The organism is Candidatus Allofontibacter sp. (genome assembly GCF_040404065.1).
Classification (GTDB): domain Bacteria; phylum Pseudomonadota; class Alphaproteobacteria; order Pelagibacterales; family Pelagibacteraceae; genus Fontibacterium.
On the sequence record NZ_JBBAJM010000001.1, the window covers coordinates 630,809 to 746,151 of the forward strand.

General features: G+C 28.8%; 118 protein-coding genes and 6 tRNA genes (2 of these 124 running past the window's edge). 94 read left to right on the forward strand and 30 right to left on the reverse strand.

Features of this window, described 5'->3' with window-relative positions; all coding sequences use genetic code 11:
* Window positions 1–180 carry the end of an AsmA-like C-terminal domain-containing protein gene (locus AC8IG9_RS03310; protein WP_507425401.1) on the forward strand. The gene continues 2,121 nt to the left of window position 1, outside the view, so only the last 180 of its 2,301 coding nucleotides appear in the window; the start codon falls outside the window, past its left edge; it ends in the stop codon at window positions 178–180.
* Here AC8IG9_RS03310 and tyrS read toward each other — a convergent pair.
* On the reverse strand, window positions 173–1,414 hold the full coding sequence (tyrS, locus tag AC8IG9_RS03315; RefSeq protein WP_507425402.1) for a tyrosine--tRNA ligase: 1,242 nt from the start codon (window positions 1,412–1,414) through the stop codon (window positions 173–175). The two genes, AC8IG9_RS03310 and tyrS, sit on opposite strands and share 8 nt — an antisense overlap.
* 49 nt (window positions 1,415–1,463) lie before the next feature.
* Between tyrS and AC8IG9_RS03320 the strand changes: the two genes are divergently transcribed.
* Complete coding sequence (locus AC8IG9_RS03320; RefSeq protein WP_507425403.1) at window positions 1,464–2,558, forward strand: anhydro-N-acetylmuramic acid kinase; 1,095 nt, start codon at window positions 1,464–1,466, stop codon at window positions 2,556–2,558.
* On the opposite strand, the gene AC8IG9_RS03325 is transcribed toward AC8IG9_RS03320, so the two are convergent.
* Window positions 2,559–3,215, reverse strand: a complete 657-nt coding sequence (locus tag AC8IG9_RS03325; RefSeq protein WP_507425404.1) for an alpha/beta hydrolase — start codon at window positions 3,213–3,215, stop codon at window positions 2,559–2,561.
* 130 nt (window positions 3,216–3,345) lie between these two features.
* Between AC8IG9_RS03325 and AC8IG9_RS03330 the strand changes: the two genes are divergently transcribed.
* The 10 genes from AC8IG9_RS03330 (at window position 3,346) to AC8IG9_RS03375 (ending at window position 11,901) form a co-directional block, all read left to right on the forward strand.
* On the forward strand, window positions 3,346–3,816 hold the full coding sequence (locus AC8IG9_RS03330) for an Rrf2 family transcriptional regulator (protein ID WP_507425405.1): 471 nt from the start codon (window positions 3,346–3,348) through the stop codon (window positions 3,814–3,816).
* Window positions 3,813–4,949, forward strand: a complete 1,137-nt coding sequence (locus AC8IG9_RS03335; RefSeq protein WP_507425406.1) for a cysteine desulfurase family protein — start codon at window positions 3,813–3,815, stop codon at window positions 4,947–4,949. Before AC8IG9_RS03330 ends, AC8IG9_RS03335 begins: the two co-directional genes overlap by 4 nt.
* The gene (gene sufB / locus AC8IG9_RS03340; protein WP_507425407.1) at window positions 4,939–6,381 is read left to right on the forward strand and encodes a Fe-S cluster assembly protein SufB; all 1,443 of its coding nucleotides are present in this window, start codon (window positions 4,939–4,941) and stop codon (window positions 6,379–6,381) included. Before AC8IG9_RS03335 ends, sufB begins: the two co-directional genes overlap by 11 nt.
* On the forward strand, window positions 6,381–7,124 hold the full coding sequence (sufC, locus tag AC8IG9_RS03345; RefSeq protein WP_507425408.1) for a Fe-S cluster assembly ATPase SufC: 744 nt from the start codon (window positions 6,381–6,383) through the stop codon (window positions 7,122–7,124). Before sufB ends, sufC begins: the two co-directional genes overlap by 1 nt.
* Before the next feature lie 5 nt (window positions 7,125–7,129).
* Window positions 7,130–8,353, forward strand: a complete 1,224-nt coding sequence (locus tag AC8IG9_RS03350) for a SufB/SufD family protein (protein WP_507425409.1) — start codon at window positions 7,130–7,132, stop codon at window positions 8,351–8,353.
* Window positions 8,350–9,552, forward strand: a complete 1,203-nt coding sequence (locus tag AC8IG9_RS03355) for an aminotransferase class V-fold PLP-dependent enzyme (protein WP_507425410.1) — start codon at window positions 8,350–8,352, stop codon at window positions 9,550–9,552. Before AC8IG9_RS03350 ends, AC8IG9_RS03355 begins: the two co-directional genes overlap by 4 nt.
* Window positions 9,552–10,022 carry a Fe-S cluster assembly sulfur transfer protein SufU gene (gene sufU, locus AC8IG9_RS03360; protein WP_507425411.1) on the forward strand — a complete coding sequence of 157 codons (471 nt, stop codon included), beginning with the start codon at window positions 9,552–9,554 and terminating at the stop codon, window positions 10,020–10,022. The genes AC8IG9_RS03355 and sufU overlap by 1 nt, the downstream gene beginning before the upstream one ends.
* Window positions 10,022–10,327, forward strand: coding sequence for an iron-sulfur cluster assembly protein (locus AC8IG9_RS03365; RefSeq protein ID WP_507425412.1), 306 nt, complete (start codon window positions 10,022–10,024; stop codon window positions 10,325–10,327). The genes sufU and AC8IG9_RS03365 overlap by 1 nt, the downstream gene beginning before the upstream one ends.
* Window positions 10,324–10,659, forward strand: a complete 336-nt coding sequence (locus AC8IG9_RS03370; RefSeq protein ID WP_017971202.1) for a HesB/IscA family protein — start codon at window positions 10,324–10,326, stop codon at window positions 10,657–10,659. Before AC8IG9_RS03365 ends, AC8IG9_RS03370 begins: the two co-directional genes overlap by 4 nt.
* Before the next feature lie 123 nt (window positions 10,660–10,782).
* Window positions 10,783–11,901 carry a hypothetical protein gene (locus AC8IG9_RS03375; protein ID WP_507425413.1) on the forward strand — a complete coding sequence of 373 codons (1,119 nt, stop codon included), beginning with the start codon at window positions 10,783–10,785 and terminating at the stop codon, window positions 11,899–11,901.
* A 14-nt stretch (window positions 11,902–11,915) separates the two neighbouring features.
* Here the strand turns inward: AC8IG9_RS03375 and AC8IG9_RS03380 are convergent, their stop codons facing one another.
* Window positions 11,916–12,689, reverse strand: coding sequence for an NAD kinase (locus tag AC8IG9_RS03380; RefSeq protein ID WP_507425414.1), 774 nt, complete (start codon window positions 12,687–12,689; stop codon window positions 11,916–11,918).
* Between the two features lie 36 nt (window positions 12,690–12,725).
* On the opposite strand from AC8IG9_RS03380, the gene zapE reads away from it, so the two are divergent.
* Window positions 12,726–13,781: a cell division protein ZapE gene (gene zapE / locus AC8IG9_RS03385; protein ID WP_507425415.1), complete on the forward strand. Its 1,056-nt coding sequence runs from the start codon at window positions 12,726–12,728 to the stop codon at window positions 13,779–13,781.
* Between the two features lie 3 nt (window positions 13,782–13,784).
* Here zapE and AC8IG9_RS03390 read toward each other — a convergent pair whose 3' ends face one another.
* A complete protein-coding gene (locus tag AC8IG9_RS03390) occupies window positions 13,785–15,455 on the reverse strand; it encodes a formate--tetrahydrofolate ligase (RefSeq protein ID WP_507425416.1) in 1,671 nt (556 codons plus the stop codon).
* 125 nt (window positions 15,456–15,580) lie between these two features.
* Here AC8IG9_RS03390 and AC8IG9_RS03395 point away from each other — a divergent pair.
* Window positions 15,581–15,656, forward strand: a tRNA-Thr gene (locus tag AC8IG9_RS03395).
* A 3-nt stretch (window positions 15,657–15,659) separates the two neighbouring features.
* Here the strand turns inward: AC8IG9_RS03395 and AC8IG9_RS03400 are convergent.
* Window positions 15,660–16,028 carry a hypothetical protein gene (locus AC8IG9_RS03400; RefSeq protein ID WP_507425417.1) on the reverse strand — a complete coding sequence of 123 codons (369 nt, stop codon included), beginning with the start codon at window positions 16,026–16,028 and terminating at the stop codon, window positions 15,660–15,662.
* Window positions 16,029–16,124: 96 nt separating this feature from the next.
* Between AC8IG9_RS03400 and AC8IG9_RS03405 the strand changes: the two genes are divergently transcribed.
* The 5 genes from AC8IG9_RS03405 to AC8IG9_RS03425 all read left to right on the forward strand — a co-directional run bounded on the left by AC8IG9_RS03405 (window position 16,125) and on the right by AC8IG9_RS03425 (window position 20,022).
* Window positions 16,125–17,021, forward strand: a complete 897-nt coding sequence (locus AC8IG9_RS03405; protein ID WP_507425418.1) for an amino acid ABC transporter substrate-binding protein — start codon at window positions 16,125–16,127, stop codon at window positions 17,019–17,021.
* Window positions 17,022–17,151: 130 nt separating this feature from the next.
* Window positions 17,152–17,862 carry an amino acid ABC transporter permease gene (locus AC8IG9_RS03410; protein ID WP_507425419.1) on the forward strand — a complete coding sequence of 237 codons (711 nt, stop codon included), beginning with the start codon at window positions 17,152–17,154 and terminating at the stop codon, window positions 17,860–17,862.
* On the forward strand, window positions 17,859–18,524 hold the full coding sequence (locus AC8IG9_RS03415; RefSeq protein WP_507425420.1) for an amino acid ABC transporter permease: 666 nt from the start codon (window positions 17,859–17,861) through the stop codon (window positions 18,522–18,524). Before AC8IG9_RS03410 ends, AC8IG9_RS03415 begins: the two co-directional genes overlap by 4 nt.
* A gap of 4 nt (window positions 18,525–18,528) precedes the next feature.
* Entirely contained in the window at window positions 18,529–19,269 is a 741-nt protein-coding gene (locus AC8IG9_RS03420; RefSeq protein WP_507425421.1) for an amino acid ABC transporter ATP-binding protein, read from the forward strand.
* Between the two features lie 3 nt (window positions 19,270–19,272).
* Entirely contained in the window at window positions 19,273–20,022 is a 750-nt protein-coding gene (locus AC8IG9_RS03425) for an alpha/beta hydrolase (RefSeq protein ID WP_507425422.1), read from the forward strand.
* A gap of 2 nt (window positions 20,023–20,024) precedes the next feature.
* Here the strand turns inward: AC8IG9_RS03425 and AC8IG9_RS03430 are convergent.
* Both AC8IG9_RS03430 and AC8IG9_RS03435 read right to left on the reverse strand, forming a co-directional pair.
* Window positions 20,025–20,099: transfer RNA gene (locus tag AC8IG9_RS03430), tRNA-Val, on the reverse strand.
* 15 nt (window positions 20,100–20,114) lie between these two features.
* Window positions 20,115–21,089 (reverse strand): quinone oxidoreductase family protein, encoded by a 975-nt coding sequence (locus AC8IG9_RS03435; protein WP_507425423.1) that lies wholly within the window; start codon window positions 21,087–21,089, stop codon window positions 20,115–20,117.
* A gap of 36 nt (window positions 21,090–21,125) precedes the next feature.
* On the opposite strand from AC8IG9_RS03435, the gene AC8IG9_RS03440 reads away from it, so the two are divergent.
* From AC8IG9_RS03440 to lpxB, 35 genes are all read left to right on the forward strand, one after another.
* Complete coding sequence (locus AC8IG9_RS03440; protein ID WP_507425424.1) at window positions 21,126–21,566, forward strand: tetratricopeptide repeat protein; 441 nt, start codon at window positions 21,126–21,128, stop codon at window positions 21,564–21,566.
* Between the two features lie 110 nt (window positions 21,567–21,676).
* Complete coding sequence (locus tag AC8IG9_RS03445) at window positions 21,677–22,045, forward strand: NADH-quinone oxidoreductase subunit A (RefSeq protein ID WP_507425425.1); 369 nt, start codon at window positions 21,677–21,679, stop codon at window positions 22,043–22,045.
* Window positions 22,042–22,560, forward strand: a complete 519-nt coding sequence (locus AC8IG9_RS03450; protein ID WP_507425426.1) for a NuoB/complex I 20 kDa subunit family protein — start codon at window positions 22,042–22,044, stop codon at window positions 22,558–22,560. Before AC8IG9_RS03445 ends, AC8IG9_RS03450 begins: the two co-directional genes overlap by 4 nt.
* 2 nt (window positions 22,561–22,562) lie before the next feature.
* Window positions 22,563–23,147, forward strand: coding sequence for an NADH-quinone oxidoreductase subunit C (locus AC8IG9_RS03455; RefSeq protein WP_507425427.1), 585 nt, complete (start codon window positions 22,563–22,565; stop codon window positions 23,145–23,147).
* Complete coding sequence (locus tag AC8IG9_RS03460) at window positions 23,147–24,322, forward strand: NADH-quinone oxidoreductase subunit D (protein ID WP_507425428.1); 1,176 nt, start codon at window positions 23,147–23,149, stop codon at window positions 24,320–24,322. Before AC8IG9_RS03455 ends, AC8IG9_RS03460 begins: the two co-directional genes overlap by 1 nt.
* A complete protein-coding gene (gene nuoE, locus AC8IG9_RS03465) occupies window positions 24,319–24,915 on the forward strand; it encodes an NADH-quinone oxidoreductase subunit NuoE (protein ID WP_507425429.1) in 597 nt (198 codons plus the stop codon). The genes AC8IG9_RS03460 and nuoE overlap by 4 nt, the downstream gene beginning before the upstream one ends.
* Window positions 24,916–26,187: an NADH-quinone oxidoreductase subunit NuoF gene (nuoF, locus tag AC8IG9_RS03470; RefSeq protein ID WP_507425430.1), complete on the forward strand. Its 1,272-nt coding sequence runs from the start codon at window positions 24,916–24,918 to the stop codon at window positions 26,185–26,187. It abuts the gene before it with no gap.
* Window positions 26,188–28,227, forward strand: coding sequence for an NADH-quinone oxidoreductase subunit NuoG (gene nuoG, locus AC8IG9_RS03475; RefSeq protein WP_507425431.1), 2,040 nt, complete (start codon window positions 26,188–26,190; stop codon window positions 28,225–28,227).
* A complete protein-coding gene (gene nuoH / locus AC8IG9_RS03480) occupies window positions 28,227–29,228 on the forward strand; it encodes an NADH-quinone oxidoreductase subunit NuoH (RefSeq protein WP_507425432.1) in 1,002 nt (333 codons plus the stop codon). The genes nuoG and nuoH overlap by 1 nt, the downstream gene beginning before the upstream one ends.
* Before the next feature lie 2 nt (window positions 29,229–29,230).
* On the forward strand, window positions 29,231–29,716 hold the full coding sequence (gene nuoI / locus AC8IG9_RS03485; RefSeq protein ID WP_507425901.1) for an NADH-quinone oxidoreductase subunit NuoI: 486 nt from the start codon (window positions 29,231–29,233) through the stop codon (window positions 29,714–29,716).
* The gene (locus AC8IG9_RS03490) at window positions 29,713–30,333 is read left to right on the forward strand and encodes an NADH-quinone oxidoreductase subunit J (protein ID WP_507425433.1); all 621 of its coding nucleotides are present in this window, start codon (window positions 29,713–29,715) and stop codon (window positions 30,331–30,333) included. Before nuoI ends, AC8IG9_RS03490 begins: the two co-directional genes overlap by 4 nt.
* A complete protein-coding gene (nuoK, locus tag AC8IG9_RS03495; RefSeq protein ID WP_029206237.1) occupies window positions 30,329–30,637 on the forward strand; it encodes an NADH-quinone oxidoreductase subunit NuoK in 309 nt (102 codons plus the stop codon). Before AC8IG9_RS03490 ends, nuoK begins: the two co-directional genes overlap by 5 nt.
* A complete protein-coding gene (nuoL, locus tag AC8IG9_RS03500; RefSeq protein ID WP_507425434.1) occupies window positions 30,638–32,542 on the forward strand; it encodes an NADH-quinone oxidoreductase subunit L in 1,905 nt (634 codons plus the stop codon).
* Between the two features lies 1 nt (window position 32,543).
* On the forward strand, window positions 32,544–34,022 hold the full coding sequence (locus AC8IG9_RS03505; protein WP_507425435.1) for an NADH-quinone oxidoreductase subunit M: 1,479 nt from the start codon (window positions 32,544–32,546) through the stop codon (window positions 34,020–34,022).
* Window positions 34,019–35,428, forward strand: coding sequence for an NADH-quinone oxidoreductase subunit NuoN (gene nuoN, locus AC8IG9_RS03510; RefSeq protein ID WP_507425436.1), 1,410 nt, complete (start codon window positions 34,019–34,021; stop codon window positions 35,426–35,428). Before AC8IG9_RS03505 ends, nuoN begins: the two co-directional genes overlap by 4 nt.
* Window positions 35,429–36,127 carry a biotin--[acetyl-CoA-carboxylase] ligase gene (locus AC8IG9_RS03515; protein ID WP_507425437.1) on the forward strand — a complete coding sequence of 233 codons (699 nt, stop codon included), beginning with the start codon at window positions 35,429–35,431 and terminating at the stop codon, window positions 36,125–36,127.
* Window positions 36,124–36,885 (forward strand): type III pantothenate kinase, encoded by a 762-nt coding sequence (locus tag AC8IG9_RS03520; RefSeq protein ID WP_507425438.1) that lies wholly within the window; start codon window positions 36,124–36,126, stop codon window positions 36,883–36,885. Before AC8IG9_RS03515 ends, AC8IG9_RS03520 begins: the two co-directional genes overlap by 4 nt.
* Window positions 36,885–38,552 carry a ribonuclease J gene (locus AC8IG9_RS03525; RefSeq protein ID WP_507425439.1) on the forward strand — a complete coding sequence of 556 codons (1,668 nt, stop codon included), beginning with the start codon at window positions 36,885–36,887 and terminating at the stop codon, window positions 38,550–38,552. Before AC8IG9_RS03520 ends, AC8IG9_RS03525 begins: the two co-directional genes overlap by 1 nt.
* 4 nt (window positions 38,553–38,556) lie before the next feature.
* Window positions 38,557–38,808, forward strand: a complete 252-nt coding sequence (locus AC8IG9_RS03530; RefSeq protein ID WP_507425440.1) for a DUF1467 family protein — start codon at window positions 38,557–38,559, stop codon at window positions 38,806–38,808.
* The gene (gene proS, locus AC8IG9_RS03535) at window positions 38,808–40,130 is read left to right on the forward strand and encodes a proline--tRNA ligase (protein ID WP_507425441.1); all 1,323 of its coding nucleotides are present in this window, start codon (window positions 38,808–38,810) and stop codon (window positions 40,128–40,130) included. Before AC8IG9_RS03530 ends, proS begins: the two co-directional genes overlap by 1 nt.
* Before the next feature lies 1 nt (window position 40,131).
* A complete protein-coding gene (locus tag AC8IG9_RS03540; RefSeq protein WP_507425442.1) occupies window positions 40,132–41,355 on the forward strand; it encodes a lipoprotein-releasing ABC transporter permease subunit in 1,224 nt (407 codons plus the stop codon).
* The gene (locus AC8IG9_RS03545) at window positions 41,348–42,028 is read left to right on the forward strand and encodes an ABC transporter ATP-binding protein (RefSeq protein WP_507425443.1); all 681 of its coding nucleotides are present in this window, start codon (window positions 41,348–41,350) and stop codon (window positions 42,026–42,028) included. Before AC8IG9_RS03540 ends, AC8IG9_RS03545 begins: the two co-directional genes overlap by 8 nt.
* A 4-nt stretch (window positions 42,029–42,032) precedes the next feature.
* The gene (gene dnaE / locus AC8IG9_RS03550) at window positions 42,033–45,452 is read left to right on the forward strand and encodes a DNA polymerase III subunit alpha (protein ID WP_507425444.1); all 3,420 of its coding nucleotides are present in this window, start codon (window positions 42,033–42,035) and stop codon (window positions 45,450–45,452) included.
* A gap of 125 nt (window positions 45,453–45,577) precedes the next feature.
* Window positions 45,578–46,387, forward strand: a complete 810-nt coding sequence (gene rpsB, locus AC8IG9_RS03555) for a 30S ribosomal protein S2 (protein ID WP_507425445.1) — start codon at window positions 45,578–45,580, stop codon at window positions 46,385–46,387.
* A 12-nt stretch (window positions 46,388–46,399) separates the two neighbouring features.
* A complete protein-coding gene (gene tsf, locus AC8IG9_RS03560; RefSeq protein WP_507425446.1) occupies window positions 46,400–47,317 on the forward strand; it encodes a translation elongation factor Ts in 918 nt (305 codons plus the stop codon).
* A gap of 1 nt (window position 47,318) precedes the next feature.
* Complete coding sequence (frr, locus tag AC8IG9_RS03565; RefSeq protein ID WP_507425447.1) at window positions 47,319–47,867, forward strand: ribosome recycling factor; 549 nt, start codon at window positions 47,319–47,321, stop codon at window positions 47,865–47,867.
* Complete coding sequence (gene uppS, locus AC8IG9_RS03570; protein ID WP_507425448.1) at window positions 47,864–48,556, forward strand: polyprenyl diphosphate synthase; 693 nt, start codon at window positions 47,864–47,866, stop codon at window positions 48,554–48,556. The genes frr and uppS overlap by 4 nt, the downstream gene beginning before the upstream one ends.
* On the forward strand, window positions 48,549–49,163 hold the full coding sequence (locus AC8IG9_RS03575; protein WP_507425449.1) for a phosphatidate cytidylyltransferase: 615 nt from the start codon (window positions 48,549–48,551) through the stop codon (window positions 49,161–49,163). Before uppS ends, AC8IG9_RS03575 begins: the two co-directional genes overlap by 8 nt.
* Window positions 49,160–50,314: a hypothetical protein gene (locus tag AC8IG9_RS03580; protein WP_507425450.1), complete on the forward strand. Its 1,155-nt coding sequence runs from the start codon at window positions 49,160–49,162 to the stop codon at window positions 50,312–50,314. Before AC8IG9_RS03575 ends, AC8IG9_RS03580 begins: the two co-directional genes overlap by 4 nt.
* Window positions 50,311–52,557 (forward strand): outer membrane protein assembly factor BamA, encoded by a 2,247-nt coding sequence (gene bamA / locus AC8IG9_RS03585; protein ID WP_507425451.1) that lies wholly within the window; start codon window positions 50,311–50,313, stop codon window positions 52,555–52,557. Before AC8IG9_RS03580 ends, bamA begins: the two co-directional genes overlap by 4 nt.
* A 16-nt stretch (window positions 52,558–52,573) precedes the next feature.
* A complete protein-coding gene (gene lpxD, locus AC8IG9_RS03590) occupies window positions 52,574–53,560 on the forward strand; it encodes a UDP-3-O-(3-hydroxymyristoyl)glucosamine N-acyltransferase (protein ID WP_507425452.1) in 987 nt (328 codons plus the stop codon).
* A 3-nt stretch (window positions 53,561–53,563) separates the two neighbouring features.
* Window positions 53,564–54,022, forward strand: a complete 459-nt coding sequence (gene fabZ / locus AC8IG9_RS03595) for a 3-hydroxyacyl-ACP dehydratase FabZ (RefSeq protein WP_507425453.1) — start codon at window positions 53,564–53,566, stop codon at window positions 54,020–54,022.
* Window positions 54,022–54,798, forward strand: a complete 777-nt coding sequence (gene lpxA, locus AC8IG9_RS03600) for an acyl-ACP--UDP-N-acetylglucosamine O-acyltransferase (RefSeq protein ID WP_507425454.1) — start codon at window positions 54,022–54,024, stop codon at window positions 54,796–54,798. The genes fabZ and lpxA overlap by 1 nt, the downstream gene beginning before the upstream one ends.
* Window positions 54,799–55,605 (forward strand): LpxI family protein, encoded by an 807-nt coding sequence (locus AC8IG9_RS03605; RefSeq protein WP_507425455.1) that lies wholly within the window; start codon window positions 54,799–54,801, stop codon window positions 55,603–55,605. It begins immediately after the preceding gene.
* Window position 55,606: 1 nt separating this feature from the next.
* Entirely contained in the window at window positions 55,607–56,716 is a 1,110-nt protein-coding gene (gene lpxB / locus AC8IG9_RS03610; RefSeq protein ID WP_507425456.1) for a lipid-A-disaccharide synthase, read from the forward strand.
* A 4-nt stretch (window positions 56,717–56,720) separates the two neighbouring features.
* Here the strand turns inward: lpxB and gltA are convergent, their stop codons facing one another.
* From gltA to AC8IG9_RS03650, 8 genes are all read right to left on the reverse strand, one after another.
* Window positions 56,721–58,007: a citrate synthase gene (gene gltA / locus AC8IG9_RS03615; protein ID WP_507425457.1), complete on the reverse strand. Its 1,287-nt coding sequence runs from the start codon at window positions 58,005–58,007 to the stop codon at window positions 56,721–56,723.
* A 13-nt stretch (window positions 58,008–58,020) separates the two neighbouring features.
* On the reverse strand, window positions 58,021–59,439 hold the full coding sequence (gene gltX, locus AC8IG9_RS03620; protein WP_507425458.1) for a glutamate--tRNA ligase: 1,419 nt from the start codon (window positions 59,437–59,439) through the stop codon (window positions 58,021–58,023).
* A 46-nt stretch (window positions 59,440–59,485) separates the two neighbouring features.
* Window positions 59,486–60,163: a transcriptional repressor LexA gene (lexA, locus tag AC8IG9_RS03625; protein WP_507425459.1), complete on the reverse strand. Its 678-nt coding sequence runs from the start codon at window positions 60,161–60,163 to the stop codon at window positions 59,486–59,488.
* A 78-nt stretch (window positions 60,164–60,241) separates the two neighbouring features.
* Entirely contained in the window at window positions 60,242–61,027 is a 786-nt protein-coding gene (gene trpC, locus AC8IG9_RS03630) for an indole-3-glycerol phosphate synthase TrpC (protein WP_507425460.1), read from the reverse strand.
* Window positions 61,024–62,025: an anthranilate phosphoribosyltransferase gene (gene trpD / locus AC8IG9_RS03635; protein ID WP_507425461.1), complete on the reverse strand. Its 1,002-nt coding sequence runs from the start codon at window positions 62,023–62,025 to the stop codon at window positions 61,024–61,026. The genes trpC and trpD overlap by 4 nt, the downstream gene beginning before the upstream one ends.
* A complete protein-coding gene (locus AC8IG9_RS03640) occupies window positions 62,022–62,594 on the reverse strand; it encodes an anthranilate synthase component II (RefSeq protein WP_507425462.1) in 573 nt (190 codons plus the stop codon). The genes trpD and AC8IG9_RS03640 overlap by 4 nt, the downstream gene beginning before the upstream one ends.
* Entirely contained in the window at window positions 62,595–64,058 is a 1,464-nt protein-coding gene (trpE, locus tag AC8IG9_RS03645; RefSeq protein WP_507425463.1) for an anthranilate synthase component I, read from the reverse strand.
* 2 nt (window positions 64,059–64,060) lie between these two features.
* On the reverse strand, window positions 64,061–64,687 hold the full coding sequence (locus AC8IG9_RS03650) for a SurA N-terminal domain-containing protein (RefSeq protein WP_507425464.1): 627 nt from the start codon (window positions 64,685–64,687) through the stop codon (window positions 64,061–64,063).
* Between the two features lie 46 nt (window positions 64,688–64,733).
* Between AC8IG9_RS03650 and AC8IG9_RS03655 the strand changes: the two genes are divergently transcribed.
* From AC8IG9_RS03655 to AC8IG9_RS03690, 8 genes are read left to right on the forward strand one after another with little or no spacing between them, the layout of a single operon-like run.
* The gene (locus AC8IG9_RS03655) at window positions 64,734–65,486 is read left to right on the forward strand and encodes a triose-phosphate isomerase (RefSeq protein ID WP_507425465.1); all 753 of its coding nucleotides are present in this window, start codon (window positions 64,734–64,736) and stop codon (window positions 65,484–65,486) included.
* A gap of 3 nt (window positions 65,487–65,489) precedes the next feature.
* Window positions 65,490–65,795, forward strand: a complete 306-nt coding sequence (gene secG, locus AC8IG9_RS03660) for a preprotein translocase subunit SecG (protein ID WP_507425466.1) — start codon at window positions 65,490–65,492, stop codon at window positions 65,793–65,795.
* A 55-nt stretch (window positions 65,796–65,850) separates the two neighbouring features.
* Entirely contained in the window at window positions 65,851–67,482 is a 1,632-nt protein-coding gene (pyrG, locus tag AC8IG9_RS03665) for a CTP synthase (protein WP_507425467.1), read from the forward strand.
* Entirely contained in the window at window positions 67,482–68,309 is an 828-nt protein-coding gene (gene kdsA / locus AC8IG9_RS03670) for a 3-deoxy-8-phosphooctulonate synthase (protein WP_507425468.1), read from the forward strand. The genes pyrG and kdsA overlap by 1 nt, the downstream gene beginning before the upstream one ends.
* Before the next feature lie 4 nt (window positions 68,310–68,313).
* Entirely contained in the window at window positions 68,314–69,576 is a 1,263-nt protein-coding gene (eno, locus tag AC8IG9_RS03675) for a phosphopyruvate hydratase (RefSeq protein WP_507425469.1), read from the forward strand.
* Window positions 69,573–69,878, forward strand: coding sequence for an FtsB family cell division protein (locus tag AC8IG9_RS03680; RefSeq protein ID WP_507425470.1), 306 nt, complete (start codon window positions 69,573–69,575; stop codon window positions 69,876–69,878). The genes eno and AC8IG9_RS03680 overlap by 4 nt, the downstream gene beginning before the upstream one ends.
* The gene (gene lipA, locus AC8IG9_RS03685) at window positions 69,875–70,798 is read left to right on the forward strand and encodes a lipoyl synthase (RefSeq protein ID WP_507425471.1); all 924 of its coding nucleotides are present in this window, start codon (window positions 69,875–69,877) and stop codon (window positions 70,796–70,798) included. The genes AC8IG9_RS03680 and lipA overlap by 4 nt, the downstream gene beginning before the upstream one ends.
* A gap of 1 nt (window position 70,799) precedes the next feature.
* Window positions 70,800–71,249, forward strand: coding sequence for a type II toxin-antitoxin system RatA family toxin (locus AC8IG9_RS03690; RefSeq protein ID WP_507425472.1), 450 nt, complete (start codon window positions 70,800–70,802; stop codon window positions 71,247–71,249).
* On the opposite strand, the gene AC8IG9_RS03695 is transcribed toward AC8IG9_RS03690, so the two are convergent.
* Genes AC8IG9_RS03695 through ispF form a run of 3 tightly spaced genes read right to left on the reverse strand, consistent with a single transcriptional unit; the run spans window position 71,236 to window position 73,266 of the window.
* Window positions 71,236–71,724 carry a CinA family protein gene (locus AC8IG9_RS03695; protein ID WP_507425473.1) on the reverse strand — a complete coding sequence of 163 codons (489 nt, stop codon included), beginning with the start codon at window positions 71,722–71,724 and terminating at the stop codon, window positions 71,236–71,238. The two genes, AC8IG9_RS03690 and AC8IG9_RS03695, sit on opposite strands and share 14 nt — an antisense overlap.
* Window positions 71,715–72,137: a phosphatidylglycerophosphatase A family protein gene (locus AC8IG9_RS03700; RefSeq protein ID WP_507425902.1), complete on the reverse strand. Its 423-nt coding sequence runs from the start codon at window positions 72,135–72,137 to the stop codon at window positions 71,715–71,717. Before AC8IG9_RS03700 ends, AC8IG9_RS03695 begins: the two co-directional genes overlap by 10 nt.
* A 13-nt stretch (window positions 72,138–72,150) precedes the next feature.
* Window positions 72,151–73,266, reverse strand: coding sequence for a 2-C-methyl-D-erythritol 2,4-cyclodiphosphate synthase (ispF, locus tag AC8IG9_RS03705; RefSeq protein WP_507425474.1), 1,116 nt, complete (start codon window positions 73,264–73,266; stop codon window positions 72,151–72,153).
* Between the two features lie 5 nt (window positions 73,267–73,271).
* Here ispF and AC8IG9_RS03710 point away from each other — a divergent pair, with 5 nt between their 5' ends.
* The 7 genes from AC8IG9_RS03710 (at window position 73,272) to AC8IG9_RS03740 (ending at window position 79,635) form a co-directional block, all read left to right on the forward strand.
* Complete coding sequence (locus AC8IG9_RS03710) at window positions 73,272–75,047, forward strand: sensor histidine kinase NtrY-like (RefSeq protein ID WP_507425475.1); 1,776 nt, start codon at window positions 73,272–73,274, stop codon at window positions 75,045–75,047.
* A complete protein-coding gene (locus AC8IG9_RS03715; protein ID WP_507425476.1) occupies window positions 75,047–76,390 on the forward strand; it encodes a sigma-54-dependent transcriptional regulator in 1,344 nt (447 codons plus the stop codon). Before AC8IG9_RS03710 ends, AC8IG9_RS03715 begins: the two co-directional genes overlap by 1 nt.
* A gap of 2 nt (window positions 76,391–76,392) precedes the next feature.
* Entirely contained in the window at window positions 76,393–77,424 is a 1,032-nt protein-coding gene (gene gap, locus AC8IG9_RS03720; RefSeq protein ID WP_507425903.1) for a type I glyceraldehyde-3-phosphate dehydrogenase, read from the forward strand.
* 56 nt (window positions 77,425–77,480) lie between these two features.
* A tRNA-Arg gene (locus AC8IG9_RS03725) sits at window positions 77,481–77,557 on the forward strand.
* Window positions 77,558–77,569: 12 nt separating this feature from the next.
* Window positions 77,570–78,595: a glycerol-3-phosphate dehydrogenase gene (locus AC8IG9_RS03730; RefSeq protein ID WP_507425477.1), complete on the forward strand. Its 1,026-nt coding sequence runs from the start codon at window positions 77,570–77,572 to the stop codon at window positions 78,593–78,595.
* A complete protein-coding gene (locus AC8IG9_RS03735; RefSeq protein WP_507425478.1) occupies window positions 78,596–78,862 on the forward strand; it encodes a GIY-YIG nuclease family protein in 267 nt (88 codons plus the stop codon).
* A 101-nt stretch (window positions 78,863–78,963) separates the two neighbouring features.
* Window positions 78,964–79,635 (forward strand): DUF6134 family protein, encoded by a 672-nt coding sequence (locus tag AC8IG9_RS03740; protein WP_507425479.1) that lies wholly within the window; start codon window positions 78,964–78,966, stop codon window positions 79,633–79,635.
* On the opposite strand, the gene AC8IG9_RS03745 is transcribed toward AC8IG9_RS03740, so the two are convergent.
* From AC8IG9_RS03745 to AC8IG9_RS03760, 4 genes are read right to left on the reverse strand one after another with little or no spacing between them, the layout of a single operon-like run.
* Window positions 79,632–80,819 carry a class I SAM-dependent methyltransferase gene (locus AC8IG9_RS03745; protein WP_507425480.1) on the reverse strand — a complete coding sequence of 396 codons (1,188 nt, stop codon included), beginning with the start codon at window positions 80,817–80,819 and terminating at the stop codon, window positions 79,632–79,634. The two genes, AC8IG9_RS03740 and AC8IG9_RS03745, sit on opposite strands and share 4 nt — an antisense overlap.
* On the reverse strand, window positions 80,812–81,573 hold the full coding sequence (locus AC8IG9_RS03750; protein ID WP_507425481.1) for a DUF1365 domain-containing protein: 762 nt from the start codon (window positions 81,571–81,573) through the stop codon (window positions 80,812–80,814). Before AC8IG9_RS03750 ends, AC8IG9_RS03745 begins: the two co-directional genes overlap by 8 nt.
* Window positions 81,573–82,805 (reverse strand): NAD(P)/FAD-dependent oxidoreductase, encoded by a 1,233-nt coding sequence (locus AC8IG9_RS03755; protein WP_507425482.1) that lies wholly within the window; start codon window positions 82,803–82,805, stop codon window positions 81,573–81,575. The genes AC8IG9_RS03750 and AC8IG9_RS03755 overlap by 1 nt, the downstream gene beginning before the upstream one ends.
* The gene (locus AC8IG9_RS03760; protein WP_507425483.1) at window positions 82,802–84,220 is read right to left on the reverse strand and encodes a cryptochrome/photolyase family protein; all 1,419 of its coding nucleotides are present in this window, start codon (window positions 84,218–84,220) and stop codon (window positions 82,802–82,804) included. Before AC8IG9_RS03760 ends, AC8IG9_RS03755 begins: the two co-directional genes overlap by 4 nt.
* Before the next feature lie 89 nt (window positions 84,221–84,309).
* On the opposite strand from AC8IG9_RS03760, the gene AC8IG9_RS03765 reads away from it, so the two are divergent.
* Window positions 84,310–84,660: a helix-turn-helix domain-containing protein gene (locus AC8IG9_RS03765; protein ID WP_507425484.1), complete on the forward strand. Its 351-nt coding sequence runs from the start codon at window positions 84,310–84,312 to the stop codon at window positions 84,658–84,660.
* Between the two features lie 8 nt (window positions 84,661–84,668).
* Here AC8IG9_RS03765 and AC8IG9_RS03770 read toward each other — a convergent pair.
* Both AC8IG9_RS03770 and AC8IG9_RS03775 read right to left on the reverse strand, forming a co-directional pair.
* Window positions 84,669–84,744: transfer RNA gene (locus tag AC8IG9_RS03770), tRNA-Asn, on the reverse strand.
* A 47-nt stretch (window positions 84,745–84,791) separates the two neighbouring features.
* Window positions 84,792–84,865, reverse strand: a tRNA-Cys gene (locus AC8IG9_RS03775).
* Window positions 84,866–84,962: 97 nt separating this feature from the next.
* Here AC8IG9_RS03775 and AC8IG9_RS03780 point away from each other — a divergent pair.
* Genes AC8IG9_RS03780 through AC8IG9_RS03795 form a run of 4 tightly spaced genes read left to right on the forward strand, consistent with a single transcriptional unit; the run spans window position 84,963 to window position 91,330 of the window.
* Window positions 84,963–85,586, forward strand: coding sequence for a protein-L-isoaspartate O-methyltransferase family protein (locus AC8IG9_RS03780; protein WP_507425485.1), 624 nt, complete (start codon window positions 84,963–84,965; stop codon window positions 85,584–85,586).
* A complete protein-coding gene (locus tag AC8IG9_RS03785; protein ID WP_507425486.1) occupies window positions 85,586–88,228 on the forward strand; it encodes a valine--tRNA ligase in 2,643 nt (880 codons plus the stop codon). Before AC8IG9_RS03780 ends, AC8IG9_RS03785 begins: the two co-directional genes overlap by 1 nt.
* Before the next feature lies 1 nt (window position 88,229).
* Window positions 88,230–89,945 (forward strand): dihydroxy-acid dehydratase, encoded by a 1,716-nt coding sequence (ilvD, locus tag AC8IG9_RS03790; RefSeq protein WP_507425487.1) that lies wholly within the window; start codon window positions 88,230–88,232, stop codon window positions 89,943–89,945.
* Window positions 89,927–91,330, forward strand: a complete 1,404-nt coding sequence (locus tag AC8IG9_RS03795; RefSeq protein WP_507425488.1) for a mannose-1-phosphate guanylyltransferase/mannose-6-phosphate isomerase — start codon at window positions 89,927–89,929, stop codon at window positions 91,328–91,330. The genes ilvD and AC8IG9_RS03795 overlap by 19 nt, the downstream gene beginning before the upstream one ends.
* Here AC8IG9_RS03795 and xth read toward each other — a convergent pair.
* The gene (gene xth, locus AC8IG9_RS03800) at window positions 91,327–92,103 is read right to left on the reverse strand and encodes an exodeoxyribonuclease III (RefSeq protein WP_507425489.1); all 777 of its coding nucleotides are present in this window, start codon (window positions 92,101–92,103) and stop codon (window positions 91,327–91,329) included. The two genes, AC8IG9_RS03795 and xth, sit on opposite strands and share 4 nt — an antisense overlap.
* Window positions 92,103–92,420 carry a HesB/IscA family protein gene (locus AC8IG9_RS03805; RefSeq protein ID WP_507425490.1) on the reverse strand — a complete coding sequence of 106 codons (318 nt, stop codon included), beginning with the start codon at window positions 92,418–92,420 and terminating at the stop codon, window positions 92,103–92,105. The genes xth and AC8IG9_RS03805 overlap by 1 nt, the downstream gene beginning before the upstream one ends.
* A 32-nt stretch (window positions 92,421–92,452) precedes the next feature.
* On the opposite strand from AC8IG9_RS03805, the gene AC8IG9_RS03810 reads away from it, so the two are divergent.
* From AC8IG9_RS03810 to secF, 13 genes are all read left to right on the forward strand, one after another.
* Window positions 92,453–93,595 (forward strand): deoxyguanosinetriphosphate triphosphohydrolase, encoded by a 1,143-nt coding sequence (locus tag AC8IG9_RS03810; RefSeq protein WP_507425491.1) that lies wholly within the window; start codon window positions 92,453–92,455, stop codon window positions 93,593–93,595.
* A complete protein-coding gene (argS, locus tag AC8IG9_RS03815) occupies window positions 93,592–95,313 on the forward strand; it encodes an arginine--tRNA ligase (RefSeq protein ID WP_507425492.1) in 1,722 nt (573 codons plus the stop codon). The genes AC8IG9_RS03810 and argS overlap by 4 nt, the downstream gene beginning before the upstream one ends.
* A 7-nt stretch (window positions 95,314–95,320) precedes the next feature.
* Window positions 95,321–95,578, forward strand: a complete 258-nt coding sequence (locus AC8IG9_RS03820) for a hypothetical protein (RefSeq protein ID WP_507425493.1) — start codon at window positions 95,321–95,323, stop codon at window positions 95,576–95,578.
* 4 nt (window positions 95,579–95,582) lie between these two features.
* The gene (locus tag AC8IG9_RS03825; RefSeq protein ID WP_507425494.1) at window positions 95,583–96,548 is read left to right on the forward strand and encodes a glycoside hydrolase family 3 N-terminal domain-containing protein; all 966 of its coding nucleotides are present in this window, start codon (window positions 95,583–95,585) and stop codon (window positions 96,546–96,548) included.
* A gap of 9 nt (window positions 96,549–96,557) precedes the next feature.
* The gene (locus tag AC8IG9_RS03830) at window positions 96,558–97,322 is read left to right on the forward strand and encodes a segregation and condensation protein A (RefSeq protein ID WP_507425495.1); all 765 of its coding nucleotides are present in this window, start codon (window positions 96,558–96,560) and stop codon (window positions 97,320–97,322) included.
* A 2-nt stretch (window positions 97,323–97,324) separates the two neighbouring features.
* Window positions 97,325–97,981 carry an SMC-Scp complex subunit ScpB gene (gene scpB / locus AC8IG9_RS03835; protein ID WP_507425496.1) on the forward strand — a complete coding sequence of 219 codons (657 nt, stop codon included), beginning with the start codon at window positions 97,325–97,327 and terminating at the stop codon, window positions 97,979–97,981.
* A gap of 42 nt (window positions 97,982–98,023) precedes the next feature.
* Window positions 98,024–98,212, forward strand: coding sequence for a twin-arginine translocase TatA/TatE family subunit (locus tag AC8IG9_RS03840; protein WP_507425497.1), 189 nt, complete (start codon window positions 98,024–98,026; stop codon window positions 98,210–98,212).
* A 5-nt stretch (window positions 98,213–98,217) separates the two neighbouring features.
* Entirely contained in the window at window positions 98,218–98,460 is a 243-nt protein-coding gene (gene tatB / locus AC8IG9_RS03845) for a Sec-independent protein translocase protein TatB (protein WP_507425498.1), read from the forward strand.
* 13 nt (window positions 98,461–98,473) lie between these two features.
* Entirely contained in the window at window positions 98,474–99,247 is a 774-nt protein-coding gene (gene tatC / locus AC8IG9_RS03850) for a twin-arginine translocase subunit TatC (protein ID WP_507425499.1), read from the forward strand.
* Window positions 99,234–100,508, forward strand: a complete 1,275-nt coding sequence (gene serS / locus AC8IG9_RS03855) for a serine--tRNA ligase (RefSeq protein WP_507425500.1) — start codon at window positions 99,234–99,236, stop codon at window positions 100,506–100,508. The genes tatC and serS overlap by 14 nt, the downstream gene beginning before the upstream one ends.
* Window positions 100,509–100,577: 69 nt before the next feature.
* Window positions 100,578–100,859: a preprotein translocase subunit YajC gene (gene yajC, locus AC8IG9_RS03860; RefSeq protein ID WP_507425501.1), complete on the forward strand. Its 282-nt coding sequence runs from the start codon at window positions 100,578–100,580 to the stop codon at window positions 100,857–100,859.
* A gap of 6 nt (window positions 100,860–100,865) precedes the next feature.
* Window positions 100,866–102,455 (forward strand): protein translocase subunit SecD, encoded by a 1,590-nt coding sequence (gene secD, locus AC8IG9_RS03865; RefSeq protein ID WP_507425502.1) that lies wholly within the window; start codon window positions 100,866–100,868, stop codon window positions 102,453–102,455.
* A 1-nt stretch (window position 102,456) separates the two neighbouring features.
* Window positions 102,457–103,350, forward strand: a complete 894-nt coding sequence (gene secF, locus AC8IG9_RS03870; protein ID WP_507425503.1) for a protein translocase subunit SecF — start codon at window positions 102,457–102,459, stop codon at window positions 103,348–103,350.
* Here secF and AC8IG9_RS03875 read toward each other — a convergent pair.
* Window positions 103,347–103,946, reverse strand: a complete 600-nt coding sequence (locus AC8IG9_RS03875) for a urate hydroxylase PuuD (protein ID WP_507425504.1) — start codon at window positions 103,944–103,946, stop codon at window positions 103,347–103,349. The two genes, secF and AC8IG9_RS03875, sit on opposite strands and share 4 nt — an antisense overlap.
* Before the next feature lie 29 nt (window positions 103,947–103,975).
* Complete coding sequence (gene uvrA, locus AC8IG9_RS03880) at window positions 103,976–106,864, reverse strand: excinuclease ABC subunit UvrA (protein WP_507425505.1); 2,889 nt, start codon at window positions 106,862–106,864, stop codon at window positions 103,976–103,978.
* Window positions 106,865–106,947: 83 nt separating this feature from the next.
* Between uvrA and ssb the strand changes: the two genes are divergently transcribed.
* Genes ssb through AC8IG9_RS03900 form a run of 4 tightly spaced genes read left to right on the forward strand, consistent with a single transcriptional unit; the run spans window position 106,948 to window position 111,352 of the window.
* Window positions 106,948–107,400, forward strand: coding sequence for a single-stranded DNA-binding protein (gene ssb, locus AC8IG9_RS03885; RefSeq protein WP_507425506.1), 453 nt, complete (start codon window positions 106,948–106,950; stop codon window positions 107,398–107,400).
* A gap of 9 nt (window positions 107,401–107,409) precedes the next feature.
* Complete coding sequence (gyrA, locus tag AC8IG9_RS03890) at window positions 107,410–110,097, forward strand: DNA gyrase subunit A (protein WP_507425507.1); 2,688 nt, start codon at window positions 107,410–107,412, stop codon at window positions 110,095–110,097.
* On the forward strand, window positions 110,097–110,381 hold the full coding sequence (locus tag AC8IG9_RS03895; protein WP_507425508.1) for an ETC complex I subunit: 285 nt from the start codon (window positions 110,097–110,099) through the stop codon (window positions 110,379–110,381). The genes gyrA and AC8IG9_RS03895 overlap by 1 nt, the downstream gene beginning before the upstream one ends.
* Window positions 110,381–111,352 carry a putative transporter gene (locus tag AC8IG9_RS03900; RefSeq protein ID WP_507425509.1) on the forward strand — a complete coding sequence of 324 codons (972 nt, stop codon included), beginning with the start codon at window positions 110,381–110,383 and terminating at the stop codon, window positions 111,350–111,352. The genes AC8IG9_RS03895 and AC8IG9_RS03900 overlap by 1 nt, the downstream gene beginning before the upstream one ends.
* Here AC8IG9_RS03900 and AC8IG9_RS03905 read toward each other — a convergent pair.
* Window positions 111,349–113,418: an ATP-dependent DNA helicase RecG gene (locus AC8IG9_RS03905; protein WP_507425510.1), complete on the reverse strand. Its 2,070-nt coding sequence runs from the start codon at window positions 113,416–113,418 to the stop codon at window positions 111,349–111,351. The genes AC8IG9_RS03900 and AC8IG9_RS03905 overlap by 4 nt on opposite strands.
* A gap of 39 nt (window positions 113,419–113,457) precedes the next feature.
* On the opposite strand from AC8IG9_RS03905, the gene AC8IG9_RS03910 reads away from it, so the two are divergent.
* Complete coding sequence (locus AC8IG9_RS03910; protein WP_507425511.1) at window positions 113,458–113,715, forward strand: succinate dehydrogenase assembly factor 2; 258 nt, start codon at window positions 113,458–113,460, stop codon at window positions 113,713–113,715.
* 92 nt (window positions 113,716–113,807) lie between these two features.
* Here the strand turns inward: AC8IG9_RS03910 and AC8IG9_RS03915 are convergent.
* Window positions 113,808–113,897, reverse strand: a tRNA-Ser gene (locus tag AC8IG9_RS03915).
* Between the two features lie 42 nt (window positions 113,898–113,939).
* On the opposite strand from AC8IG9_RS03915, the gene AC8IG9_RS03920 reads away from it, so the two are divergent.
* Both AC8IG9_RS03920 and AC8IG9_RS03925 read left to right on the forward strand, forming a co-directional pair.
* Window positions 113,940–114,935, forward strand: coding sequence for a lytic murein transglycosylase (locus AC8IG9_RS03920; RefSeq protein ID WP_507425512.1), 996 nt, complete (start codon window positions 113,940–113,942; stop codon window positions 114,933–114,935).
* Window position 114,936: 1 nt separating this feature from the next.
* A protein-coding gene (locus AC8IG9_RS03925; RefSeq protein ID WP_507425513.1) for a hypothetical protein crosses the window boundary here: on the forward strand, window positions 114,937–115,343 show its 5' portion. 298 nt of this gene lie beyond the right edge of the window; 407 of the gene's 705 nt are visible here — the first part of the coding sequence; it begins with the start codon at window positions 114,937–114,939; its stop codon lies off the right edge, out of view.

Below are 115,343 nucleotides of genomic sequence, written 5' to 3' on the forward strand. Positions count from 1 at the left end.
ATTGCAAATATTCCTGTCTTAGGGCAAATTTTAACTGGAAAAAGTGGTGACGGAGTTTTTGGCGTTAGCTTCAAACTAAAAGGCAGTAATGACAAATTTGATATTACTATTAACCCGGTCAAAACTATAACACCTAGATTTTTACAAAGATTTATCGATATATTTAGAACGGCTAAATAGCTTCTATTAAAACGTGCTGTTTTTTTCCAAATGAAATTTTAATAACTTTATTATCTTCAAAGTCTTTATTTGTAACTATTTTTTTATCATCAGTAACGATTTCATTATTAATTCTATAACCTTTGTTGGCTATATTTCTTCTGTATTCACCGTTTGATTTTGCAAAATTAATTTTAATAATTAAATCATTAAAAGAAACTCCATCATTTAAATCTGATTTTTTAATTTTAATCTTTGGTAGGTCATCTCCAAAAGATTTATCCTCAAATGTCTTTTTTGAGGTAGCTTCTGCATTTAAAGATGCTTTTTCGCCGTGAAGAATCTTTGTTGCTTCATTAGCTAATATAATTTTAAAATCATTAATATTTTTGCTTTTTTCATTTTCATACTGAGAGATTGTATTTAATGGAAGCTCTGTAAATAATCTTAAATATTTAAAAACATCCGCATCATTTATATTTCTCCAGAATTGCCAATAATCGTAAGGTGTGGTCTGTTTTTCATCTAACCACACAGCCCCTTTCTCAGTTTTACCCATCTTAGCTCCAGAGCTGGTAGTAATTAAAGGAGTTGTTAGCCCGTAAGATTCTTTTCCATTCACTCGTCTTATTAATTCAATACCATTAATAATATTACCCCATTGGTCAGAGCCACCAATTTGTAAAATACAATCATTTTTATTGTTGAGTTCTAAAAAATCATAAGCTTGCAAGATCATATAATTAAATTCTAAAAAACTTAATGACTGTTCTCTATCTAATCGAAGTTTAACACTATCAAAGGTTAACATTTTATTAATAGTAAAATGTTTTCCATAATCTCTTAAAAAATTTACATAATTAATTTTGGTTAACCATTTTTCATTATTTAAAAAAACAAATTTATTATTGCCTTTGCTATTTAAAAATTTGTTAAAAACTTTCTTAATACCAGCAGTATTTTTTTTAATTTCTGCACTAGTTAAAATTTTTCTACTTTCTTCTTTTCCGGAAGGATCACCCACCATAGTAGTACCTCCACCTAACAAAACAATAGGAGTATGACCAAATTGCTGAAACAGTCTAAGACACATAATTTGCACTAAGCTTCCTACATGTAGACTTGGAGCTGTGCAGTCAAAACCGATATATAATTTAATTTTTTTATTATCTAAAAGTTTATTTAAATTATCTAAATCAGTGCACTGATTAAAATATCCTCTTTGCTGAAAGGTTTTGATAAGATTCTGATTCATTCAATAAGATAGTATTATACAAAATTAAATAATATTAAATCTATATAAAATGAGTAAATACTTTTCTTTAGGTACTATGAGCGGAACTTCTATGGATGGAATTGATCTTTCTATTATTAGTTCTGACGGGGAAGCAGATACTAATGTTATTGATAATTTTTTTTTAGAATACAGTTTAAATTTTAAAAAAGAATTAATTCAAATTAGAAAAGAGGTTCTTAAAAAAGACGATTTAATAAGCAAACAAACACATATTCATGACATATCAAGAAAAATTACCTTACTTCATGTGGAGGCTATTCAAAAAATTTTAAAGAAAAATCCTACCGTTAAACTAGATCTAATTGGTTATCACGGACACACCTTAATTCATAAACCTGAAGAAGGCTTTACATTTCAACTAGGAAATCCTGAGCTAATGTCTCAGCTACTAAAGACAAAAGTAGTTTTTAATTTTAGAGACAATGATATTAAAAATAAAGGTCAAGGGGCGCCACTCGTGACATTGTATCATGCTCAAATTTTAAAAAATTTAAATTTAGTTAATAATGGAACAATCATCAATGTAGGAGGTATTGCTAACGGAAGTTATTTTGAAAATTCAATTATACATTCGAATGATATTGGCCCTGGTAACTGTCTTTTAGATCAGTGGATTAGAATAAATTTAAAAGAGGAAGAGTTTGATAAAGAGGGGAAAATTTCAGAAAAGGGAGAAGTGAATACTTTAATACAAGAAGATTTTTTAAATCATTATAGCTATCACGATAAAAAAAAATCATTAGATATTACAGATTTTAATATTTCTCAATTTAGAGGACTTAGACTAGAAGATGGTGCGGCAACACTTGTAAGCGTCACTGCAAATTTAATAGCTAACTTTGTAAAAAATATTCAAGAAAAGAAAGACAAAGTGATTTTAGCAGGAGGTGGGAGAAAAAATAAAACTTTAATTAAATTTTTAACAAAACTTTTAAATACTAATGTTGAATCAATAGACAAATACAATCTTGATGGTGATTTTATTGAATCCCAAGCATTTGCATATCTTGCAATAAGAAGTTTAAAAAATAAATATTTATCATTACCTACAACGACAGGAGTTAGTAAAGCGGTAACAGGGGGTGTTGTCTACTCTAATTAGTTAAAATCTCGACTCTTTTTTAATATATTTTTCTATAGCCGAACAAAACTCTTTATCTTTTCCAGCGAAGAAATGGTTAGCACCTTCAATCTTAACAAAATCAACATTAATACTTTTTTGATTCTTAAGTTTTGTTTCTAAAGATTTTGTTGCATCCGTTGGAACAAGTTGGTCATTGCTAGCATAAAGTACCATTCCAGAAGAGGGACACGGCGCTAAAAAGTTAAAATCATAAATATTTGGCTGAGGACAGATAGTTATAAATCTATAAATTTCAGGTCTCCTCATTAACAATTGCATGCAAATTAGTGAGCCAAATGAAAAACCCACAATCCAACTTTCATTAGTACTAGGGTTTTGTCTTTGTATCCAATCTAATACTGCTGCGGCATCTGATAACTCTCCTTGACCATTATCAAATTTACCTTCGCTTTTTCCAACTCCTCTAAAATTAAAACGACAAACTGAAAATCCATTTTGAAGAAAAGTATGAAATGCATTGTAAACGACTTTATTATTCATTGTGCCGCCGTACTCAGGATGTGGATGAAGAATTAAGACAGTTGGTGCGGTTGAACTTTTTCCCTGAACATATTTAGCCTCAAGTTTTCCGTCCGGGCCATTTATAAAAGTTCCTGCTGGATTAACTGAGCTCATACTTTGAAGAATTATTATTTTAACAAGCGGCTCTTATACCATAAAAGTAAACTAGTTTTGGTTTATTTTTTAAAGTTGACTAAATTAGTAGGAATAGCTAAATTTGATCAAAATTTACCAATAATTCTTTATGAAACTGACAGCAAAAGGAAGATACGCTGTAATGGCGATGACGGATCTTGCTAATTTTAATAAGCAACAAAAACCTGTTAGTCTAAACGATATATCTATAAGACAAGGCATCTCCCTTTCTTTTTTAGAACAGTTATTTTTAAAATTAAAAAAACAAGATTTAGTTACGAGTATTAGAGGTAATTTAGGAGGATATAAACTTTCAATTGAGCCTAATAAAATTTATCTTTCCTCAATTATTGAAGCAGTTAACGAGGATATTAAAACTACAAAATGTAAATTAAAATCTAAAAAAGGCTGTAACGGCAAACCAACTAAATGTGCTACGCATAATTTATGGGATGGTTTATCAAGACACATTAACAATTATTTCACATCTGTTACTTTGCAAGACATTTTAGATAATAAAATTCCAAAGAATATTCCATTTGAGAATTCATCAAATCAATCACAAGGATTGGGCAGATGATTTATTTAGATTATAACGCTACAGCGCCACTGCATAAAAATGTAATTAAAAAGATTCAAAGTTTAAAATTTGAAGATTTTGGCAACCCATCTTCTGTTCATAAAACTGGAAGAAACTCCAAAAAGATTGTTGAAGAAGTAAGACGAAATATTTTATCTATTTTAAATGCAAAAAATTACGATTTAATTTTTACTAGTGGAGCAACAGAATCTAACAATTTAGCAATTAAAGGTATTATTAAAAAAAATAATATTAAAACAATCTATTCTTTAGAAACAGAGCATGCTTCAGTTGTTGATGTCCTTAAAAGTTTAGATATTCAAAAAAGATTTTTCAAAATTAATGCTAATGGCACGGTTAATTTAAACGAAATAGAAGAACTGCTTTCAAAAGAAACAGGCCAATTTTTAGTGAGTATTATGTTTGCTAATAATGAGTCTGGAATTATTCACTGCATTAAAGATATTTCAAGAATTGTTAAAAAATATAATGGCATTATTCACTGTGACGGAGTTCAAAGTCTTGGAAAAATAGATATCGATTTAAACGATCTAGATTTAGATTTATTTTCAATTTCTTCACATAAGATTGGCGGCCCTACAGGAATTGGTGCTTTATTGATTAATAGTAGAAATAATATATCCCCGGAAATTGTAGGCGGGGGACAAGAAAAGAATTTAAGATCAGGAACTGAAAACTTTCTTGGTATCTTAGGTTTTGGTGAAGTTATTAATGAAGTTCATAATTTGTCAAAAATTTGTAATTCAGAAGTAAAAAATAATAGAGACTTTCTTGAAGCTAATTTAAAAAAATTATCTAATGAAATTAAAATTTTCGGCGAAGACACAAACAGATTAGGAAATACTTGTTATTTTGCTTATCCTTCAATGACCAGTGAAAATCAAGTTATAGCCCTTGATCAAAAAGGTATTTTTGTAAGTTCTGGAGCCGCATGTTCATCTGGAAAAGTAGAACCATCACATGTTTTAAAAGCAATGAAGGTAGATGATAAATATATTCATTCGGCGATAAGAGTAAGTTTAGGTTGGGATTCTACTAAAGATCAGATCGAGACATTCCTTAATGTTTGGAAAACAGATTGTTTTAAAAACGGAGCTCTAAATGTCAGATAATTTAATCCAAGAACAAATTAAGCAGGATTATGCTTACGGATTTGTGACGGATGTTGAATCCGTACAAGCTCCAAAAGGTCTTAATAAAGAAGTAATTCAATTTATCTCTAAACAAAAGAATGAGCCTGCGTGGTTACTTGAATGGAGATTAAAAGCATTTGAAAGATTACAATCGATGACAGAGCCAAATTGGCAAAAACCACAATATCCTAAAATTAATTACCAAGACTTATATTATTATTCTGCTCCTAAAAGTTTTAAAGAAGGACCTAAGTCACTAGATGAAATTGATCCTGAAATTAAGAAGACTTATGAAAAATTAGGCATTCCTCTTAATGAACAGAAAAGATTAGCTGGTGTTGCAGTTGATGCTGTGTTCGATTCAGTTTCTGTTGGAACGACCTTTAAAAAGAAATTAGAAGAAATTGGAATTATTTTTTGTTCAATCTCAGAGGCTGTACAGACACATCCTGAGTTAGTTAAAAAATATTTAGGGTCAGTTATTCCTTTAACGGATCATTATTTTGCAACTTTAAATTCAGCAGTATTTACAGACGGATCATTTGTTTACATTCCAGAAGGAGTTCGATGTCCAATGGAACTTTCTACGTATTTTAGAATTAATGCATCAAACACAGGTCAGTTTGAAAGAACTTTGATTATTGCAGATAAAGGAAGTTATGTAAGTTATTTAGAAGGCTGTACCGCTCCAATGAGAGATGAAAATCAACTTCATGCTGCAAACGTTGAATTAATTGCTCTTGATGATGCTGAAATTAAATATTCAACAGTTCAAAATTGGTACCCAGGAGATAAAGAGGGAAAAGGCGGAATTTATAATTTTGTAACGAAGAGAGGAATTTGCAAAGGAAAAAATTCTAAAATTTCATGGACACAAGTTGAGACAGGATCTGCCATAACTTGGAAATATCCAAGCTGTATTTTACAAGGCGATAATTCTTCAGGTGAATTTTATTCAATTGCAATTACAAATAATTATCAAAAAGCAGATACGGGAACTAAGATGATCCATCTTGGCAAAAACACTAAAAGCAGAATAATTTCAAAAGGTATCTCAGCAGGCCACGCAGATAATACTTATAGAGGCCTTGTAAGTATTCATCCAAAAGCAAGTAATGCTAAAAATTATACTCAGTGCGATTCATTGTTAGTTGGAAATTTATGTGGTGCTCACACAGTTCCTTATATTGATAATAAAAACTCAACTTCAACAACAGAACATGAAGCAACCACATCTAAGATTAGTGAGGAACAATTATTTTACTGCAAGCAAAGAGGTTTAAATCAAGAAGAAGCCGTGAGTTTAATTGTTAATGGTTTTTGCAAAGAAGTATTGCAAAAACTTCCTATGGAATTTGCCGTTGAAGCACAAAAATTAGTTAGCATCAGCTTAGAAGGGAGCGTAGGTTAATGTTAAGTATTGAAAAGTTAAATGTAAGTATTGGTGATAAAAAAATCTTAAAAGATTTTAATCTTAAAATTGGTAAAGGCGAAGTTCACGCTATTATGGGACCAAACGGTTCTGGAAAAAGCACATTGTCATACGTTTTAGCTGGCAAAGATGGTTACGATGTTAATGGAAAAATTATGTTTAAAAATGAAAATATTATTGACCTTGAAGCTGATGAAAGAGCGCAAAAAGGAATATTTTTAGCATTCCAATATCCAATAGAAATTCCAGGAGTTTTTATGAATAATTTTTTAAAAACATCACTGAATGCAGTTAGAAAAGCAAAAGGGCAAAAGGAAGTGGACATTGTTGAATTTTTATCTCTGGTTAAACAGCATGCAAAAAAATTAGGAATTAAAGAAGAGCAACTCGGCAGAGCTTTAAACGTTGGTTTTTCTGGAGGAGAAAAAAAACGTAATGAAGTTTTGCAAATGTCACTGTTAGAACCTGAGCTTGCTATCTTAGATGAAACTGATTCAGGATTAGATATCGATGCTCTTAAAGTTGTTGCGGATGGAGTGAATGCATTAAGATCACCAAATAGATCATTCTTAATTATTACTCACTATCAAAGATTATTAGATTATATCAAACCTGATTTTGTTCATGTGATGGTGAATGGTGCTATTGTTAAAACAGGCTGTTCTAAACTTGCGCAGGAACTAGATAAGATTGGTTACAAAGAATTCCAAAAATCAGTCTAATACGAATGAATACCATTACTGACATTAAAGAAGTGAACGAGCTAAGAGTGCTTAGTTTAAATCTTTTTAATAAAAACGGCTATCCAACTAAAAAAGATGAAGATTGGAAGCAATCGACATTAAATAATTTTTTAGAAAATAATAAACAATTACCAGTTTATAAAAATAACAAAGAACTAATCAATGAAAAAGTTTTAGAAAATTTTAAACATAATAAAATTTTTATTGTTAATGGATTAATTCAAAGAACTGAATTTGAAGGAAAAGATAAAGATAAGATCATTATATCTCCGATCGACGAGTATTATAAAAGTAATAGTAAAAACTTATTAAAACTATTTAGTAATAAAAAAAATCAACTGATAGCAGTAAATAATGCTTTAGCGACATCAGGTTTTTATTTAGAGATTAAAGATAATTTAGATCTGCCGATTATCATTTATCATCAATTTAATTCAGTAATCGATGCAAAACAATTACATCAAAAAAATTATATTGTAATAAACAAAAATTCTAAAGCAACTGTGTTTGAAAAATTTACAAATGATAATAAAAAATCATTTATCAGCATTAACACTAACATTGACATTCAGAATAATGCTCATCTTAAAAATTATTTAATTAATTCAAACAATATTGAAAATTGTATTTATCGATTTAAGAAAGTTAATATTGAAGCAAGCGCTAACTATGAAAGTTTTATATTTTCAAACATTATTAAAACAATCAGAGATGAAGTTGAGATTAATTTAACTGAATCTTTAGCTGAATGTTATTTGTATTATGCGCAGTTCTTAAAAAATAATGAAGATCATGAAATCAAAGTGAAAATTAATCACTTAGCTGAAAATACACAAAGCTATCAATTTTCAAAAAGTATTATTGATGGGACAGCTAAAGGAGTTTATCAGGGAAAAATTTTTGTAGATCAAATAGCGCAAAAGACCAATGGTTATCAGATAATTAAAAGCGTACTTTTATCCGATCAGTGCACATTTCATTCAAAACCAGAACTTGAGATTTATGCTGACGATGTAAAATGTAGTCATGGTTCATCATCCACTTCATTAAACAAAGATGAATTATTTTATTTAATGGCAAGAGGTATTCCAGAGGATCAAGCGAAAAAATTAATCGTCCAGGGTTTTTTATCTGAAGTAGTTGAAAAAATATCAGATGAACATTTTAAAAATTATTTTTTAAAGAAAACAGTGGATATGCTTGCATGAGTTTAAAAGATGTAAGAAGCAAATTTCCTATATTTAAATCTAATAAAAAATTAGTTTATTTAGACACAGCTAATTCAGCTCAAAAACCAGAGGTAGTCATTGATGCTTTGGATGATTTTTATAGAAATAAATACTCAAATATTGGCAGAGGCGTTTATAGTTTAGCAGGGATAGCAACGGATGCTTATGAAAAAACGAGACAAACTATTAAAGAGTTTGTGAACGGCACCGCGGGTGAGATTATTTTTACTAAAAATGCGACAGAATCTTTAAATCTTGTCGCAAGTTGTTTTGCTAAATTTTTAAAAGAAGGTGATGAAATTTTATTAACTGAACTTGAACATCATTCAAATTACGTTCCTTGGCATTTTTTAAGAAAAAAAAAGGTAAATATTAAATTTATTCCAATCAACAAAGGCGGTGAATTAGAATTGGATAAAATTAATTCTTTAATAACAAATAAAACAAAAATTATTAGTCTTATTCATATTTCAAATGTTACGGGAATTACAAGTCCGCTTAAAAAGATAATTGAAATTGCAAAGTCTAAAAAAATACCAGTGTGCATTGATGGTACACAAGCAGTTGGACATGCGACTGTTAATTTAAAAGATTTAGATTGTGATTTTTATGCATTCTCAAGTCACAAAATGTATGGACCTGCAGGAGTTGGACTTTTGTATATAAAAAATCAATGGCTTGATAAGTTTGATCCGTTTCTAGGTGGAGGTGGAATGATTGAAAATGTTGACACTAAAAATATTACTTACGCAACAGGTGTTAATAAATTTGAGGCAGGCTCGATGCCATCAGCAGAAGTTATTGCGTTAAAAGAGGCTGTTCACTTTATTGATCACTTAAAAATTAAAAATATTGTAAGTCACGAACATAGTTTGACTGAATACGCTTTAGATAAGATTAAAAAATTTAATGACATTGAATTTGTGGGAAATCCATCAGAAGAGGCGAGTTTATTTTCATTTAATATAAAAGGTATTCATCCCCATGATGTTTCAACAGTTTTTGATCAAGATCATATTGCGGTAAGAGCAGGACATCACTGCTGTCAGGTACTTCATAAAAAAATGAATCTTATTTCATCGATTAGAGTTTCTTTTGGAATTTATAACACTAAACAAGATGTTGATGCTTTGTGCGACAGTATTAAGAAATGTAAAAAATTATTTAAATTAAATTAATGGATCTAACAGAACTTTATCAAGATTTAATTTTAGACCACGGTAAAAAACCAAGAAATTTTGGCATATGCCCATCATCAAATCACGATGCTAAAGGTCACAATCCTTTATGTGGGGACAATATTCATGTTTATTTAAATTTAAATAAGGATCACAAAGTAAAAGATATTTCTTTTGAAGGCTCAGGTTGCGCCATATCCGTTGCGTCTTCTTCTATTATGACTGAGATTGTTAAGGGTAAAACTGAAAAACAAGCGCGTGAATTATTAGATTCTTTTTTTAAAATGATCAAAGAGGGGCAAGAAATAAAAAGAGAAGGGCTTACTGAGGATGAGCATATAAAATTTTCATCACTTGCAGGAGTCGGCAGATTCCCAATGCGAGTAAAATGCGCAACATTATGTTGGCATACTTTAAGAGCTGCCTTTGATAACGATAAACAAGCTATTAACTCTGAAAAAATTGACTAATGGATAACTCTCAAAAAATTAGCGAAATAAAAGATAAATTAAAGACTATCTTCGATCCTGAAATTCCAGTTGATATTTATGAGTTAGGTCTTATTTATGATGTAAGGCTTAAGGATAAGATTTGTGAAATCGACATGACACTTACTTCTCCAAATTGCCCAGAGGCACAAAGTATTCCAAATAATGTTAGAAAAGCTGTTGAGAGCTTAGGACATTATGATGAAGTGATTGTACATATTGTCTGGGATCCACCTTGGGATAAGAGTAAAATGTCGGAAGTTGCAAAACTAGCTTTGAATTTATGACAAAACAATTAATTACAATTTCAGATAACGCTGCGAAACGTATTAAAGAAATTTTAAGTAATGCTGAGAGTGGAGTAAAAGGCGTTCGTGTTTCTGTAAAATCAGGAGGATGCGCTGGCATGGAATACGAAATGACTTATCTTAAAGAAACAATTCCAAATGATGAAGTTGTTAAAGATAATAACGTCGAAGTATTTATTGATCCAAAAGCAATTATGTATTTATTAGGTACAAAAATGGATTACAAAGAAGATAAGTTTTCATCTTCATTTGTCTTTAATAATCCCAATGAAACAGAACGATGCGGCTGCGGGGAATCGTTTAAGATTTAATTTTAATTTACAATGTTTACCCAGCTAAAAAAATTTAATCTATTTAAAACTTATATAATATTTCTTTTTTTACTAAGTTCCTTTTATTTATGCTCTGTTTATTTGCTTAACGTTAATAACGCCATGTCGGAGTGGGTGATTAATTACGGGGGCGGATTTGTAAGAAGAGGATTTATTGGAGAAATAATATTTCAACTGTCGGATTTCTTTAAAATAAACTTGAGAGATTGTTTTTTAATATTGCAAATTTTATTATATCTTTTTTATTACATATTAATTTATTGGATTTTTTCAGCTTTTAAAAAAAACTTTCTACTATGGCTTGCGATTTTATCTCCGGTTTTTTTCTCATTTGGCCTTTACGAATTGGAAGCTTTAGGAAGAAAAGAAATCCTGATGTATATTTTTTTTTCTTATAACTTTTATCTTTTTTATAAATTTAAAAATATTAATTTAAATTATATTTATACTTATTTATCATTATTAATTTTGATACTAAATCATGAATCAGTAATTTTTTATTTTCTATTCTATTTATTTTTTTTTACCGTTATTGATAAGAAAAAGGATCTAAGATTTTATGTTTTAAATTTTTTATTAATTCTTACTGTTCTTATTCCGTCATATTTAATTTACATACACCCGCATTCCATCACAGATAATCTTGCGATGTGCAAAAGATTGCTAAATATTTCCAATGAAAACTGTGGATTAGCTGCAAATTTCACAACAGCTAGTATATCAAGACATATAAGTGAAGTTTCTTGGAGATTAGTGGATGTAAAAAATTATACTTTAATTTTTATATTTGGTTTTACTAGTATCTTTTTATTAATTTATAAAAGTAAATTAATTAATAAAATCATCTCTTATAAATTTAATCTTTTAGTAATTTTAATTCTTTGCTCACTGCCCGGACTTCTACTTTTTTATATAGCAGTTGATAGCGGTAGATGGACTAGCATGCTTTATCATATGCTCGCAATTTTTTATTTTGGTATGGTAAAATTAGGGTTTGTTAAAATTAATCCTAGATTAAATTTTAAATTTATTAATTTTGATAATATTAAAAATAATTTTCTATTTTATTTTTTAATATTCTTTTTATGTTTTGGATGGAGTCCAAAAGCTGTTTATCATGAAAGTTTTGGTACTTTTCCAGCTTATAGAATGATCGTTAAAACTCCTAAATTTTTTGATAATTTTAAACAACCAGAACATTTTTTTCATAATTTTCGATAATTATGAAATATTAATTAAAATTTAAATTGTTCTGCTAGGTTTCTCTCTTTTAATCCAAATTTTTTGTCGTATAGAAGTCTAAAGGTTTTATTTTTATTTAAATAAATATTCACACTTAAAACATCTCTAACTTCAATATTATCAGCAACTACACTTACGGGCCTTTTTTTAGGATCTAAATTTTTAATAGAAACTTTACAACGGTTGTTAATTGTAGCGCCTCTCCATCCTCTAGGTTTAAATGGAGATATGGGAGTAATTGCAATTAGATTAGATTCAAGATCTAACACTGGACCACGTGCAGAAAAGTTATAAGCTGTACTTCCGGCAGGTGTTGCAACTAATGTGCCATCACAAACAATTTCTTTCATTCTTACTTTATTATCAATCTTAATTTCAAGTTTTGCTGCCTGACGAGTTTTTCTAAACACAGAAACTTCATTAATAGCAATCGCTGTTTTAATTTTACCATTTTTATTTTTTGCGTACATTTCAAGAGGGTGAAGTTCTGCAATATTAGATTTGTTGATTTTTTTTAATAAATCTTTTTCATCAAATTTATTTAATAAAAACCCACGATTACCCTTGTTCATTCCGTAAAATGGAATTTTATATTTTTGATATTTTTTAAGTGTAGCAAGCATAAAGCCATCGCCACCTAAAACAATGAATACATCCGAATCATTGATTGGATAATTTTTATACTTTTTAACTATAGATCTTTTAGCTGATTGCGCATTTGGACTAGAGTCAGCAATAACATGAATTTTATTATACGATCTATGCATTTGTGAAAAATTTAAAATCCATTAATAACTTAGCTAATGTATCACTTAAATATTACTGAGGCATTTAAAAAATATAGTAAGCAACACGGTCTGCAGAAAAACATAAATCAGGAAGATTTAATCAAAACTTTAGACACTTTAACTGAACAATTAAAACCGTCGTTATTTAAGTCTGTTGCTAGTATTTTTGGAAATAAAAAACCTAAGGGTTTTTATCTTCATGGCGATGTAGGAGCTGGCAAAACCATGATCATTAATTTCTTTTTGGAATATTTAAATCAACCAAGAGTATTAAAAACACATTTTAATAAGTTTATGGTCGATATCCATAACAAGCTTCATAAGTTAAAAAACGAAAAAAATCCATTATCTAAAATTGTAAAAACTTTTAAAAAAGATTTCGATATTATTTTTTTTGATGAATTTCAAATTACTAATATTGCCGATGCAATGATCCTTGGAAAATTATTAGAACAATTTTTTGATAATAATATTTTCATTATTACAACATCTAATACAATACCTGATAATTTGTATCTTGGTGGTCTTCAGCGAGATCAATTTCTTCCTTACATTGAAGTTATTAAGAAAAATACTTTAGTTTATTCTTTAGATTCTGGAAAAGATTATAGAGAACTTTATTTAAGTAAAAAAAATAGATTCTTTATTGTTAAAGATCCTGAAACAAAAAAAAATTACAACCAAGTATTATTTACAGTTTTAAGTGGAAAACAATTTGCAACGCATGTGATTGAAGTTAAAACACGAAAAATTATTATCGATAACTATGTTTCAGGAGTTGCAAAATTTGATTTTAAAGATTTATGCGTTCAAACGTATGGCTCAGAAGATTATATTGAGATTTGCAAAATAGTTAAAATTTTTTTTATCGAAAATATTCCAAATTTTACAGACGAACTTATCAATGAGCAGTATAGATTTATTAATTTAATCGACATTATTTACGATAATCAGCTAAGCCTTGTAGCAACTGCAACTGTTCCAATTAATCTGTTTACAAGTAGCACTAAACTTACTAAAGTATTTCAAAGAACTTTAAGTAGACTTAAAGAGCTTACTGCTTCTAATTAATTTTTAATCTAAGCCTACAACTTTACCATTAACGTAATCAATACTTTCAGCTTTTGGAATTTTTGGCAAACCTGGCATTGTCATTACGCTTCCACAAATCATAATTATAAATTCAGCTCCTGCTGCAAGACGAATTTCCCTAATTGCAACACTGTGTCCTGTGGGAGCTCCTCGTAATTTCGCATCTGTTGAAAAAGAACTTTGAGTTTTAGCAACACACACTGGAAACTTTCCGTAACCTCCCTTTTGTAAATTTTCAATTTGAGCTTTTACATTATCATCAGCGGTAACTTCTGATGCTCTGTAAACTTTTTTAGCAATTTTATTAATTTTATCCCAAAGCGTATCGTTATCTTCATATGAAAATTGCATTTTCTGTTTGTTTGTCTTGCATAATTCAACAACACTTTTTGCAAGATCAACAGCACCTTTGCCGCCATCACTCCAATGAGAAGCAAGAACTATTTTAACGCCTAACTTTTTCATTCTTTCAAAAATTAAATCAATCTCAGCCTTAGTGTCATTAGTAAATTTATTAATAGATACAACGCAAGGAAGGTTAAAAACTTTAGTTATATTTTCAACATGACGTTCTAAATTAACAATTCCTTTATCAAGTGAACCAAGATCTTCTTTAGTAAGATTAATAAGTTCAGCACCGCCGTGGTATTTTAACGCTCTAACAGTTGCAACAATCACTGTTGCGGATGGATAAAGTCCTGTTTTTCTACATTTGATATCAATAAATTTTTCAGCTCCAAGATCAGCACCAAAACCAGCTTCTGTAACTACATAGTCAGCAAGTTTTAAAGCAGCCTTAGTTGCAATTGCAGAATTGCAACCATGAGCAATATTTGCAAATGGGCCACCATGAACGAAGGCAGGATTATTCTCTAAAGTTTGAACTAAATTAGGAGCTAAAGCATTTTTTAAAAGCACTGTCATAGCACCATCCGCTTTTAATTGTTTTGCAAGTACCGGTTTTCCATCTTTTGTGTAAGCCACAACAATTTGCCCAATTCTTTTTTTTAAATCTTCAATCGAAGTTGCAAGACAGAAAATCGCCATAATCTCAGATGCAACAACAATGTCAAAACCATCATCACGAGGATATTCAGTTCTTTTTTCACCAACGCCGATACTAATTTTACGAAGCGCTCTGTCATTCATATCAACCACACGTTTCAACTGAATACGTTTTGGATCGATACCTAATTGATTGCCTTGGTAAATGTGATTATCAAGCATTGCGGCGAGAAGATTGTGAGCCAATGCAATTGCAGAGAAATCTCCTGTGAAATGTAAATTAATATCTTCCATTGGAACAATTTGTGCATACCCACCACCAGCTGCTCCGCCTTTAACACCAAACACAGGACCTAACGAAGGTTCCCTTAAACAAATAATAGCTCTCTTACCAATGTGATTTAGAGCGTCACCCAAACCAACCGTTGTTGTAGTTTTTCCTTCTCCTGCGGGAGTAGGGCTAATTGCTGTAACTAAAATTAATTTACTATCTTTTTTATCTTTTAATTTTTCCAGATAAGACAGTGAAACTTTTGCTTTAAAACGTCCATACGGCTCAAGTTCATTTTCAGGAATGCTCAACTTATCAGCAATCTCTGATATCTTTTTCATCTTTGCTTGCTGGGCAATTTCAATATCACTTGGCATAGTTTAATTATCTTTAGACTCACTAATTAACTAATAAGAAGAAATAAGTCATTTAAAATGCTAAATTTATAAATTGTTTGTTTTTATAATTAAAATTATGTACTAAAATCTCTTTTTATTAAAATGCCCTAATAGCTCAATTGGTAGAGCAACTGATTTGTAATCAGTAGGTTTGCGGTTCAAGTCCGTATTAGGGCACCACACTTATCTTCTAAACGTAGACCTCATAGCAATTCCAAAACATAAAGAACCTAAAATTCCTCCACCATAAACAATAAGCAGCGGATAAAAATCATGATTTGCTAATGCAGCATACCAAGGAGCAAGTGTCAGAATAAATGGAAAAAATATTAATCCTAAAAAAGCAATGATGGGTCCGAATACTTCTTTCACTACGTCAAAACAAATAAACAAACCATAAAATGCAGTAATCACATAGATTAATATTCCAATTAAAAAAAATGGACTTAGACGTATTCTTTTAAATCTTGGCTCTGAGGTTTCGTTGTTATTAATTCTTTCAGTCTCAACTTCAGTAACTTCAATAATTTGCTTATTTTTGTCATCTGTCATGTTTTAAATACTACTGTGATTTGCATTAATAGACCTTGATACAATTACTATACTTATAGTAAATTACCCAAAATTAATTAACAGGGGATTAATCAAATGATTAAACAAATAAGAATTGCTTGTTTATCGTTAGTATCGATTGCGACTTTATTTATCGGTGCTGCACAAGCTCAGTCTACGTTAGACAAAGTTAAGTCATCTGGCGCAATTACACTTGCGTACAGAGAGTCGTCAGTTCCATTTTCTTACCTAGGTGAGAATGGTCAACCAGTAGGTTTTGGTTTTGAAATTTGTAAAAAAATTGCTGATAAAGTTAAAGCACAAACTGGATTAAAAACACTTGAAGTTAAGTTACAAGCAGTAACTTCTCAAAATCGTATTCCATTAATTCAAAATGGTACGGTTGATGTTGAGTGTGGATCAACAACAAATAATTCAGAGCGTGGTCAACAAGTTCAATTTGCTACAAACTATTTTTACACTGGTACTCGTTTCTTAGTGAAAGCTAATAGCGGTATTAAAAGTATTAATGACTTAAAAGGTAAAACTTTAGTTGTAACAACTGGAACTACAAACTACCAAATCTTAAGAAATTTAAATGCTGAGAAAAATTTTGGCTTTGAATTAATCGGCGCGAAAGATCATGCTGATGCCTTATTAATGGTTGAGACGGATAAAGCACATGCCTTCGGTATGGATGATATTTTGCTATACGGTCTTAAGGCTTCATCTAAGAACCCAGCAGCACTTGCTGTTGTTGGTGATGCTATCCAAGTTGAGCCTTATGCCATCATGTTTAGAAAAGATGATCCAGCTTTTAGAACTCTAGCAAACGGAGTGATTGCTGATTTAATCAAAACTGGTGAATTCACTAAACTATATACAAAATGGTTTATGACTGCGATTCCTCCAAAAGGAAACAATTTGAATGCACCTATGAGCAAAGAGCTTAAAGATAATCTAAAAGCATTATCAGATAAGCCAGCAATATAATTAACTACTTAGGTAGTAATTTATAAAAATAATATGTTTTTGATATTAACCGCACTAATTAAAAGTGCGGTTAGTATCTTTTATAATCTTAAAAATCTTTACTTAGAATTCTTGTTATTGGGGAAGCGAAATGAATTACACATTTAACTGGAGTTTCTTTCTTAAGAGCGTTGGAGGTAAAGAAACCTATTTAACCTGGTTGTTCACAGCTTGGAAGTGGACTCTAATCATTTCATTCTTTGGTTTTATTTTAGCTATAAGCGTTGGCCTTATTGTTGGAGTGTTTAGAACAACAGAGAATAAATATTTAGTTAGAATTGGAAACATTTGGACTGAAGTATTTAGAAATGTGCCGATGTTAGTACAAATATTTCTTTGGTATCACGTTGTTCCATTCTTTTTTCCTTTCATGAATAAAGCACCAAGATATGTGCTTGTTATAATGGCTATAGGTTTATTCACTTCTTCACGAATTTCAGAGCAGGTAAAATCAGGCATTCAATCTCTATCAAGAGGGCAGAGATTTGCTTCGTTAGCTTTAGGCTTAAACGTTGTACAAACTTATCGATACGCACTTTTACCTCAAGCACTTCGTATTATTATTCCAACTTTAACAAGCGAAGCGATGAATATTATTAAAAATTCATCAGTTGCTTTTGCAATTGGTATTGCTGAACTGACGATGTTTGCAATTCAGTCACAAGAGGAAACGGCGCGTGGTATTGAAATATATTTAGTTGTAACTGGTCTTTATTTTGTTTCTGCATTTGGTGTTAATTTAATTTCGCATTACATAGAACATAAAGTTCAACTTCCTAATCCCATTGGTTCTAGAAAATGACATTAGATTTTACTTTTTTAACTCCTCATGTGATCTCAACTTTTCTTGTTAAGGGATTAATTTTTTCTTTAAAAATAACTCTTATTGCAATGTGTGGTGGAATTATTATTGGAACTTTAATTGCGATGATGAGATTGTCTAGATTTAAAATTTTAAATGTTCCAGCTTTTGTTTATGTGACATTCTTAAGATCTATCCCTTTAGTTATGGTAATTTTGTGGTTCTTCTTATTAATCCCAATATTAACTGGAAAAACTTTAGGCACTGAATATTCAGCTATCATTACCTTTACAGTTTTCGAATCTGCTTTTTATGCTGAAATTATGAGATCAGGTATCCAAAGTATTAAAAGAGATCAAGTTCAAGCAAGTTACGCTTTAGGATTAACTTATTTTCAAAGTATGTGGCTTGTGGTTTTACCTCAAGCGTTTAGAAATATGTTACCGGTGTTACTGACGCAAACTATAGTTTTATTTCAAGACACATCATTAGTTTATGCAATCGGTGCTTATGATTTACTTAAAGGCTTTGATGTATTATCAAAAAATTATAACAGACCAGTCGAGGCTTATTTAGTGGCTGCTGTAGTTTATTTTGTGATTTGTTATAGTTTGTCATACGCTGTAAAATTAACACAAAAAAGAATTCAAATTATTAGGTAAAATTATGATTGAAGTTAAAAATGTTTCAAAATGGTTTGGATCTTTTCAAGCATTAAATGACTGCTTATTCTCAATTAAGAAAGGCGAGGTGGTGGTTATTTGTGGTCCATCTGGATCTGGAAAATCAACATTAATCAAAACTATTAACGGCTTAGAACCTTTTCAAAAGGGAGAAATATTAGTGGATGGTATTAAGTTAAATGATCCTAAAACTGATCTACCAAAATTAAGAGCAAGGGTTGGAATGGTGTTTCAAAACTTTGAATTATTTCCTCACTTAAGTGTTATGGAAAATTTAACTTTAGCTCAAATTAAAGTATTAGGTAGATCGAAAAAAGATGCCGGTTCTTACGGACTTAAATATTTAGAGCGTGTTGGTCTAACTAGCCAAAAAGATAAATTCCCAGCTCAATTATCAGGGGGTCAACAACAACGTGTTGCAATCGCTAGAGCATTAAGCATGGATCCAATTATTATGTTATTTGATGAGCCTACCTCAGCATTAGATCCTGAAATGGTTGGAGAAGTTTTAGATGTTATAGTTAAACTCGCAAATGAAGGCATGACAATGTGTTGTGTTACTCATGAAATGGGTTTTGCACGTAAAGTAAGTAATAGAGTTATTTTTATGGATGAAGGTCGAATTGTTGAAGACTGCAGTAAAGATAAATTTTTTGGAAATGTTAATGATCTTTCACTACGAGCACGTGATTTCTTATCTAAAGTTTTAAGACACGCAAATTAGTTAATGAGTTATTTGATTAAGATAATCAAATTTGTCATTGTTGTAGTTTTCATCACTAATACTGCTAACTCACAAGTTTTTGACGTTCCTTTTAATGCCGATTCTCCAACTAGAACCCTTTTAGTTCCAGTTCAAAATCCTAAAGCAGTAGTTTTGTTATTCCCAGGCGGACTTGGTGTTTTAAAATTACAAGATAATGGTTGGACAAATAATCGTCATACATTTGTAAGATCAAAAGAACTTTGGGCAAAATATGGAATTGACGCTGTATTAGTTGATACACCTTATGATCTTGGCAGAGGTCCTAATAATATAAGAGCAAGCAAAGATCATCAACAAAGAATTTTTACCGTTGTAAAATATTACAAAGAAAAATTTAACTTACCCGTTTGGATATTTGGTCATAGCATGGGAACTGTAAGTGTTTCTGAATTTGCAAATACTGGCAAAGAACAACAACAAATAATCAAAGGCGTTATTATTGCTGGTACTTATGGATCAGTCACAATGAATGAAGTTGGAAAATTGCCGGTACTTGCAATTCATCATACCCAAGATGCTTGTTTAAATACTCCAATATCGACTTCTGAAGCTGTTATAAAAAGCAGACCTAAAGATTCAAGATCACAATTTATTTTAATTGATGGCGGAATAAGCACCGGCAATGTTTGCGATGCTTTTGCTTATCACGGGTTTAATGAAACAGAAGACCAGTTTATTAAATCTGCAGCTGAATTTATTTTAAAAAAATAAAATGGTGGGCATGGCAAGGATCGAACTTGCAACCTCTACGATGTCAACGTAGCGTTCTACCACTGAACTACATGCCCGTTTAGATTTTTATATTATGGAATTAAGACGGCAGGTCCTAAAAGTTTTCTACCTTCTAATTCTTCATGAGCAAGAATGGCATCTTTAAGAGCATATCTTTTAAATACTTTAATTTTAAATTTATTATTTTTAACAGCATCAAACACTGTATTTGCAGCATCTGTTAATTCTTGTCTTGTAACTGTATAATGAGCAATAGAAGGACGTGTAATATAAATACCTTTGGGCTGCATATGTTTTTTTGGATCAATACTTGGTATTGAGCCAGAGGCATTGCCGAAAGCAATTAAAGTTCCTCTAATTGCAAGACAATCAATTGATTCTTCAAATGTTTTTTGACCAACGCCGTCATAAACAACATCTAGCATTTTTCCGCCTGTAATTTCTTTTACTTTTTCTGAAAATTTTTCATTTGAGTAGTTGATTACGTAATCAAAACCATTTTCTTTAGCAATTTTAGCTTTTTCATCTGTGCTTACCGTTCCAATAGTTTTGCATCCAAGCGCTTTTGCCCACTGACCAAAAACTTGCCCAACCCCACCGGCTGCTGCATGGAATAATATAAATTGATCTTTTTTAACTTTGTAAGCTCTGTGCAATAAATATTCGCATGTAATTCCTTTTAACATTAATACTGATGCAACTTCATCTGTGATAAAATCAGGAATTTTTACAATTTTTTCTTGAGGATAAACTTGTTTTTCTGAATATGATCCTGGAGGGGCTGCTGCATGCGCAACACGATCACCCACTTTAAATTCTTTTACATCAGAACCTACTTCTTCAATAACTCCAGCAGCTTCTAGCCCAATTCCATTTGGAAGAGGAAGCGGATAAACTCCTGTGCGATGATAAATATCGATGTAATTTAATCCGATAGATTTATTTTTAATAAGAACTTCATTTGGAGCAATTTTTTTAAGTTCAACATCTTCAAACTTCATTACGTTTGCTTTGCCAGTTTCGTAAATTCTAATTGCTTTAACCATAATTTATGAATACAATTAAAACATATTTAATTTATAATGAAAACGTTTTTTATAATTTTCTTCACTCTTTTTTCTTTCAATCTTAATGCTGCAGATAGTGGGCCTTCACCACAAGTTATTCAAAAAACAAACCCAAGTTATGCTGAGGCTAAAACTTTAGTTAAGAAGAAAGAATTTGATAAAGCAGTTGTTATGCTCGAGGAGCTCTTAAAAGATAGCAAAAACTCTAACAATCCTGACGTTTTGAATGATTACGCTTACTCATTAAGAAATTTAAAACAATACGACAAAGCTGAAAAATTTTATTTAGATGCACTGAAGATTAAACCAAGTCATGTAGGTGTAAACGAGTATTTAGGTGAACTTTATTTGATAACTAAGCGACCAGAAGAGGCTAAAAAAAGATTAGAAGTTTTAAAAACTTGTAATTGCGAAGAATACAAAGAGTTAAAAGAAAAGATCGCAAAGTATAAATAATTTTTCATTAAAAATTCCAAGAAAAACAATCGTTTTTTTTTAAAAACTATCAACAGTTGTATGAGATTCTATGTTTAGTAGTCTTATTACTTGTAATATAAGAAAGGCCAATGTTCTTCGAATATTTACAAAATTACCTAACTATTCTGATCTTTTTGTTGGTTGCGATCGGCGTTGGAATAGCCTTCATTGTTGTAAATCTCTTATGTGCCCCCAGTAAACCAGATACTGAAAAGTTATCACCATATGAGTGCGGATTTGAACCATTCGGTGACTCTAGAATGAAGTTTGATGTACGTTTTTATTTAGTTTCAATTCTTTTTATTATTTTTGATCTTGAAGTTGCTTTCCTTTTCCCTTGGGCTATCAGCCTTGGCAAAATTGGAGCGCTTGGCTTTTGGTCGATGATGATTTTTCTTTTTACATTAACAATTGGATTTATTTATGAGTGGAAAAAAGGGGCTCTTGATTGGGAATGATGCAAAATAAGTTAGATCAAATTCCTGATGAATTTAAAGATCTCGCTAAAGACTTTAGCGAAAAAGGTTTTATTACTATTTCAAGTGAAAATTTAATTAATTGGGCAAGAACAGGATCGTTACACTGGATGACATTCGGTCTTGCATGTTGTGCAGTTGAGATGATGCAAACGTCTATGCCGCGTTATGATCTTGAACGATTTGGAGCGGCACCAAGAGCCTCCCCAAGACAATCTGATGTGATGATTGTTGCTGGAACTTTAACAAATAAAATGGCTCCGGCGCTTCGAAAAGTTTACGATCAAATGCCAGAGCCTCGCTATGTAATTTCTATGGGAAGCTGTGCAAACGGCGGAGGTTATTACCATTACTCCTACGCAGTAGTTAGAGGTTGTGATCGTATAGTTCCAGTTGATGTTTATGTTCCAGGCTGTCCCCCATCAGCTGAAGCGTTGTTGTATGGAATATTACAATTACAAAAAAAGATTAGAAGAGAAGGGACGATCGAGAGATAATTATGCAAAAAGTAAATCTAGATGTGAATATAAAAAATGAATTTAAATCTTTAAATATTACTGAAAATTTTTCAGAGCCTGTTCTAGAGGTCTCTACAAAAGAGTTGCCAGGTTTATTAATTTATTTACGAGATAATAAAAATTTAAGATTTAGACAGCTTATTGATATTTTAGGTGTGGATTATCCAAAACGTGCAAACAGATTTGATGTTATTTATTTATTGTTAAGTCATGAATTTAATAACCGAATTACAGTTAAGGTTTCTGTAAAATTAGATGAGGCTCTGCCAAGTGTGGTGCCTATTTTTCCAGTAGCCAATTGGTTTGAAAGAGAAGCTTTCGATATGTATGGGATTAAATTTACAGATCACCCAGATCTTAGACGAATTCTTACTGATTATGAATTCGAAGGCTACCCTCTTCGAAAAGACTTTCCTTTATCAGGTCATACAGAGGTTCGTTATGACGATGAAGTTAAAAGAGTTGTTTATGAACCAGTAAAATTACCACAAGCGTATCGTGATTTTGATTTTGAATCTCCTTGGGAGGGAACAAAATATATTAAGAAAGAAACGGATAAGAGGTAATGGCAAAAGAAACAAAAACAATGAATCTAAACTTTGGTCCGCAGCATCCTGCGGCACACGGAGTTTTAAGATTAATTCTTGAGCTCGATGGTGAAGTTATTGAAAGAGCAGATCCACATATTGGACTACTTCATAGAGGAACAGAAAAATTAATTGAAAATAAAACTTATACTCAAGCCGTTCCTTACTTTGATAGATTAGATTACGTTGCGCCTATGAACCAAGAGCATGCATTCGCTCTTGCTATTGAAAAATTATTAGACATTAAAGTTCCAATACGAGCAAGTTACATTCGAGTGATCTTCTGCGAGATTGGAAGAATTTTAAGTCACATTTTAAATATTACAACGCAAGCATTAGATGTTGGTGCATTAACTCCTTCTCTTTGGGGATTTGAAGAGAGAGAAAAATTAATGGTGTTTTATGAAAGAGTTTCTGGATCTCGTCTGCATGCAAACTATTTTAGACCAGGTGGAGTGCACCAAGATTTTCCAGTTGGACTTAAAGAAGATATTTTAGATTTTTGTAAACACTTTCCAAAAGTAATTGATGATTTAGAAAATTTATTAACTGACAATAGAATTTTTAAACAAAGAAACGTTGATATTGGAATTGTAACTCCACAAGATGCGGTTGCCCTTGGTTTTTCTGGGGTTATGTTAAGAGGGTCTGGAATCGCTTGGGATCTAAGACGATCTCAGCCTTATGAAGTGTACGATAAATTTAAATTTAAATTACCTCTTGGAAAAAACGGAGATTGTTACGATAGATATCTTTGTAGAATTGAAGAGATGAGAGAAAGCACAAAAATTATTATTGATGCTTTAAATAATCTTCCAGAAGGACCTGTAATGACAACGGATGGAAAAGTATCTCCACCTTCAAGAGCTGCAATGAAGAAATCAATGGAGGCTTTAATTCATCACTTTAAATTATTTACAGAAGGTTACCATGTTCCAAAAGGTGAAGTGTATGCTAGTGTAGAAGCACCTAAAGGAGAATTTGGAGTTTATTTAATTGCAGATGGTTCTAACAAACCATATCGATGCAAAATTAAAGCACCTGGCTTTGCCCACTTGCAGGCAATGGATTATGTGGTCAAAGGTCATATGTTAGCAGACGTTCCTGCTGTTCTTGGTTCAATGGATATTGTGTTTGGGGAGATTGATCGATGAGTGGAAAACACGTTGCAAAAGATCAGCCTGCTATATTTGAATTCAATGCAGTAAATCAAAAACGAATTCAGGAAATTTTAAAAAAATATCCTCCAGACCGAAAAAAGAGTGCAGTAATGCCACTTTTAGATCTCGCTCAAAGACAACACGATAACTGGATCCCAAATGTTGCAATTAAAAAAATCGGTGAGATTTTAGAAGTTCCGTACATAAAAGTTTATGAAGTTGCAACTTTCTACACGATGTACAATTTAGCACCTGTTGGAAAATACTTTATACAAGTTTGTACTACATCGCCATGTATGATCAGAGGATCAGGAAAGATTGTTGATCTTTGCAAAAAGCATATTTCAGAAAAAGAAGGAAAATTAAGCGATGATCAAAAATCATCTTGGATTGAAGTTGAGTGTTTAGGTGCATGCGTTAGCGCTCCGATGATGCAGATTAATGATGATTTTTACGAAGATCTAACTGAAGAGACGGCTACTAAAATTTTTCAAGGAATTAAAAACGATAAATTACCAAAACCAGGCTCACAAAAAGGACGAGTTGGGTTTGAACCAAGTAAACGATTAACTTTAGTAAAAAATTAAATGTTACAAGACAAAGATAGAATATTTACAAATTTATACGGAGATTTCGGTAGAGATGTTCAGTCAGCAAAAACTCGTGGTGACTGGAAGGATACAAAAGAAATTATTGCAAAAGGTAAAGATTGGATCATTAACGAAGTAAAACTTTCAGAACTTCGTGGACGTGGAGGAGCTGGATTTCCAACTGGAATGAAATGGTCTTTTGCTCCTAAAGAAGTAAAACCAGGTCGTCCTCATTACTTAGTTATTAATGCTGACGAGTCAGAGCCTGGAACATGTAAAGACAGAGATATTTTAAGATTTGAACCGCAAAAATTAATTGAAGGCTGTTTAATAGCTTCATACACAGTCAATGCTAACACTTGTTACGTTTATATTCGCGGTGAATACTTTGCTGAAAGTAAAATATTACAAGAAGCTATTGATGAGGCTTATAAAAATGGATTGATTGGTAAAAATGCTAGCGGTACAGGATTTGATTTTGATATGCATATTCATCTTGGCGCAGGCGCTTACATTTGCGGAGAAGAAACGGCGTTACTTGAAAGTTTAGAGGGTAACAAAGGTCAACCAAGATTAAAACCACCGTTCCCAGCTTTAATAGGTCTTTATGGATGTCCAACTATTGTAAACAATGTTGAAACCATTGCGGTAGTACCAACGATATTAAGAAGAGGTGGAAAATGGTTTGCAGGATTTGGCAGACCCAAAAACACAGGTACAAAAATTTTCTGTATTTCTGGAAACGTAAACAATCCATGTAATGTTGAAGAAGAAATGGGTGTTTCTTTAAAAGATTTAATTGAAAAACATGCAGGCGGAGTAATCGGTGGTTGGGATAATTTGCAAGCAGTAATCCCAGGCGGATCATCAATGCCACTACTAAGCAAAAAAATTTGTGACACTATAAAAATGGATTTTGACTCTTTAGTTGAAGTTAAAAGCGGTCTTGGAACTGCTGGAATTGTTGTAATCGATAAGTCTCAAGATATTGTTAAATGCATAGCCAGAATAGCGAGATTTTATAAGCACGAAAGTTGCGGTCAATGTACCCCATGCAGAGAAGGATCTGGTTGGATGTGGAGAATGTTAGAGCGAATTGCAAAAGGGGATGCTGAAGTTGCGGAACTAGACATGTTAATGGATGTAACAAAACAAATCGAAGGTCACACTATTTGTGCATTTGGAGAAGGATCATCTTGGCCAGTTCAAGGTCTGTTAAGACACTTTAGAGCAGAGATGGAAGAAAGATTAACTCATAAAAATATATAGATGGTAAAAGTTAAAGTAGATGGAATTGAAGTAGAAGTGCAACCAGGCGCAACAGTATTACAAGCTTGCGAAGTTGCTGGAAAAGAAATTCCAAGATTTTGTTATCACGAAAGATTATCCATCGCTGGTAATTGCAGAATGTGTTTAGTAGAGATGGAAAAATCTCCAAAACCTGTTGCATCGTGCGCAATGCCAGTAGCTGACGGACAAGTTATTTATACAAATACTGAGATGGTAAAAAAAGCAAGACAAGGCGTAATGGAATTCTTACTTATCAATCACCCATTAGACTGTCCTATTTGCGATCAAGGAGGAGAATGTGATCTTCAAGATCAGTCAATGAAGTATGGTGTTGATAAATCTAGATACGAATTAAATAAAAGATCAGTAAAAGAAAAATACATGGGACCGTTAATTAAAACGGTTATGACAAGATGTATTCATTGCACTCGTTGTGTGCGATTTGCAGAAGAGATTGCAGGTGTTCCAGAAATTGGCGCGATTAATCGTGGTGAGAATATGGAGATTACAACTTATTTGGAAAAAACTTTAGATTCAGAATTATCAGCAAACGTAATTGATCTTTGTCCAGTAGGAGCTTTAACTTCAAAACCTTATGCCTTTGAAGCAAGACCTTGGGAGTTAACTAAAACTGAAAGTATCGATGTCATGGATGCTGTTGGTTCTAATATTCGAGTAGATACAAAAGGTTGGGAAGTTAAAAGAATTTTACCAAGAGTGAACGAAGAAATAAACGAAGAATGGATTTCTGATAAAACTCGTTATGCTTGCGATGGGTTATTAAAAAATAGAATTGATACACCTTACATTAAAGTTAATGGAAAACTTCAGTCTTGCAGTTGGGATAATGCATTTAAATATATTTTTGAAAAAACAAAAGATTTTTCTGGAGATAAAGCTTTCGGAGTAGTTGGAGATCTTATTGATGTTGAAAGCATGTATATGTTCAAAAAATTTTTTAAAGATGTTTTATCATCTGACAATATAGATTTTAGACAGTCTAATTATTTTATCGATCCATCAAACAAAGCTAATTACTTATTCAACACATCTATCGCTCGTTTAGAAGAAGCTGATTTAGTAGTTTTAGTTGGATCTAATCCAAGATTAGAAGCTCCAATCTTAAATGCTAGAATTAGAAAAGCACATTTAGCTAGAAAAACTAAGGTTTATTCTATCGGTAACGTAGGTGATCTTACTTACCCTCATGAGAATGTAGGTTCTTCTCTTTCTATTCTTTCTGATGTTTTAGGAAAAAATCATAAAATTTATAACAGTTTTAAATCTGCAAAAAAACCAGTATTTATTATTGGTGAATCTGGATTAAGCGGAGCAAACGGAGAGTTTGTTTTAGAAACAGTTAAGAAGATTTTAAAAGATAATAATTTTTTAAATTCAGAGTGGAATGGATTAAATATTCTTCATAATAACGCTTCAAGCGTTGGAGCAATTTATCTAAATTTAATTAAAAATAATTTCTTAGAAAAATTAAACGATAGTAATTCAAAACTAATTTATCTTCTAGGTGCTGACCAAGTTAAAATTAATCCTAAAGGTAACTTCATAATCTATCAGGGATCTCATGGTGGATTAAACAGCACTATAGCAAATGTAGTATTGCCAGGTGCAGCTTACACGGAAAAAAATGGTTTCTATGTTAACACTGAAGGAAGAGTGCAGGATGCCAAAAAAGCAAGTTTCCCTCCAGGAGAAGGTAAAGAAGACTGGAAAATTTTAAGAGCGATGTCAGATGTATTTAAAAAAACAATCGATATTAATACTCATTCAATTTTAAGAGAGCAATTATTTAAAGACTATCCAGTATTTAAAGAACTGGATCAATTACCAAAATCTTCAGCTGACACACTAGCTTTTAAAAATGTATCTCAAGATAAAGGAGATCTTAAAATTAATGATTTTGATTTTTACTTCTCAAACATAATTGCTGCATCTTCAAAAACGATGCATGAATGTAAGGATGCAAAAATTATATTACAAAAAACAGGAACAGATAATTAATGTTTTTAGATTATTTAAATATAGTTCTTTATGATCTTTTAAAGATCGTAGCATTACTTGTCCCAGTTCTAATTGCTGTAGCAATGATTGTTTGGGTAGACAGACGAGTTTGGGGGGCTGTTCAACTTCGAAAAGGACCAAACGTGGTTGGTCCTTTTGGTTTACTTCAGACAGGAGCCGATGCGCTTAAATATATTTTTAAAGAAGTAATTATTCCAACGCACGCAAACAAAGTTATCTTTATAATCGCTCCAATCGTAACTATGTCTTTAGCGTTAATTGCTTGGGCAGTTATTCCATTTAGCGAAACTTTAGTACTTGCAAATATTAATGTTGGAATTCTTTACATCTTTGCGGTGTCTTCTCTTGGAGTTTACGGAATTATTATGGCAGGTTGGGCGTCTAACTCTAAGTATCCATTCTTAGGAGCCTTAAGATCTGCAGCGCAGATGGTTTCATATGAGGTTTCAATTGGCTTTATTATAATAAATGTATTGCTGTGTGCGGGTTCACTAAACCTTGTTGATATCGTGCTTGCGCAGAAGAATATTTGGTACGCAATCCCATTATTTCCAATGTTTGTTATCTTTTTTATCTCTGCATTAGCTGAAACAAATAGACCTCCATTTGATTTGCCAGAAGCAGAAGCAGAACTTGTTGCAGGTTACCAAACTGAATATTCAGGAATGATGTACGCATTATTCTGGTTAGGCGAGTATGCGAATATTTTATTATTATGTGGTTTAGGTTCAGTTTTATTTTTAGGTGGATGGTTGTCACCCATTGATGCTTATCCGTTTAATGTAGTGCCAGCGCCTCTTTGGCTTGTTTTTAAAATATTATTTTTATTTATCTTGTTTGCTTTAGTGAAAGCTATTGTGCCTCGATATCGTTATGATCAGTTAATGCGATTAGGTTGGAAAGTATTCTTACCATTCTCATTATTCTGGGTAGTTTTAACGGCTTCGTTTTTATATTTTTTTAACTTATTACCACAATGAAAATAAAATTTTCTAGAATATTAAAAATAATTTTTTTATCTGAGTTTGTAAAAGCACTTTATCTTGCTTTTATTTACATGTTTAAAAAAAGAGCAACTATCAATTATCCATTTGAAAAAGGTCCGATCAGTCCAAGATTTAGAGGAGAACATGCTTTAAGAAGGTATCCGGACGGAGAAGAAAGATGTATCGCTTGTAAATTATGCGAAGCAGTTTGTCCTGCGCAAGCTATCACAATTGAAGCTGAACCTAGAGAAGATGGGTCAAGAAGAACAACACGATATGACATTGATATGTTAAAATGTATTTATTGTGGATTATGTCAAGAGTCTTGTCCTGTTGATGCGATTGTTCAAGGACCTAATTTTGAATTTGCTACAGAGACCAGAGAAGAACTTTACTACAATAAAGAAAAACTTTTAGAAAACGGCGACAAGTGGGAAAAAGAATTAGCTCATAATATTAGAGTAGACAAATCATTTAGATGATAGCGCACGCATTAATTTTTTACGTATTGTCAGCGATTACTATTCTTTCAAGCATTATGGTTATCTCTTCAAAAAATACAGTGCATTCAGTTTTCTTTTTAATTTTAGCATTTGTAAACGTTTCTTGTTTATTTATAATGATAGGCGCTGAATTTGTCGGAATGATCTTACTGATTGTTTATGTTGGAGCTGTTGCGGTGTTATTTTTATTCGTGGTGATGATGTTAGAGGGGAACTTTACTAAAGTTAAACAAGGTTTTCTTCAATACATACCATTTGGATTTTTTATTGCAGCAGTAATATTTTTTGAATTAATAATTATTATTGGTAGTTGGCAGTACAGACCTGAGTTCATTAATACTTCAAAAATTGTATACGATTCAAAGGATACAAACACACAGCAAATTGGAAAACTACTTTACACAGATTATTTTTTACCATTTCAGCTTTCTGGTGTGATCTTATTAATCGCAATGATAGGAGCTATTTTACTTACTTTTAGACGTAGAGATAACCTTAGAAGACAAGATATTTTAAAACAGTCCTCTCGTGAACGCGAGGATTCAATTTATCTTGTAGATGTTGAAAGTAATAAAGGATTAAAGATTGATGATTGAGATTACTTTAGCTCATTACTTATTCTTATCTGCAATCATTTTTACATTAGGGGTGTTTGGAATTTTCGTTAACCGTAAAAACGTGATCGTTATTCTAATGTCTATTGAGTTAATCTTATTATCAGTAAACATTAACATGGTTGCCTTCTCAGTTTATTTGCAAAATATAACAGGGCAAATCTTTACACTCTTTATATTAACGGTTGCTGCTGCAGAAGCTGCAATCGGTCTTGCCATACTTGTAGTGTTCTTCAGAAATAGAGGATCTATTCAAGTTGAAGATATTAACTCGATGAAAGGTTAAATGATTTATTCAATATTATTTCTACCTTTGCTTGGATCGTTTATCTCAGCTTTTTTTTATAAAAAAATTGGCGAAATTGCATGTCAGATTATAACATCTGCGTTTGTTGTATTAGGTGCAATTTTTTCATCTCTTATTTTAATTGAAACTATTAAGACGGGAAAAGTTTACCAACTTCCTCTATTTGATTGGATTAGTTCTGGATCTTTAAAACTTCATTGGTCAATTTATGTAGATTCATTAACTGCTGTTATGTTAGTTGTTGTAAATTCTGTTTCAGCTTTAGTTCATATATATTCGATTGGTTATATGAGTCACGATCCTCATAAACCAAGATTTATGTCTTACCTTTCTCTTTTCACATTTGCGATGTTGTCATTAATTACTGCAGATAATTTTTTACAATTATTCTTTGGTTGGGAAGGTGTTGGACTTGCTTCTTATTTATTAATTGGTTTCTGGTTTAAAAAAGAATCTGCAAACAATGCTTCGATGAAAGCGTTTATCGTTAACAGAGTGGGTGATCTTGGTCTGTTGATTGCAATGTTTTTAATTTTTAAAACTTTTGGAACTTTAACTTTTAGTGAAGTCTTTTCACAAGCTGCAACTCAGTCAAAAAACAGTGTGTATATTTTTGGAGGTGATTACAATTTAATTACAACTATTTGTGTATTCTTATTTATTGGAGCGATGGGAAAATCAGCGCAAATTATCTTACATACTTGGCTTCCAGATGCCATGGAAGGACCAACACCTGTATCGGCATTAATCCATGCTGCAACCATGGTAACAGCCGGAGTGTTTTTAGTTGCTAGATGTTCACCTTTGTTTGAATACTCACAATACGCTTTGAACTTAGTTGCATTCGTTGGCGCAACAACAGCAATCTTTGCAGCATCGATTGCAATCGTTCAAACAGATATCAAAAGAATTATCGCTTATTCAACGTGTAGTCAGTTAGGTTACATGTTTTTTGCTGCTGGAATGGGCGCTTACAACGTTGCTATATTTCACTTATTTACGCACGCTTTCTTTAAAGCTCTTTTATTCTTAGGAGCAGGTTCAGTTATTCATGCATTCCACGATGAACAGAACATTGAAAAAATGGGCGGAGTTTGGAAAAAAATTCCACTGACTTATGTTTTGATGTTAATCGGCACACTTGCATTAACAGGATTCCCATTGCTAGCAGGATTTTATTCAAAAGATGCAATTATAGAATCTGCTTATTTCTCTAAGAGTTTATTCTCAGGGTACGCATTTGTAATTGGAATTGTGACCGCTTTTATTACTTCAGTTTATTCTTGGAGATTAATTTTTAAAACTTTTCACGGTAAATATAATAACAGCATGAGTTTTGATAAAGTTCATGAGTCAGGACCTGTTATGTTAATTCCTTTATTATTGCTTGCAGTAGGAGCAATATTTTCAGGTTATGTATTCCATGAAATATTTATTGGGGAAAAAACTGAATTCTGGGGTAAAGCTATATTTTTCTTAAATCACGTTGAACACGGACATCCACCAATGTGGTTAATTATTTTAGTTCCGACATTAGTTATTTCATCAATTCCACTTTCATTTATTTTATTTTTAAAGAGAAAAGAAATCGTTGAGAGCTTTGTATCGACTAACAAACCAATTCATACATTCTTAGTTAAGAAATGGTACTTTGATGAATTATATGATTTAGTTTTTGTAAGAACTTTTAAAAATATTGGAACATTCCTTTGGCAAAAAGGAGATGTGAATACTATCGACGGTTATGGTCCAGATGGTGTTGCAAAAATTGTAAAAAAAATATCTGAACAAGCAAGCAAAGTTCAGTCTGGTTACTTATATCATTATGCAACAGTAATTCTTGTAGGACTTTCTTTAATTATAACTTTTTTAATTTTTATCTAATATGAACTTTCCAATTTTATCTTTCTTAACTTTCTTTCCTTTAATTGGAGTTGTTTTAATTCTTCTTAAAAGAGGCACAGAAGACACTACTTCGCGTTTTTCTAAAAATATTGCAATTATTTTTTCTATTATTAATTTTTTCGTTTCTTTGTTGTTATGGATTAAATTTGATTTAAAAAATCTAGGTTTTCAATTTGTTGAAGAGTCAAAATGGATTAAAAACTTTGTTTCTTACAAAATGGGAATCGATGGAATTTCGATATTCTTAGTAATACTTACAACTTTTATTTCACCGCTCTGTATATTCGCAGCCATCAACAGCTTAAAGAAAAGAATTAAAGAATTTTTAATAGCAATTCTAATCATGCAAACTTTTATGATCGGAGTTTTTTGCGCATTAGATTTGTTTTTATTCTTCTTATTCTTTGAAGGTGGATTAATTCCAATGTTTTTAATTATAGGAATTTGGGGCGGAGAAAGACGAGTTTATTCAGCGTTAAAGTTCTTTTTATATACCTTTTTAGGCTCAATTTTCATGTTGATAGCAATTATTGCCATCTACTGGAATATGAACACTTTAGATGTTGTTAAATTAATGGAATCTAAAATTCCTGATAATTTGCAATATTGGATGTGGTTTGGTTTTTTTATTTCTTTAGCGGTTAAACTTCCTATGTGGCCTTTTCATACATGGTTACCTGATGCTCACGTTGAAGCACCAACGCCAGGATCTGTAATACTAGCTGCGATCTTACTTAAAATTTCTGGTTATGGATTCATTAGATTTTCTTTAGGACTATTTCCAATTGCATCACATTACTTTGCAAACTTTGTATTTGTGTTGAGCGTTATTGCAATTATTTATGCTTCTCTAGTTGCGCTTATGCAAAAAGATATGAAAAAGTTAATCGCTTATTCATCTGTAGCGCATATGGGATATGTAACTATCGGAATATTTTCATTTACTAAGCAAGGAATAGATGGCGCAATATTTCAAATGATTAGCCATGGATTAATTTCTTCATCTTTATTTTTATGTGTGGGTGTTTTGTATGATCGTGTACACAGCAGATTAATCCAAGATTATTCAGGCGTTGCAAATATTATGCCAAAATTTGCTTTAGTATTTGTATTCTCATCACTTGCAAACGTAGGATTACCAGGAACAAGTGGATTTGTTGGAGAGTTTTTAACTTTAATTGGAACTTTCAAAGTAAATTATATTGCATCTATTGCAGCAGCAACTGGTGTTATTTTATCAGCAGCTTATTCACTATGGCTATGTAAACGAGTTGTATTTGGTGAGTTTAAAGTTAATAATCATGGCGAAGCTTTATTAGATTTAGATAAAACAGAAATTATTATTTTATTTATGTTAGCAGTTTTAACAATTTTATTTGGCGTTTATCCAAATTTAATATTAGAGCCGATTTCATCTTCAGTAGATTTAATTGTTAAGAATATTGGGAATATAAAATGAAAAGTATTATTCCAGAACTTTTTTTGATATTAAGCTCGTTTTCTCTATTAATTGTTGGCGTATTTAGAAATACTTTTAATAAAATAATTAATTATTTAGTTGTTGGATTATTAATTATTATAATTGCATTGATTTATAATAGTTATTCAGACTCAGCTGTTTTATTTGGCAACAGCTATACTGTTGATCCTTTATCAAACTTTATGAAAATATTAGTTTTGATTTCGGTATTGTTCACAATTTTAGTTTCAAATTCTTATTTAGAAAGATCAAATATTGCAAAATTTGAGTACCCAATTATTTTATTATTATCGACACTAGGAATGTTTGTGATGATTAGTGCTAATAATCTAATTGTTTTTTATTTAGGATTAGAGCTTCAGTCTTTATGTCTTTATGTGCTTGCAGCTATTAATACTAAGTCACTTAAATCCTCTGAAGCTGGTCTTAAATACTTTGTTTTAGGCTCATTATCTTCAGGTCTCTTATTATATGGATGCTCATTAATTTACGGATTTACAGGCTCCGTTGATTACTCAGTAATTGCTAAAGTTGCTAGCGCACATAGTGGCGCTTTAAAATTTGGCTTAGTTTTTATTCTTTGTGGAATTGCATTTAAAATATCAGCGGTACCATTTCACATGTGGGCACCTGATGTTTATGAAGGTTCACCAACGTCAGTTACAACCTTCTTTGCTATGGCTCCAAAAGTTGCAGCTATTGCAGCATTGATTAAATTTTTAAGCGTTCCTTACGGAAATTTTATTGAAGAGTGGAGAGCAATTATTATTGTTCTTTCTATAGCTTCAATGTTCTTAGGGGCAGTTGCAGCGATTGGACAGAGTAATTTAAAACGACTTATGGCCTATAGCTCTATTGGTCACGTTGGATTTATTCTTGCAGGTTTATCTATCGCAACTCCAGAGTCTTTAAGTGCCGTATTAGTTTATATCGTAATCTACGTGTTTATGAATATTGGTGTGTTTGCATGCATCATGTCCCTAAACAGAAATGGAGTTTATTTTGAAAACATTTCTGACCTATCAGGGCTTTCTAAGCATCATCCAGTAATTTCTATATGCCTTACAATATTAACCTTTTCACTTGCTGGAATTCCTCCGCTTGCAGGTTTTTTTGCAAAATTTTATATCTTCTTAGCCATTATTCAGCATAAAATTTATTACCTCGCAGTCATAGGATTATTATCAGCAGTGATTGCAGCATTTTATTATTTAAGAATTATTAAAGTTATTTACTTTGATGAAGCTAAAGAAAGTTATGACAAAACCCCAAATTTTGGATTACGATTTTCTATTTTAGTATCAACTATTTTTATATTGTTTTATTTTATCGATCCATCTTCACTTAATATAATCGCTGAAAGTCTTAGTAAAAATATAAGATAAATGAGTTTGCCTATTTTTAATTTTGAAAAAATAGACAGTACTAATAATTTTGCAAGGTTATTAATTACTGAACATAAAATTTTAAAAGGAATTGTTACTGCGGACGAGCAAACAAAGGGCAGAGGTAGATACGGAAATAATTGGAACTCACCTAAAGGTAATTTGTATTTTAGTATTTTTTATCCAATTTTAAGATCTAATCTAAAAAAAATTCAGTTTCTTATTCAATTGCAAATTAGAAAAATTTTAAGGAATTACGGTGTTAAAAATATTTCTCTTAAATGGCCTAATGATATTTATGTTAATGATAAAAAAATTTGCGGAATTTTGCAGGAAAGTATTATTTTTAATAAATTTTTTTTAATTATTGGAATTGGTATCAATATAAAATCATCCCCAAAAATTAAAAAATACCCAACCACTCATTTAAATAAAGAAGCTAAAAAGAGGATCGATTTAAAAGATTTGATAGAAAAACTTAAGAAAGCTTTTGATTCTAATATTATTGATAAAAAATATTCATTTAAAAAGATTGTAAATGAGTGGAATAAACATGCTTTTAGGAAAAATAAGTTTATAAATTTTAAAATAAATAATAAGATTTATAAGGGTATTTATAGAGGTATTAATAACAACGGTGCTTTAGTTTTAGAGCACAATAACCGCAAGGTTTATTTTACGCAGGGTAGTTTAGTTTGAATTATTTAATCATAGACATTGGCAATACTAATATTGATTTTATCACTTTTAATAAGCTAACGAAAAAATATTCTAATAAATTTACTATTGATACAGTAGACGTTTTAAATAATCGTCTTGGACTTATTAATAGAAGAGTTAAAAAAAATTATTATAAAGGCGCATTATGTTCAAGCGTTGTTCCGTTAGCATTTTATCAACTAAAAAGAGCATTAAAGAAAAAAAATGTTTTCTTATCTGAAATTAAAGATCGAAATATTCATCTTCCTATTAAGATTAAATTAAAAAAACCAATGCAAGTCGGTTCAGATAGAATTGTAAACTCTATTGCAGCATTTAAAATTTATAAAAAAAATTCAATTGTTATCGATTTTGGAACTGCCACTACCTTCGATGTTGTCGTAAAAGACAGTTATATTGGCGGAATGATTACACCTGGAATCAATTTGTCATTAAAGGTTCTAAAACAGGCAACAGCTAAACTTCCGTTAATTAAATTAAAAAAAACTAACAAATACATAGGAAAAGACACTGTTAGCGCAATGAATAATGGTATGTACTGGGGTTATATTGGTTTAATTAAAGAACTTGTGCAAAAAATTATAAAAGAAACAAATAAAAAATATTTAGTTATTTTTACGGGCGGACTTGCAAATATTTTTTTTAACTCATTTCCATTTAGAGACAAAGTAATCGATCAGCAAATTACTTTAAAAGGAATAGCTGAAACTTTAAATTTTAATCTGAAAAATTTTTAATGGCTAAAGGCGGACAAGAATTAGTTTATTGCTCTCTTGGTGGAGCAGGTGAAATAGGGATGAATTTAAATTTGTTTGGTTATGGAAAACCAGGCGATTATAAATGGATTATTGTTGATATTGGAGTTACGTTTTCAGACGATAATATTCCAGGTATCGAAGTTATATTGCCAAATCCAGAATTTATCGCTAATCAAAAAGAAAATTTATTAGGAATTGTTTTGACCCACGCCCATGAAGATCATGTAGGTGCAATTGCGCATCTTTGGCCGATGTTGGAGTGTCCTATTTACGCAACTCCATTTACTGCTGCAATTGTAAAAGAAAAGTTTAAAGAAAAAAAAATTAATATCGGCAGTCATTTAAAAATTGTTAAATTAGGTGGCAATGTAAAGCTTGGAATTTTCGACATTGATTATGTCACTCTTACTCATTCTATTTTAGAACCTTGTGGACTTGCAATCACTACTCCGGAGGGAATAGTTCTTCATACTGCTGACTGGAAGATTGATGACAATCCTTTAATTGGTGAAAAAACGGATGTTAAAAAATTAACTGAGCTGGGCAAAAAAGGCGTTCTTGCCATGGTGTGCGACTCTACTAATATTTTTAATTTAGGGTCTTCTGGTTCAGAAAGCTTAGTTAGAACAGGCCTTTTAACTGTTTTAGAGAATATGAAGAATAGAATAGTCATCACTTCTTTTGCATCCAATGTTGCCCGCATGGAAACCGTTTTTAAGGTTGCTGAAAAGATAGGTAGAAAAGTTTGTTTAGTTGGAAGATCTATGGGTAGAATTTACCAACTTGCAAGACAATGTAACTATTTGCAAGATATTGAAACCCCAATTGACGTCAGGGATTCAAAAAAAATACCAAAAAATAAAATCATTTATCTTTGCACAGGTTCACAAGGAGAACAAAGAGCTGCGCTATCAAGAATAGCAAATGGGACTCACCCAGATGTTCATCTTGAAAAGAATGATAATGTTATTTTTTCATCTCGTATTATTCCAGGAAATGAAAAAAGATTATTTAAAATTTTCAATGATTTTTCAAAAAGTGAAATTCAAGTGTTATCTGAAGAAAATTCTATGATCCATGTCTCTGGTCATCCAGCACGTGAAGATTTAAAAAAAATGTACGGATGGGTTAAACCAAAGATCGCAATCCCAGTTCACGGTGAACAAAGACATATGGCAGAGCATATTAATTTTGCAAAAGAGATGGGCGTTAAATATCCAGTTAAAATTAGCAATGGAGAAATTATTAGGCTTGCACCTGGTGAACCGCAGGTGGTTGATAAAGTTACGTGGGGCAGAATTTATTTAGATGGAAAAGTTCTAATTGCTAACGACTCTCAAGTTTTAAAAGAAAGAAGAGGCATCGCATCTAATGGTTATATGGAAATTACAATTTTAATTAAGAACGGTCAGATTAAAAATAATCCTATCATTACTTTAAAAGGAATTCCTTTCTTTGAGGAAGATGCTGCCGAAATTGAGTATGATTTAGAAGATATCGTTATGGATACGTGCAAAACATTTAATTTAAATAATTCTAAGCAAGAAAAAAATATAATCGAGACTTTAAAAGGTAATTGCAGAAAATTAATAAGTGAAAAATCTGGAAAAAAACCTTTAGTAAATATTAATTTAGTTAGACTGTAGTTCTATGTCTTTTGTGGGTGGTTTTGTTATTTATGTGAATTTATGGATGATTATTTTATTCACTGTTTTACCTTTTGGAGTTGTTAATCAAGCTGATTCTACTGACTTTCAAAAAGGCACAGATCCAGGAGCTCCAATTGAATCTAAAATGAAAAAAAAAGTTTTAATAACCACGATTATAACCACTGTTATTTTTTCTTTAATCTTTGCTGCGGACAAACTAGATTTGTTTTATATTAGAAAAATATTATTTTAATGCTTATTTCAAAATTATTTTTTCCAGTTCTTAGAGAAGTATCAGCTGATGCTAAGTTAAAGTCACATCAAGTTATGTTAAAAGCTGGAATGGTTAGACAAAGTGCCGCTGGAATATATTCTTGGCTACCTTTAGGTATTAAAGTCTTAAAAAAAATTGAACAAGTGGTTAGAGAAGAGCAGAACAATATTGGTGCTCAAGAAATGTTAATGCCAACTATTCAATCTGCAGATATTTGGAAAGAAAGCGGTAGATATGATGATTATGGCGAAGAAATGCTTAGAATTAAAGATAGGCACGGACGTGAATTATTATATGGACCAACTAATGAAGAGCTAGTTACAGAAATTTTTAGAGATAACATTAAATCTTATAAAGCCTTACCGTTAATTCTTTATCATATTCAGTGGAAGTTTAGAGATGAAATTAGACCTAGATTTGGAGTGATGCGTTGCAGAGAATTTTTAATGAAAGACTCTTATTCTTTTGATCTTACTAAAGAAGACTCGATCAGATCTTATAATAAAATGTTTTATGCATATCTTCGAACATTTAATAGATTGGATTTAAAAGCTTTACCTCTGCGTGCAAGCTCAGGTCCTATTGGTGGAGATTCTTCTCACGAATTTATTATTTTAGCAGAAACAGGTGAGAGTCAGGTTTATTTAGATAAATCATTACTCGATATTGATATTAATAGTTTTGACAGTTCTGATGTCTCTATTAATAAAATGATTTCTGCATTTTCTACTCCTTATAGTGCAACAGATGAGAAGCATTCTGAAAAAGAATTTAATGAAAAGGTTTCAAAGTCAAATCAATTGGCAACAAAGGGAATTGAAGTGGGTCACATTTTTTATTTCGGTAATAAATATTCACAACCCATGAAAGCTAATGTTTTAAATAAAGAAGGAAAAAATACTAGTGTTGAGATGGGCTCCTACGGTATTGGCGTTTCAAGGTTGGTTGCCGCTGTTATAGAAGCAAAATGTCTTGATGGGGTTATGAAATGGCCTTTAATTATTTCTCCATTTGATATTGCAATTATTCCACTGAATAATAAGTCAGATAGTTCTTCTCTAGATAAAGCTCGTAAAATTTACGATGTTTTAAAAAGCAATTCTATCGATGTTATCTTAGATGATACTTTAGAAAGTCCTTCAAGCAAATTTAAAAACTTTGATTTAATGGGCGTTCCTTATCAAATCATAATCGGTTCTAAATCAAATGATGATAAACTTGAGTTTAAAGAGTTAAATGCAAAAACAGAAATGTTATCAATCGAAGAGATAATTAAAAAAATTAAAAAATTAAAAGGTTAAATTGATTTCCCCCGCAGAGTTTTTAATAATAAAAAATTATATTCGTTCTAAAAAAAAAGATAGTTTCTTAAAAATTATCTCAATTTTTTCTTTTCTTGGAATATCCATAGGAGTTGCAACTTTAATTATTGTAATGTCAGTCATGAATGGTTTTCGCGCTGAATTATTTGATAAACTATTAAAATTTAATCCCCATATTAGCGTTCATTCCGTAGGCAATGATGATTTAAATATTGCCAAATTAAGCCAGTATTTTTCCGATAAAAAAATTGAAATTAAAAGTATTAGAAAAGTTATTAAAACCCAGGGGTTGTTAGTATCTGAGAGAACTAATTCTGGAATTGGAATTATTGGTATTAATAAAGATGATTTAATTAAAGATGAATTTGTTAAAGAGTTGTCTGGGTTTGAAAAAGGTTCAGTTATTATTGGCGCCTCTCTTGCTGATAAGCTTGGGTTAGTAAAAAATAATAAGATCAATGTTTTATCCGCAAACAATGTCTCAACTCCTTTTGGCAAATTACCTCAGCAATTTACCTTTAAAGTTGCCTCTACCTTTTCAAGCGGAGTATCAGAGTTAGATTATAACTATGTATTTATTCCTTACAGTGACGCTATGGAATTTATAAAAAATAATAAAAATTTAATCTCTGTAGATATTAAAATTAAAGACGTAAATAATGTTGATAATTATAAAAAGGACTTAGAGAAGACTTTTCAAAACTATTACTTCACGACTTGGATAGATAACAATCAAACATTCTTCGATGCATTACTAGTTGAGCGTAACGTGATGTTTATTATTTTAACTCTTATTATTATTGTTGCTGCATTCAATATTGTAACTGGAATGACAATCTTAGTTAAAAACAAAACTAAAGAAATTGCAATTTTTAATACATTAGGTATGTCAAAGTTTTCAATTGCAAAGATCTTTTTTATTATGGGATCTTTTATTGGAATTACTGGAACTGTTTTCGGTGTAGCACTTGGAGTTTTGTTTGCTCATAATATTGAAGCTATTAGGCAATTTGTTAGTTTTGTTTTTCAAGTTAGAGTATTTCCTCCTGAAATTTACTTTCTAAGCAAGATGCCATCTTTAATAGACTATAAATCAGTCCTGATTATTTGTTTTTTTTCAGTTCTCATTACTTTTCTTGCAAGTTTATACCCTGCAATCTCAGCTTCAAAACTTAATCCAATTAAAGGATTAAAATATGAGTAAGATTTTTTTAGAGTTAAAAAATATAAGCAAGAAATACGTAGATGCTAGTAAGAATATCTTAGTTTTAAAAGATGTTAATTTATCTTTATCTAAAAATAATATTGTCTCTTTAGTAGGACCATCCGGATCTGGAAAATCTACATTATTACATATTTTAGGATTACTAGAGACGGTGAACGAGGGTCAGTATCTTTTTAATAGTAAAGAATTAATTCAAATTAAAGATTATGAAAAAACAATTTATCGAAGAAAAAATATTTCAATTGTTTATCAATTTAATAATCTTATCTCTGATCTTAGAGCGATAGATAATGTTGTTTTGCCATTATTAATTAATAATATTAATAAAGATGAAGCTTTTGGCAGAGCAGATAGATTACTTTCAAAACTAGGACTAAAATCTAGATTAAATCATTATCCTCACGAATTATCAGGAGGGGAACAGCAAAGAGTTGCAATTGCTAGAGCATTAATTAACGAACCCGAACTTATTCTTGCCGATGAGCCTACGGGAAATTTAGATAATAAAACTGCAAACGAAGTATTTGAAATACTTTTAAGTTTAAAATCTAAAGAAAGATTAATTATTTTTGCAACCCATAATAGAGAATTGTCAAACAAGGCGGATATTCAGTTAGCTATTCAAGATTCTAATGTTAGAATTTTGAAATAGGAAAATGAGTCTTAAAAATATTACTTTTAACCACTTTAAAATTCACACTCAGTACTCAATCTGCGAGGGAGCTGTGAAGATCGAAGAGCTTGCAAAATATGCAAAGCTTACAAAATTTTTATCTCTTGGAATGTCTGACTCTTATAATTTAAGTGGGGCTTTAGAATTTTCTGAAGACTTAGCAAAAGTCGGCGTTCATCCAATTATTGGAACTCAACTTAATATAAAAACCGATAATATTATTGGCAAAGTATCGCTTATTGCAAAAAATGAGCAGGGTTATAAAAATTTATTAAAACTTTCTTCAAAGTCTTATCTTGATATTAATGCAACGGAGGCCCCGCATTGTTCTATTAAAGATTTGTTAGATTATAGCAGCGGTCTGTTCATTTTATTAGGTGGCAGCCATACTTTAACTTCCCAGCTTATTCTTAATAATCAGGATAAAATATTTTTAAAAAATGTTAATAAAATTAAATCTGTTTTTAAAGATAATCTATTCTTTGAGATTCAAAGACATAATGAAGTTAACGAAGATAGAATAGAAAACTTTCTAGTTAGCAATGCAAGATCTTTAAAAATACCAATTATAGCTTCACAAGAAGTTTTTTATATTCATCAAAATATGTATGAGGCTCACGATGCTTATATTTGTATTGGACAAAAAGCTTATGTCGAAGATAAGAATAGAATTAGTTACTCTGATCAGCATTATTTAAAAAACAATGAAGAAATGTTGAAATTGTTTGCTGATTTGCCTGATGCTTTAGAGAATAATAATAACCTAAGGTATCAGTGTCTTTACAGACCATTACCAAGCAAACCTTTGCTTCCAAACTTTATTTCTGGCGCTGAAAACAATATAGAAAAAGTTTTACAGGATCTTGCTTTAAAAGGGTTGGAGAGAAGATTAAACGAGGTTGTTTTAAAAAATATCAAGGATCCTAAGCAAATTGAAGATACTAAGAAAATTTATTTAGAAAGATTAAATTATGAAGTAAAAATGATTAACCAGATGAAATTTTCTGGTTATTTCTTAATTGTTTCTGATTATATTTTGTGGGCTAAAAATAACAATATACCTGTAGGCCCGGGCAGGGGTTCTGGTGCCGGATCTTTAGTTGCCTGGGCATTATCTATTACTGAATTAGATCCAATTAAATTCGGATTAATCTTTGAACGGTTTTTAAATCCAGACCGAATTTCAATTCCAGATTTTGATATCGATTTTTGTCAGGAAGAACGTGACAAAGTTATTAATTATGTAAAAAATAAATATAAAGGCGGAGTTGCGCAGATTATTACATTTGGAAAATTACAAGCCAGAATGGCAATACGTGATATTGGTCGTGTTATAGGCCTTCCTTATAGTGTTGTAGATTCTCTTTCTAAAATGATCCCTTTTGATCCTTCAAGACCTTTGTCATTGCAAGAGTCTGTTGCACTTGAGCCAAGAATTCAAGAAGCGCAAAAAAACGATCTAAAGATTGATAAATTAATTAAGTTAGCAATTAAACTCGAGGGGCTTTATAGAAATATTGCAACTCATGCTGCGGGAATAGTTATTGCTGATAGACAAATTGAAGAAGTGGTCCCTCTGTATAAAGATTTTGATTCAGAAAACGATATCCCGATAACACAATTCGACATGAAGTGGGCAGAGAATGCAGGTCTAGTTAAGTTTGACTTCTTAGGTCTTAAAACTCTTACGGTTATTAAAAAGACAATTAATTCACTTAAAGAAAATAATATTAACGTTGATTTAAAAGATCTCCCTCTTGATGATTCAAAAACCTTTGAACTTTTATGTTCTGGCGAAACTATGGGTGTGTTCCAGTTAGAAAGTTCTGGAATGAGAGAGGTTTTAAAACAAATGAAGCCTAATAAATTTGAGGATATTATAGCACTTGTTGCTCTTTTTAGACCAGGACCAATGCAGAATATTTCAAAATACAACAATTGTAAGCACGGAATAGAAAAACCCGATTACCTTCATCCTAAAATTGAACATATCTTAAAAGAGACTTACGGAGTTATTATTTATCAAGAACAAGTGATGCAGATTGCGCAATCTCTCTCAGGATTTTCTGCGGGTAAAGCCGATATCTTAAGAAAAGCCATGGGTAAAAAGAAATCTGCCGAAATGGAAAGACAGAAAAAAGATTTCATAGAAGGGGCTGTTAAAAACGGAATTACAAAAGATCAGGCGGTTTACATATTTCAGTTAGTAGAAAAATTTGCTCAATATGGTTTTAACAAAAGTCACGCCGCAGCTTATGCATTAATTGCTTATCAAACCGCATATTTAAAAACTCATTACCCACTTTATTTTGTGTCTGCTTCTATGAATTTGGATTTAGCAAATACAGACAAATTGAATGAATTTTATGAAGAGCTAAAAAGATTAAAAATTGATGTTGTTTTGCCATCAATTAATGAATCGTATGCAGATTTTGTTGTTAAGCAAAATAAAGTTTATTATGCGTTGTCAGCTATCAAAGCCGTTGGTTATGAATCGGTTAATCAAATTATTTTAGATAGAAATAAAAACGGTCATTTTAAATCGTTAGAAGATTTTATTTTAAGAATTGATTCAAAATTGATCAATAAATTACAAATGGAAGGCTTGATAAAGTCAGGAGCTTTTGATTGTTTGGAAAAAAACCGTAAATTCTTATTTGATGCCGTCCCTGAAATTATTAAAATTTCCAAAAATTATAAAGAATCTAATCTTTTGCAAGATAACTTATTCGGAAATGATAAGAACAGTCGTCTTCCGTCCTTAGAAAATCTTGTAAATAAAAATGAAACTTGGAATGCAAATGAAAAAATGAAAAATGAATTTGAATCTATTGGTTTTTTTATAAGTGAACATCCTCTTTTAAATTATGAAAAAGTATTAAAGGCTTACAATGTGATGAGATTTGCAGATATTTCTGAATATGACTTAAATAAAGAATTTGTTCTATCAGGTACTCTGATGGCAATTCAGGAGAAGAAAACTGCTAAAGGACAACCTTTTGCAATTATTAAGTTAAGCGATCTAAGTCGAATGTATGAACTATTTATTTTCTCTGAAACATTATTAGCTAATAGAGATAAATTAATTCCCGGAAATTCTTTTTTAGCAAATATTATTAAAGAAAAAATGACTAATGGTACAACAAGATTAACAGTTCGAAAGTTAACAGAAATTAATTCAATTAAAGAAGCCAAAATTAATAAAGCTGAAATTACTATTAAAGACCTAGGTAGTATTAATGAATTAAAAAAAATCTTAAAAGACAGTGGTGATACTAAAGTTTCAATTAGAATGAGCTCTAAAGATAAGAATTACGTTTTTAATCTTAAAAATAACAAACTTATCGACGCTTCTATAGTTAGTGTTTTAAATAGCTCTGGTTTTGAGTGTAAAATCCACTAGTATTAACTTGTGTTTTTCCTAAATTTTAATATAAAACCTTAAAAAATTCGCACACAGTTGTGGGTAGCAATACCCCCCGGTCCAATAAAGGCAGAAACTGTGGTGGAAATAACCGGAGAAAAAAAATGAATATACCTTCTGCGTCTGTAAAAGAGCTTTTAGAAGCTGGCGTGCATTTAGGTCACAAGACTTTTAGATGGAATCCAAAAATGAAGAAATTTATTTTTGGAGAAAAAAACTCAATTCACATTATTGATTTACTTCAAACTGTAAAATTATTGAATAATGCAATGTTAGAAATGCACAAATGTGTAGCTTCTGGTGGTAAAATTTTGTTTGTTTCGACAAAAAAACAAGCAAGTGAACTAATTGCTGAAGTTGCTAAAGAAACAGGACAATTTTTTGTTAATCATAGATGGCCAGGTGGAATGTTAACTAACTGGAAGACTATCAGTAACTCTATTCGAAGATTAAAAAAACTTACAGAAGAACTTAATAAAGAGAATAAAGGATTTACAAAAAAAGAACTTATTAAGATGAGTCTTGAGCGAGATAAATTAAATAGATCACTAGGTGGAATTGCTGACATGAAGGGTGTTCCTAATATGGTATTTGTTATCGACACAAACATTGAATCTTTAGCTATTGCTGAGGCAAAAAAACTGAAAATCCCAATTATTGCTGTTGTTGATAGTAACTCAAATCCTGATGATATTGATTTTCCAATTCCTGGAAATGACGATGCTAGAAGATCTATAAATCTTTATTGCGATTTAGCTAAAAAAACTATTTTAGATGCTAGGCAAAATATTAAAATAGTAGAGCCTGTTGAGGAAGAAAAACCCAAAAAGACTACTAAAGAAATAAAAGTTAAGGAATTTAAAATCAAACCAAAAAAAGATTCTGAAAAAACAGAAGAAACTTTGAAAAATTAAAAAGTTTATTCAATGTCAGACAATCTAGCAAAAGTTAAAGAACTTAGAGAATTAACAGGAGCAGGAATCCAAGACTGCAAAACTGCTCTATCAGAAAATAACTTTGATATTGAAAAATCAATTGAATATCTTCGAAAAAAAGGAATAACTAAAGCTGCTAAAAAATCTTCAAGAGACGCAGCTGAAGGTCTAGCTGTTATTGCATCTAACGATACTAAAGCTTGTATATTAGAAATTAATTCAGAAACAGACTTTGTTGCAAAAAATAATGAATTTATCAATTTTTGCTCAGAAGTATCAAAAGTTGCTCTTGCTAATAACTTAAATTTAGAAACATTAGTTAATTCTAAAATAAATAATTCTTTAATCAAAGATGAGTTAGTTAATTTGATAGCCAAAATTGGCGAAAATATTAAAATTAGAAGAATTTCTTATTTAGAAAATTTAAAAGGCGTTCTTGGAAAATATATTCATAATCAACAAAATGAAAATATGGGCAAGATCGGAGTTTTGATTTCAATTGATTGTGACAGTAAAAATAAAGAAATATTAGATTTTGCAAGAAAAGTTTGCATGCATATAGCCGCAATGTCACCAATGTCTTTATCTGAAAAAGATTTAAGTGTTGATTTTATAAATAAAGAAAAAGAAATCCTGAAAGAAGAACTTAAAAATCAAGGTAAAAAAGAGGATATGATCGACAAAATTTTAATTGGTAAATTAAAGAAAGTTATATCCGACAACACTTTAATGGGTCAAAAATGGATACATAATCAAGATATAACCGTTGAGCAGGCAATCGTTGAATTTGCAAAAGAAGTTAATCAAAACTTATCTATTAAATCTTTTATAAAATATAAAGTAGGCGAGGGTATTGAAATTAAAAAAAGTGATTTTAATGAAGAAGTAAAGTCATTAGCAGGAGCCTAAGATGATTATTAAGAAGATAGAAGAGAGAATGAATTTATCTATAGTTTCTTATGCAAAAGAATTGTCAACCATTAGAACGGGTAGAGCTAATCCTAAAATGTTAGACAGTATAAAAGTCGATTCTTACGGTCAAAAAATGCCAATAAGCCAAGTTGCAACAATTTCTGTTCCAGAACCCCAAATGATTAATGTTCAGGTATGGGACAAAGGAAATGTAACAGCTGTAGATAATGCAATTAGAACCTCAGATTTGAATTTAAACCCATTAGTTGATGGACAGTTATTAAGAATTGCTATTCCAAAACTTACAGAGGAAAGAAGAAAAGAATTAATTAAAATTTTAAAAACAATTGCCGAAAAAGCGAAAGTTTCTATCAGAAATATCAGAAGAGACTCATTAGAAGAATTGAAAAAAGATCAAAAAGTCAATTCTTTAAGTGAAGACGATTTAAAAAAGAACTCTGCTGAAGTTCAAAAATTAACAGATTTAAAGATTGCTGAAATCGAAAAGAAATTAAACGAAAAAGAAGTTGAAATTTTAAAAGTATGAGTCACGTCTCCCATATTGCCATCATTATGGATGGTAACGGTCGTTGGGGATTAAAAAAATACAATGATAGAAACAAAGGACATTATCATGGCGCAGAAAATGTCAATGAAGTTATTAAAAATTCTATAAAGTTAAAAATTAAATATTTAACACTATACACGTTTTCTACTGAGAACTGGAATAGACCTAAAAAAGAAATTGACTACCTTTTTTTTTTATTTCAATTTTTCTATAAAAAAAAATTTAATAAATTAATTAAAGAAAATATTAAAATTAAATTTATTGGTGATTTAAATTCAATTCCAAAAAAATTAAAAAAAATTATTAAAACCGTTGAAAATAAGACTAAAAATAATAATAAAATTACTGTCTGTTTTGCTTTTAATTATGGATCAAGATCTGAATTAGTGAATTCCGTAAAAAAATCTATCAAGAGTTTGAAAAATATAAATCACTTAACAGAAGAAATTATTTCTAAAAATTTATATACGGCAAATATTCCTGATCCAGATATTTTAATTAGAACAGGGGGTTACCACAGATTAAGTAATTTTTTATTATGGCAATTGTCTTATTCTGAAATATTTTTCATGAAGAAGAATTGGCCTGATTTTAATTATCTGGATCTTAAAAAAATTGTAAATAAATTTAGTAAAATAAAAAGAAATTTTGGTAGTATCGATGAGTAATTTCCATAAAAGATTTTTAGTATCTTTGTTGGCTTTTCCACTTATTTATCTGCTATTATTTATTCCTATAGCTTTTAATGTCTTAATATTTATAGTTTTTTTCGCATGTATTTATGAATGGAATAAAGTTTTTAAAAAAAAAGATATAATTTATTTCGCTGGCTTAGTAATTTTTATAATATTTCTTATACTTTCGATTAAGATTTATAATCTTAAAAGTTATAATTTAAATTTTCTATGGTTAATTCTTATTGCTTGGCTCACTGACATTGGAGGATATATTTTTGGAAAAATTATTGGTGGACCTAAATTAACTAAGATTAGCCCAAACAAAACATGGTCAGGAGCATTAGGATCTTTTGTATTAAGTCAATTTTCTTTTTTAATATTCTTCTTAGAGACTAATTATAAATTTGGAATTTATATTTTTGTTATTCAGTTATTCTTATCTTTTGTTGGTCAAGCAGGGGATCTGTTGATGTCTTTTATTAAAAGAAGAAATGGCATTAAAGATAGCTCCAAATTAATACCCGGTCATGGAGGATTTTTAGATCGTGTGGATGGATTAATCTGGATTATAATTTTTGGTAGTATTTTATTTATATGAAAAAAAAAATTTGCATTTTAGGATCGACAGGCACTATTGGGCAATTAACTTTAAAAATAGTAGAAGAAAATAAAAAAGATTTTAGTGTTTTGTTAATTAGCGCTAATAAAAACTACAAACTTTTATTATCTCAAGCTAAAAAATTTAATCCTAAATACATCTTTTCATCCAATGATTATTTGATAGAGAAAATAAATAATTTTTGTAAGAAAAAAAGAATAACGATTATTAAAGATATCAAGTTAATTAATAAAAAAGATAGATTTGATATTTCTGTTTGCGCAATATCAGGAATTGCTGGATTAGTTCCTACAATTGATATTGTTAAACATTCCAAAGAAATTGCTATAGCAAATAAAGAAAGCATTATTTGTGGTTGGCAATTTATTAAAAAAGAACTCCAAAAATATAACTGCAAATTTATTCCTTTAGATTCAGAACATTTTTCAATTTATAATTTAATTCAAAATAAAGACAAAAAAACAATCGCAGATATTTGTCTAACTGCATCCGGCGGTCCTTTTTTTGGAAAGAAAATAAATTTTAAAAATATTACTCCTTCTCAAGCAATCAAACATCCCAAATGGAAGATGGGAAAAAAAATATCTGTTGATTCAGCAAACTTAATGAATAAAGTTTTAGAAGTTTTTGAAGCGTCATTGTTATTTAATTTTCCCTTATCAAAATTTTCAATAATGATTCATCCTCAGTCATTAATTCATTCTGTTGTTAAGTATAATAATGGATTATCAACTATGATGTATCATCATAATGATATGAAAATACCAATTATGAATTGTCTATACAAAAATTTAAATTTTAAAGATAATATAATTAATAAATTTTCGTTTAATAAAAATCATAATCTTGAATTATTTTTCTATAAAGTTGATCCAAAAAAAAATCATGCAATTAAAGTTTTAAATTTGGCTAAAAAATTAAATGTAAATGGTTATATAATGATCAATGCTTTAAATGAGCTTTTAGTAGAAAAATTTTTAGAAAAAAAGATATCCTTTTCAGATATTATCTATAAATTACTTCATGTTTTACAATCTAAAATTGTTAAAAACTACTTAAGGTATAACAAAATTAAACATATAAATGATGTCTTTAAAAATTACGAATTTTGTAGGAGCGTATTAAATTGATAAGAATTTTAACTATTTTTTTTCTTTTATTTTTTTTTACTAATAATTCTTTTTCTGAGATTAAAAAAGTTGTTATTGTTGGAAACGCTAGAGTTAATTCCAATACTATAGAATCATTAGTTGATAAGAAAGTTTCTAATATTGATTCAATATATATTAATAATCTTACCAAAAAAATATATGACACAGATTTTTTCTCTGATGTTAAAATTTCCTACAACCAAGATATTCTAACTATTACAGTTTCTGAAAATGCTGTTGTTAATTTTTTTTATATTAACGGCATAAAAGATGATGACTTAGATAAAGTAAATAAAATGATTTCTTTAAAAGAAAATTCAATTTTTTCTAGTTCTAAACTAAAAAAAGACATAGAGACAATTAAAGATTATTTTAAATCAGGCGGCTATTACAGAATTTCTGTCGACCCCGAAGTTATTAAAATTGCAAACAACCAAGTTAATCTAATATTAAATATTGAAAAAAAAGATGTCTCTAAAATAAAAAATATTTATTTTATTGGTAATAAATATTTTAAAAGTTCTGAACTTATAGATGTTATATCTTCAGCCGAAGATGGTTGGTGGAAGTTTTTTTCTGCGACAGGATTAAATGAACAACAGGTTGAATATGATAAACAATTATTAAGAGATTTCTATAAATCAAAAGGTTTTTACGATGTTCAAATTGAGACTGCTTTTGCTAGCGTAGATAATAGTAAAAATTTTAATTTAACTTACTCAATTAATTCAGGAAAGAAATATAAATTTGGACAAGCTGAAATTAAAGTTAATGCTCCGATGTACAAAGAAAATGATATTTTAGAAATAAAGAATATTTCTAATAAGCTAACAAGCAATGAGAATTATTCAATTTTAATACTTGAGCAACTTAATAAAAAAATTAATGATTATCTTCAGTCCAACAGATACAATAATTATGAAGTCAATATTCAAGAAAGTAAAAAAGCAAATGAAATAGTTGATATTTTAGTAAATTTAAATCAAGAACAAAAAGTATTAATTAATAAAATTAATATTTCTGGAAATACAATTACCCATGAAAAAGTAATTAGAGATAATTTATACTTAAGTGAAGGTGATAATTTAAATACTTCGAAAATAAAAAAATCTATAGATAATATCAAATCTAAGCAATATTTCAGTAAAGTAGATTATAAATTAGAAGATTCTACTGAAAAAAAAAACACGAAAGATTTTAATCTTTTCGTTAAAGAGCAGGCCACTGGAAATATATCTGCTGGAGTTGGCTACGGAACTAATGGAGGATCGTTCCAAGCCGCTATCGATGAAAGAAATTTTTTAGGCCAAGGAATTAATCTGAATTTTACCGGTACTATTGCAACAACAGGTGTTCTTGGAGAATTTACTTACGTAAATCCAAATTTCAGAGATTCTGATAGAGAGTTGTCAGCTAGTTTGATCGCTAAAACTGATACTTTTAAAAATTCAGGATTTGATAACAAGACCTATGGAACTAAAGTTGGAACTAAGTATGAAATTTACGAAGATCTTTATTTTAGGCCAAACGCCAATATTCAATCAGACAAATCAACTGTTAACAATAGTGCCACAGTATCTGCCTTGCTTGCTAGTAGAGCTGGAAGCTATTTAACAACAGGAGTTGGTTACAATTTTTCAATAGACCGCAGAGATTCCAAATACAATCCTACAAATGGTTGGTCATCTTATTTTGACCAAAATATTGCAACTTTAATTAGTGATGTGCCAACAATTACAACTTCAATTGGCTCCACTATTTATAAAGAATTATTTAGTAGCCAATATATTGGTTCAGCAAGAATTAGAATAGCAAACAGTTCTTCATTAGATAACGCTAAAGATATTAAACTATCTGACAGACTTTTTGCTTCTGTAAATGATTTAAGAGGATTTGAATTAAGAGGTGTTGGACCAATAGATGGTTCAGATCACGTTGGTGGCAATAATTTAGCTACAGTGAGTTTAAAATCAACATTTCCTAATCCAATCCCAGAATCTTTAAGAGCAAATACATATTTATTTCTAGATGCAGGAAATGTTTGGGGGGTCGATTATTCAGATGCTATTTCTGGCAGTTCTAAAATTAGATCTTCAACAGGACTAGCACTTGATATTATGAGTCCACTAGGTCCACTAAGTTTTACTTATGCTATACCGCTTTCAAAAGCGTCGACTGATATATCACAAAGATTTTTATTTAATATCGGATCAAGTTTTTAGTAATTATAATTAAAAAATGAATAAAAATTTATTTTTTTCGAAAGCAAAAAAATTTTTATTGTTAAAAGAAATTTTTTTATTATGTAAATCAGAAAAAACTGAATCTGCTAATAAAAAGATTTTCGGAATAAATAGTTTAAAAAATGCAAAAGTTAACGAAGTTACTTTTTTTGATAATTTAAATTACTTAAAAGATGCCCAATTTACTAAAGCATCAGCATGTATAGTCAATGAAAAATGTCAAAAGCATCTCAATAAAAATACAATTCCAATTATTTCAAAAAATCCTTTAGTCGATTTTTATAAAATTGTTTCTTTATTGTATCCAGATGCGAATAATGACAATGAGCAAGTTAACTTTATAGACTTTAAAAAAATAAAAAAATTCTTTAATAAAAGTATTTTTATAGGCAATAATTGTTTAATAGATAAAACCGTTAAGATTGGAAATAATACTAAAGTTGGAAATAATGTTTTAATTAAAAAAGGAGTTAGTATTGGAAAAAACTGCCTAATAGGATCAAATGTTGTTATAGAGAATTCTTTAGTTGGAGATAATGTAATAATCAAATCCGGAACATTAATTGGGCAAACTGGTTTTGGTTTTAAATTTGAAAATAAAAAAAGAGTTAAATTTCCTCATATAGGCAGAGTAATCATTGAAAACGACGTTCAAATTGGAACTCTCTGTACTTTAGATAGGGGCTCATTAGGAGATACCGTTATTGGAGAATTTAGCTCATTAGATAATCAAGTTCACATTGCTCATAATGTCAAAATTGGAAACTATTGCATGATAGCAGGACAAGTAGGAATTGCCGGAAGTGCAACTATTGGAAATTATGTTCAAATTGGAGGTCAAGCAGGAGTTTCTGGTCATTTAAACATAGGTAATAATGTAAAAATTGGCGGGAAAAGTGGAGTGATATCTGATATTGAAGATAACAGCACTGTTATGGGTTATCCAGCTAAAAATATTAAAGAATTTGTAAAGACAAGATAGGTTATGGTTTTAAAAAAAGAAATAACTAAAGAAGAAATAAAGAGTTTAATCCCTCATCGAGAGCCATTTTTATTAATTGATAAATTAACCGATATAGTTCCAATGATCTCGGCAACTGGAATTATGAATATAAAAAAAACAGATTTTTTTTTTAATGGTCATTTTCCAGGGCAGCCTGTTATGCCAGGGGTATTAATAGTTGAAGCATTTGGACAAAGCGCAGCTGCTTTAACTGCCTATAGTTTAGATCCATCAATTATTAAAAATAAATTAGTTTTTTTAATGACTGTCAATGAAGCTAGATTCAGAAGTCCAGTAATTCCTGATTGCAAATTAGAATTAAAAGTTGAGGCAATAAGATCAAAAGGTAAAGTATGGAAGTACAAAGGTGTTGCAATGGTAGGAGATAAGATTATGGCAGATTCAGAATGGATGGCAACCATAGTTGATAGAAAAGATTAATGATTAGCGACAAAGCAATAATTGAAAAAAATGCATTTATAGACCCTTCAGCTACCGTTGGGCCATTTAGTATTATCGGAAAAGAAGTTAAAATCGGAAAGAATGTAAGAGTATCATCACATGTAGTAATTACAGGTGATACTTCAATTTCAGAAGGGTGTGAAATATTTCCATTTTCTTCAATAGGTACCTATCCTCAGGATTTAAAATTTAAAGGTGAAAAAACAAAGTTAATTATTGGAAAAAATAATAAAATTAGAGAATATGTAACTATTAATCCAGGCACCGAACATGGTGGTGGCCTTACAAAAATAGGTGACAACTGTTTATTTATGATTTCATCTCATATCGCTCATGATTGTAAGATTGGAAATAATGTAATTCTTGCTAATAATGTAGCTATAGCCGGGCATGTGGAAATTGAAGATAATGTTATAATTGGTGGTAATTCTGCAGTCCAACAATTTACAAGAATTGGAAGAATGGCAATGATTGGCGGAATGACAGGTGTTGAGAAAGATATTATTCCTTATGGACTTGCAATAGGAAATAGATCTCATTTAGAAGGAATTAATCTTATAGGATTAAAAAGAGCAGGGTATTCTTCAGAAGAAATTAATGCTTTAAATCAATCAGTTAAATTTATTTTTTCAAATAATCTTTTGAAAGATGGAATTGAAGAAGCTAAAAAATTTTCTAAATTTAAAACCGTTAAAGATATTATTAGTTTTTTAGAAAAAAGTGAAAAAAGACCAATTTGTAGACCATTAAGATAAATGCTCGGATTAATAGTTGGAGAATCTAGTTTACCAAAATTTTTAATAGCTAAATTAATAAAAAATAATGAAGAATTTATTATATTAGATTTAACAAAAGATAATATTTATAAAAAATATAACTATTCATTTAGTTTAAAAATAACTCAATTAGGAAAAGCTATTTCAATTCTAAAAAAAAAAAGTTGTAAAAAAGTTATTTTAATTGGAAAAGTAACAAGACCTGAAATTTCATTGTTAAAATTTGACAGAAAAACAATATTTTATTTACCAAGACTCTATAGTGCTTTTAAAGAGGGAGACGGGAGCATTTTAAAAGAAATTATTAAAATCTTTAAGGAAAATAAAATCAATGTCATTAACAGCATGTCTTTTACACCAGAGTTGGTTTTTAAAGATAAAAATATTAATAATATAAAAGTTACTGATAATGATAAAAAAAGTATTTATAAAGGGATCAATATAATTAAATCTTTAAGTAAATTTGATATTGGCCAGTCAGTTATAGTTAATAATGGTTATGTTTTAGCAATAGAAGGACCAGAAGGAACCAATGAAACAATTAAAAGATCTTTTTTGCTTGCAAAAAAATATAATTTAAAAAATAAGTCCATCTTAATTAAATTTCCAAAAACAAACCAAGATCTAAGAGTTGATTTACCAACCATAGGGTTAGAGACTATTAAAAATTGCATTAAAGCAAATATTAAAGGCATAGCAATTAAGAAGTCTCAAAATATTATAATGGATAAAAATCAAATTATACATTTAACAAAAAAAAATAATTTCTTTATTACTGCTTTATAAATTGTCTAAAAAAATATTTATAATTACAGGAGAGTCATCAGGAGATAAAATTGCATCATTAGTTATTAAGAGAATAAAAGAAAAAAATTCTAATATCGATTTTTTGGCCGTAGGAGGAGAATATATTAAGTCAGAAAACGTTTCATGTATTTTTGATATTAAAGATATTGCCTTTATGGGATTTGTTGATGTTGTTAGAAATATATTTTCTATTCAAAAGAAAATTGATTTAACAGTTAAAAAAATTATTGAATTCAATCCTGACGTAATTTTTTCTATTGATTCACCTGATTTTTCTTTTCGTATTTTAAAAAAAATTAGAAAATTTAATAGTAAAATTAAAACTTTACACTTGGTTGCACCCCAGGTGTGGGCTTGGAGAGAAAATAGAAAAAAAGTTATACATAAATTTGTAGATCATCTGTTGTTATTATTTCCATTTGAATCTAAGTATTTTGATGGTTTTGTTAGAAATTCGTTTGTAGGACATCCTTTTTTTGATGCTTCTTTATTTGATCTCAACAAATTAGAGGAGAACAATTTGAAATATCTTACATTGTGTCCAGGTAGTAGAAACTCGGAAATAAAGACTTTTATGCCAATCTTTTTAGAACTTGTTAAAAAAATTAATATAGATAATAATTTTATTTTTCATTTTCCTTCAATCAGCAATAAAAAAAAAATAATTAATGATTTTTTAGTGGAATCTGAAATTAATAATTATGTTATTTCTTCTAATGAAGAAGAAAAAAATTTTTATATAAAAAACTCTATATTGGCTATATCAAAATCAGGAACCATCACTTTAGATATTTGTAAAAATAAATGTCCATTAATTGTTATTTATAAAACGTCCTTTATTAATTTTTTATTAATTAAACCCTTTGTTAATACTAAATTTGGTAATATTTTAAATATTATCGCTAATAAAGAAATAATTCCTGAATTAATCCAAGATAATTGTAATGTTGATAATATTTATAAAAAAGCAAATGAATTTATTAAGGACGAATCTTTAAGAAAAAAACAAGTAATGAATTATTCAGAATATTTAAAATTAATTATTGTCAAAGATAGTTTGGATAAGATTTCAAATTACGTATTGGAATAGAAAATTATCTCTTAGAAATTTCAACAAAATCCCTTTTTTCTTTTCCCGTAAATAATTGTCTAGGTCTATTAAGTTTGTTAGTAGAGTCAGAATACATTTCTTTCCAATGAGCAATCCATCCAGCAGTTCTTGCGACTGCGAATAATACAACGAACATTTCTGTTGGAAAACCAATAGCGCTTAAGGTAATTCCAGAATAAAAATCTATATTTGGATATAATTTTTTTTTAATAAAATAATCATCATTTAAAGCTATTTTTTCAAGTTCCAAGGCAACTTTAAGCAACTCATCATTTTTTTTTCCAACAGCATCCAATACTTCATAACAAGCCTTTTGCATAACTTTAGCTCTTGGGTCGTAGTTTTTATAAACTCTATGACCAAACCCCATTAATCTAAAATTGTCATTTGGATCTTTTGCTCTTTTAATGTATTCGGGTATATTTTTTACAGTTCCAATTTTTTTTAACATATTAAGGGCAGCCTCATTAGCTCCGCCATGTAGAGGTCCCCATAAAGCAGAAAAACCAGCTGCAATTGATGCAAAAGGGTTAACAGCAGAAGAAGCTGCTAGCCTAACAGTTGATGTTGAGGCATTTTGTTCATGATCAGCATGAAGAATAAATATTTTTTCTAAAGCGTCAGAAATCGTTTTGCTTATTTTGTATTTTTGAGCAGGTACAGAAAAACACATGCTTAAGAAATTTTCACAATAATTTAATTCGTTATTTGGATAGACAAAAGGCTGTCCGATTGAATATTTGTATGCCATAGCAGCTAAAGTTGGAACTTTGGCGATCATTCTTCTCGAAGAAATTTCTCTTTCGACAGGATCGTTAACATTTGAAGAGTCCGAGTAAAAAGCAGACAAAGCGCCAACAACACCAAGCATCATCGCCATTGGATGGCTACCTCTTCTAAAACCGTTGTAGAAGGATCTTATTTGTTCATGAACCATGGTATGGTTTTTTATAGCATTAGAAAATTCATTGAATTGCTCTTTATTTGGCAACTCTCCTCTGTCTAAAAGATAAACAACTTCTAAAAAAGAACTTTTTTCAGAAAGTTTTTCAATTTCATAACCCCTGTACAAAAGAGTTCCTTTATCACCGTCAATAAAACAAATTTCAGACTGACAACTTGCTGTAGAAGTAAATCCAGGATCAAAAGTAAAATGGCCGGTATTTTTATAAAGATCTCTAACATCAATTACTGAAGGACCAATTGTACCTTTTTTAATTGGTAATTCGTATTTTTTTCCATCAATTTCAAGAAAGCATTTGTTGGACATGACAAATTAGTTATCAGTTTTTAATATTGTTGTCTATTTTTACAAAGAATATCTCTAATCGTTTTAACAGTTCATCTAAACCCAATGAATTTGCTATATCATAGACAGCTGGACCGTACTCGGATCCTGTTAGTATAATTCGCAGTGGCTGTCCTAAATCTTTGAAGTTAATTTTTTCAGCCTCAATAATTTGATCAAAAATCTTTTTTAAAAATTCTTTTTCAATATTACCTCCCTTTTTTACCTGTGAATAAATTGATTTAATTATGTTTAATTTTGATTTATCAATCTTTTCTATTTCATTCTCTGTTAATTCATAAGAAAATATATATTTTGAATTATTAAATATGTCTTCTAAGCATTTTGATTTATTTTTCAAAAAGGACATGCTTTTTTCTATAGTAGCATAAAATTTCTCTGGTATTTTTTTTTTGTAAGATTCTGAATATTGAATTAATCTGTCAAATAAAACTTTATCATTTATATTTTTAATGTAGAATTCATTCATCGATTTAATTCTATCAAAATCTAATTTCGATGGCGATTTTCCGATGTTCTTTAAATTAAATAATTTTATACTTTCTTCTTCTGAAAAAATTTCTTTATTCTCATAAGACCATCCAAGTCTTAATAAATAATTTTTGAGAGCTTCTGGAAAAATTCCAATTTTTTTATAATCTTCGACTGTAGAAGCGTCGTCTCTCTTAGATAGTTTTTTTCCTTCTTTTGAATGTATTAAAGGAATATGAGCATATTCTGGAATTTTCCATCCCATTCTTTCAAAAATTTGAATTTGTTTGAAAGCATTTATTTTATGATCATCACCTCTAATTACATGAGTAATTTTCATCTGATAATCATCAACTGCTGCTGATAAATTATAAGTAGGCTTGTTATCTTTTCTTAAAATAACAAAATCTTCTATTGTATTATTTCCGATTTCCACATCGCCCTGGACTAAATCTTTAAGTGTAGTTTTGCCTTCTAATTTTGATTTAAATCTAACAACAAATATTTTATTATTATTTTCTCCTTTAAGCTCCCTACATTTTCTATTGTAAGTATAAGGAATTTTTTTTTTAAGGAATAATTCTTTTTCTTTCTCTAATTCATCTTCAGAGCAGTAGCATCTATAAGCATTTCCATTTGCTAAAAGATTTTTTGCAATTTCAATATGAGTCTCAATATTCTTAGATTGAATATAAGGCTCTTCGTCCCAATCTATTTTCAGCCATTTTAATGTTGATATAATTTGATCTAGGTATTGATCTTTTGATCTAACAGCGTCAGTGTCTTCAATTCTTAGTAAAAATTTTCCTTTTTGATTTTTTGAGAATAACCAATTAAATAATGCTGTTCTTGCACCGCCGATGTGCAAATTTCCAGTAGGAGATGGAGCAAAACGAGTAATAACAATTGAATTTGTATTCATTATCTACAAGAATACAGAACTAATATTATTTAATTAAATTAGTAAATTAAAATTTTCTATATAAGGAAGCTAAAACTCCCTGTATTTTTACTCTTTCAGGATTGTAAATCTTTGTTTCGTAAGCAGGATTAGCACTTTCCAAAGCAATTGAGTGGCCTTTTTTTCTCATTCTTTTCAAAGTTGCTTCGTGGTCATCAATTAATGCTACAACTATCTTTCCATTTTCAGCTGCATTTGTTTTTTTTATTATTACATAATCTCCAGTATTAATTCCGGCCTCTATCATTGAGTCACCCTCGACTTTTAATGCAAAATAGTCATTTGAACCTAAAAAACTCTTAGATAATGGCAAACTTTCCGTTTCAGTTTCAAGGGCCTCGATAGGAAGGCCAGCTGCTATCTTCCCTATTACTGGTATAAACCTTTCTGCATCATCAATTTTGTTAAGATCTAAGCCTCCTTTAATAACTGTAGGTGAAAAATTGTTATACAGATCTTTAACACCTGCGTTTTCTGGTAACTTAATAACCTCAAGAGCCCTGGCTTTATGAGGCAGTCTTTTAATAAAACCTCGCTCTTCGAGAGCGGATATAAGTCTATGAATTCCTGATTTTGACTTGAGATTAAGAGACATCCGCATCTCATCATATGAAGGCGAGATGCCAGTTATTTTTAATTTTTCATTTATAAAAATTAATAAATTTTTTTGTTTTTTAGTTAGCATAGAACAAAACCTAAACAGATAACGTTCTATTTAAGTTCTTATTAATATACAACTTAGATAAGATATTGAAATATATAACTATTTTTTAGAAAAAGACCTAATTTTATCTACAATACTATTAGATTTAATTAATGATTCGCCGATTAAAAAAGTTCTTATATTTGTTTTTTTACATACATATGAAATTTCTTTTTTAGAACTAAAGCCGCTTTCGGAAATAATTACACGTTTTTTTAAGTCAAATTTTTTATAGAGTCTAACGGTGTTATTGATATCGGTACTAAAAGTTTTTAAATTTCTGTTATTGATACCGATCATGCTATTTTTAAAAGTTAAAGCAAAAGCTAACTCTTCGCTGTCATGAACCTCAATTATGGTGTCCATCCCGCATTGATTAGCTGCCTCATATAAATCATTAGCTATTTTTTTACTTACAGCTGACAATAAAATTAAAATACAATCCGCACCATAAAATTTTGCTTCATAAACTTGAAATGGATCAATAAAAAAATCTTTAGCTAAAATTGGAATATTGTGCATTTTTTTTATTTGTTTAATATAATTTTTATTACCAAGAAAAAAATTATTTTCTGTTAGCACAGAAAGACAAGTTGCACCTCCTTTTATATATTGCCTGGCTATATTCATGATATTAAAATTTTTTTTTAATAAACCTTTAGAGGGACTAGATTTTTTTAGTTCAGCTATAATAGAAATTTGGTTATTTTTTATATTATTTAGTATTTTTTTTTTAAATAAAGACTTTTTATTAGAATGGTATAAAAATTTATTAACTAATATGTTATTTTTATCTAAAATTATTTTTTTTTTTTTGTAGTTAATAATGTTACTTAAAAAATTCATTGTTTAGTCAACTCTTTAATTTTGTTAATACCTTTTCCTGATAGCAAATAATTTTTAACTTTATAATAAGCTTGCTTTAAGTTTTTTTCTTTATCAACAACTATTAAACCAGCCGCCGCATTTAAAGAAACGATTTCTAAAAAAGAATTATGTTTTCCTTTTAAAATTTCAATTATTTTTTTACTATTATAAACGCTGTCTTTTCCAATAATTGATTTGAATTTATATTTTTTTTTAATAAAAGAATTAGGATTAACAATAAAACTTTTAATCTTTCCTTTATTTAGTTCATAAACTTTAGTTTTCTTAAAAATAGATATTTCATCTAAACCGTCAGCACTATGAAAAACCCATGCTTTTTTATGTCCTAATTTTTTTAAGACTTTAATATAATCAAATAATAAGTTTTTATCAAAAATTCCTATTATTTGTCTTTTTACCAGACCAGGATTTATTAAAGGACCTAAAAGATTAAAAATTGTTTTAAATGGAAGATTTTTTCTTATCACAGCAACATTTTTCATTGCAATATGATAGTTTGGTGCGAATAAAAAAATAAATTTATTTTTTATTATATTTTTTTCTAAATTTTTTTTGTTGTCAGTTATATTAACTCCAAGTCTCTCAAGAACGTCCGCAGAACCGCATTTTGAAGTGACAGATCTGTTACCATGCTTAACAACGTTAATGCCTAATCCTGCTAGAACAATGGCTGTTGCCGTGGATATGTTTAAAGTTTGCTTGCCATCACCACCAGTACCGCAAGTATCAATAGAGTTTACTGGGACTTTAACTTTAATTAATTTTTTTCTTAAGATTTTTGCCGAACATAAAATATTATTATAGTTAAAACCATTTCTAGTTATTAAAGTTAATATTGATGAAATTAAATGTTCATTGATTTCTGCATTAATAATTTTTGTAAATAAAAAATTTAATTCTGAATCAGATACTTTCTCATTAATTATTAATTTTGTTATTATTTTATTTAAAATCATTTTATTTTAATAAAATTTTTAAAAATTATATTTCCAAAATTAGTTTTAATGCTTTCCGGATGAAATTGAATACCATAAAGATTATATTTTTTGTGATTTATTCCCATAATAATATTATCCGTTGTTTTAGCGGAGATTTCAAAATCATCACTTAGCGTTTTATTGTCAATAACTAAACTATGATATCTCGTAGCATAAAAATTTTTTGGAATTTCTTTAAATAGTTTCTTTCCGTTATGTATAATTTTGCTTAATTTTCCATGCATAATAACTTTTGCCTTTATAATTTTTGCATTGAAAGCAGAGCCAATAATTTGATGACCAAGACAAATTCCTAAAATAGGTACTGTTTTATAAAATTTTTTGACTAAATTTATACAAATGCCAGAACTATTTGGATGTCCTGGACCAGGTGATATTACTATTTTAGAAAATTTTTGTTTTTTAATTTGCTCTAAAGATATTTTATCATTTCTATACACTTCAACTTTTGCGCCTAACTCAGATAGAGAATGAAAAATATTGTATGTAAAGCTATCGTAGTTATCTATTAAAAGTATTTTTTTCATTTATTTTGAAGCTTCTAATAACGCTTTAGCTTTATTAATAGTTTCTTTGTATTCATTTAAAGGGATGCTATCTGCAACAATGCCAGCTCCTGATTGAACATATATTTTATTATTAATTATTAAGGCAGTTCTTAATGCTATACATGTGTCCATTTCATTATTAGGAGTAAAATATCCAATTCCTCCGGCATATAATTTTCTTTTAGATGCTTCTAAATCATCAATAATTTCCATGGCTCTTATTTTTGGCGCGCCAGATACAGTTCCAGCAGGAAAGCCAGCAAACAAAGTATCTAGTAGCGAATTTTTATTATCAAAATCACCAACTACATTTGAGACTATATGCATAACGTGAGAATATTTTTCAATTTTAAATTTTTCATCAACTTTAACTGTGCCAATTTTAGAAACTTTGCCCACATCATTGCGACCTAAATCTAGAAGCATAAGATGTTCGGAGATTTCTTTTTTATCATTTAAAAGTTCTTTTTCTAACTTAAGATCCTCTTTAAAATTTTTTCCTCTTCGTCTAGTTCCTGCGATTGGCCTTATTGTAATTTTATTATTTCTCACCCTTACTAAAATTTCAGGACTACTACCCGCTATCTGAAAATTACTGAAATTAAAAAAGAACATGAAAGGAGAGGGATTTAGTACTTTTAATTTTTTATAAAAATCAATAGGAGATTTATTCAATTTTCTTTCAAATCTTTGACTTAAAACAACTTGGAATATTTCTCCGTTATTTATTAGTTTCTTAGCTTTTATTACAGAGTTTAAAAAATTTCTTTTGGTAATATTACTTTTTATTTTATTTCTATTATCCTTTTTTTTTAAGATTTCTTTAGAGTATGATATTCTATTTATTTGTGAGGCAAAGTTTTCTATCTCCTTGCACTTGTTCTGGTATATTTTTTTTAAGGAATTTTTTTTATATTTTTTAAAAATATTTTGTATAAAAAATATTTTCTTTTTTTCATTATCATAAATTATAACAAGTTGTGGACGCATTAATTTTAAATCAGGTATATTTAAGTCGTTTTTGCAATTATTTGATATTTTTTCTTTAAATCTAATAATGTCATAACCCAAATACCCAGCTAACATTGCTGACATAAGAGGTGTTTTGCTGGATGTTTTGAAATGAAAATTTTTAATTAAATTATTTAGATAGTTATAAGGATTTTTTTTTTTAATTTTTAATATTTTTTTATTTAAAGTACGAATTATTTGATTATTATTAACCTCAATAGTTAAATCAGGATTAAAGCCAAAGATTGTGTATCGTCCTCTGATTTTATCTTTTTCTACAGATTCAAATACAAAACTTTCTTTATTCAAAGACACTAATTCTATTAAATTATCTACAGCTAATAATCCTTTGATTTTCTGAAACGTGTAAATTTGAGAAAAATTATTTAAATTGAGATTATTTTTAAATTTTTCATAACTAGAAAAAATCATTTTTATACATTTTTTAGATAATCATTTAATCTTTTTTCGTAAATTATAATTTTGTAAATTTTACTTAATGAGTCTTCATAAAGAGAATTAATCTTATTTTTTAATAAATTTTCTGAAATCTTTTTAGTAGTAGGAATATACCCAGAAACAGAATCTATAATTATTTTTCTTTTTAGATTTTTTGTAATTTGGTCTTCAATAGTTTTAGAATTAATATTTCTTTCAAGTAAAAATTTTTCATATTTAGTTCTTGAAAAATTTTGATTTTCCCTAAATTCCGGAGCATTTTTTATTTCTATAATTATTGTTTCATCATTGATAATAACACCAGATTTTTTTGAATGAATTTTTAAAAGTTTTTCAGATATAATATTAGAAATCGCAACTATATGAATATTTTTTTCGATAGCAGATTTTTTACTTGTAACATTATTAATTCTCATCACATTATCAAATTCTAATAAAAAATTATTAAAAGAGATTTCTTCACCGTTAATTTCAGCTATTGAATTACTATAATTGGATTTAAAAAAACCGTTTATTCCCCAAAATACGAAACTTAAAGCAATTAATGATATAAAAATTTTAGCTATTAGAGTTTCAGAAAATTTTCTTAAAGAAGATAGCATTTAATATTTTAAAAATGTTTTGTTTTAGTTTAGATATAACTGATTTATGAATAAAACTATATATTTCATTGCCAATTGGAAAATGAATGGAAATTACAACTCCATTAAAGATATAGAAAGAGTTGTTAGTTTTTTAAAAAAAAAGGCCAATTCCAGTTTCAATAAAATTATATTTTGCCCTCCATTAAATTTATTAAATTATTTTAGAAAAAATATTAAAAATAAATTAATAGATTTTGGAGCTCAAGACATTAGTAAGTTTAATTTAAATTATGGTCCTTATACGGGGCAACTAAGCGGAAAAATGTTAAAAGATTCTGGAGCAAACTATGTGATTATTGGTCATTCAGAAAAAAGATTATTAGATGAAGATTTTATAACAATTAAACAAAAGATTAATTCTGCTATAAAAAGCAAACTCAAAGTTATTTTTTGTATAGGAGAAAATCTTTCTCAAAAGAAAAAAAGATTGTCCTTAAAAGTTTTAAAAAAACAAATTTCTCAATCTTTAGAAAAAAAGAATATTAACAATGTAATTATTGCATATGAACCAATTTGGTCTATTGGAACTGGAATTTTACCAACTAACGATTATTTACGCTTGATTTATGCAAAACTTAATATTTTTTTGAAAGATAAATATAAAATTAAAACACCAATAATGCTTTACGGAGGGTCAGTTACATCAGATAATGTTGCAAGTTTAGGTAATATTAGTTTAATATCAGGTTTTCTAATTGGAGGAGCTTCTTTAAAAAGTAAAAGCTTTATAAAAATTATAAAAAATTATTTTATTTAAACAATGGAAACAATTTTATTAATCATTCATATAATTCTTGCTGTACTTTTAATCTCTTCTGTGTTGCTCCAAAAATCTGATGGAGGGGCTCTTGGAATTGGTGGTAGTAGCAATGACTTGATGTCATCTAGAACTGCTGGAAATTTTTTAACTAAATTCACGGCAGTAGTCGCTACTTTATTTATTTTAACCAGCATTTCATTAACGTTAGTTAATAAAAAAGATACTTCTAATAAATCTATTATTGATAAAATTGAAAAATTAGATAAAAATAGTAGTTCCCAACCCAAAATTCCAAATTCAAAATAATTTAGTTTTACTATTTTCTTTGTGATTATTATTAAATAATCTATAGTTTACTTCCATGGTCCGTTTTATTTTTGTAACTGGCGGCGTGGTATCATCTCTTGGCAAAGGTATCGCTTCAGCTTCAATAGCAACGTTATTACAATCCCGAGGATATAAAATAAGAATTAGAAAACTTGATCCATATTTAAATATTGATCCAGGAACTATGAACCCTTATGAGCATGGAGAAGTCTATGTAACAGAAGATGGTGCCGAAACAGATTTGGATTTAGGACATTATGAAAGATTTACAGGAATAAACTCAAAAAAATCTGACAATATTACTACAGGTAAAATTTATCAAAATATAATAACCAAAGAAAGAAATGGTGGTTATAAAGGGGCAACAGTTCAGATTATTCCTCATGTTACAGATGAGATAAAAAAATTTATTACTAGCAATTTAACAAATGAAGATTTTGTAATCTGTGAAATAGGAGGAACAGTAGGCGATATTGAGAGTTTGCCTTTTTTAGAAGCAATTAGACAATACTCAAATGAATCAAGAAGTAAAAACTGTTTATTCATTCATTTAACATTAGTTCCATATATTAAAAGTGCTGCAGAATTAAAAACAAAACCAACTCAACATTCTGTAAAAGAATTAAGAAGTATAGGTATTCAACCCGATATGATATTATGTCGTTCTGAAAGTTTAATTCCTGACGATGAAAAGGCTAAAATTGCTTTATTTTGCAACGTGGATAAATCAAATGTATTTCAATCCATAGACGTTAAATCAATTTATGAAGTTCCTATTAAATATCAAGAAGAAGGCCTAGATAAAAAAATATTAGATCACTTTGGAATAGTTAGTAAAAAAATAGCAAATTTAGAAAATTGGAAAAAATTTAACAAAAAACTTACTACAAAAAAAGAAAATGTTAAAATTTCTATTGTGGGCAAATATACTCATTTAAAAGATGCCTATAAATCTTTAAATGAGGCTTTGATACATGCTTCTGTTTACAGTAATGTTAATTTAGATCTAAATTGGATTGAATCTTCAGATATAAAAAATTTAAAAGATTTAGAATATAAGCTAAAAGATTCTAATGGAATTTTAATACCAGGCGGGTTTGGTAGACGTGGAGTTGAAGGAAAAATTTTATCTATTTATTTTGCAAGAACTAAAAAAATTCCTTTTTTAGGAATTTGTTTTGGAATGCAAATATCAATTATTGAAGCTGCAAGAAGCCTATTAGGATTAAAGAATTCAAATTCAACAGAGTTGTCGAATACTAAAAATCCAGTTGTTTGCCTGATAGATGAATGGACTAAAGGGAATAAAATTTTAAAAGGTGAAAAATATAAAATAGGAGGGTCTATGAGATTAGGTTCCTACCCAGCTAAAATTAAAAAAAATTCATTGCTTTATAAAATTTATGGAAACAAGACCTTAATTCACGAAAGACATAGACACAGATATGAAGTAAACACTTCATATAAAGCAATGTTAGAAAAAAAAGGGGTTGTATTTTCAGCCAATTCTCCAGATGGAAAATTACCCGAAGCTATAGAATTAAAAGATCATCCTTGGTTTTTAGGAGTTCAATTTCACCCAGAGTTAAAATCTAGACCTTTTGAACCTCATAAAATATTCGTTTCTTTTATTCAAGCCGCTATTAAAAATAAAAATTTAAATTAATGAAAAATAAAATTATTAAAGTAAAAAAAATAAATATAGGAAATAAACTTCCCCTAACTTTAATTGCAGGACCATGTCAAATCGAAAGCAAGGATCATTGCCATATGATTGCTGCAAAAATTCAAGAAATCGCAGATAAGTTGAATATTGGATTTATCTTCAAAAGTTCTTTTGATAAAGCCAATAGAACAAGTTTAAAATCCGCAAGAGGAATTGGATTAGATAAATCTTTATCCATATTTGAATACATTGCCAAAGATTTAGATCTTCCCATTTTGACTGACGTTCACAATGAAGAGCAATGTAAAATAGTTTCTAAAGTAGTTGATGTGATACAAATCCCAGCCTTCTTATGCAGACAAACAGATTTATTAGTTGCTGCTGCAAAAACAAACAAAGTTATTAATATTAAAAAAGGTCAATTTCTAGCTCCTTGGGACATGAAAAATGTCATTAAGAAAATTGAAGAAAGTGGTAATGACAAAATACTTATTACAGAAAGAGGAGTTAGCTTTGGTTACAATACGTTAATATCAGATATGCGTTCATTGACTATTTTGTCTGAACTTGGCTATCCTGTCGTTTATGATGCTACTCATTCAGTTCAGCAACCAGGAGGAAAAGGAGATAGCAGTGGGGGCGAAAGACAGTTTGTAAGCTCACTATCAAGAGCCGCTGTTGCAGTTGGTATTTCTACAATTTTTTTAGAAACTCATGACAACCCTGATAAAGCGCCCTCTGATGGAGCAAATATGATCCCTTTAAATAGTTTAGAAAAGTTACTTAAAAATTTAATAGCTATCGATAAAATAATTAAATCAAATTAGTATAATGTCGGTCATTAAATCAACTAAAGCGAGACAGGTTTTTGATAGCAGAGGATTTCCAACAGTTGAAGCTGAAATTGTATTATCAGATGGTTCTGTAGGACAATCAATTGTACCGTCAGGAGCCTCAACAGGATCTTATGAAGCCCATGAACTTAGAGACAAAAGTACTGAATATTTAAAAAAAGGTGTTTTGCAAGCTGTAAAAAATATAAATTTAAAAATTAACAAAGTAATTAAAAACACTTCAGTTTTTAATCAAAAAAAAATAGATCAAATTTTGATTGAATTAGACGGAACTGAAAATAAAAAAAAATTAGGGGCCAATGCTATACTTGCAGTTTCTATTGCAGCTGCAAAAGCTGCAGCTATATCAAAAAAAATACCATTATATAAATACTTAGGGGCAGGCAAAATAAACATATTACCTTTTCCAATGCTTAACATAATTAATGGCGGAGCTCATGCAAGTAACTCCCTTCAAATACAAGAATTTATGATTAGACCAGACGGTGCAAAATCATTTAAAGAATGTTTAAAAATGTCTTTTTTAGTTATTCAAAATTTGAAAGAAGAATTAAAATTAAAAAATTATAATACAAATCTTGGTGACGAAGGCGGGTTCGCACCTTCATTTGATAGCGATGAAAAAGCAATAGAGTATATTATTAAAGCAGTTAAAAAAGCCGGCTTAAAAATAGGCAAAGATATTAATATTTGCTTAGATGTTGCCGCTAATGAACTTTACTCTTCTGGAAAATATAAAATTAAAGAAGATAAGAAGCCTATAACATCTGATGAGTTAATTAATTATTATCAAAAATTGTGTAATAAATTTCCAATTGTTTCTATCGAAGACCCTGTTTTTGAGGATGATTGGAATGTTTGGAAAGAATTAACTAGAAGGCTAGGAAAAAAAATTCAAATTGTTGGTGATGATCTTTTTGTTACAAATTTAATACGTTTAAAAAAGGGAGTTTCAGAATTAGCCGCTAATGCAATATTAATTAAACCAAATCAAATTGGCACTGTTACAGAAACTTTAGATGTTATTAATTTTGCAAAAAAAAATAATTTTAACACAATTATTTCTCATCGTTCCGGCGATAGTGAAGATACATTTATTGCTGACTTAGCTGTTGCGACTAAATCTTCTCAAATTAAAACAGGATCTTTGGCTAGATCTGAAAGAGTTGCAAAATATAACAGACTGTTAAGAATAGAAGAAGAGTTGGGAAAAACTGCCCAAATGTCAAAATTACAATGAATAATCTATTAGGTTCTATTTCTGAAAAAAAAATTTTTTTTTTACTAATTTTAATAATTCTGTATGTTTTATACAATTTTTTTGGAGGTGACAGGGGTCTTATTGAATATTTTAAAAAAAGAACAATATTAAAAGAATTTCAAGAAAAGAATTTAGAAATTACAAAAGAAATTCATTTTTTATCAAGAAAGAATGATTTTCTATCCGTTAATATAAATAAAGATTATTTAGATGAAATATATAGAGATTATTTTATTCTAGGTAAAAAAGGTGAAAAAATTTATATTATCAATCAAAAATGACAATTAGACATCCAGAAAAAGTAAATAAGATTGAAAGTCCAATCCAAAAAAAACCATCTTGGATTAGAGTTAAAGCCAGTTATTCTAATAATTACCTTGAAACTAAAAATATTTTAAAAAAAAACAATCTTTTTACAGTTTGTGAGGAAGCTTCTTGTCCAAATATTAATGAATGTTGGAGTAAAAAACATGCAACATTTATGATTATGGGTGACACATGCACTAGAGCATGTTCTTTTTGCAATGTTAAAACTGGTATTCCACAAAGCCTAGATCTTTCCGAGCCTAAAAAAATTGCACTAAGTGTTAATGATTTAAATTTACAGCATGTAGTAATTACTTCTGTTGATAGAGATGATTTAGAAGACGGTGGGGCAAAGCATTTTGCAAATGTGATTTCTGAAATTAAAAATTATAATAGCAAAACTACTGTTGAGGTTTTAACACCTGATTTTTTAAGAAAAGGTGATGTTTACAAAATCGTTGTAGATGCTCAACCCGATGTATTTAATCATAATTTAGAGACAATTCCTCGTCTTTATTTAAAAGTAAGACCAGGATCACGTTATTTCCAATCTTTGGATTTGTTAAAAAAAGTTAAAGACTATAATTCTGAAATTTTTACTAAATCAGGATTAATGGTTGGATTGGGAGAAACAAAAGAAGAAATTATGCAAGTTATGGATGATCTAAGAGTTGCTGGGGTTGATTTTTTAACTATCGGACAATATTTACAACCTAGCACAAAACATTACCCAATAAGTAATTTTATCACACCAGAAGAATTTGAAAATTACAAATTAATTGCTGAAGGAAAAGGATTTTTATTAGTATCATCAAGTCCATTAACAAGATCTTCTTATCACGCAGCAGAAGATTTTAATGTTTTAAAGAAAAAAAGAATTAATAGATTGATATAAATTGCCAGTTAAAAAAATTACACAACAGTTCAATTATTCAAAAAAAGATCTTATTGAACTTGTTTTAAGAATAGACGATTATAAAGAATTTTTACCCTGGTGCATCAACTCTAAAATTTTAACTATTAATAAAGATAAAGAAGATTTAAATATTACAGCAGATTTAGAAATTGGCTTTAAATCTTTTAAAGAAATTTATACAAGCAACGTTATTTATAATCATGATAAATCTAAGATTGAAGTTACTTGCTTGAAAGGCAATATAAAAAAATTATTAAATATTTGGGAATTTAAAAAAATTGATAAAAAATCCTGTAGTGTAGATTTTTACATAGATATCGAGTTAAAAAATTCATTCGTTAATATTTTATTTTATAAGTTCTTTAATTATGGTTTTGATAAAATTTTAGATTCTTTTCAACAAAGAGCAAAGCGCACTATAAAAGATTAATTTTTTTTTTAATTATTTTAATTGTTTCAATTAATATTTTTTTTTGAATAATTTCTCTTGAGATTTTATTATTAAAATTAAATTTGAAAATTTCTGTTACTTTTTTATTTGCAATTCCTATATAAACAAGCCCAATAGGTTTTTTTTTGCTGCCTCCATCAGGTCCTGCAATCCCAGTAGTTGAAATGGCAATATTAGATTTGCTAATTCTTAATAAATTTTCGCACATTTCTTTGCAAGTTTCTGAGCTTACAGCGCCATTATTCTTTAAAGTTTTTTCTCTAACTTTAAGAATTTTTTTTTTGGAATAATTAGAATACGAGACAATACCCATATTAAAATATTTTGATGCCCCTGGAGTTTTGATCAAATTGAAGCTTATTAGCCCACCTGTGCAAGATTCAGCAACAGAAATTTTAATTCTTTTATTTTTAAGATTTCTGGCTAATTGTTTAAGTTCATTATTTATGTGCATAAATAAACTATTAAAAGTGCGTATATTCCAGCAATAACATCATCCATAATAACCCCAATAGAGTTTTTTATTTTAAGATCAAAATAACTAGCCGGCCATGGTTTAGTAATATCAAATAAACGAAATAATAAAAAAGATAGCATTATTAAAAAGATATTATTTTCGCAGATAATCAACGGAATTGATTGTCCTATAAATTCATCTATTACAATTTCTTTTGGGTCTGATGACGTGAATGATTTTTTTAAAGTTTTTTCTAAAAAATAAAGTGAGTAAAAAAAAACGACAATAACAAAACATAAAAAGAGAATCACATTAAGACAGCTATTAAATAAATAGTAAATTATTAGTGTTGCTAGAGATCCAGCGGTTCCTGAAAGAGGTAAGTTTCCAATTCCAAAAAGAGTAAAAATTTTTTTATTAAATTCAATTATTTGAGACAGATGTTATTACCTCACATGCTATTGATTTATTTTTTCCAATATTTCCAAGCCTATCAGTTGTTTTGCCTTTAACACTTATTTTTTTTTGATTAATATTACAAATCCTAGCAATATTATCGGATATTATTTTTTTGTACTTTTTGATACTCGGTTTTTGAGCAATAATATTAATATCAATGTTGTTAATTGTAATATTATTTATTTTAATTAGTTTAATTACTTCTTTTAAGAACAATGTGGATCTTATGTTTTTATATTTTTTATTATTAGGAAACAAAGTTCCAATATCACCTAATTTTTTTGATCCTAAAATAGAATCTATCAAAGCATGTATTACAGGATCTCCATCTGAATGGCCAACAAGTCCCATCGAGTAAGGAATTTTAACTCCACCTAAGTATAACTTATAATTTTTCTCCAATCTATGAATATCATAGCCAATCCCATAAGAAATTTTTTTATTATTTTTATCAGCACTTATATCAGATTTGTTGGTTATTTTAATATTGCTGTAATCACCTGTTATTTTTTTTACTTTTAATTTTTCAAAAAAAAATAAAGAGGATTCGTCATTAAATTTTATTTTTTTGTATTTTTTATGTAAAAAAAATATTTTATTGTATGTAAAACATTGTGGAGTTTGAATAGATAATATTTTTTCTCTATCTAGTATTTTATTTTTATATACCGTTGTATCTCTATTTTTTATGCAAGGGATAACAGCATCATTATTTTTTGAATGTTTATCAATTCTATCTATTAAGTTTTTATTCAAAAATGGTCTTGCTGCATCATGTATTAAAATTTTTTTAGGTTTATATTTTTTTAATTTATTAAGAGCTAGAAATACTGAATCTTTCCTTTCTTTTCCTCCATTTATTATTATAATTTTTTTGTTTTTATAAATTTTACTTTTAAATTTATTAAAATCTGGCTTATTAATTACTAAAATTATCTTTTTTATCGAATTTATTTTGCAGAATATTTTAAGCGAGTAATTTATTATTAATTCATTATCAAATACTGTATATTGTTTTGGTATAGTTTTTGAATATCTATGACCTTTTCCAGCAGCTAAAATTATAGCGTGATAATTCATAAAATATGTTTAAAAAAATATTAAATTCAAGTTTACTTTTATACTTTAGTACTTTTCTTTCAATAATTTTTGGGATTTTTACTCTTTATACTTTTTCAGGAACAGGTTTTGTTGAGTTAAATGAAAAAAATATTCAATTTCTTTTAGTAATAAACTTAATAATTATCTGTTTATTCTTTTTTTTAATTATAAGAAAACTTGTAATACTTTTTTATAAATCAAAACAAGTAGCTGGATTAAGTACAAATCTTAATTTTATTAAATATTTTATTTTTGTAACAGCCGCACCTTCAATTTTTGTAGCTATTTTTTCTTTAATACTTTTTAATTTAGGAATTGAAAAATGGTTTGATAATAAAGTTAATGATGTTGTAAATAATTCAGTTGAAGTTGCAAAAAATTACCTTGAAGAAAATCAGAATTCAATAAGAAATGAGATATTAGCAATGTCTAGTGATCTTAATCGTAATTTCAATTTATATTCAGAAAATAAAACGGTTTTTCAAAATTATTTTGATCAGCAGTCAAGAATAAGAAAAATTGATGAATCTTATTTAATTGATAATGAGGGTAAGATTCTTTTATTAACTTCTTTTACTAACAAGAATAATTTTGTAACTCCATTAAAAACTTTTATTGAAATGGCTCAAAATGGGCAAACGGTATTAATTTCCGACGCAAACAGAAATCAAACCAATGCTTTAACAAAAATAATCAGCAATCAAAATATCTTTTTATATACTATTAGATATGTTGATCCTGAGACTGTAAATTTTTTAAAGAAAACCGGAGATGCCTCGACATTCTACTATAAATTAAAATCTAACAGTTTTGGACTTCAAATTACTTTTGCAGTAGTTTATGTTACAATAGTAACATCTTTAATATTGTTATCCAGTGTGTACGCAATAAATATAGCTAATAAAATTTCAAAGCCCATTCTTAAGTTAATCTTTGCAGCTAAAGAAGTTGCTAGTGGTAACTTAAATGTAAAATTGAAAGACGAGAAAGAAGATGATGATTTTAAAAAATTATATCAAACTTTTAATGTTATGACTGATGAAATACAGGCGCAAAATAAAAAGATTGCATTAACTGAAAGATATCAAGCATGGGAAATGGTAGCAAAAAAACTTGCACATGAAATTAAAAACCCATTAACACCTATTATGCTTTCACTTGATAGAATCCGAGAAAAATATTCTAATCAAATTAATTTAGACAAAGCTGATTTTGAAAATTATTTAAATATTATCTCTAGACAAGTTAAGGATATTGGTAATTTAGCAAATGAATTCTCAGATTTTGCAAGAATGCCAGAACCTATTAAAAAGAATAATAATTTCAAAAATTTAATAATAGACACGGTTAGCTTGTATAAATTATCAGAAAAAAATGTAGTTATTAATTTAGACTACAAAAGCAGCCTCGAATTATTTAAATTTGATTTGGACCAAATTTCAAGGGTTTTGGTTAACGTTATTAAAAATTCATTAGAAGCAATTCATGAAAAACAAGAAATAGAAAGAAATTTGAAAGGAGAAATAAAAATTCAAGTCGAGAATATTAATGATTTTATTTATGTTATCATAGAAGACAACGGGGTAGGCTTTAAAACCGATCTAACAGATGTCGCAACTCCACTAGCTACCACTAAGCAACATGGATCTGGTCTTGGATTGTCAATTGTCTCTAAAATTTTACATGAACATGGTGGTGATATAATTTTCTTACAAATAGATAATGGAGCCAAACTTAAACTAAGTATTAGAACTAAATAATGAAAAGTGAGATTTTATTAATAGATGATGAAAAAGATATAAGATTTGCTGTTAGTGAAATCTTAAAAGAAAATAATTTTTTAGTTAGAGAGGCCGACACTGTTGAAAAAGCTTTATTTGAGATAAATAAAAAATTACCTGACTTAATAATTTTGGACGTTTTACTTGATGAAAAAAATAGAGATGGAATAGATATCTTAAAATTTATAAAATCTGTTGATTCAGACATTCCTGTTATTATGATTTCAGGCCACGCTAATATTAAAATTGCTGTCGATTCAATAAAACTAGGAGCCTTTGAGTTTTTAGAAAAACCTTTTAATAAAGACAGATTGTTAAATTTTATTAATCGAGCAATTGAAACATCATCTCTTAAAAAAGAAAATAAATCATTAAAAAAAAATTTTTATTTTTCAAATCAATTAATAGGAAATTCATCAAAAATAATAAAATTAAAATCTGCTATAAAAAGATTTTCAAAAACAGATAGTCGAATTTTAATTTATGGACCAGCAGGTTCTGGAAAAGAGTTGGTAAGCAGACTTATACACGAAGGTTCATCGAGAACTAAAAACCCATTTAAAATTGTTAATGGGGCAATACTTGATCCGGCTCATTTCGAGATAGAATTATTTGGTTCGGAAAATAATGACAAAATTCTTTCTGGAATTTTTGAGAAATCTAATAATGGGACGTTATTAATTGACAATGTTTCAGATGTTCCTCTTGAAACGCAAGGTAAAATTTTAAGAGTTTTGTCTGATCAAAAATTTCGTAGAGTAAATGGAGTGACCGAAATTAATGTAAATGTTAGATTTATTTGCTCTACAAGCAAAAATTTAAATGAAGAAGTTTTAAATGGAAATTTTAGAGAAGATCTTTTTCACAGAATTAATGTGATTCCAATAGAAATGCCATCTTTAAAGGATATAAAAGAAGACATTCCTTCTTTAATTGAATATTTTGTTAAAAAAATTTCGGAAACTAATGGTCTTAAACCAATTATTGTAAATTCAAAAAACACAGTTTTTTATGACTATGATTGGCCAGGTAATGTTCGTGAATTAAGAAATTTAATTGAAAGAGTAGTTATTTTAGCTTCCGGAAAAAATGAGGATGTCGATAAAATTTTATCAGAATCTTTGAAAATCTCATCTGTAAAACAAAATAAACATGAAGATACATTTCAATTTCCTTTAAAGGAAGCTAGAGAAAAATTTGAAAAAAGTTATCTCCAGATTCAGCTTAACAGGCATAATGGTAATATTTCTAAAACAGCTGATTATATTGGGATGGAAAGAAGTGCTTTACATAAAAAACTAAAATCTTTAGGTATTAATTAATGATGAAAATTAAAGTTGCAATTAATGGATTTGGCAGAATTGGAAGAACTATACTAAGAGCTCATTATGAAAATAAAAAAAAACATAATTTAGAAATTGTAGCTATAAATGGATCAGGAAATGCAAAAGATAACTCTCATTTAATAAAATACGACTCTACACATGGAAAATTCAATGAGAATATTTCTTTTAAAGATAATTATATTTATATTAATAAAGACAAAATTGAATTTTTAAATAACAAAGATCCAGAAAATTTACCTTCTTGGAAAAGACTTGGGGTTGATTTAGTTTTAGAATGCACAGGTCGTTTTACCTCAAGAGACAAAGCTCAATTGCACATTAAAGCTGGAGCCAAAAAAGTCCTTATTTCTGGACCCGGATATTCACCTGGAACAGGAAAAGAGGCAGATGCAACTATTGTTTATGGTGTTAACCATAAAATATTAAAAAAAAATCATACAATTGTTTCAAATGCTTCTTGCACTACTAATTGCTTAGCTCCAATTGCAAAAATATTAAATGATAAATTAGGAGTAGTGTCCGGTATCATGAATACAATTCATGCTTATACTAATGATCAAGTTTTAAATGATTCTTACCATAATGATTTACGTAGGGCACGAGCTGCAGCTTTATCTATGATACCAACTAAAACCGGTGCTGCAACATCTATAGGTATGGTTATTCCAGAACTCGAAGGTAAATTAGACGGTTTGTCAGTAAGAGTACCTACTAATAATGTTTCTTTAGTTGATTTAACTTTTATATCGAAAAAAAAAACATCAGTAAAAAATGTTAATGACTTAATTAAACATGCAGCCAAAAGTAGTTATATAAATATTATTCAATATAATATCGAAGAATTAGTCTCGATAGATTTTAATCATAATTCTCACTCTTGTATTTTTGACTCAACCCAAACAAGAGTTTCGAATGACGGTAAATTAGTTAAAGTCTTAGCTTGGTATGACAATGAGTGGGGTTTTTCAAACCGAATGCTAGATACTTCCATTGCTTTAATGAAAGCTTAAATCAATAACAAATTGATTAAAAATTAATAATTGTTAAAAGTATTTAAAATTTAGTTGCGCCCTTAGCTCAGCTGGATAGAGCATCGGTTTTCTAAACCGAGGGTCAGAGGTTCGAATCCTTTAGGGCGCGCCAATTTTGTAAATTATGGCTAAAATTTTAATTTTAGGTGCAGGCTCAATGAGCGCTGCCTTTTCTTTTCCATGCATTGATAATAGTCATAAAGTTTCAATTGTAGGCACTCATTTAGAAGATGATTTTATAGATAGTATTAAGTCTAATAAAAATATTCATCCAATATTAAAATCTAAAATTCCGAATAATGTTAGACTTTATAAATTTAAAGATTTTAACTTAGTGTTAAATAACTGTGAATTAATAGTAATTGGAGTAAGTTCAAAAGGTATTAATTGGGCAGCTAAGCAATTAACAAAAATAAAAAATAATCAACAAATTCTTGTTTTAACAAAAGGTTTGAATGTTAATAAAAAAAATAAATATGAAACATATTCAAAAACTATTGAAAATACTTTATTAGAAAAAGGAATTAAAAATTCAAAGATTTCAATTGCAGCTGGACCATGTTTGGCAGCTGACTTATCCAAAAAAGTTCTTACAAATGTTGTTTTTGCAAACAAAGATATCTCTGTTGTTAAATATCTATCTAAAATTTTATCAACTTCTTATTATCATATTAAATGCTCAGATGATGTAGTTGGGGTAGGTGCTTGCGGCGGGATAAAAAATATTTATGCTATGGTTGTAGGGGCATCTATGGGAATAAATTTAACTAATGAGAAAGATAATAAAAATTTAAATACAGCAGCAGCGCTATTTAATCAGTCAATCTTAGAAATGAGTTATTTTATAAAAAAAATAGGCGGAAAAGAATCCACTGTCAAAGATCTTGCTGGAATTGGAGATTTATATGTAAGCTGTACAGGCGGAAGGAATTCAAAAATGGGAAAGTTTATAGGAATGGGAATGACCTATAAGCAAGCAAAAAATAATAAAATGCCAAATGATACAGTTGAGGGTGCTGATCTTATCTTTGAAATTGGGAAAAAAATTATTAAAGACTTTTCTGTTAAGGAACTTCCTTTAATGATTTCATTTATAAAAGCGCTAATTAATAATACTAAATTTAAAATTGATAAAAAATTTTTTATTTAAGTGTTAGAGAATTTCTTTGTCTACATTATTGCAACAATAAATAATAAAAAAATTATTACTTATGTTGGTTGGACAAATAATTTAAAGAAAAGACTCAAACTTCATAATTCTGGCAAAGGAGCTAGGTTTACCAGAGGAAGAAAATGGGTTTTAATTTTTAAAAAAAAATTGGTTTCAAAAATTGATGCGATGAAATTTGAATATAAATTAAAAAAAGATAGAAAAAATAGAAAAGAAATAGTAACAAATTTTTTTCACAACCTCTGATTGTTAAATAATTGTACCGTCTTTAAACAATTTTTTAATTAGGTATAATTAATTATTAAAATTTTACAAAAAAAATCTAAATCAAATTCTTAATTAATTTTATGTTTCGTTTTTTTATATCAATAATATTTATTTTATTTTTAACATCCAGTCTTAATGCTCATATTGAACATAATAAAGATTTAAAAAAAATTGAATTTGATATTTATAGAAACGGTGAAAAAGTTGGTTATCATACAGTTAGTTTTTTAAATAAAAAAGATGGATTTAAAGAAGTTTATACAGATGTTTTTTTTGATATTAAACTTCTTGGAGTTTCAGTTCATAAATATCATTCCTTAGGTAAAGAAATTTACAAAAATAATAAATTAATAGATTTTAAATCAACAACTAAAGACGGCAATGACAACGATTATTGCAATATTACATTTTTAAATAACGGTGAATATAATTTTGATGGAGTTACAGAGAGAAAATTTTTTAAACATTCATCAAAAAATGAATTTGCATTAGGAACCTGGTGGAATCACGAAGTTTTAATTAATAATAATTTTATAGCCGCACAAAGCTGTAGACAAGTTAATACAAAGGTTATTTTTTTAAAAAAAGAGGAAAGAATTATTAATAATAAAAAACAAATGGTTCAAATTTTTAATGTAAAAGGCGAAGGGATTGATGTGAAAATTGGTTTTATTGAAAACTCATCTCAATGGGTTTCGATGGACTTTGTTATTAAAGGTGAATGGAATTATCAATTAAAAAGTATTAATTAATTTTTGATTTTTTTGACGAAAAATTGACTAACATCTGTGTGCTCAGTATCAAAGCCTGTTTCGCAATAACTTAAGTAGTAGTTCCATAAATTTTTAAATTTTTCATCAAAACCTAGTTTTGCAATATTGTACCAAGATAAATTAAACTGTTCTTTCCAAATTCTTAGAGTTTTCCCATAGTCTTTTCCAAAAGATATTTCTTTGTATAACTCAAAGTTATTGTCCTTAAATAATTTATATAAAATTTTTTTTGAAGGTAAAATTCCACCGGGAAAAATATATTTTTGTATAAAGTCTACCTGATTAATATAATTTGAATATTCTTCATCATTAATCGTTATTATTTGAAAACATGCTTGGCCGCCTTGTTTAAGTATATTATTTAAATTTTTAAAATAAATGTCCCAATATTCCTTTCCTACAGCTTCAAACATTTCTATAGAAACTATTTTGTCATATAAGTTATTAGAATCTAATTTTCTATAATCTTTAAATATAATTTTAATATTATCTTCTAGGTTATTATTTTTAATTAAATCTTTTACGTAAGAAAACTGTTGCTCACTAATTGTTAATCCTTCCGTTTTTGAATTAGTTTTTTCATAATTTCTTTTTAAAAACCCACCCCAACCAGAACCTACTTCCAATATTCTATCCGATGATTGAATATTCAAGTTTTTTATAATACTGTCATATTTATTGTTTTGAGCACTTAACAAATCATCATTTTTATTGATAAAAATTCCAGAAGAGTAGGTCATAGATGTATCTAACCAATAGGAATAAAATTTATTCCCCAGATCGTAATGATAATGAATATTTTTTTTAGCTTGGCGTATAGAATTAGATTTAAATATAAACTTTATTTTTTCGATAAATGATGAAAAATAGTTATTAGCCCAATTTTTTTTTTTTATTTGTTGATTTTTTAATAGTATCTTAAGTAGATTTGTTAAATTAGAAGTTTTCCATTTGTTATTAATATAAGAATCAGCGAAGCCAAGTTCCCCTTTAAATAATATATCTTTAAAGAAAGAACTGTCTTGAATAGATATGTCTGAACTTAAATTTCCATCTTTAGCTTTAAAGTTTTTTTGATAAGTATCTTTAAAACTAACTTTAATTTCACCCCATTGTATACCTTGGAGTTTAAAATCTAAATACTTTTTAAATAAATTAAGCATGAAATGAAACCGTATCATTTTTTTTCATTGGTTTTGAGAAAAAAGATTTTTGTTTTTGAAAAATTTTAATTGCTTGATAGTGTATAAGTATCATAATTTTTTGAGCAAAAAATAAATTCTTAATTAGATTAAGAATTAAAGAAATATTATTTAGCTTAACATCTTTAGATGAAATGCCAGTTTTAAGCATAATTTGATTCTTTTTATAGACATCAATATTTAATAGAAAGCTTCTATTATTATTTAATAAATAAAATTTATATTTTAATTTCATTTCTAAAAATGGAGATACATAGAATTTTTTATTAAGATTTGAAAAGATTTTTCTTTTCTTTTTTTTAATTTTTAAAAAATAACAATGTTGTTCATGATGAGTATTCTTTACCTCATAACAAATATACTTAATTTCATTTTTAATATTTTTGCATAAATATATAGAAATTGGATTAAAAACGTAACCCAGGAAAGAAGGTGTGCAATAAATATATATTTTGTAATTATTTTTATCATTAAATTTTTTTATAATATTATTTTTTATAAAATGTTTCGGATTAATTTCCTCTTTTCTATTTCCGTGATCTTTAAAGTTAAAACTAAATAGATTAAATTTATTTACAGAAAAAAATAATAATTTATTAATATTTTCTAATTCATCTAAATCAATAAGAAGAGATAAAGTCTTGTATGTAAACTTATGATTATATGGGAAAAATCGCTGATGAAAAACTCTTCCAGGTTGTAGTGTGCTATTCATTACAACAAGTACTTAATTACATTCTTTGCAGAAACAACGCCATCTTCGTGAAATCCATAACCGCACCAAGCTCCGCAATAATAAATATTTTTAATGCCTTGAATTTCCTCTAATTTTTTAGATGTATACTCTTTGGTATGTTTAAAAACAGGATGACTGTATTTCATTTTTTTTATTACATTATTCTTATTTATTAAATCATTTGAATTAATTGATACAAAATAATCCTTTTTACATTTTAAATTCTGCAAATAATTCATCCAATAAGTTAATTTTGCTTCATCTTTATTGTTTGTTTTTATAAAATTCCAACTTGACCAGTTAAATTTATTTTTAGGCATTAATGAATTGTCAGTATGCAAACATGCATCATTATACTGATATTTAACTAATGATAATATTTTTTTTTGTTTTTTAAAATGACTAGGAAGAATTTTAATTATTTCATCAGAATGATTGGCAAAAATTAAGTAGTCATATTTTATAACTTTATTATTAGTTTTAATGCTGATTTTGTCAGCAATAGTTTTTATTGAATTAACAGTGGAATTTACAAAAAACTTGATATTTGTTAAATTTTTAATCTTTTGAATATATTTATTGCTACCGGATTTAACCACTTTCCACTGTGGTCGGAAAAAAATATTTACCAGACCATGATTGATAAAAAAATTAATTAAAAAGTCAGTTTTATAATTTTTAATTTTATTTATTGGATTTGACCATATAGAAGCACACATAGGATATAAATAGTATTTTTTAAACTCCTCAGTAAAATTATATTTTTTAAGAAACTTATCAATTTCTAACTTTAAAAATGAATCTCTATTAATTTTTACTAAAAAATTAAATTTTATAATACCAGTTAAAATTTTTAAAAATTTTATTGTGAAAAAGTTTTTGTTCTTGAATATAACACTTTTTAGATCTTTTCCAGACCATTCAAAATTTTCAATAGGATAATTTACCGAAAAACTCATATTGGTATTTTCTGATTTTACTTTTAATTTATTTAACAAATTAATGAAATTTGGATATGTTTTGTTGTTGAAAACTATAAATCCACTATCAATAAAATATCTTTTGCCATCCTCGTTTATTTTGTGGGTATGAGTGTGACCACCAAGATAAAAATTTTTTTCATAAATATGAACTTCATATTTTTTACATAACTCAAAACCGGCAGTCATCCCAGAAATTCCACTTCCTATTATTGCAATTTTTTTTTTCATTTTCTCAATTGTTGAAAAGCTTCTAAGGCTTCCTTCCTAGCTTCCTCATGTTTAACTATTGGTAAAGGATATGTTTTTCCTATTTTAATTTTAATTTTGTTTTGCAATTCCTCCGTCATTTCCCAAGGTTTGTGCAAAAATTCATCTGGTACATTTATTAATTCAGGACACCATTTTTTTATATATAGACCTTTAGAGTCAAATTTTTCTCCCTGCAGGATAGGATTAAAAATTCTAAAATAAGGAGCGGCATCAGCTCCCGTTCCAGCTACCCACTGCCAGCCGGCAACGTTATTTGCTAAATTAAAATCTAATAGTGTTTTTTTGAAATATTTTTCACCTTCACTCCAATGAATTCTCAAATGTTTTACTAAAAAAGATGCAACAATCATTCTTACTCTATTATGCATCCATCCAGTTTCATAAAGTTCTCTCATGCCCGCATCTACAATTGGATAACCTGTGAAACCCTTTTTCCATTTTTTAAATAAAATATCATTTTTATTCCATTTAAATTTATCAAAATCTTTTCTGAGATTATTTTTTTCCATTTCTGGAAAATTATGAAGTAAAGAATGACAAAATTCTCTCCATCCTAGTTCATTTATATATTTTCTAAATCCTATTTTTTTATTTCTAATCTCTAAACATTTATGCATTATTTTATGAATAGATATTTGGCCAAATTTTAAATATGGTGATAATTTTGATGTTCCACTAAGAGAAGGAATGTCTCTATTGTGTGCGTAATTTTCGATAGAATTTTTTATAAAATTATCCAATACTTTTTCAGCATTTTCTTCGCTTGGTTCCCAGTATCTTTCAAATTTTTTATACCAATCTTTTTTTGGGTATATAAATTCAAATTTATTATTTATTTTTGGAGTTAAATTATTTTTTTTTAAAAATTTGTTACTAGTGTTGTATTGTAGTTGATTATTAAGATAATTCTTTTCAGCTTTTTTCCAATAGTGCGTGAAAACTTTAAATGCTGTTCCATCGTCTTTCTTTATCTGATCAACAGGATTAAGCAAATTAGAATGAAATTCTTTATAAGAAATGTTGTTTTCATTTAGTATAATTTTTATATTTTCTTCACTAACATTCTCGTAAATATGACAAGATTTGTTCCAATAAAAATTACTAATCGTAGTATTTTTAATTAAATTTTTTATAGTTTTTTCTTTATTACCCTGAATTACGTCAAGCGAAATATTTAAATTTTCTAATTTTTTTTCAAAGATTTCTAAAGATCTAGCAAGCCACCATCTTTGAGCTTCACATAGAAGGTATTCTTCTTTGTCATAAATATATACGACATTTTTTTTGGTATTTTCATCATCAATTAAGGCTGAAATTGCTTGATTATTTGATATTCTAAAGTCGTCTTTTAACCAGACCAAGGAGCATGCCATGTTTTTTTTTATATTATTATTTTTTTATCTCTTGATTTTTTATTCAAAAGTAAGTTTAATCAGTTTTTAATATTTAAATAAAGGGATCAATGTCTTTGGAATTAAATCAGCACTTAGGCAAACAGCTTCGCTCTAGAAGAGCTGCCTTGGGACTTACTCAAACTCAAGTTGCGAAAGCAATTAATGTAACATTTCAACAAATTCAAAAATATGAAAAGGGAACTAACGGTGTTAGCTCAAGCAGATTACTCCAGTTAGCTAATTTTTTAAAAGTGCCTGTTAAATATTTTTTTGAAGATTTTAAAGATTTTCAAAATTTAGATTTAAATGGTAGCAAAGATAATTCTTTAGAAACTTTTGTTACTAAATTATCTGAAGTTGAAAGAGAAAAACTTTTAAACATTTTGCATTCAAACAAAAAATTATCAAAAACTGCATAATTTTCTTTTGGCTCCCCGAGCAGGACTCGAACCTGCGACCAATTGATTAACAGTCAACTGCTCTACCAACTGAGCTATCGGGGAATAAAAAAAACACAATACGATTTTTTTTTTTAAAAACAATATTAATTTGGAGGCCACGCCCAGAATCGAACTGGGATACAAGGATTTGCAGTCCTCTGCGTAACCATTCCGCCACGTGGCCATATTTTTTCTGTATTATTTTCTAATAGCTATCGTGTATATATATTTAGTTTTCTAAACTCGCAAATATTATGCAACATAGTACTCGCCAATTAAACATGATTGAAAGCCAATTAAGGCCTAACAACATCATTGATGAGAATCTAATATCAGTATTTCAAAAGGTTAAACAAGAAAATTTTTTGCCGGAAGAATTAAAAAAATTATCTTATATAGATGATCATATAAGTTTTTCTAAAAAATCTTTTATTTTAAAACCTCTTATATTTGCAAAATTCCTAAATATTTTAAAATTAGAATCAGCGGATACAGTATTAGAAATTGGATCAGGTGGAGGCTATACAGCTTCCTTACTTTCCAGCTTAGTTAATAGTGTTTATTCAGTTGAAGAAGATAAGGATGTTTATGATTTAACTATAAAAAATGTAAAAAATAGTAAATTCATAAATATTAAAAATTTTTACTGTAATTATAAGCAATTAAATATTCCAGAACTTAAGTTTGATAAAATTATTATTAATGGATCTGTAAATAGCGATCCTGTTAATTTGTTAGGAAAATTAAAAATTAATGGAAAGTTAATATGTATTTTAAAAGTTGATTCTTCTTCAAATATTTATCTTTATAATAAAAAAGCAAAAGGATATGAAAAATTAAAAATTACTAATGCCAATGCTCCCATTTTAATAAATTATATCGATAAAGAAGAATTTAATTTTTAATGTTAGAAGATAATTATAATCATTTAGAAATAGAAGATAAAATTTATGATTTTTGGGAAAAGGAAAAGTTATTTCAACCCAAAAAGAATAATAATAAAAATTATTTCTCTATAGTTATACCTCCACCAAATGTTACGGGCAGTTTGCATATGGGTCATGCTCTTAATAATTCTATTCAAGATTTGTTAGTCAGATTTTATAGATTAAAAGGTTATGAAACTTTGTGGCAGCCAGGAACTGATCATGCCGGAATCGCAACGGAGCTTGTTGTTGAAAAAAAACTTAAAGAAAAAAATTTATCCAAAAATATATTAGGTAGAGAAAAATTTCTTAAAGAAGTTTGGGAATGGAAAGAACATTCTGGAAACTTAATTATAAATCAACTTAAAAAGTTAGGCTCATCATGTGATTGGACTCAAACCAGATTTACCATGGATAAGGATATGTCCTCCGCGGTAATAAAAGTATTTTTAGAACTTTATAATAAAAAACTGATTTATAAAGATTTAAAATTATCTAACTGGGATCCCGTATTAAAAACTGCAATTTCCGATCTTGAAGTTGAACAGAAAGAAGTGAATGGAAAACTTTATTATATTAAATATTTTTTTAATAAAATTGATTTTATAACAATAGCAACTACAAGGCCAGAAACAGTATTTGCCGATTCAGCAATAGCAGTTAATCCTAAAGATAATAGATATAAAAATTTAATAAATAAATTTGCAAAAATACCGCTTATTGAAAAATCAATTAAAATTATTGCAGATAATTATGCTGATCCTAATCATGGTTCGGGAGCTGTAAAAATTACACCAGCTCATGATTTTAATGATTACGAAGTTGGCATAAGACATAAATTAGAAAAGATTAATATTTTAGAACCGGATGGTAAATTAAATAATAATTGTCCCAAAAAATACCAAGGAATAGATAGACTTGAGGCAAGAAAATTAATAGTGGAAGATTTAAAACTAGGAGATTTTTTAGAAAAAGAAGAGTCAATAAAACATAGCGTTCCTTACGGCGATAGATCAAATTCTGTTATTGAACCTTATCTTACAGAGCAGTGGTTTTTAAATGTTAAAAAATTATCAAGTGACGCATTGAAAGCAGTTAAAAATAAAAAAACTACCTTTTTTCCAGAAACATGGACAAAGACTTATAACCTGTGGTTAAAAGATATTAAGCCATGGTGCATTTCCAGACAAATTTGGTGGGGTCATCAAATTCCTATTTGGTATGGTGATAATGGAAAAATTTTTGCCGCAGCAAACAAAGAGGATGCTCAAAAAAAAGCAGATAAGTTTTATAAAAAAAAAAACTCCTACATTAAACAAGACCTTAATGTTCTCGATACTTGGTTCTCATCATCATTATGGCCATTTGCGAGCTTAGGATGGCCTAACAAAACTTATAATTTTAAAAGATTTTATAAAACATCAGTTCTAGTAACGGGTTTTGATATTTTGTTTTTTTGGGTAGCAAGAATGATGATGATGGGTTTATTTGTAACAAAAAAAGTTCCTTTTGATAAAGTTTATATACACGCTTTAGTTAGAGATGAGCACGGACAAAAAATGTCTAAATCAAAAGGAAACGTTATTGATCCTTTGGAGTTAATTAAAAAATACGGAGCAGATGCTTTAAGATTTACGCTGATGTCAATGGCTTCACCAGGCAGAGATGTGAAGCTTTCTGAAGAAAGAGTTAAAGGTTATAGGAATTTTTTAACTAAAATTTGGAATGTTTCCAAGTTTTGCGAATTAAATAATTGTAATTCTAATTTAGAAAATAGCATTAACAATGTAAAACTCGAAGTTAATCAATGGATCATTAATGAATACATTCAAACCAGAAACAATATTGATATACACATGCAGGCATTTAGATTTGATGAGGCTTCAAGAGAAATTTACAATTTTGTATGGAATACCTTTTGCGACTGGTACTTAGAATTTGCAAAATCAATTTTTTATTCTAATGATCAGGATAAAATAAAAGAAACAAAAAAAGTTTTTGGATTTATATTCTCCAAAATTTTAATATCACTACATCCTTTCATACCTTTTGTTACAGAAGAACTGTGGAATAAATTAAAATTTATGGATTTTTTCAAAAGTCCTTTAATTAATTTTACTAATAACAAAGAAATTAAAATTATTAAAAATAATAATATACAAATGATTAATTGGTTAATTAAAATTGTAGGTTTAATTCGATCAACAAAAGTTATTTTGCAGGTTTCTCCTGGAAATTTTGTTGATATTTGTGTTGATAATTTATCCAAAAATAAGAAAGATTTTTTAGATAGGAATTTTTTAATTTTTAAAAAAGCATCTAGAGTTGAGAATTTATTTAAAAAAGATGAAAAAAATGAAAACATATTATCTCTCTATTCAGAGGGGGATGCTATATTGATTAAATTCTCTACAGAAATCTCCTTAAAAGAGCAAATTGCTAAAGTAAAACAAAAAATAGATGTAATTAAAAATAATATTAATATTTCAAAGGGAAAACTTGCTAACAAATCTTTTATAAACAAGGCCCCAAAGGATATAGTTGATAAAGAAAAAGATATCTTAAAAAATTTAGTAAATGATTTGAATCAATTAGAAAGTATAATATCCATTAAAAATTAATATGAAATTTGATAAATCTAAATTACCAAGTCGTCATACCACGGTAGGTCCAGACAGAGCTCCTCATAGAGCTTTTTATTATGCAATGAATTTAAAAAAAAATGACATTGCCAAACCTTTTGTTGGTGTCGTTTCAACATGGAATGAAGCAGCCCCTTGTAATATTGCTTTAATGCGACAGGCTCAGTCAGCTAAAAAGGGTGTCTTTGATAACAATGGGACGCCAAGAGAGTTCTGCACAATTACAGTCACAGACGGTATTGCAATGGGTCATGAAGGCATGAAATCCTCATTAGTATCTAGAGAGGTTATAGCAGATTCAACTGAGTTGACAGTTAGAGGTCACTGTTATGATGCTTTGGTTGGTCTTGCTGGTTGCGATAAGTCTTTGCCGGGATTAATGATGGCTATGTGCAGGTTAAATGTTCCAAGTGTTTTTATTTATGGTGGATCTATATTACCTGGAAAATTCAAAGGAAAAGATGTGACAGTTGTAGATGTTTACGAAGCTGTTGGAAAACATGCAAATCATCAAATGTCAGATGAGGATTTAGAAGAATTAGAAATAAGCGCGTGTCCTAGCGCAGGTGCTTGTGGAGGTCAATTTACAGCAAATACAATGGCATGTGTATCTGAGGCTATAGGTTTAGCATTACCTTACTCTTCTGGAACACCAGCCCCTTATGTAGAAAGAGATAAATATGCATATGCAAGCGGAAAAGCAGTTATGGAATTATTAAGAAAAAATATAAGACCAAGAGATATTGTTACTCTTAAATCATTACATAACGCCGCAACAATTGTAGCTGCCACAGGAGGATCAACAAATGCAGCTCTTCATTTGCCAGCTATAGCTAATGAATGTGGAATTAAATTTGATTTATTTGATGTTGCAAAAATTTTTAAAAAAACTCCTTATTTAGCAGATTTAAAACCTGGCGGAAAATATGTGGCTAAAGATATGTTTGAGGCAGGAGGAGCACCAATGTTATTAAAAACTTTATTGGACGGCGGTTACATTTATGGAGATTGTTTGACTGTAACAGGTAAAACTATGGAAGAAAATTTAAAGTCAGTTAAATTTAACATCAATCAAGATGTAATGAGACCTTATAATAAACCGCTTTCTAAAACAGGTGGAGTCGTAGGTCTAAAGGGAAATTTGGCTCCAGAAGGTGCAATTGTTAAAGTTGCTGGAATGAAAAAACTAAAATTTACTGGTAAAGCTCTTTGTTTTAATAGTGAAGAAGAAGCTTTTAAAGCCGTTCAGAATAAAAAATACAAAGAAGGAGATGTTATCGTTATAAGGTATGAAGGGCCTAAAGGTGGCCCGGGCATGAGAGAAATGCTTTCAACCACTGCAGCAATATATGGTCAAGGTATGGGAGAAAAAGTAGCTCTAATAACAGATGGAAGATTTTCAGGAGGAACTAGAGGATTTTGCGTTGGTCATGTAGGACCCGAGGCTTTTAATTGCGGTCCTATAGCTCTATTAAAAAATGGAGATATTATTGCAATTGACGCCGTTAAAGGAACTATAGATTTTAAAATTTCTAAATCAGAATTGAAGAAAAGAAAAAAAGCTTGGAAAAATATAAGTCCTCACTTTTTATCCGGAACTTTATGGAAATACGGCCAGACAGTTGGTTCTGCTAAAAATGGAGCCGTTACCCATGCTGGTGGATTTAAGGAAAAAAAATGTTACGCGGATATTTAAAAATTAAACCAATAATATTATGCGGAGGAGAGGGTACTAGGTTATGGCCCGAATCTAGAAAAAAAAATCCCAAGCAATTTATAAAGATTAATGGGAAAAGCTTATTGCAGCATGCCATAGATCGAGTAACAGGACCTGATTTCGATAAAATTACAATTTGTTCAAATGTCAATTTTTTAGATCAGATTAAAGAACAAACTAAAAAAATAGATTGTAAAATTTTTGTAGAGCCACAAAAAAAGAATACCGCTCCAGCAATACTTGCGGCGATAAACGATGATGATTTGTCATTTTACCAACCTATATTAATTATTTCTTCCGACCATATTATTGAAAAAAAATTATTATTTCAAAGGCAGATCAAAAATTTATCTAAATATTTAGATAGAAATAAAATTTTTATTTTTGGAGTAAAACCTAGTTATCCAGAAATAGGATATGGTTATTTATATTCGAGAAAAATTAATAAAAATTTTAATAAAGTTCTAAAATTTATTGAAAAACCAAATTTAAAAAAAGCAAAAAAACTTATTAAAAATAATAATTATCTTTGGAATTCAGGAATGTTCCTTTCGAATAAATCAGCGTTATTAAATGAATATTCTGTGTTGCAAAAAAAACTAGCTTTACAAGTTTGCGATGCTTTTATTAATGCGAAAATAATAAATAATACATTGTTATTAGAGGATAAATATTTCTCAAAAATAAAACCGATTTCATTTGATCATGCAATTTTAGAAAAATCTCCTAATGTTTTTTCAGTCAAATTATTAAGTGACTGGAAAGATGTCGGTAGCTGGTTACAAAAATGGGAAATTGAAAAAAAAGATAAACATAACAATTTTATAAAAGGTAGAATTTTTAAAAATAACGTTAAAAACTCATATATATCTTCAAATGAAAGAACTATTGTAGCGTGTAATTTAGAAAACTTATTGGTAGTGGACTATAAGGACGTACTTTATTTGTCTGATTTAAAAAAAAATAATCTCCAATTCATCTATCCTTTTATTAACAAGCAATTTCCAAAGATTACTGATCAGCACACAACTACGCAAAGGCCATGGGGACAATTTACAAATATATTTGTAAGTAAAACTTTTCAAGTTAAAGAACTTCTTGTTAACCCAGGAGCAATTTTAAGCTTACAAAAACATAGGCATAGATCTGAGAATTGGATCGTTGTTGAAGGTAAAGCAAATGTTACGCTTAATAAAAAAAGTTTAGTTTTAAATAGGTCTGAATCTATTTTTATTCCCCAAGGAGCAGTACATAGAATTGAAAATAAGCAAAAATATATTTTGAAAATTATAGAAGTCCAAACAGGTAGTTACTTAGGAGAAGATGATATTATTAGAATTAAAGATGTTTACGGCAGAGCCTAAGCCAATGTTAATCTGATCGGCGCATGATCGGATGGTCGTTCCAAAGACCTTAAATAAGAATCAATTGTAACATCTTTAATAAGATTGGTGATATTTTTTGATAATAAAAAGTGATCAATTCTTAGTCCTTTATTTCTTTCAAAAGAGCCATTTTGGTAATCCCAGAATGTGTAGTTATTAGGTTTTTTATTAATTAATCTGAAAGCGTCGTTGTATCCTTCGTTTAATATATTCCTAAAAAATTTTCTAATTTCAATCCTGTATAGAGCATCATTTTCCCAGTCTTTAGGATTATAAACATCCTCCTCATTAGGAATAATGTTAAAATCACCACCTATGATTACTTTATTTTTTAATTTATTTTGTTTGAATAAATAATCCTCAAAAGATTTTAACCATTCTATTTTATATTTATATTTCTCAGTATTGACTGGATTTCCATTCGGAACATAAATACAAATAATTTTTATCAATTCATTCTTGTAAACTACATCAGCAGAAATTGTTCTGGATTGTTCTTGTTTATCATTAATAATATTAAAATTTATATTACTTATTTTTTTATTATAAATTATAGCAACACCATTATATGATTTTTGACCATGAACTTCACTTTCGTAACCAATACTTTTTAACTCAGCATAAGGAAAGTTTTTGTTTTCAGTTTTTATTTCTTGTAAAAGTAAAAAGTCTGGTTTGTTCTTTTTTAAATAATTAATCACATGATCGATTCTAACTCTTACTGAGTTAACGTTCCAACTGCTAATAATCATTAAACCGAAAATGAACTACCACACCCACATGAAGATGTAGCTTTAGGATTGATAATTTTAAAAGTATTTTCAATTAATTTTTCAGAAAAATCTAATGTAGATCCTTGTATAAAAGAAAAAGAGGATTTATCAATTAACACATTACTAATAATTATATCGTCATGATTTTTTTTGCTATCCATTAGAAAATGATATTTGTAACCCGAGCAGCCTCCTCCTTTAACCTCTATTCTAAAAAATTTATTGAATTTTTCATTTACTAAAAGATTTTCTATCTTTTTTTTAGCATTATCTGTAATGGTAAAATTATTAGTCATTCAATTATATGTTGCTATAACTCTATTAATATATGTCCGGAGTAGATAATTACAATAAGTTATTAGTAAGATTTTCTTCTAATAATTCTAATTATTTAGGCAGACAGTTTGGAGATAAAAAAAATCCTTATAGATCATTTTATCAAAGAGATAGAGATAGAATTATACATTCGACATCATTTAGAAGACTTAAATATAAAACTCAAGTTTTTGTATATTATGAAGGAGATCATTACAGAACTAGACTTACGCATTCATTAGAAGTTTCTCAAATATCAAGATCGATAGCTAGATATCTGAAATTAAATGAAGATTTAGCAGAGGCAATAAGTTTGTCTCATGATCTTGGGCATCCACCATTTGGTCATGCTGGTGAAAAAATACTAAATCATTGTATGGACAGTTATGGTGGTTTTAATCACAATATTCATTCAGTTCGTTTAATTACTGAATTAGAAAAAGCCTATCAAAATTTTGACGGTTTAAATTTATCTATAAACACAATAGACGGTATTGTTAAGCATAATGGACCAAATTATTTGATAACACAGAATTTAAACATTTTACCAAATTTGAGTAAAATAAAAAAAATTAACTTTTATGAGCAGTCCTCTTTAGAATCTCAAATTAGTGCTTTGTCAGATGACATAGCTTACAACAATCATGACATTGATGATGGAATTAGAGCTGGTTTTTTTTCGATTAATGACATTAAAGATATTCCAATTATAGGTGACGTAATAAAAAAAAAAAATAAACAATTTAAGAATAAAAAATTGTTAAGAAATGAGATTATAAGGTCAATAATAAATATTATGGTCACTGATTTAATTCTACAGACAAAAAAGAATTTAAAACAATATAATATTAAATCAATTCAAGACGTTTATAAATCTACTAATTTTATAGTTAGTTTTTCATCAAAGCTTAATGTTGCAAATAATCAAATTCGTGAATTTCTAAAAATAAATATGTATGAAAATAAATCTGTAGAAATAATGACTAATAAAGCAGAAAAAATAATTAAAAAATTATATATTTATCTAATTAAAAATAATAAAAAATTTATAACTGCTGAATCAAAGAAAAAATGGGGATTAGAAAGGTCAGTAGCTGATTTTATTGCTGGAATGACTGATAAATTTGCTATCGATTTATACAATAAAATAAAATGAATATCTTTTTTGATTATAAAATAAAATTAAATAATTTTTTTAAGTCTTTAGAAAAAAAAAATATCATTAAATTACCTGAAAACTTTAGTAATTTTTCAGTAGAAATTCCTAAGATTAAGACTCACGGAGACCTAAGTACAAACGCTCCAATGATTTTTGCAAAAGTAAATAATTTAAATCCTATCGAATTAGCATCCAATATTAAAATGGAATTAGAAGGTAAATTTGAAGAAATTATAAAAATCGAAGTAGCAAAACCTGGTTTTCTAAATTTTTTTTTTAATAAAAATTTTTGGTATGATTTTTTAAAAACAGTAGATACTGACTTTGGTAATAATCAAAATTTAAAATCTAATAAAATATTAATCGAATATGTTTCTGCAAATCCAACAGGCCCTCTGCACGTGGGGCATTGTAGAGGTGCTGTTTTTGGAGACGTTTTAGCTAATTTATTAAAATTTGTCGGACATAATGTTGTTAAAGAATATTACATAAATGATTACGGAAATCAGATTAATCAATTTGTTAAATCAGTTTATCATCGAGTATTAGAGTTAAAAAATAAAACTCCATTTCCTGAGGATCAGGGGCTTTATCCTGGTGATTATGTAATTGATATAGCTAAAAATATTTTAACAATTAAACAAATATCTAATTTTGATAATTATGATTTAATTTTTGATAATTTTAAAGAGCTGTGCATAAAGGAAGCGATGAATCTAATTAAAAATGATTTAAAAAAATTAGGCATTGTTCATGATAATTTTGTCTCCGAAAAATCTCTTGTTAACAAGAATATTGTTGAGAAAGTTTTGAAAATTTTAAAGGAAAAGAATTATGTTTATGAAGGGATCTTAGAGAAACCTAAAGGAAATGAAGTCGAAGATTGGGAGCCTAGAAAACAACTATTATTTCAATCTACTAAATTTGGAGATGACATGGACAGGGCGTTAAAAAAGTCTGACGGAAGTTGGACTTATTTTGCTAATGATGTTGCTTATCATTATGACAAAATAGAAAGAAAATTTGATCTTCTGATTAATGTCTTAGGAGCGGATCATGCCGGTTATTTAAAAAGACAATCTTCATGTGTTTCAGCGCTGTCAGAAAACAAACAAAAAATTATTTGCAAAGTTTGTCAGTTAGTAAAATTGTTTAAATCTGGAGAGCAGTTTAAAATGTCCAAAAGGGCTGGTGACTTTATTACAGCTAGCGATCTTATAAATGAAGTTGGAAAAGATTCTGTAAGATTCATGATGATATATAGAAGTAATGACTCTCAATTAGATTTTGATTTTGATTTAGTTACTGATCAGTCCAAAGAAAATCCAGTATTCTATGTGCAATACGCTTACGCAAGAATATGTTCTGTTTTTAGAAAAATAGGTTACGAAGACAAAGAACAAAAAAAAATAAATCTTAACTTACTTACTCAGGAAATAGAAATTGATTTAATGAAGAAAATTTCTGAGTGGGCAAAATGTTTAGAACTCTCAGCTTTTCATCTGGAGCCACATAGACTTCCATTTTATATGTATGAATTAGCAAGTTTATTTCATACTTATTGGAATTCAGGAAATGAGGACGATAATTTAAAAATTTTAAATGAAAAAAATTTAGATCTTCAGTCTTCTCGATTGTTTTTGATTAAAAAAATACAACTAGTTTTAAAAAGTGGTTTAGATATTTTAAATGTAAATGCCCCAACTGAAATGTGATGATTTAATGAAAAAGTATTTCGTTAACATTATTTCTTTTTTGTTAGTTTTGATTATTTTAGGTTCTTGTCTTTTTTATTATAATTCAAATAATTTTGTTAAAAATGTGAGCAAAAAAAGAGATGACTATTTAATTTACTTAAACTCATATATTGAAAAATTAGAAAAAATTTCTTCTCCTTCAGATTTTAAAAAAAGGGTAGATAATGAAGAGTTTTTTAAAAAAATTTACAAACAAAAACAATATTGGGAGTTAATAAAATAAAGATTTGAATACGCACGCAATTATATTTGGAATTGAAGGTTTAAAATTAAGTTTTAATGAAATTAATTTTTTTAAAAAATACAAACCATGGGGAATAATATTATTTTCAAGAAATATTGATAATCTTTATCAAGTTAGGAATTTAACAAATAGCATAAAAGATATTTTTAAAGATGAAAATTTTCCAATATTAATTGATCAAGAAGGAGGCAGAGTTAATCGGTTTAAAAAAATTATTAATTTGGATAAATATAATTCAAAATATTTTGGTGATATTTTTGAAAATAAGAAAATTTTTTATAAAAATTTTAATAAATTCCTTAAAGCAAATGTTTCTATTTTAAAATATTGTGGAATTAATATAAACACTGTTCCTGTTTTAGATCTGTTTAATGAAGATAAAAAAAGTGTAATTGGAAATAGGTCTTTTTCTAAAAATTCAGAAATTGTTAAAAGAATATCTAAATATTTGACCCAAATTTATAATAATTATGGAATCGAAACTGTTATTAAACATATCCCTGGACATGGCTGCACTAATGCAGACTCTCATTTTAAACTACCAAAAGTAAAATTTTCTTTAAAATATTTAAAAAAAAATGATTTCGAACCATTTAAAAATAATACTGCAAATTTAGCTATGACTGCACATATATTGTATGAAAAATTAGATTCAAAAAGATGCGCAACACAATCAAAATATATAATTCACGAAATAGTCAGAAAGTATTTAAAATTTAAAGGAATAATAATGTCGGATGATCTTTCTATGAAGGCTCTGTCCAACAGTCTTGCTACAAAAGCACAATTAAGCCTTACAGCCGGTTGTAATTTATTACTCCATTGTAATGGAAAAATTGATGAAATGAAGAAACTATCTTTAATTGTGCCTCAAATTGATAATTTTACTTACAAAATAACGGAAAAAATTAAGAAAAATTTTAATAAATTTAACTCAAGAATCAGTTAAATAAATTAAATGGATACTGTAGTTGAATTAAACCCAGTTTCTGAAGAACAGTCAGAAAGCAAATTTACTCTCAATATTGATAACTATGAGGGACCTCTTGATCTACTTTTAGATTTGGCAAAGTCTCAAAAAGTAGATTTAATGAAAATCTCTATTGTTCAATTAGCAGATGAATATTTAAAATTTGTTAATAACATAAAAAAAAATTTAGAATTAGCTGCTGATTTTTTAGTTATGGCAACTTGGCTTGCTTATTTAAAATCTAGATTGTTGCTACCTGATGATTTCGAAGATGATTTTTCAGCTATTCAGATGGCAGAAAAACTTAAGTTACAATTAAGAAAATTAGAAGCAATAAGATTTCTTTCGGATAAGCTTGTTTGTCAAAAACAACTGGGCAAAGATATTTTTATGAAAGGGATGAGAGAAGGAATAAAAACTCTTTCCACTTCTAAATATTCAGTATCTTTGTATGAGCTTATCAAGTCTTATGCAGAAATTAAAAGAAAACAAAATTTTTCTGTTATGAATATTTCAAAATTACCAGTTTATACAATGGAAGAGGCTATAAAAAAAATTACAAGTTTATTAAGCGATCTTACTGAATGGAGAGATATTAGGGATGTGGTTCCAGGTTCTTTCTCAGGTTCTAAAACTTTAAAAAAATCTGGTTTGGCAGGAATATTTGCTGGAAGCCTAGAACTCGTTAGAGAAGGAAAATTATCAATTATGCAAAAAAAAATTTTTGATAAAATTTTAATCAAAGCTAGATAATTATGTTGAATAAAAATAAAGATGCAAAAAGATTAGTAGAAGCTATTTTGTTTGCTGCTGATGAACCTTTAGATATTGAAACAATAAAATCTAAAGTTAATTTAAATGTTGATGTTGTTAAAATTTTAAAAGAACTGCAATTAGAGTTTATTGAGAGAGGTATAAATCTTTACGAAATTTCTAACAAATGGTCTTTTAGAACTGCTGAAAATTTATCTAATAAAATTGCTAGTGAAGTTGTTCAGCAAAGGAAGTTGTCGAAGGCAACAATTGAAACCTTAGCTATTATTGCATATCATCAACCAGTTACTCGTTCGGAAATTGAAGAAATTAGAGGCGTATCTTTTAGCACCGGAACTTTAGAGATATTATTTGAGCTTGGATGGGTTAAACCGCAAGGGAGAAAAGAAATACCAGGAAAACCTTTATTGTATGTGACAACGGACACTTTTTTAAGTCATTTTAACTTAAAATCTATTTCTGATTTACCTAGCTCCGAAGAATTAGCTTCAGCTGGATTAATCGATAGTCGTTTAGATAGATCAATTTTTGGAACAAATAAATTTGCTAAGGATGATTTAGACAAACAATCGAAAGAAGATATATTTTCAAACATCGATGATATGCTGTCTGACACCTTGAATAAAAAAGATAATTAATTTATTTGTAATAGAATATTATTTAATATATAGAATTCATTCATGGGTCTTAGTTTTTGGCATATCATTATAGTTTTAATAGTTGTCGTTCTGTTATTTGGCAGAGGTAGAATTTCTGATTTAATGGGTGATGTTGCTAAAGGAATAAAAAGTTTCAAAAAAGGAATGTCAGACGATTCTGATAATAAAGATTCTAAGAATAAAGATTCAAATTCAAAATCAGATCACTAAAAATTATGCCACAAATAGGGTGGTCTGAAATTTTAGTTATTATACTAGTAGCGATAATTGTTATTGGTCCAAAAGATCTTCCTGTAGTTGTCAGAAAATTTATCCAAATTAAAAATGGGATTAAAAATTACATTAATTCATTTCAAAAAAGTATGGATGAAATTCTTGAAGAGCATGAAAAAGATATAAAAAAAATTACAGATCTTAATCCTGAAGAGAAAGATAAAGACAAATCAAATAAATCTTAATTTTTTTTATTTTATGAATAATGAAAATGATCAAAATCAATCTAGTATAATAGAACATCTTTTAGAATTAAGGACTAGAATTATCAAAAGTTTAATTTTTTTTACTTTTGCATTTATCATTTCATATTTAAACGCAGAAAAAATATATAATTTTTTACTACAACCCTATGTTTGGGCTTTAGGAGAGAATAATATTGGGACAAAAAGATTAATTTTCACTGCATTACAAGAAACTTTTATTACTTATTTAAAACTTTCTTTTTTTTCAGCAATTTGTTTTTCTTTTCCAGTTTTTTTAATTCAAATATGGAAATTTATAGCTCCTGGTTTGTATCATAATGAAAAAAGAGCAATCTTACCCTTTCTTATTGCAACTCCAATCCTTTTTGTAACGGGAGCATTGCTTGCTTATTTTTTTATAATGCCATTAGCTATTAAGTTTTTTTTATCTTTTGAAACGCTTAGTACTCAAACTAGTATGCCTATACAGCTTGAAGCAAAAGTAAGCGAATATCTTTCTTTAATAATGGTTTTTATGTTTGCTTTTGGTTTAAGTTTTGAATTGCCAGTATTGTTAGTGCTATTAGCAACAGTTGGATTGATTGATTCAAAATATTTATCGGAAAGAAGAAGATATATTATTGTTATTATATTTATAATTGCAGCAATAATAACACCTCCGGATCCAATAAGTCAGATAGGATTAGCAATTCCATTGATGATTTTATATGAAATATCTATTCTGGTTATCAAATATTTAGAAAAGAATAAAAATGATAAATCTTAAATCTCTAAGAGATGACCCTGAGCTTTATAAAAAAAAGTATAAAGAAAGATTTGTAAAAAATTCAGATAAATTAATTGATGAAATTATTGTCTTGGATAGCTCTATTAGAAAAATTTTAGATAAGCAACAAAAGTTACAAGAAGAAAGAAATAAAATATCCAAAGAATTATCAGTTGTAAAAGATAAAAAAAGTGACAATTTTTTATCTCTCTCTAAAAAAGTAGTTGGCATTAAAATTGATATTGACAATTTTGAAAAGAATATTTCCGAACAAAAAATAAATATTAATAATATTTTGCATCATTTACCAAATATTCATCTGGACGATGTTCCCGTCGGAGAGGACAGTAAAAGCAATAAAGAAATTCGCAAATTCGGTAAAATTCGAGATTTTGATTTTAAAATTAAATCACATGATGAAATTGGTGCTGAAAAAGATTTAATGGACTTTGATACAGCTACTAAAATTTCAGGTGCTAGATATGTAATAACTAAAGGCAATATTGCAAAGTTAGAAAGAGCTCTTATCAATTTTATGATTGATACTCATGTGAGAGAATTTGATTATCTAGAAATGAATGTGCCAATTATTGTAAACGAAGAATCAATGTTTGGAACGGGACAGCTTCCAAAATTTTCTAAAGAACAATTCTCTTTAAATACAGGAGCTTGGCTAATACCAACTGCTGAAGTTTCTCTCACAAATATTGTTAGGGATAAAATATTAAATTATGAAGATTTGCCACTTAGATATGTTGCTTCAACCCCATGTTTTAGAGCAGAAGCAGGAGCTGCTGGAAAAGATACAAAAGGAATGTTAAGGCAGCATCAATTTTATAAAGTTGAGTTGGTTAGCATTACGAAACCAGAAGATAAAAATAATGAACTTGAACGGTTGCTTAATTGCGCAGAAACTATACTTAAAAAATTAGAAATACCTTACAGAGTAGTTCTGTTATCTTCGGGAGACATGGGCTTTAGTGCTGAAAAAACTTATGACATAGAAGCATGGATGCCTTCGCAAAATAATTATAGAGAAATATCCAGCTGTTCTTCTTGTGGGCAATTCCAAGCAAATAGAATGATGTCAAGATATAAGGATTTAGAAAAAAAAATTGATTACGTTGCCACCTTAAACGGCTCAGGACTTGCGGTAGGCAGAACTTTGATTGCGCTAATTGAAAACAACCAAAATAAAGACGGTTCAGTTACTATTCCAAAAATTCTTCATTCTTATATGGGTGGTATTGATAAATTTTAGATTATAAAATCGTTATTAAATTTAAAATATTATTGTAATTAAACTTCTTCTAGTATATTTAAACTCGCTATGTCTATTGCTGCACTTGGTCAATTTGTTCCTTTAATATTAATTTTTGTTATTTTTTATTTTTTATTAATCAGACCTCAACAAAAAAGAGTTGCTGAACATAAATCAATGATTTCAAAATTAACTAGAGGCGACAGCGTTGTTACAGCTGGCGGTATCATTGGTAAGATTTCCAGAGTAATTGACGAAGAAAAAGTAGAATTAGAAGTATCAGATAACGTTAATGTTAAAGTTATCAAATCAACAATTTCACAAGTTCTTTCCAAATCAGAAACTAAGTAATTTTTAGTGTTAAATTTTTCTAGATTAAAGATAAGTTTAGTCTTTCTTACAGTTTTATTCTTTTTTTATATCTTTTTAGGAAATTTTTTTACATCAGACAAATATAAATTTTTTTTAGACAAAAAAGTAAATTTAGGACTAGATTTACAGGGAGGCTCTTATTTACTTTTAGAAGTTGATATTAATCCTTTAGTAGCAAAAAAAATCGATGACAAAGCAACCGAATTAAAAAAACAACTTAAAAATTCAAATATTAATTACAAAAATTTTAATATTAGTGCTGAGAAAATTTCTTTTGAAATTCAAGATTCTAAATTTAAAGATGGAACTATTAATATAATTAATGATTTAAATGGAAAAAAAAGTTTTTTCAATCCTATGGGTAGCAAAACAACTGAAAATTATAATAAAGAAATATTTTATAAAGTTGAGAAAGATACTTTTGTTATTCAATTCACTCCTGAATTTATTAAACATGTTAAACAAGACGCTATTAATCAATCTTTAGAAGTAGTAAGAAAAAGAATTGATCAACTTGGAACAAAAGAGCCTAATATTGTTCAAAAAGGTGAAAACAGAATATTGGTTGAACTCCCTGGGTTAACTGATCCTTCTCATTTTAAAAATATTCTTGGAAAAACTGCTCAACTTAATTTTAGATTTGTAAGATCGCAAAATAACTCTTCTCCAGATAATTCTGGATATGAGAAATATAAGTATAAATCTATTGGCTCTACTTTAGAAGTTGAAAAAAAAATAATCTTAACAGGAGAGAATTTAAAAGATGCTCAACCCGGATATGATAATAATACTAATGGAACTGTTGTTAGTTTTAAATTAGATGGAGTGGGGGCTGCAAAATTTGCTGCTGCTACAAAAGAGAATGTTGGAAGATCTTTAGCGATTATACTGGATAATGAAATTCTTAGCGCCCCAGTGATAAGAGAACCAATTTTAACTGGTAGCGGACAAATATCTGGAAGTTTTACTGTTGAAGAGGCAAATCAATTATCCATACTGCTTAGATCTGGAGCCTTACCAGCACCTATGAAAATAGTAGAAGAAAGAACAGTTGGTTCTGACCTTGGTGAAGATTCCGTTAAGTATGGAGTGATATCTTTTATTTCAGGATTTTTACTAGTCGCTCTTTATATTATTTATGAATATAAAATTTTTGGCGTTTTCGCTGATATATGTCTTTTGCTAAACGTAATAATTTTAGCTGCCGTACTATCTTTATTTGGATCTACACTAACTCTACCTGGAATAGCAGGCATTGTTTTAACGACTGGAATGTCAGTTGATACGAACGTGATAATTTATGAAAGATTAAGAGAGGAATTCAAAATAGAAAAATCAATGATCATAGCAACTGATGCTGCTTACAGAAGATCATTATTAACCATAATAGATACACATCTTACGACATTAATAGCTGGAATAATATTATTTTACCTGGGAAGCGGTCCAGTTAGAGGCTTTGCTTTAACTTTAATCATAGGATTGGTTTCATCTTTCTTTACAGCATTTACTGTCAGTCGATTAATGGTTGGAAAATATGTTTTGGCAAATAAAGATAGCGAATTAAAAATTTAATATGACAAATTATAATTTTTTAAAATATAAAAAGTTCTTCGTTTCTTTGTCTACAGTTATGACAATTGGATGCTTGTTAATTATTTTAATTAAAGGTTTTAATTATGGAGTAGATTTTAAAGGGGGTACAGTTATAGAAATTAGAACTGAAAAAAATATCCACGTTGAAGAAATTAGAAGCTCTATATCAAAGTTAAATATTAATAATTACACAGTTAAAGAATTTGGCGCTGCAAATAATTTTGAAATTTCAATGGAAAATAGCATTAATAATAATGAATTTGTTAACAGTATTAAAAATAATCTTGAAAAAGATTTAAAACAAAAAATTTCTATTAGAAAAGTTGAAACTGTTGGTCCTAAAGTTGGAGGTGAATTGATTAAATCAGCAATATATGCATTGTTATTTGGATTTATAGCTATTTTTATTTATTTATGGTTTAGATTTGAATGGCAATTTAGCCTAGGAGGTATCGTCGCTCTATTTCACGACACTATAATCACTGCGGGTATTTTTTCGTTATTTAATTTAAAGTTCGATCTTACAATTATTGCTGCCTTACTTACTATTATTGGTTACTCAATAAATGATACTGTAATTATTTATGATAGAATAAGAGAGAATTTAAAAAAAGATAGCGTTTCTAATTTAACTGATTTGATAAATAAGTCGTTAAACGAAACTCTTTCCAGAACCCTTAAAACCTCTGGTGCAACTTTACTTTCGATTGTTGCAGTTTTAATTTTCGGAGGAGAAGTTCTTAGAGGTTTTGCATTTGCGATTACATTTGGAATTATTTTTGGAACTTATTCTTCGATATATGTGGCCTCACCAATCGTGATGTTTTTTAATATAAAAAGAGATTGGTCAGTTAAAATTGATAATACGCCTTAATAAAGATTTTGAGCTATAACCATAGTTAGAAGCATAGGAATAGACAAAAAGGCGTTCATTCTAGATGTAAGCATTGCAATTCTTGCTGATTTAGCTTTTCTCTCAGGATCGCATTCAACAATACCCAAGGCTCTTTTTTGATTTGGCCAAATAATAAACCAAACATTAAATGCCATAATTATTCCAAGCCACATACCAATTCCTATTGTTACATTTTTTGGAGCCCCTTTAAAAGCCAATGCTTCATGGATGTAGCCGTTAAGATATCCTGTAATTAGACCGGTAATGATTGTAGAAAGAGCAGCCCAACGAAACCAAAATAAAGCTGCAGGAGCTATTATTTTTCCAATAGCAGGTTTTTGTTCATCTGGAATTTTAGGCATGCTCGGTATTTGAACAAAATTAAAATACCACAATAGACCTATCCACATAACACCTGACAAAACATGTAAATATCTAAATATGGCACTCCAGAAATATCTATCATTTGCCCAGCCATCATTTATGTAAAATAAAATTCCAAAAAATATTAGAGTAGCAATAACTGAACTTAGAATTGTTTTAGGAAGAGATTGTAAAATATTGCTGATTCCCATGAATTGATACTAACATAAAATATGACGATTTAAGCAATTTTTTTTGAAGTATTTTTAGATAAGATTTTCTTTAAAAATTCACCTGTATAACTACCTTTTATGCGAGAAACATCTTCTGGAGTACCTTCGGCAACAATTTTCCCTCCCTTAACCCCTCCTTCGGGTCCCATGTCAATTATCCAGTCAGCAGTTTTTATAACATCTAAATTATGCTCAATTACAACAACTGTATTTCCTTTATTTACAAAAGTATGAAGGACTTCTAATAATTTTTTTACATCGTGGATATGAAGACCAGTTGTTGGTTCATCAAGAATATAAATAGTTCTTCCCGTTGCTCTTTTAGAAAGTTCTTTTGCTAATTTTATTCTTTGAGCTTCGCCACCAGACAAAGTAGTCGCCTGTTGCCCAATTTTAATGTAGCCAAGTCCAACTTTTTGTAAAGTTAAAAGCTTATCTCTAATAGATGATATATTTTCAAAAAATATAACACCTTCATCGACAGTCATATTTAAAACATCTGCAATATTTTTGTCTTTAAATCTAATTTCTAGAGTTTCTCTATTGTAACGGTTTCCTTTACAGACGTCACACTGCACATAAACATCTGGTAAAAAATGCATTTCATAAGTAATAACCCCATCCCCCTCACATGCTTCACATCTTCCTCCTTTAACGTTAAAAGAAAATCTTCCAGGCTTATAACCTCTTGCTTTTGAATCCGGTAAGTTAACAAACCATTCTCTAATAACTGTAAAAGCACCAGAGTAAGTAGCTGGATTTGATCTTGGCGTTCTTCCTATTGGAGACTGGTCAATATCAATTATTTTATCTAAATATTCATATCCTTGTATTCCTTTAAAAGGTTTTGGCATATTCTTAGATATTGTTTTGTTTATCATTAAATTCAAAGCCCTATAGAGAGTGTGCAAAATAAATGTTGATTTTCCGCTTCCTGAAACGCCGGTTACAGCAGTAAATGTTCCTAACGGAATTTTTGCTGTAACGTTTTGTAAATTATTTCCAGTGGCTCCGCTTAAAGTTAAATATCTTCCGTCTTTAGCTTTTTTTCTTGATTGAGGTAGAGATATATATTTTTTGCCAGATAAATATTGTCCAGTTATACTATTTTCGTTTGCCTTAATTTGCTCTGGAGTTCCTGATGCAATAATTTTTCCACCTTCGGTTCCAGCTCCAGGGCCAAGATCAATAATATGATCAGAACTAAGCATTGCCTCTTCATCATGCTCAACAACTATAACTGTATTTCCTAGATCCCTTAGTCTTTTGAGGGCATTTAATAATTTAATATTATCTTTTTGATGAAGCCCTATAGAAGGTTCATCTAAGACATATAACACACCAGTTAAACCTGAGCCAATTTGTGATGCCAATCTTATTCTTTGAGATTCACCACCAGATAAAGTTCCGGATGATCGTGATAAATTTAAATAATCAAGTCCTACATTTATTAAAAAAGTTAATCTTTCATTTATTTCTTTAAGAATATGTATTGAAATTTTATTTTCTTTTTCTGTTAGGTGGTTATGAAGATCAGCAAACCAGTCATAAGCATTCTGAATTGACATTTTTGAAACTTCACTAATGTTTAATTCTTTTATTTTTACTGAAAGAGCCTCTTCTTTAAGCCTCATTCCTTTACATCTCTCGCATTCTGTTTCATTTTGAAATTGAGAAATTTCCTCTCTTTTCCAATCGCTATCTGTCTCTAAATACCGTCTTTCTAAATTATTAACTACACCTTCAAATGATTTTTTGTTTGAGTACTTTTCATATCCATCATCATAAGAAAATTTTATTTCTTCTTCTCCAGACCCATACAAAATAATATCTTGAATTTTTTTTGACAAATTTCTCCAAGGCTCTTCTAGTGAAAAATCATAATGTTTTGCTAATGAAGCTAAAGTTTGGGCATAATAAAGTGTAGAAGTTGAAGCCCAAGGAAGAATCGCACCATCTATTAAACTTTTTTTGTCATTTGGAATAACTAATTTTGGATCTATATATAAATCAACACCAATTCCTTCGCATTCAGGACAGGCGCCATAAGGACTGTTAAATGAAAACAATCTTGGTTCTATTTCTTCTATAGTGAAACCGCTTTCTGGGCATGCAAATTTAGAAGAAAATACTATTTTTTCAATTTTTTTAAATTCTTTTGGAAGATTTTCATTTGTAAAATCCACATAAACAAGTCCATCAGAAAGAGATAATGTAGTTTCAATGCTTTCAGCAATTCTCTGTTGTTCATTTTTATCATTAATAAAACCATCAACATATATATCGATGTCGTGTTTTAGATTTTTATTTAAAATTGGAGCTTCATCAATTTCATAAATCTTTCCATCAACTCTCGCTTTTTGAAATCCTCTTTTTTTATATCCAAGTAATTCTTTTTTATATTCTCCTTTTCTTCCTCTCACTATGGGTGCATAAATTTGAACTTTGGATTGTTTAGGAAGACCTAATATACGATCTACCATTTCTGAAACTGTTTGAGATTTAATAGGCTTTCCAGTAAATGGAGAATAAGGAATGCCAACTCTTGCGTAAAGAACGCGCATATAATCATAGATTTCGGTTACAGTTGCAACAATTGATCTTGGATTTTTTGAAGTAGTTTTTTGTTCAATTGATATAGCGGGGGATAAACCTTCTATTAAATCAACATCTGGTTTTCTCATTCTATCCAAGAATTGACGTGCGTAAGCTGATAAACTTTCTACATATCTTCTTTGACCTTCAGCATAGATTGTATCGAAAGCTAAAGATGATTTTCCTGATCCTGATAAACCTGTAATCGTTATTAATTTATCCCTTGGAATCTCTAATGAAATATTTTTTAAATTATGCTCTCTAGCTCCTTTAATGACGATTTTTGTGACGGTATTACTCATTTTTTTTAGTAAATTTTATTCTTTTAATTTGAATAGTCTGATATAATAAACCTTAATTCTTTGTTCAAAAAAAGATCTATATTATGGCAGGTAGTTTAAATAAAGTTTTATTAATAGGCAGAATTGGAAACGATCCTGAAATTAAGCAAATGCAGAATGGCAAAAGTGTTGCAAGATTAAGCGTTGCAACCTCTGAGTCTTGGAAAGATAAGAGTACGGGTGAACGTAAAGAAAAAACAGAGTGGCATAGAGTTGTTATATTTAATGAAGGTTTGGTAAGTGTTGTTCAAAAATATTTAAAAAAAGGTGCCCAGGTTTACATAGAGGGTCAATTAAACACCAATAAATACACTGATAGCAACGGACAAGAAAAATATAGCACACAAGTAGTTCTGCAGGGTTACAATTCAACTTTAACAATGTTAGGCGGAAAAAGCTCCTCATCTAGTGAAGGTGGCAAGTTAGAGGGTAGCCAATTACCATCTGACGATATGCCTGATATTTCTCAAGATCCAGACGATAAAGTACCCTTTTAAATTTGCTTCATGAGTGAAGATTTAAATCAAGAAATTCCAAAAAATAAAAAATATAATTCTGTTCAAATTGTTGATGAGATGAAGACCTCATACTTATCGTACGCTATGAGCGTTATAATAAGCAGAGCTCTTCCAGACGCAAGAGATGGGTTAAAGCCAGTTCATAGAAGAATAATTTACGCTATGTATAAGGGTGGCTACGACTGGTCAAAGCAATTTAGAAAATCAGCAAGAGTAGTAGGGGATGTGATTGGTAAATATCACCCTCACGGAGATCAGGCTGTTTATGATGCTTTAGTGAGGTTAGCCCAAGATTTTTCTATGAGTGTAAAATTATTAGATGGACAAGGAAATTTTGGCTCGATGGACGGTGATAGAGCTGCCGCTATGCGTTATACCGAAACAAGATTAGCAAAAATTTCAGAATTTTTAGTCGCTGACATTGAAAAAAATACAATTGATTATCAAAACAATTATGACGATACAGAATTAGAACCAACAGTACTACCCGCACAGTTCCCAAATTTATTGGTAAATGGGGCGGGTGGTATTGCGGTTGGAATGGCAACAAATATCCCACCTCATAATCTTGGAGAAATTATTGACGGAACGCTTGCCTATATTGATAAAAATGACATTTCTATTGATGAACTAATTAAATTAATCCCAGGCCCTGATTTTCCTACAGGAGGATTAATAATCGGAAAAGATGTAATAAAGACTGGATACAAAACAGGCAGAGGATCTATAAAAATAAGAGGCGAGATTGATACAGAGGAAGAAAAAAAAGATAAAACATTAATCGTAATTAAATCAGTTCCATTTCAAACAAATAAATCCCTTTTAATTGAAAAAATTGCATTACTTGTTAGAGAAAAAAAAATTGAAGGTATATCTGACATAAGAGACGAGTCTAATAAAGAAGGAGTTAGAATAGTTATTGAATTAAAGAGAGGGGTATCTAGCGAAGTTATTATTAATCAACTTTATAAATATTCACCCATAGAGTCATCGTTTGGATTTAATACTTTAGCAATTCTCAATGGTAAACCAGAATTATTAAACTTAAAACAATTTATAAAAGTTTTTGTAGATTTTAGAGAAAAAGTTTTAATCAAAAGAACTTTATTTGATTTAAAAAAAGCTAAAGATCGAGTTCATATTTTAATTGGTCTTTTTATAGCAATCGAAAATATTGATGAAATTATATCGATTATTCGCAAATCAAAAAATCCAAATGAAGCTAAAACAACACTTCAGAACAAACAATGGAGTTTCGAAAAATCAAAAATTAATAAAGATGTTTTGGATGTTAGTGATTTATCTAATAAAGACCAGTACCATTTGTCAGATTACCAAGTAAAAGCAATTTTAGAGTTAAGACTTCAAAAACTTACCGGTATTGGACATGAGGAAATAAACCAAGAAATTAGCGATTTTTACAAACTTATAGTTCAATATAAAAAAATTCTTAACGATAGAAACGCATTGTTAACGCAAATTAAAGATGAACTTAAAGATATCAAAGCAAAATTTGCAACTCCAAGAAAAACTAAAATTATAAACCAGGTTGGTAGTTTTGATATTGAGGACGTAGTTCAAAAAGAAGATGTAATTATTACAATCACAAATAAAGGATATATTAAAAGAAGTCCTTTAAGCTCAGTTAAAGTTCAGAAAAGAGGTGGTAAGGGAAAAACAGGAATAACAACAAGGGATGAGGATTTCGTAAATCAAATATTTACTGCAAACACACATACACCAATTCTTTTCTTTACTTCGAAAGGTATTGTTTACAAATTAAAAGCTTGGAAAATTCCAGAAGGGTCTAATCAATCCAAAGGTAAAGCACTTAATAACATTCTTGCTTTGAAGGAAGGCCATATAATTACTTCAATTATGCCGTTGCCTAGTGATGAATCTTTATGGGCTAATATGAAAATTATATTTGCTACATCAAATGGGAAAGTTAGAAAAAATAGTCTTTTAGATTTTGAAAGTATTCAGACTACTGGAAAAATTGCAATAAAATTAGAAGATAACGATTCAATAGCTGGAATAAAAATTTTAGATGATGATGACGATTTTTTATTAAGTTCAGAACACGGAAAATCTTTAAGAGTGCAATCAAAAAAGTTAAGAATTTTCAAAGGAAGATCATCAAAAGGAATTAAGGGCATGTCCTTAAAAAAAGATGACAAGATTATTTCTTTATCAATTCTAAAAAGTGTAAAAATTACATCTGAGGAGGCCAAATCTTACATAAAAGTATCTAGATTAGAAAAAGATGCTGAAGAAACTCCAGATGATGAATTAGATAATACTAAAATTGTAAAATTATCAAAAAAACAACTTGATGAATTTAAAAATAAAGAACAATACATTTTAACTATAACAGAAAATGGCTATGGAAAACGCTCTTCTGCTTACGAGTATAGAGTAAGTGGTAGAGGCGGACAGGGAATTATTAATATCATTGCCTCAGAAAGAAATGGGAATGTATCATCAACTTTTACAATCAATCATGAAGATCAAATTATGTTAATTACTGATAAAGGTCAGATGATAAGATGTAACGTAAAAGATATTAGAATTACTGGTAGAAATACTCAAGGAGTTAGAATTTTTAATCTTTCAGAAAATGAAAAAGTAGTTTCTGCAGCAAGGATTGAAGATGCTTCCGAGGAAAGTAATTAATGATTCAAAAAGCTAAAATTTATCAACCTTCAAAAACAGCTATGCAATCTGGAAAGGCTAGAACAAAATTTTGGGTTTTAGAGTTTGAAAAATCCAACTCAAGTAAAGATTTTGTTATGGGTTGGACCTCATCATCAAACACAAATGAACAAGTAAAACTAAAATTTGAAACACAGGAACAGGCAATAAAGTATGCTGAACAAAATAATATACAATTTGTTTTGATAGCAACTAAACCCAATAAGCTTATTATTAAAGCTTATGCAGATAATTTTTTAAAATAATGTTTAAGAGTTTTTTTTTTAATAAAAAATGGGTTTTTTGGTCTTGGGGTGGAGGTTTGTTATTAATTTTTTCGTTACTAATTCAGGTATCAATAACTGTTAAAATTAATGAATGGTATAAGGGTTTTTATGATTTGTTACAAAACGCAACAAAAAGTAACATTTTAGAATTTTGGGATAAAATTTATATCTTTTGTTATTTGGCCTTCCCTTACGTTCTTCTTGCGACTTTTACTTCTTTTTTTACGCGTGTTTATTCTCTTCGTTGGCGAGAAGCTATAACTTATGAATACATTCCGTTGTGGAAAAATAGCACTGAAAATATAGAAGGGGCATCACAAAGAATTCAAGAAGATACTAGTAGATTTGCAAAAATTGTTGAAAGCTTAGGCCTTCAAGTTATCAGAGCCATTATGACATTAATTGCCTTCATACCAATACTATGGGGACTTTCTTCCGGGATCCGAATTGAATTTTTAAAACAATTTCCAGGATCTTTAGTCTGGGTATCGTTATTTGTCAGTTTAGGTGGATTAATAATAAGCTGGTTTGTAGGAATTAAATTACCTGGCCTTGAATATAACAATCAAAAAGTAGAAGCTACATTTAGAAAAGAATTAGTGTACGGAGAAGATGATAGGATTAATTATGCAAAACCAGACACTGTTTTTGAGTTATTTTCGGGCATAAAATTTAACTATCACAGACTTTTTTTTAATTATGGATATTTTGATGTTTGGGTTAATTTGTATGACCAATTCATGGTTATTGTTCCGTATTTAGTGATGGCACCTAGTTTATTTGCGGGAGCAATAACTCTAGGCGTTATAATTCAAATATCAAATGCATTTCAAAGAGTGCATAATAGTTTCTCTTTATTTATTAATCAGTGGACTACTATTACAGAATTAAGATCAATTTTCCGAAGATTAAACGAATTTGAGATCGCGATAGGTTATAAAAAAAATTAGCCGGTATCTATAATATTGAGTATTTGATCTTTTTTAAAAAATTTAAGTAGAACATTAAATTTATCAATTGATAAATTCTCATTAGTGTAAAAATCAATTTCTTGTTTTGCGAGCTCAAACAAATGTGAGTGATACATCGGGTCCGCAACAATAAAATCTTTATCACCACTTTGTTTGTAACCAACAATATCTCCAAATCCTCTTAGTTTAAGATCTTGTTCGGATATATAAAACCCATCATTAGAATCTTTAAGAATTTTTAGTCTTTTTTTTCCGTTTTCACTTATTGATTTTGAATATATTAAAATGCATTCACCATCTTCAGTTCCTCTGCCAACCCTACCTCTTAATTGATGAAGTTGAGCAAGACCAAATCTTTCCGAGTTTTCAATTATGATAGTATTTGCATTTTGATTGTCGACACCAACTTCAACTACGGTTGTTGATATTAATATTAAAAACTTATTATCCAGGAAGTCCTTCATTACTATATTTTTTTCATCATTTTTAAGATTACCATGCATAATCCCAATATTTTCTGGAAAATATTTTTTTAAATATTCAAGTCTTTCTACAACTGGGGTTAATTTTACTTTTTTACTTTCTTCAATTAAAGGACAAACCCAATATATTTGCTGCTTATTTTCAATTTTTTTTTTAATTAAATTAATTAATTCCGGTATTTTATTTTCTGAAATAATATTTGTTATTATTTTAGTTTTTTTAAATGGCTTTTCTTTTAGTGTAGAAACATCCATGTCACCATAAGTTGATAAAATTAAAGTCCGAGGTATTGGAGTTGCGCTCATTAAAAGGACATCACAATTCAAACCTCCTTTTTCTGAAAGGTTAATTCTTTGTTTAACTCCAAATTTATGCTGTTCGTCAATAATGATTAGTCCCAATTTATTAAATAAAACAGATTCTTGAAATAAAGAATGTGTTCCTACTAAAAGATCAATTTTTCCATTAATGAGTTTTTTTTTTATCTCCGTTTGAATATTTTTTTTTACACTGCTACTTAAAATTTCAATTCTAATATTTATATCTTTTGTTACTGTTTTGATCAAATTTAAATGTTGTGTTGCTAATATTTCAGTAGGGCACATCAAAGCAACCTGAAAACCAGAAGCTATAACATTTACTGCTGATATAATTGAAATAATCGTTTTGCCAGAACCAACATCCCCCTGAAGCAATCTTAACATCTTTTTATCTTTTTTAAGACCTTCTTCGATTTCTTTTATAATAATTTCTTGATCTTTAGTTAGAGTGAAAGGAAGTTTTTTTAATATTTTTAATTTATATTCTGATGAGAAAAATTTAGGTTCTTTATATATTGTTAAATTTTTTTTTTTTATTAAAGAAAAAATTAACAAATTAGAAAATATTTCATCAAATGATATTCTTTCGTAAGCTAGTGAATTTTTATTTAAGTCTTCTATTTTTTTTGGGCTATGAAGTTGAATTAAAGAATCTTTAAAACTTGCCCATTTATTATTTTTAATAATAATATCTCTGTGCAACTCTGGGACGTCTGGTATTTGTTTCGTAATGTTTTCATATATTTTATTTACAGTTTTATTAGAAATTCCTTTTAAGGAACTATAAGTTGGCATTATTTTACTAATTTTATCCTCATTGTTAACGGAAGTTACATAGTCAGGATTAGTTATTTGGTATTTATTTTTATAAATATTAATTTTTCCACTTATAATAACCTCGGTATTTAGTGGTAAAATTTCTTTGATATAATTTTCCCTGGAATTAAAAAAAACAATATTTATTTCTCCAGTGTCATCAAAGCATTGAACAGTATTTGGCAGCCTTCTTATTCTTGGAAAATTGTATTTTTTAACCCTAACAAATATAGTGCTAATTTTACCAACTTCTAGATTGTTTAACTTTGGGCAATGCGTTCTGTCTATTAAGCCGTATGGAAAATTGAAGATTAAATCCGCATTAGATACAATCTTTTTTTCATTAAATAGCTTTTGTATCTTTGGTCCTATTCCCTTTATTTTGGAAATTGGATTAAAAAAAAAATTGAAATTATTCTCTATCATTTAAAGACTTATTTTATTTAATATATATATATATTAGATATGGATAATTTAATAAAAAAACTTTTATACCGATCTAATCACAGAGGAACAAAAGAGATGGATTTGTTAATTGGTGGATTTGCAAAAGAAAATTTGGAATCATTAAATGCAGAAGAACTAAAAGAATTTGAGTTAATATTAAATTACACCGACAAAAAACTAAATTCTTGGCTAGTTGATAATAAAACAGATTCTGACTTAGAAAAATTTTCTATATCTAAAAAAATTAAAGAATTTAAATTAATTCTCGATAAATAATCTTATCCACAAACAGGCAAAGTATTGTTACTTTATTTTAAAAAAATGAAGCAAATAAATTTTTTAAAAAGATATATTTATCAATGGTTTTTTGGCGGAGAGGGTGGGATTTGAACCCACGAACGAGTTGCCCCGTTGCTAGTTTTCAAGACTAGTGCTTTCAACCGCTCAGCCACCTCTCCGTGTTTAATGACTTTAAATATTGGCTATGTTAAAAAAAAGTAATGAATATTTATCCTAAATTCAAAATATTTCTAATTATTTATTTATTTACAACGCTTAATATTAGTATCGCCTTATCAAACGAAAAGTTTGATGAGTGGTTAGTTGGCTTTAAAAGTAGAGCTATAAGCCAAGGCATTTCAAAAGAAACTGTTGAAAATTCTTTAAAAAACGTCAAATTTTTAGAAAGAATAGTTACCTTAGATAGAAAGCAACCTGAGTTTTTTGAAAAAACCTATGAATATTTAGACAAAAGAGTGGATGAAAAAAAGATCCAAACTGCAAAAAATTTGTTAAATGAAAATTTAGACTTGTTTGAAAAAGTTAGTAATAAATTCAAAGTAGATAAAGAAGTATTAGTTGCTTTATGGGGGATAGAAACTAATTTTGGAGTTAATAAAGGAAAGGTTGATATAATATCTGCTTTATCAACACTTTCATTTGATAATAGAAGACCCGAATACTTTGAAAAAGAATTAATTATACTTCTTAAGCTTATAGACAATAAAACATTAAAATATGAAAGCCTTTACGGTTCCTGGGCTGGAGCAATTGGTAACTTTCAATTTATGCCATCAACAATTCAAAAGTATGCTGTCAATTTTGATTCATCACCTGATATTGATTTAATAAACTCATTTCAAGATTCATTAGCATCCGCGGCTAATTATCTTCATACGATAGGATGGACGCAAAAAGAAACTTGGGGATTTGAATTAAAAAATAATCAAAGTTTTGATAAGAAACTAATAAATACAGACTCAAGAAATCTACAAAATAAAATATCAATTTTAAATTTAAAATCGTTAGGTTTTAAAAATAAAAATAATAGCGAAATAATAATTTCAGAAAAAAAAGAAGGATGGATAATTAGACCTGATGGTGAGGATGGACCAATTTATATTGTTTTTGATAATTTTTTAAAATTGTTAGAGTGGAATAGATCTTTGAGATTTGCAATAACGGTGGGGACACTTTCTGATAAAATTAAGTTATAGAATGAAAAAAAATTTTTTTTTTTTATTTTTTTTTTTAATTTATTCATGTCAGAATTTTAACCAGGCAAATTTCACTTACGAAAAAATTGGCTTTGCCGGTCGCTTAGCGGATAGCAAAAATAATATTTTAGGATTGAATAATCTTTTAGAAGATGAGTCTATTCATTCTTCTATACCGTTTAATACTCAAGTTAAAATAACTAATCTTATAAACAATAAAAGCTTAATCTTAAAAATTGATAAAAATTCTACTTACAATAATGGAAGGGAAATTCTTATATCAAAAAAATATTTCGATTTACTTGAATTGAGTAATAAATTCCCATTAATAAAAATCGAAACAATTAGAGTTAACAAAACTTTTACAGCAGAGACAGCAAAAATTTTTGAAGAAGAAAAAAAAGTTGT

Excerpts from the sequence above, each read along its gene's own strand:
- nuoE (WP_507425429.1), top strand. The coding sequence starts at position 24,319 with ATGAGTGGAAAACACGTTGCAAAAGATCAGCCTGCTATATTTGAATTC.
- AC8IG9_RS03715 (WP_507425476.1), top strand. The coding sequence starts at position 75,047 with ATGAAAAGTGAGATTTTATTAATAGATGATGAAAAAGATATAAGATTT.
- AC8IG9_RS03760 (WP_507425483.1), bottom strand. The coding sequence starts at position 84,220 with ATGGCATGCTCCTTGGTCTGGTTAAAAGACGACTTTAGAATATCAAAT.
- lpxD (WP_507425452.1), top strand. The coding sequence starts at position 52,574 with ATGAATAAAAATTTATTTTTTTCGAAAGCAAAAAAATTTTTATTGTTA.
- sufB (WP_507425407.1), top strand. The coding sequence starts at position 4,939 with ATGTCAGATAATTTAATCCAAGAACAAATTAAGCAGGATTATGCTTAC.
- AC8IG9_RS03490 (WP_507425433.1), top strand. The coding sequence starts at position 29,713 with ATGATAGCGCACGCATTAATTTTTTACGTATTGTCAGCGATTACTATT.
- nuoN (WP_507425436.1), top strand. The coding sequence starts at position 34,019 with ATGAAAAGTATTATTCCAGAACTTTTTTTGATATTAAGCTCGTTTTCT.
- AC8IG9_RS03730 (WP_507425477.1), top strand. The coding sequence starts at position 77,570 with ATGGCTAAAATTTTAATTTTAGGTGCAGGCTCAATGAGCGCTGCCTTT.
- AC8IG9_RS03820 (WP_507425493.1), top strand. The coding sequence starts at position 95,321 with ATGAAAAAGTATTTCGTTAACATTATTTCTTTTTTGTTAGTTTTGATT.
- AC8IG9_RS03840 (WP_507425497.1), top strand. The coding sequence starts at position 98,024 with ATGGGTCTTAGTTTTTGGCATATCATTATAGTTTTAATAGTTGTCGTT.
- sufC (WP_507425408.1), top strand. The coding sequence starts at position 6,381 with ATGTTAAGTATTGAAAAGTTAAATGTAAGTATTGGTGATAAAAAAATC.
- AC8IG9_RS03415 (WP_507425420.1), top strand. The coding sequence starts at position 17,859 with ATGACATTAGATTTTACTTTTTTAACTCCTCATGTGATCTCAACTTTT.
- AC8IG9_RS03445 (WP_507425425.1), top strand. The coding sequence starts at position 21,677 with ATGTTCTTCGAATATTTACAAAATTACCTAACTATTCTGATCTTTTTG.
- trpE (WP_507425463.1), bottom strand. The coding sequence starts at position 64,058 with ATGATTTTTTCTAGTTATGAAAAATTTAAAAATAATCTCAATTTAAAT.
- AC8IG9_RS03400 (WP_507425417.1), bottom strand. The coding sequence starts at position 16,028 with ATGACAGATGACAAAAATAAGCAAATTATTGAAGTTACTGAAGTTGAG.
- AC8IG9_RS03320 (WP_507425403.1), top strand. The coding sequence starts at position 1,464 with ATGAGTAAATACTTTTCTTTAGGTACTATGAGCGGAACTTCTATGGAT.
- kdsA (WP_507425468.1), top strand. The coding sequence starts at position 67,482 with ATGAAAAATAAAATTATTAAAGTAAAAAAAATAAATATAGGAAATAAA.
- proS (WP_507425441.1), top strand. The coding sequence starts at position 38,808 with ATGCTTATTTCAAAATTATTTTTTCCAGTTCTTAGAGAAGTATCAGCT.
- AC8IG9_RS03900 (WP_507425509.1), top strand. The coding sequence starts at position 110,381 with ATGTTTAAGAGTTTTTTTTTTAATAAAAAATGGGTTTTTTGGTCTTGG.
- AC8IG9_RS03335 (WP_507425406.1), top strand. The coding sequence starts at position 3,813 with ATGATTTATTTAGATTATAACGCTACAGCGCCACTGCATAAAAATGTA.
- serS (WP_507425500.1), top strand. The coding sequence starts at position 99,234 with ATGATAAATCTTAAATCTCTAAGAGATGACCCTGAGCTTTATAAAAAA.
- AC8IG9_RS03425 (WP_507425422.1), top strand. The coding sequence starts at position 19,273 with ATGAGTTATTTGATTAAGATAATCAAATTTGTCATTGTTGTAGTTTTC.
- AC8IG9_RS03350 (WP_507425409.1), top strand. The coding sequence starts at position 7,130 with ATGAATACCATTACTGACATTAAAGAAGTGAACGAGCTAAGAGTGCTT.
- nuoH (WP_507425432.1), top strand. The coding sequence starts at position 28,227 with ATGTTTTTAGATTATTTAAATATAGTTCTTTATGATCTTTTAAAGATC.
- fabZ (WP_507425453.1), top strand. The coding sequence starts at position 53,564 with ATGGTTTTAAAAAAAGAAATAACTAAAGAAGAAATAAAGAGTTTAATC.
- AC8IG9_RS03410 (WP_507425419.1), top strand. The coding sequence starts at position 17,152 with ATGAATTACACATTTAACTGGAGTTTCTTTCTTAAGAGCGTTGGAGGT.
- AC8IG9_RS03375 (WP_507425413.1), top strand. The coding sequence starts at position 10,783 with ATGTCGGAGTGGGTGATTAATTACGGGGGCGGATTTGTAAGAAGAGGA.
- AC8IG9_RS03605 (WP_507425455.1), top strand. The coding sequence starts at position 54,799 with ATGCTCGGATTAATAGTTGGAGAATCTAGTTTACCAAAATTTTTAATA.
- dnaE (WP_507425444.1), top strand. The coding sequence starts at position 42,033 with ATGAGTCTTAAAAATATTACTTTTAACCACTTTAAAATTCACACTCAG.
- AC8IG9_RS03680 (WP_507425470.1), top strand. The coding sequence starts at position 69,573 with ATGAATAATCTATTAGGTTCTATTTCTGAAAAAAAAATTTTTTTTTTA.
- AC8IG9_RS03515 (WP_507425437.1), top strand. The coding sequence starts at position 35,429 with ATGAGTTTGCCTATTTTTAATTTTGAAAAAATAGACAGTACTAATAAT.
- AC8IG9_RS03450 (WP_507425426.1), top strand. The coding sequence starts at position 22,042 with ATGATGCAAAATAAGTTAGATCAAATTCCTGATGAATTTAAAGATCTC.
- AC8IG9_RS03530 (WP_507425440.1), top strand. The coding sequence starts at position 38,557 with ATGTCTTTTGTGGGTGGTTTTGTTATTTATGTGAATTTATGGATGATT.
- secG (WP_507425466.1), top strand. The coding sequence starts at position 65,490 with ATGGAAACAATTTTATTAATCATTCATATAATTCTTGCTGTACTTTTA.
- lipA (WP_507425471.1), top strand. The coding sequence starts at position 69,875 with ATGACAATTAGACATCCAGAAAAAGTAAATAAGATTGAAAGTCCAATC.
- AC8IG9_RS03575 (WP_507425449.1), top strand. The coding sequence starts at position 48,549 with ATGAGTAATTTCCATAAAAGATTTTTAGTATCTTTGTTGGCTTTTCCA.
- argS (WP_507425492.1), top strand. The coding sequence starts at position 93,592 with ATGAATATCTTTTTTGATTATAAAATAAAATTAAATAATTTTTTTAAG.
- AC8IG9_RS03830 (WP_507425495.1), top strand. The coding sequence starts at position 96,558 with ATGGATACTGTAGTTGAATTAAACCCAGTTTCTGAAGAACAGTCAGAA.
- AC8IG9_RS03920 (WP_507425512.1), top strand. The coding sequence starts at position 113,940 with ATGAATATTTATCCTAAATTCAAAATATTTCTAATTATTTATTTATTT.
- AC8IG9_RS03435 (WP_507425423.1), bottom strand. The coding sequence starts at position 21,089 with ATGGTTAAAGCAATTAGAATTTACGAAACTGGCAAAGCAAACGTAATG.
- AC8IG9_RS03455 (WP_507425427.1), top strand. The coding sequence starts at position 22,563 with ATGCAAAAAGTAAATCTAGATGTGAATATAAAAAATGAATTTAAATCT.
- tsf (WP_507425446.1), top strand. The coding sequence starts at position 46,400 with ATGTCAGACAATCTAGCAAAAGTTAAAGAACTTAGAGAATTAACAGGA.
- AC8IG9_RS03440 (WP_507425424.1), top strand. The coding sequence starts at position 21,126 with ATGAAAACGTTTTTTATAATTTTCTTCACTCTTTTTTCTTTCAATCTT.
- tatB (WP_507425498.1), top strand. The coding sequence starts at position 98,218 with ATGCCACAAATAGGGTGGTCTGAAATTTTAGTTATTATACTAGTAGCG.
- tatC (WP_507425499.1), top strand. The coding sequence starts at position 98,474 with ATGAATAATGAAAATGATCAAAATCAATCTAGTATAATAGAACATCTT.
- gltA (WP_507425457.1), bottom strand. The coding sequence starts at position 58,007 with ATGTCCAACAAATGCTTTCTTGAAATTGATGGAAAAAAATACGAATTA.
- scpB (WP_507425496.1), top strand. The coding sequence starts at position 97,325 with ATGTTGAATAAAAATAAAGATGCAAAAAGATTAGTAGAAGCTATTTTG.
- AC8IG9_RS03795 (WP_507425488.1), top strand. The coding sequence starts at position 89,927 with ATGTTACGCGGATATTTAAAAATTAAACCAATAATATTATGCGGAGGA.
- AC8IG9_RS03765 (WP_507425484.1), top strand. The coding sequence starts at position 84,310 with ATGTCTTTGGAATTAAATCAGCACTTAGGCAAACAGCTTCGCTCTAGA.
- AC8IG9_RS03580 (WP_507425450.1), top strand. The coding sequence starts at position 49,160 with ATGAAAAAAAAAATTTGCATTTTAGGATCGACAGGCACTATTGGGCAA.
- AC8IG9_RS03810 (WP_507425491.1), top strand. The coding sequence starts at position 92,453 with ATGTCCGGAGTAGATAATTACAATAAGTTATTAGTAAGATTTTCTTCT.
- uvrA (WP_507425505.1), bottom strand. The coding sequence starts at position 106,864 with ATGAGTAATACCGTCACAAAAATCGTCATTAAAGGAGCTAGAGAGCAT.
- AC8IG9_RS03525 (WP_507425439.1), top strand. The coding sequence starts at position 36,885 with ATGGCTAAAGGCGGACAAGAATTAGTTTATTGCTCTCTTGGTGGAGCA.
- AC8IG9_RS03910 (WP_507425511.1), top strand. The coding sequence starts at position 113,458 with ATGGATAATTTAATAAAAAAACTTTTATACCGATCTAATCACAGAGGA.
- lexA (WP_507425459.1), bottom strand. The coding sequence starts at position 60,163 with ATGCTAACTAAAAAACAAAAAAATTTATTAATTTTTATAAATGAAAAA.
- AC8IG9_RS03750 (WP_507425481.1), bottom strand. The coding sequence starts at position 81,573 with ATGAATAGCACACTACAACCTGGAAGAGTTTTTCATCAGCGATTTTTC.
- nuoG (WP_507425431.1), top strand. The coding sequence starts at position 26,188 with ATGGTAAAAGTTAAAGTAGATGGAATTGAAGTAGAAGTGCAACCAGGC.
- AC8IG9_RS03655 (WP_507425465.1), top strand. The coding sequence starts at position 64,734 with ATGAATAAAACTATATATTTCATTGCCAATTGGAAAATGAATGGAAAT.
- AC8IG9_RS03460 (WP_507425428.1), top strand. The coding sequence starts at position 23,147 with ATGGCAAAAGAAACAAAAACAATGAATCTAAACTTTGGTCCGCAGCAT.
- lpxA (WP_507425454.1), top strand. The coding sequence starts at position 54,022 with ATGATTAGCGACAAAGCAATAATTGAAAAAAATGCATTTATAGACCCT.
- tyrS (WP_507425402.1), bottom strand. The coding sequence starts at position 1,414 with ATGAATCAGAATCTTATCAAAACCTTTCAGCAAAGAGGATATTTTAAT.
- AC8IG9_RS03545 (WP_507425443.1), top strand. The coding sequence starts at position 41,348 with ATGAGTAAGATTTTTTTAGAGTTAAAAAATATAAGCAAGAAATACGTA.
- AC8IG9_RS03875 (WP_507425504.1), bottom strand. The coding sequence starts at position 103,946 with ATGGGAATCAGCAATATTTTACAATCTCTTCCTAAAACAATTCTAAGT.
- trpC (WP_507425460.1), bottom strand. The coding sequence starts at position 61,027 with ATGAATTTTTTAAGTAACATTATTAACTACAAAAAAAAAAAAATAATT.
- AC8IG9_RS03420 (WP_507425421.1), top strand. The coding sequence starts at position 18,529 with ATGATTGAAGTTAAAAATGTTTCAAAATGGTTTGGATCTTTTCAAGCA.
- sufU (WP_507425411.1), top strand. The coding sequence starts at position 9,552 with ATGGATCTAACAGAACTTTATCAAGATTTAATTTTAGACCACGGTAAA.
- nuoL (WP_507425434.1), top strand. The coding sequence starts at position 30,638 with ATGATTTATTCAATATTATTTCTACCTTTGCTTGGATCGTTTATCTCA.
- frr (WP_507425447.1), top strand. The coding sequence starts at position 47,319 with ATGATTATTAAGAAGATAGAAGAGAGAATGAATTTATCTATAGTTTCT.
- AC8IG9_RS03905 (WP_507425510.1), bottom strand. The coding sequence starts at position 113,418 with ATGATAGAGAATAATTTCAATTTTTTTTTTAATCCAATTTCCAAAATA.
- pyrG (WP_507425467.1), top strand. The coding sequence starts at position 65,851 with ATGGTCCGTTTTATTTTTGTAACTGGCGGCGTGGTATCATCTCTTGGC.
- zapE (WP_507425415.1), top strand. The coding sequence starts at position 12,726 with ATGTATCACTTAAATATTACTGAGGCATTTAAAAAATATAGTAAGCAA.
- uppS (WP_507425448.1), top strand. The coding sequence starts at position 47,864 with ATGAGTCACGTCTCCCATATTGCCATCATTATGGATGGTAACGGTCGT.
- AC8IG9_RS03755 (WP_507425482.1), bottom strand. The coding sequence starts at position 82,805 with ATGAAAAAAAAAATTGCAATAATAGGAAGTGGAATTTCTGGGATGACT.
- AC8IG9_RS03390 (WP_507425416.1), bottom strand. The coding sequence starts at position 15,455 with ATGCCAAGTGATATTGAAATTGCCCAGCAAGCAAAGATGAAAAAGATA.
- gyrA (WP_507425507.1), top strand. The coding sequence starts at position 107,410 with ATGAGTGAAGATTTAAATCAAGAAATTCCAAAAAATAAAAAATATAAT.
- yajC (WP_507425501.1), top strand. The coding sequence starts at position 100,578 with ATGTCTATTGCTGCACTTGGTCAATTTGTTCCTTTAATATTAATTTTT.
- ssb (WP_507425506.1), top strand. The coding sequence starts at position 106,948 with ATGGCAGGTAGTTTAAATAAAGTTTTATTAATAGGCAGAATTGGAAAC.
- AC8IG9_RS03330 (WP_507425405.1), top strand. The coding sequence starts at position 3,346 with ATGAAACTGACAGCAAAAGGAAGATACGCTGTAATGGCGATGACGGAT.
- AC8IG9_RS03355 (WP_507425410.1), top strand. The coding sequence starts at position 8,350 with ATGAGTTTAAAAGATGTAAGAAGCAAATTTCCTATATTTAAATCTAAT.
- rpsB (WP_507425445.1), top strand. The coding sequence starts at position 45,578 with ATGAATATACCTTCTGCGTCTGTAAAAGAGCTTTTAGAAGCTGGCGTG.
- AC8IG9_RS03710 (WP_507425475.1), top strand. The coding sequence starts at position 73,272 with ATGTTTAAAAAAATATTAAATTCAAGTTTACTTTTATACTTTAGTACT.
- ispF (WP_507425474.1), bottom strand. The coding sequence starts at position 73,266 with ATGAATTATCACGCTATAATTTTAGCTGCTGGAAAAGGTCATAGATAT.
- AC8IG9_RS03650 (WP_507425464.1), bottom strand. The coding sequence starts at position 64,687 with ATGCTATCTTCTTTAAGAAAATTTTCTGAAACTCTAATAGCTAAAATT.
- AC8IG9_RS03805 (WP_507425490.1), bottom strand. The coding sequence starts at position 92,420 with ATGACTAATAATTTTACCATTACAGATAATGCTAAAAAAAAGATAGAA.
- trpD (WP_507425461.1), bottom strand. The coding sequence starts at position 62,025 with ATGATTTTAAATAAAATAATAACAAAATTAATAATTAATGAGAAAGTA.
- AC8IG9_RS03505 (WP_507425435.1), top strand. The coding sequence starts at position 32,544 with ATGAACTTTCCAATTTTATCTTTCTTAACTTTCTTTCCTTTAATTGGA.
- xth (WP_507425489.1), bottom strand. The coding sequence starts at position 92,103 with ATGATTATTAGCAGTTGGAACGTTAACTCAGTAAGAGTTAGAATCGAT.
- gltX (WP_507425458.1), bottom strand. The coding sequence starts at position 59,439 with ATGAATACAAATTCAATTGTTATTACTCGTTTTGCTCCATCTCCTACT.
- AC8IG9_RS03380 (WP_507425414.1), bottom strand. The coding sequence starts at position 12,689 with ATGCATAGATCGTATAATAAAATTCATGTTATTGCTGACTCTAGTCCA.
- AC8IG9_RS03745 (WP_507425480.1), bottom strand. The coding sequence starts at position 80,819 with ATGCTTAATTTATTTAAAAAGTATTTAGATTTTAAACTCCAAGGTATA.
- ilvD (WP_507425487.1), top strand. The coding sequence starts at position 88,230 with ATGAAATTTGATAAATCTAAATTACCAAGTCGTCATACCACGGTAGGT.
- eno (WP_507425469.1), top strand. The coding sequence starts at position 68,314 with ATGTCGGTCATTAAATCAACTAAAGCGAGACAGGTTTTTGATAGCAGA.
- gap (WP_507425903.1), top strand. The coding sequence starts at position 76,393 with ATGAAAATTAAAGTTGCAATTAATGGATTTGGCAGAATTGGAAGAACT.
- AC8IG9_RS03895 (WP_507425508.1), top strand. The coding sequence starts at position 110,097 with ATGATTCAAAAAGCTAAAATTTATCAACCTTCAAAAACAGCTATGCAA.
- AC8IG9_RS03370 (WP_017971202.1), top strand. The coding sequence starts at position 10,324 with ATGACAAAACAATTAATTACAATTTCAGATAACGCTGCGAAACGTATT.
- AC8IG9_RS03695 (WP_507425473.1), bottom strand. The coding sequence starts at position 71,724 with ATGCACATAAATAATGAACTTAAACAATTAGCCAGAAATCTTAAAAAT.
- AC8IG9_RS03365 (WP_507425412.1), top strand. The coding sequence starts at position 10,022 with ATGGATAACTCTCAAAAAATTAGCGAAATAAAAGATAAATTAAAGACT.
- AC8IG9_RS03405 (WP_507425418.1), top strand. The coding sequence starts at position 16,125 with ATGATTAAACAAATAAGAATTGCTTGTTTATCGTTAGTATCGATTGCG.
- AC8IG9_RS03785 (WP_507425486.1), top strand. The coding sequence starts at position 85,586 with ATGTTAGAAGATAATTATAATCATTTAGAAATAGAAGATAAAATTTAT.
- AC8IG9_RS03325 (WP_507425404.1), bottom strand. The coding sequence starts at position 3,215 with ATGAGCTCAGTTAATCCAGCAGGAACTTTTATAAATGGCCCGGACGGA.
- AC8IG9_RS03780 (WP_507425485.1), top strand. The coding sequence starts at position 84,963 with ATGATTGAAAGCCAATTAAGGCCTAACAACATCATTGATGAGAATCTA.
- nuoF (WP_507425430.1), top strand. The coding sequence starts at position 24,916 with ATGTTACAAGACAAAGATAGAATATTTACAAATTTATACGGAGATTTC.
- AC8IG9_RS03740 (WP_507425479.1), top strand. The coding sequence starts at position 78,964 with ATGTTTCGTTTTTTTATATCAATAATATTTATTTTATTTTTAACATCC.
- secF (WP_507425503.1), top strand. The coding sequence starts at position 102,457 with ATGACAAATTATAATTTTTTAAAATATAAAAAGTTCTTCGTTTCTTTG.
- AC8IG9_RS03640 (WP_507425462.1), bottom strand. The coding sequence starts at position 62,594 with ATGAAAAAAATACTTTTAATAGATAACTACGATAGCTTTACATACAAT.